Genomic DNA, 111,166 nt, shown 5'->3' with positions numbered 1-111,166 from the left:
TGCCTGACGCACGTCCGCCTCATCCGTCCCTTCTCCACGAGGACATTCCTTGACCACAATCGCGCCTCCGCGCGCCCAAAAAACCGCCCTTACCGGCCTGTTTCTGTCCGTTTTCCTCGGCATGCTCGACGCCCAGGTCGTCGCCACCGCACTCCCCCGGGTCGCCGGCGAGTTCGGCGGGACCGGTGCCTACGCCTGGGTCACCACCGCCTACCTGCTCGCCGGCAGCGTCACCGCGCCGCTGTCCGGCAAGCTCGGTGACGTCTTCGGGCGCAAACGCGTGCTCCTGGGCGCACTGGCCCTCTTCCTGCTCGGTTCGCTCGCCTGCGGGTTCGCACCTTCGGTCCCGGCGCTGATCGCCGGCCGGGTCCTGCAGGGCGCCGGCTCCGGCGGCATCTTCGTCTCCGTCGGCGCTTCGCTCGGCGAAATGTTCACGCCTCGCGAAGGCGCGAAGTACTTCGGGTGGTTCTCGATCTGCTTCGCCGTCTCTTCGCTCGCCGGTCCGGTCGTCGGCGGCTTCCTGACCGGCATCGCCGGCTGGCGGTCGATCTTCCTGGTGAACCTGCCGCTCGGGCTTGTCGCCCTGGCCTGCCTCACCGCGCTCGACCTGCCGAAACGGCGCCGGGAAGCGCCGTTCGACTTCGCCGGGGTCATCCTGCTCGGTGTCGCGATCACCGGGTTCACCCTGCTGACGCCGTGGTCGGCCGCCCTCGGCGCCGCGGCCGCGGTCGCGTTCGTCTTCGTCGAGCGCAAGGCCGAAGCACCCGTGCTGCCGCTGCGCCTGTTCCGCGACCGGACGTTCAGCGTGTCGGTCGTGCTCAGCGTGTTCGCCGGGTTCGCCTTCCTCGGCTCGGTCAACTACATCGCGATTTTGCTGCAGGCCGACGCCGGCCCGGCCGAAGGCGGGCTGCGGCTGGTGCCGATGACGCTCGCCGTGGCGGGCGCGTCGGTCGTCGCGAGCAGGGTCATCGCCCGCACCGGCCACTACCGCTGGGCACCGCGGCTGAGCATGGCCCTCGGCCTGCTCGCGGTGCTCGGCCTGCGCACCCTCGACGGCCTGCCCGCCATCCTCGGCTGCCTCGTCGTCTTCGGGGTCGCGGCCGGGCTGAACCTCCAGGTCCTCGCCATGGCCACGCAGAACACCGCGCCACCGGCCGACCGCGGCGCGGTCGCCGCCGGCGTCAACCTCGCCCGCACGCTCGGCTCGGCCCTCGGCCCGGTCGCACTCGGGGTCGCCTACCAGGCCGGCAGCACCCACGGCGTCTTCCTCGCCCTGCTGCCCGTGCTCGCCCTGGGGCTCGTCACGGCGCTCGCCCTGCCCCACATCCCGCTCCACCGCTAGGAGAAACCATGATGATCTTCGTCCTCGGCGCCACCGGCAAGGTCGGCCGCGCCCTCGTTCCCGCCCTGCTCGACGCCGGTGCCGGCGTCCGCGCCCTGACCCGCGACCCCGCGAAGGCCCGCATCGATCCGCGCGCCGAAGTCGTCCGAGGCGACCTCGACACCGCGGACCTGCCCGCGCTCCTGGACGGCTCGGACCGCGTGTTCGTGCTGACCCAGGGCCATAGCGCGGACCGCGAAGCGGCGGTGGCCCGAGCCGCCGCCCGGGCCGGCGTCACCCACCTCGTCAAGCTGTCCACCACGGGCGTCCACTTCGGACAGACCGATCCGATCACCCGCGCCCACGCCGAAGCCGAGGAGGCGATCCGCACGGCCGGTCCGAAGTGGACGATCCTGCGGCCCGGCGCCTTCATGGACAACCGGTTCGCGTGGGTGGGCTCGGTCCTCGAGGAGAACGCCGTGTACGTCCCCGAAGGCGACCCGGCGTCCGCGCTGGTGCACGTCCGCGACATCGCGGAGGTCGCGACGCTCGCCCTCACCACGTCCGCTCACGAAGGCGCGACCTACGAGCTCACCGGCGGCGAAGCCCTGACCACCGAAGAACAGGTCGCCGTCCTGTCCGACGCGATCGGCCGTCCGGTGAAGTACGTCGAGGAGCCGGAAAGCGCGGCTCGCGAACGGATGATGCGGCGCTACGGCTGGCCCGCCGAATCCGTCGACGGCTTCTTCGCGCTCAAACGCGAGTCCGCCGCCCACGAGCACGTCGTCTTCGACACCGTCGAACGCGTGCTCGGGCGGCCGGCACGCACGTTCGTGGCCTGGGCACGGGAGAACGCGTCCGCGTACCATCACCAGGAGTGACGGGGCGGAGGTGAGGGCGGATGGGCGACCTGCGCGTCCTCGTCGTGGACGACCACCCCCTGTTCCGGATGGGCGTGAGCACGCTGCTCGCCGCCGAACCCGGGATCGAGGTCGTCGGCGAGGCCGCCGGCGGAGCCGACGCCGTCACCTCCGCCGCCGCCCTGCGCCCGGACGTCGTGGTGATGGACCTGCACCTGCCCGACCTGTCCGGGATCCAGGCGGCGCGGCACATCGTGGCCGCGAACCCGGGCACCGGCGTGCTGATGCTGACGATGGCCGACGAAAGCGAGTCGGTCTTCGCGGCGATGCGCGCCGGCGCCCGGGGTTACCTGCTCAAGGACGCCGAGCCGGACGAGATCATCCGCGCCGTCCAGGCGGTCGCCCGGCGGGAGGCGATCTTCGGCCCCGACATCGCGAACCGCGTGCTCGCCTTCTTCACCCAGCCGGCGGCCACCGAGCCGGTGTTCCCCGAGCTGACCGGGCGCGAGCGCGAGGTGCTCGCGCTGATCGCGGCCGGGCACAGCAACGCCGTCATCGCCGGCACGCTGTGCCTGAGCCCCAAGACCGTGCGCAACCACATCTCGAACGTCTTCGCCAAGCTGCACGTCGCCGACCGGGCCGAGGCGATCGTCCGGGCCCGCGACGCCGGCCTCGGCCAGTCCTGAAGGGCAGCCCACCCGGGCAACATCGGGACGCCGGTCCCATGCGCCCGGGACACCGGAGCGGGCAGGCTGGGCCGGCACCGTTTCGAGGGGAAATGGGGGAACGATGTTCGAATCCGACCGGACGCCGGTGGTCGTCCGCGCCACCGATCCGATCCTGCACAACGGCGTCTGCATGACGCTGCGTTCGCGCGACGACGTCCGGGTGGTGGACGGCGACCCGCCCGACCCGGCCCTGGTCGCGCTGCTGGTCACCGACCGGCTCGACGAACCGATGACGCGGCTGCTGTCCACCCTGCACCACCAGGGTTTCACCAAGATCGTGCTGGTCGCGGGCGAGGTCGACGACAACGAGATCCTCAACGCCGTCGAGCACGGGGTCTGCGCGGTCGCCCGCCGCACCGACGCCGGGCCGGAGGTGCTCGTCCGGTTGGTCAAGGCGGCCGCGGCCGGGGAAGGCGCGCTGCCGCCCGACCTGCTCGGCCGGCTGCTCACCCGGGTTTCGCGGCTGCAGCGCCAAGTGCTGCAGCCGCGTGGCCTGCGTCTGGGCGGCATGAGCGACCGGGAGACCGAGGTGCTCAAGCTCGTCGCGTCGGGGTACTCGACGCAGGAAATCGCCGACGAGCTGTGCTACTCGCAGCGCACGGTGAAGAGCATCCTCCACGACGTGACCAACCGGTTCCAGCTGCGCAACCGGTCGCACGCGGTCGCGTACGCGCTGCGCGAGGGGTTGATCTAACGCGGGACGCGCTCGGCGGGCCAGCGCACTTCGGGGACGTCGCTGGGCCGGGGCACCTTGAGGAAGAGGCTGAACACGGCCGGACGGCGGTTCGACAGTTCGAGGCGCCCGCCGTCCGCCTCGACCAGGGCCCGGGCCAGCGCCAGCCCGACGCCCGTCGAACCGCCGCCGGAGAACCCGCGTTCGAAGATGTGCGGGGCGAGCTCGTCGGGGACGCCGGAGCCGGTGTCGCTGACCTCGATCACCACCGTGCCTTCGGCGTCGCCGCGGCGGGCGATCAGGGTGACCGTGCCCGAGCCGTGCCGCAGCGCGTTGTCGAGCAGCACGCCGATGACCTCGCGGAGCCGGCCGGGCGTAGCGCGGGCCATCAGCCCGTCGGCCACCCGCGTGCGCAGGTTGCGGCCCTCCGAGCGAAGGAGCTCGCGCCACTCCTGCGCCATTTCGGGCAGCTGCGTGGGCAGGTCCACCGGTTCCGCGCCGACCTCGCGCGCCGCGCGGGCCGCCGCCAGCAGCTCGTCCAGGGCCTCGGCGAGCCGGTCCGCCTGCTCCTGGGCGGCCTTCGACTCGTCGGCCACTTCGTCGTCCGGGTGCACGGTCAGCGGTTCCAGCCGCAGCTGCAACGCCGTCAGCCGGCTGCGCAGCTGGTGCGAGACGTCCCCGACGAGCTGGCGTTCGCGCTGCACGAGCTGGGCCAGCGCGGTGCCGGACGCGTCCAGGGCTTCGGCGACCATGTCGAGCTCGCCGACGCCGTAGCGGCTCGGGTCGGGCCGGAAGTCACCGCCACCGAGGCGGGCCGCGCGCTCGGCGACGTGCCGCAGCGGCTTCGCGAGCCGCCGGGCCGTCGCGATCGCCACCACCGCACCGGTGGCCACCGAGAGCAGCACCAGCAGCACGACGACCAGCGTCACGGTGGTCTGCCGTTCGTGCATCGGGCCGGCCGGGACGGCGATCTCCACCTTGCCGTCGCGGGCCAGGTCGGCCGTCTCGGTGACGGTGTCCTGGCCCGGGCTGCTGCCGTAGCGCTTCTCGGTCTGACCGCTGGCCCGGACGGTGAGCAGGCCGTTCGCCGGGACCGCCGCGCGCACCTGGTCGAGGTCGATCTCCTGGCCGTTGGCGATTTCGGTGTCGAGGATCGCCGCTGCCGCGCGGGCGTTCTCCGCGAGCGTCTCGCGGTAGCTCGACTCGATCTGCCAGCTCGCCACGATGCCCAGCGGGATGCCCAGCACCGCCGCGGTGACCGCGACGGCCAGCAGGATGGCCAGCAGGATGCGGCGGCGCACGGCTTATTCGGCGTTGAAGCGGAAGCCGACGCCGCGGACGGTCGCGATCCGCCGCTCGCCGTCGTGGGTCTTGCTGGTGCGCCCGGCGGCCTCGTCGGCGGCGATGGCGAGCTTCCGGCGCAGCCACGACATGTGCATGTCGAGCGTCTTGGACGTCTTCGACTCGAGGTCGTTCCAGACCTCGGCGAGGATCTCGTCGCGGCTGACGACCTGCCCGGCGCGGCTCATCAGCACGCGCAGCAGCTCGAACTCCTTGTTCGCCAGCTGGACCTCGTGGTTGTCCACGGTGACCAGCCGGGCGCCGAGGTCCATCCGCACGCCGCCGGCTTCGAGCACCTCGGGCACCCGGCGGCGCAGCAGCGCGCGGATCCGGGCCAGCAGCTCGGCGAGCCGGAACGGCTTGGCGACGTAGTCGTCGGCGCCCGCGTCGAGGCCGACGACGAAGTCGACCTCGTCGGTGCGGGCGGTGAGCATCAGGACGGGCAGCTCGGTGCCACCGGCGCGGAGGCGGCGGCAGACCTCCAGGCCGTCCATCCCGGGCAGGCCGAGGTCCAGCACGAGCAGGTCGACGCGCTGGGCGGCGGTGGCGTCGAGCACCGAAGGGCCGTCGGTGACGACGTGGATCTCGTATCCCTCGCGTTCGAGGGCGCGGGAGAGCGGTTCGGCGATGGCCGGATCGTCTTCGGCAAGTAGGACCATGCTCACCTGGCCAACTGTACGGCGGCGGGGCGTGAAACCATCGTGACCGTGCCTGGCTACGAAGATGATCTGGCTCTCGCCACCCGGCTGGCCGACGCCGCCGACGCGATCACGACGGCGCGGTTCCGCGCCCTGGACCTGGCGGTGGAGCGCAAACCCGACCGCACTCCGGTGACCGACGCGGACACCGCAGTGGAGGACGCGATCCGCGCGCTGCTGGCGGCGGAGCGCCCCGAAGACGCCGTGCTGGGCGAAGAGCGCGGTGGATCCGCGGCGACCGGCCGGGCGTGGGTGCTCGACCCGATCGACGGGACCAAGAACTTCCTCCGCGGAGTACCCGTTTGGGCGACCCTGATCGCGCTGGTGGTGGACGGCGACCCGGTCGTCGGCCTGATCAGCGCGCCACTTCTGGGCCGTCGCTGGTGGGCGGCCACCGGTTCCGGGGCTTTTTCGAGTGATTCCGCGGGCACCCGGCAGCTGTCGGTTTCGAAGGTTTCGTCCCTTTCGGACGCTTATCTGTCCACAACGGACTTGAACTCGTGGACCGAGTACCACTCGCGCGAGAAGTACCTCGGCCTCGTCGACGCCTGCTGGGAGACCCGCGCGTTCGGCGACTTCTGGCACCACGTGCTGGTGGCCGAGGGTGCCCTCGACGTCGCGGCGGAGTGCATCGTCAACCCGTGGGACGTCGCCGCGGCGCAGGTGATCGTCACCGAGGCCGGCGGCCGGTTCAGCGACCTGGACGGCGTCGCGCGCTACGACAACGGGAGCGCGCTGTCGACCAACGGCCGGCTGCACGACGAGGCGCTGGCGGTCCTCAAGCGGTAACCGGATGGGCCGCTCGGCGGGAACTTCTTGACCGGTCTGAACCACCGGTGGTTCACTCCCAGTGCTCGCCGGGTCACCCGGTCCGTTGACAACGTTGTCAGCCCGGGTCGCCCGCTCACTCCGGGAGGAAGAGCATGCGCAGAGTCGTCACCGCGGCTTTGATCGTCCCCCTCGTCAGCGCGGTCGCCCCCGCGGCCGCCGACACCACCCAGCACCGCGACCTCGCCGCCTACGTCAACCCGTTCGTCGGCGCCAAGGCCGGCGACACCCCCGAAACCAACACCTACGCCGGGGACACGTTCCCCGGCGCCGACGTCCCGTTCGGCATGGTGCAGTGGAGCCCCGACACGCCCCTGCAGCCCAAGCCGCCCGCCGGCCAGGGCCGCTACTACGCCCGCGACCGCGACGGCGGCTACGCCTGGGAGGAGAACCGGCTCCGCGGCTTCAGCCTCACCCACTTCAACGGCGCCGGCTGCGGCGGCGCGGCGGGTGACGTGCCGTTCCTGCCTTTCGCCGGACAGATCTCGACGTCCCCGGCCGTCGACGCGACGAAGTACTTTCCCGGCTTCAGCCACGCCGACGAGTCCGCGTCCCCCGGCTACTACCAGGTGAAGACGGACTCCGGCATCACCACCGAACTGACCGCGACCCAGCGCTCCGGCCTCGGCCGCTTCACCTTCCCGAAGGACGCCCCCGCCACGCTCCTGATCGACGTCGCCCAGTCCGCGATGGGCAGCGACGACGCCTCGGTCACCGTCGACCCCGCCCGGCGGACCGTCGAAGGCTGGGTGTCGAGCGGGCACTTCTGCCGCGGCCCCAACACGTACAGGGTGTTCTTCACCGCGTCCTTCGACCAGCCGTTCCGGACGTCCGGGACCTGGCAGAACGCCACCGTGACACCCGGCGGCACCACAGCCCGCGGCGGCAACCTGAGCAAGACGACGTGGGACAAGCAGGTCGTCACCGCCGACGGCGGCTCCGGCGCCTACCTGACCTTCGACCCGGCGACACCGGTGCAGGTGCGCGTCGGATTGTCCTATGTGGACGCGGCCGGCGCCCGGCTGAACCTCGCCACCGAGCAGCACGGCGCGTCCTTCGACGCCGTCAAGGCCGACGCGCGCCGGACCTGGAACGACCGGCTGCGCCAGATCGCCGTCGAAGGCGGCACGGACGCGGCGACCAGGACGTTCTACACCGCGCTCTACCACACCCTCATGCAGCCGAACGTCTTTTCCGATGTGGACGGCCGGTACGCGGGCTTCGACAAGGCGATCCACCGCACCAAGGCGGGGCACGCGCAGTACGCGAACTTCTCCGGCTGGGACACCTACCGCGACGAGGTCCAGCTGCTGTCGCTGCTCGCCCCGCACGAAGCCGCCGACATGGCGCAGTCGATGCTCAACCAGGCCGACCAGGCGGGCGGGATCTGGGACCGCTGGTCGCAGAACAACGACTTCATGGGCGTTATGGGCGGCGACCCGTACCACTCGATCATCGCCAGCACGTACGCCTTCGGCGCCACGGACTTCGACGCGTCTCACGCCCTGAAGTCCATGGTCAACGGCGCCACCCGCGTCCAGCAGGCGGGCGAGCGCGCGCTCGAACGGCCGGGCCTGTCGGACTACCTGACGCTGGGCTACCACCCCAACAACGTCTCCGACATGCTCGAGGAGACGACGGCGGACTTCGGCATCGCCCAGCTGGCCCAGCGCCTCGGCAACCAGGCCGTGTACCGCCAGTTCATGAGCCGGGCCCAGTACTGGGAGAACGTTTACAACCCCGCGACGGGCTACCTGCAGACCCGGATGCGCGACGGCCAGTTCCTTTCGCCGTTCGATCCCGCGCAGTACCAGGAGATGCGCTACCAGGAGGGCAACGCGGCGCAGTACACGTGGATGGTGCCGTACAACGTCCGCGGGCTCTTCGACGCGATGGGCGGGGACGCCGCCGTGCAGAAGCGCCTCGACTTCTTCTTCACGAAGCTGAACAGCGACGCCAGTTCGCCGTACGCGTTCATGTCGAACGAGCCGTCGTTCGAGGTGCCGTGGGAGTACGCCTACGCGGGTGCGCCGTCGAAGACGCAGGACATCGTGCGGCGCTCGGCGGAACTGCTGTTCAAACCGTCCGAGGACGGCCTGCCCGGCAACGACGACCTCGGTGCGACGTCGGCCTGGTACGTCTTCGCGGCGCTCGGGATGTACCCGGAGGCGCCGGGACGCGCGGAAATGGTGCTGGCCAGCCCGATGTTCCCGAAGATCACGGTGACGCGGGCGACCGGGCAGCGGATCGTGATCACCGCGCCCGGCGCGTCCAGCTCGGTGAAGTACGTGCAGAGCCTCCGGCTGGACGGCAGGCCGAGCACGAAACCGTGGCTGCCGGAGTCGTTCGCGGTGAACGGCGGCCGGCTGGACTTCACGCTCGGCGCGTCGCCGACGTCGTGGGGTTCGGGCGCGGCCGACGTCCCGCCGTCGTTCCGCGACGGCGAAGTCGGGGTGCGCGGGCGCGTCGGCCCGGGCCGGGTCGTGGTCGCGCCCGGCACGGCGACCACGGCCACGGTCATCGCGGAAGGCATCACCGGCGCGGGCACGGTGTCCTGGCAGGTGAAACCGCCGGCCGGGATCACCGTGACGCCGTCGAGCGGGACGCTCACCGCGGGCGCGCACGGGACCGCGTCACAGCAGGTGCGGGTCACCGCGGCCGCCGGAACGCCCGACGCGTACACGAGTGTGCCGGTGACGTTCAGCGGTCAGCTTCCGTCATACCTGCCCGTGACCGTCGGGAAGCCCGGGACGCTGCACGCGGCGTCCACGAACGTCGGCGTCACGGACGACCGGTTCGTCCAGTACGGCGACTTCGGCGAGACGGACCTCTACCCGGGCCAGTTCGCCTACTCCGCGCAGGGCTTGGCCAAGAGCGGCGTCGAACCGGGCGCGAAGGTGCGGGAGTTCACCTGGCCGGCGAGCCCGGCCGAGTCGCCGGACAACGTGATCGCCTCAGGGCAAACGCTTGCGGTGAACGCCGCCAAGGGCGCGACGAAGCTGTCGTTCCTCGGTTCGGCGACCGGTGGTGACGCGCAGGGCACCGTGACCGTCACCTACACCGACGGCTCGACGCAGCAGGGTTCCCTGGGCCTCTCGGAATGGCTGCTGCAGGGCGGCGCGGAGACGCCGCAGTTCGGGAACACGGTCGTCGCGTCGGTGCCGTACGTGAATTCGGCGTTCCCGAGGTACATGTTCCGGCTCCAGCGGCCGTACACGTCGTACCTGTTCGCGACGGCCCCGATCGCCCTCGACCCGGCGAAGCAGGTCCGGTCGATCACCCTCCCGCCGTCCACCGGACCCGGCCAGGCACACATCTTCACCTACGCGGTGTCCTGACGAGGTCGTGAGTGAGAAACAGTGTTCTAACCCTGTTTCTCACTCACGACCCGGGCAGCAGGCCGACGGCGCCGCGGGCGACCTGTGCCCAGGCCAGCCGGCCGAAGAGGTAGTGGCACGCCACCTGTTCGCTGGTGAACCGCGCCCAGTCGTAGCGGTTGCCCTGCTCGCGCCAGAACACCTCCCACGCCTCGTCTTCGCCCTGCATCAGGCACCAGGCGTTGTCGACCTCGGCGCCGAGCGAGACGACCTCCGGCGGCACGCCCAGCACGCCGAGCCACCGCTGGATCGACTGGGTGTTCATCAGTCCTCTTCCCCCTTGGCCTCGGCGAGGTAGCCGAGGGTCACGAGTTCGTCGGCCGCCAGCAGGGCACGGTACCGGGTGCCGCCGCCGACCTGGCCGAACCAGTTCGCCGTCTCCGACCGCCACATCGGCACCGCCCGCACCACGACGTACCGGCGGTACTCGGCGTCCAGCGTCCCGGGCGGCAGCGAGCGTTCGGCGAACGGCGTGCCGTCTTCGAACAGCACCCGGCCGTACGCCGGGCCGAAGCGGTCGAGGACCGTGTCGGCCGGGACCATCACCGGCTCGGGGTGGTCCACGCTGCTCTCGGGGAACTGCTCGCCCGGCGGCCACGCGTACTCGGGGCCGAGTTCGCTGTGCCCGACGACGAACCGGCGGATCCACACCGCCTGCGTCGCCCTGGCGTACGGCACGTACCCCGCGGTCAGGTGCCGCGGCACCGGCCGCGACGGCGCGGTCGGCGAGCGGCGGAAACCCGCGGTGACGTTGGTGAGCGCCTGGTCGTCGAAGATCAGCCGGGCGTCCGGGTGGTCGTTCGGCGGGAAGCCGTCCGGGTCTTCGGGCAGCGGCAGCTGGCGCGCGGGCTTGTCCATCGCCACCGGCAGGTGCCCGATCGGGAACATGTGCACCAGGAACAGCGCGACGATGCTTTCCCGTTCCGTGCGCGGCGAACCGAGCGGCGGCAGCGGCGCGGGCGACCCCGGGCTCATCGGCGGGCCGGCCACCGGCGGCGGTGGCCCGGCCGGCACCGGGGGCGGCGGGGCCGGTGGTGGTGGCGCCGGGGGCAGCGGGAACGGCGGCAGCAACGGCGACACCGCGTGCGGCCACGCCGCGGGGTTGCCCGAGGGCGGGGTCGGCGCCTCTTCGAAGGCGCCCGAATCCGCCAGGCCGTACCCGGGCAGCTGCACCGGCCCGGTGTCGAGGTCGGCCTCGACCGGTTCGGAGCCCGCCTCGGAAGGCTCGGTCACACCCATCCTCCGGCTCGGTCGGTGCCCGGCGGGCACTCGATGTTCGACGCGGCCGCGGCGCTGCCGGTCCCCCTTGATACCGCACCCCTTCCCCGGGAGCGCGACGAGGTCAGCCCAATGCGGCGACCACGCGGGACGGGCTCGGGCGGCCGAGCTGTCCCGCCATCCAGACGCTGGCCCCGACCAGCGCGTCCAAGTCGACACCGGTGGCCACCCCGAGGCCCTCCAGCATCCACACCAGGTCTTCGGTCGCCAGGTTGCCGGTGGCCGATTCGGCGTACGGGCAGCCGCCGAGCCCGCCCGCCGACGAGTCCACTGTCGACACTCCACATCGGAGCGCCGCCAGGGTGTTGGCCAGAGCCTGGCCGTAGGTGTCGTGGAAGTGCACGGCCAAAGTACCGACGTCGCCGAACAGCCCGATCAGGTTCTCGACCTGACCCGCGGTCGCGACGCCGATGGTGTCGCCCAGGGAAAGCTGCGAGCACCCCATGTCCAGCAGGCGGCGGCCGGCGTCGGCGACCTGCTTGGCCGGCACGACGCCTTCCCACGGGTCGCCGAAGCACATCGAGAGGTAGCCGCGCACGTCCAAGCCCGCCTCACGGGCCCGCGTGACCACCGGTTCGAACATCGCGAACTGCTCGTCGAGCGAGGAGTTGAGGTTCTTGCGCGCGAACGTCTCCGTCGCGCTGGCGAAGATCGCGATGTGCTCGACCCCGGCTTCGAGGGCGCGGTTCAGGCCCTTCTCGTTCGGCACCAGCACCGGGTACCGGACGCCTTCGCGGCGGTCGAGCCGCGCGAGCAGCTGTTCGGCGTCGGCCAGCTGCGGCACCCACCTCGGGTGCACGAAGCTGGTCGCCTCCAGCGTGGTGAGACCGGCGCCCGCGAGCCGGTCGAGGAACTCCAGCTTGACCTCGACCGGGACGATCGCCTTTTCGTTCTGCAGCCCGTCGCGCGGTCCGACCTCCCAGATCGTGACGCGCTCCGGCAGGTCACCCGCCGAGGGAACGCGCTCGGGCAGCCCCAGTTCACGAGTGCCCATCAGCGGCGTCTCTCGCCACGCGGCGGGTGCCCGCCGCCCTGGGGCGGCAGCGGCGTGGTCGGCTGGGCGCCCGGCCGGTAGTCGTCGTACGGGTTGTCGTTGACCTCGCGGTAGATGACCGTGTGCACCTTCTCGACGTGTGGGATGTCCTCGAACCGCAGCGGCTCGTCCGACGCCGACTCGATGATCAGCGTGCCGCAGCCGAAGACCCGGTCCAGCAGGCCGTGCTCGAACTGGACGCTGTTGATCCGGCCCATCGGGATGTCGATGCCGGTGCGCTTGAGGACGCCCTCGCGGGCGATCAGCCGGTCGGTCGTGACGATGAAGTGGGTGGTCCGCCAGCGCACGAGCGGCGTCAGGAACAGCCACACGACCAGCACGAGCGCGACGACCCCGATGGCGATCAGCCCGACCGAGTTCCACGGCGAGGACGCGTCCTTCGCCAGGATCCCCAGCCAGGTGCCCGCACCCAGGGTGACCAGCAGCGCGAGCGTCGGGAAGATCAGCATCTTGAAGTGCGGGTGACTGTGCACCACGACGTGCTCTTGCTCGCTGAGCAAATCGTCCGGATAAGCCACGGCGGACGCTCCCAAGGTCGGTGCGGCGGTGTCGTCCCACCGTACCGGCGAGACGCCCGGCCGGTGAGTGCAACGCCCGGGAAATCAGGCCGGGCGGACGTGGACCACGTCACCCGCGAAGACGGTGTGCCGCCGGCCGTCGGCCACGTCGACCTGCAGCTGCCCCGCGGCGTCGATGTCGGCCGCGCGGCCGGTCAGGGAACTGCCGTCCGGCAGCTGCACCTCGACGTCCTGGCCGAGGGTGGCGCAGTGGGCGCGGTAGTCGCCGAGCAGCCCGGCCTCGGTGAGGTCGCCACCGGCCAGCCGCCACCGGCGTTCGAGGTCGTCCAACCCGGTGAGCAACGCGATGGCGACGCCGGTGCGGTCGGTGTTCGTGGCGCCCCGCTCGGCCAGCGACGTCGCGGGCAGCCCGCCCGGGCCCGGCTGGACGTCGCCGAGGGGCTGCACGTTGAGGCCGATGCCGAGGACGACCGACGGGGCGTCCCCGGCGACGGCCTCGGCGAGGATGCCGGCGCACTTGGCGCCGCCGGCGAGGACGTCGTTGGGCCACTTCAGCACGGCGTCCACCCCGACGGACGCGGCCGCCGCCCGGACGGCGAGCCCGGCGACCACGGACAGTGAGCCCAGCGCCGCGAAGGGGACACCCGGCCGGAGGGCGACGCTCAGGTACAGGCCACCTTTCGGGGAACTCCACGACCGGGCCCGGCGGCCCACGCCCGCCGTCTGCTCCCCGGCGAGCAGGACGGTCCGGTCCGCGGCCCCTTCGTCGACGGCTTTCCGCAGGTCGGCGTTGGTGGAGCCGGTGCGCTCGACGACGTCGACCCGCGCATAACGATCTTGGAGCGCCGCGGTCAGCCGGCCGGCGTCGATCTCAGGCATGTGCCCACAATATGGGAGTCCCCCTAACGTGCAAGCTACTCGCTCGTTCACTAAGAGGTGCGCTCTTCTAAGTTGGAACCTGTGACGGCGAAGCAGACTTCCTGGGCCCGCGGCGCGGCGCTGCGCGGCCTGGTCGCGCTGCCGCTCGTCGCGGGTCTGGTCACGGCGGGCTGGCTGCTGGCCGACCGGTCGCCGGAACCCGCCGCCCCGCCGCCGCCGGTGGTGCGCGAAGCGGTGTCCGGCCCGTCGGTCCTCGAAGTCAGCGCACCGGTGAAGGCGCAGGAGCCCGGCCAGGGCGCGTCCGGCCAGGGCGGGAAGAGCCCGCTGCAGCAGTGGGCCGACCAGCTCTCCGGCCCGCTGGACATCCCCGCGGACGCGCTGGTCGGCTACGCGAACGGCGAACTGGCCCTGCGCGGCGAAGACCCGTCGTGCCACCTCTCGTGGGTCACCCTCGCGGGGGTCGGCTCGGCGGCGTCGAACCACGGCCGTGACGGCGGGAACCTGCTGGGCCTGACGGCGGCCCAGGCGAAGAAGTACGGCGCCGAAGCGCCGGTCGCGGCCGGGCGTGCGCTCTGCGCGGGCGGCACGGACCTCGGCGCCGGCCCCGGCTGGTGGAAGGCGATCGCCGCCTACCACCCGGGCAGCGACACCGAGCTGTTCCGCCAGCGCGTCCTCGGCATGGCCCAGCTGTACGCGACGCTGTCGCTCGACCCGGCGTCGGCCGGTTCGGCCCGCGTCCGCGCGACCCGGTTCGCGCTCGGCCAGCTCGGCCTCCCGTACGTCTGGGGCGGCAACGGCCCGGACTCGGGTGCGGCGGGCTTCGACTGCTCGGGCCTGACGAAGGCGTCCTACGACAGCGCGGGCGTGAACCTGCCGCGGACCGCGGACAGCCAGTTCCGCGCGCTCCCGCCGGTGCCGGCGTCCGACGAGCCCCGCCTGGGCGACCTGGTGTTCTACGGCAGCCCGGCGACCCGCATCCACCACGTCGGGCTGTACCTCGGCAACGGCCTGATGATCAACGCGCCGACCGAGGGCCAGGCGATCCAGATCCACACGTACCACTCGAAGGGTGACGACTACGCGGGCGCGGGCCGGCCCGCCTGACCGCTGTCCGGGCGGTGTCAGGCGCGTGTCAGGTCGTCCGGTGATCGTGGTTCCACCGACCACGAGAGGACCTTCCGATGACCACCTTCGCCACGCCGCGGCCGATCACCGCCACCCTGACCACCGCCGGCGCCCGCGTCCGGGTCACCGCGACCGACCGGCCGGACACCGTGGTGCGGGTCGAGCCCGTCGACCACGCGAGCAGGGCGGACGCGAAGGTCGCCGAGCGCACCGAGGTCGCCTTCGCCGACGGCGAGCTGTCGGTCAAGACGACCAAGTCGGGTGACCGGCGCGGTTCGGTCGCCATCACGGTCGAGCTCCCCGCCGGCTCCCGGCTGGTGCTGAACACGGCGTGGACGGACGTCCGGACCGAAGGCCCGCTGGGCGGCTGCCGCCTGAACGTCGCCTCGGGCGACGTCCACCTCGGCCACGTCACCGGCCCCACCACCATCGAGGGCGGCTCGGCCGCGGTCCGGCTCGGCCACGCACAGGCGACGGTCGAGTTCAGCAGCGCAGGCGGCAGCTTCGACGTCGACCGCGCCGACGGCGACGTCGTCGCGCGGGCCGGCGCCTGCCCGATCCGGATCGGCCGGCTCACCCGCGGTCAGGCCCAGCTGGCCAACGCCGCCGGCGGCATCGAAATCGGCGTCGCCGAAGGAACCCCCGCCCGGGTGGACGCGGGCAGCACGAAGGGACGCGTGCGGAATTCGCTGCCGGACGCACCACGAGCCGACGTCCACATCCACGCCCGCACCCGCCGCGACGACATCGTCATCCACCCCGCGGCCGGGTGAGGCCCGACTCGTACGCGAACACCACGAGCTGCGCGCGGTCCCGGGCGCGCAGCTTCGCCATGGCCCGGTTCACGTGCGTCTTCGCGGTGAGCGGGCTGATCACCATCCGCGCGGCGATTTCGTCGTTGGACAGGCCGCGCGCGACGAGCGTGACGGCCTCGCGTTCGCGGTTGGTCAGGTCCGCGAGGGCCGCCCCGGGAACGGGCGGCTGGGTGACGTACCGGTCGATCAGCTTGCGCGTGATCGACGGCGCCAGCAGCGCGTCCCCCCGGGCGGCGACGCGCACGGCGTGCAGGAAGTCCTCGGGCTGGATGTCCTTGACGAGGAACCCGGCCGCGCCGGCGCGCAGCGCGTCGAAGACCAGCTCGTCCAGGCCGTAGTTGGTCAGGATGACCACGTGCACGTCGGCCAGCGCGGGGTCCGCGGCGATGCGCCGGGTCGCCTCGATGCCGTCCACACCGGGCATCCGGATGTCGACGAGCGCGATGTCCGGCCGGTGGTCCAGCGCCAGGCGCACCGCTTCGGCACCGTCGGCGGCCTCGGCGACCACCTCGATGTCGGCCTCGACGTCGAGGAGCGCGCGGAACCCGCTGCGGATGAGCGGCTGGTCGTCGGCCAGCAGGACGCGGATCACGCCGGGTCCACCGGCAGCTCGGCCCGGACGCGGAAGCCGCCCTCGTCACGGGGTGCGGCCTCGAGCCGGCCACCCAGCGCCGTGACGCGCTCGCGCATCCCGGTCAGGCCGACGCCCGGCACACTGTCCACAGCGGCCTGTCCGTCGTCGTCGACCTGGACGACGAGCGCGCCGGGCCGGTGGTCGATCCGGACCGACGCGGTGGCCGCGGCGGCGTGCCGGGCGGTGTTGGTCAAGGACTCCTGGACGATCCGGTACGCGGTCCGGCCGACCGCGGCCGGCACGTCGTCGCGGCGGCCCTCGACGGTCAGCCGCGCGTCGAGGCCCGCGGTCCGGACGCGGCGCACGAGGTCCGGGACGTCGTCGAGCCCGCGCGGCGGATCCCGGTCGTCGTCGCGGAGGGCTTCCAGGGTGGCACGCAGCTCGCGGGCCGCTTCCCGGCCGGCGTCCCGGATGGCCAGGAGCGCGTCGGGCACGTCCTCGCCCCGCTTCCGGGCCAGGTGCACGGCGACCTCGGCCTGCACCTTGATGACGGAGATCTGGTGGGTGAGCGAGTCGTGCAGCTCCCGCGCGATGTGCAGCCGTTCCTCGTCGGCCCGCCGGCGCGCGGTTTCCTCGCGGGTGCGTTCGGCTTCGTCGGCCCGGCGTTCGGCCTGGCGCAGCGCCTCCCCCGCCGCCCCGGCGGCGATCAGCCACGCCAGCTGGAGGACGTCCCGCGACTGCGTGAACGCCTCACCGGTGTCGTGCAGGCCGGACGCCAGGAGCGCGAGCGGCACCCCGGCCAGCATGAGCACCGAGCCCACGACGGCGGCGGTCCGGTGTCCCGCCCGGACGGCGGCGTACACGGCGAAGAGGTAGGCGACGACGGGCACTTCGAACCCGGCGGCCTGGTAGCCCAGCGCGCACACCGCGGTCACGGCCAGCACGGCGACCGGCGCCCGGCGGCGCGCGGCGAGCGCCAGCCCACCGGCCACCAAGGCGGCGTACCCGAGCAGGTTCGGCTGGTGCGTGGCGGACAGCCCGGCGGTCAGCAGCGCCGCGGCCACTCCGACGGCGACCACCGCGTCCACGATCCGTGCCCGGCTCACCTGCGCACCCTAACCGCCGGGAACTGCTGCGTGCGGCGCATTTCCGGGCTACTGCGCCCGCGGTAGTCCCCCGGTTCCTGCGACGCGCGCAGCAGCGCGAAGTGTCTGCTGCGGCACAACGACGAGCAGGGGCCTCGGCGGACATGCTCGGCGACGTCCCATCCGCGCACCGAAGGAGCACCTCATGGACGTCCAGAACCTCGCTGCCGTCAGCACGTTCGCCTTGACTTCCGGGCGGCTCTGGTCCCTGGTCGCCGCGGCCCTCGGGGTGGCGGGCGTGGTGGCCGGCGGGCTGGCGCTGGCCCGCCGCCGCGGCGTCGTCGTGGCGCTGGCCGGGGGCGCGGGCGCCGCGGTCATCGGCGGCTGGGTGGTGGCCGCCGCCAAGGGCGGTCCCGGCACCGGCTACGGGATCGTCGGGGGCTACGCGGCCCTGGTGATCGGGCTGGTCGCGCTGCTGCTGGGCGGGCTGGCCCTCGCCCGCTCGCGCGGTTTTGTCGGTGGTCGCCGCTAGCGTCACGGGCATGTACGAAGTCGACTTCGCCGAGTTCCCGTCCACCTCGGCCGCGGCGTCCGGGCGGTTCTTCGAGCGCGCGTTCGGCTGGGCGGTGACCCCGTACGGCCCGGACTACACCGACGTCCGGGCCGCGGGCCTCACCTTCGGGTTCCAGTCGGACCCGGCCGAGCAACCACGCGCACCCCTGCTCGCCATCCGCACGGACGACCTGCCGGCGGCCCGCGAGGCGGTGGAAGCGGCGGGCGGCGTGGTGACGAAGGAACCGTTCGCCTTCCCCGGCGGGCAACGGTTCCACTTCCGCGAGCCCGGCGGGAGCGAGCTGGCCGTGTGGTGCCCGGAGGCCTAGCGCGAAGGTGTCACCGCCGCCTGCTCGACGTACCCCGCGGCCCCGCCGCCGTAGTACGTCGCCGGATCGCCGGTCTCGAGGGGGTGCCCGAGCGCGAACCGCGTCACCAGGTCCGGGTTCGCGACGAAGTGCCGCGCGTAGGACACGGCATCGGCGATACCCGCGTCGATCACGGCGTCGCCCGTCTCGCGGTCGAAGCCGTTGTTGACGATCAGCGGGCCGTCGAACAGCTCCCGGTAACGGGCGAAGGCGGCGAAGTCCGGCCCGGCGTCCGGTCCGCGCAGGTGCAGGTAGTCGACGGCGAGGCCGGCGACCAGTTCGTCGTACTCGGCGCGCAGCTCGTCGTCCACTGTGAACAGTCCGCCGGTCCACCACGGCGAAAGCCGGACGCCGACGCGGCCGTGCGCCGCGGCCGCGTCGACCACCTCGGTCAGCAGCCGGCGGCGGTGGGCGGGCGAGCCGCCGTAGGCGTCGGTGCGCCGGTTGAGCCGCGGGTGCAGGAACTGCGCGAGCAGGTACACGCCGTTGGCCGCCAGCTCGACGCCGTCGAACCCGGCCCGGCGCGCGTTCGCCGCCGCGGTGCCGTAGTCCGCGATCGTCGTCCGGATCTCGGCTGCGCTCAGCGCGCGCGGGACGCCGGTCGGGCGCCGCCCGGCCGCGGTGTGCACCGGCTCGTCCGGGTTCACCGCCGAGGGTCCCGCCGGCCGCCGCCCGCCGAGGAAGCCGGGGTGCGAAACCGCCCCGGTGTGCCACAGCTGCACCACGATCCGGCCGCTGAGCGCGTGCACGACGTCGGTGACCCGCCGCCACCCGGCGACCTGTGCTTCGGTGTGGATCCCCGGCACATCCGGGAAACCCACGGCCCGGTCGCTCACCCAGGTGCCTTCGGTGACGACGAGCCCGGCGCCGGCCCGCTGCGCGTAGTAGGCGGCCTGGAGCTCGCCCGGCACGCCGCCGGGGACGCGCGCGCGGGTCGTCGGCGCCAGGACGACGCGGTTCGGCAGGCACCAGCCGTCCAGGTGGGCAGGGGTCAGCAGGCTCATCCGGTCACCTCCGGTCGCGGGGACACGTCGAGGAGGCGACGGTGGACGCGAGCGGAAGGTGACCGATGGACGACTTGGCGGCGGAGTTCGAGGCCGAACGCGGCAGGCTGCGCGGCCTGGCCTACCGGATGCTCGGTTCGGCGGCCGAAGCGGACGACGCCGTCCAGGAAGCGTGGTTGCGGCTGAACCGGGTCGATGCGGTGGACAACCTGGCGGCTTGGCTGACCACGGTCGTCTCCCGCGTCTGCCTCGACGTCCTGCGGTCACGGAAGGCGCGCCGCGAGGAACCTTCCGAGGTGTTCCCGGAACCGGTGGCCGAGGCCGACCCGGCGGGCGAAGCCGAACTCGCCGACTCGGTGGGCCGCGCGCTGCTCGTCGTGCTGGACGCGCTCGGCCCGGCGGAGCGGATCGCGTTCGTGCTGCACGACCTGTTCGCGGTGCCGTTCGACCGGATCGCGCCGGTGCTGGACCGCACGCCGGTGGCCGCGAAGAAGCTGGCGAGCCGCGCGCGGCAGCGGATCCGGGGCAGTTCCCCGCTGCCCGCGGCCGACCTGGCGCGGCACCGCCGCGTGGTGGATGCGTTCCTGGCCGCGGCCCGCGGCGGCGACCTCGCGGCGTTGCTCGACGTGCTGGCACCGGACGTCGTCCGCCGCGCCGACGCGGCCGCGCTCCCGGCGGGAGCGGCGCTGGAAGTGCGGGGCGCGCGTGCGGTGGCCGAAGAGACCCAGGTGTTCGGGAAGCGGGCCCGGTTCGCCGCGACGGCCCTGGTCGACGGGGCGGTCGGCGTCGTCGTCGCACCGCGCGGCCGGCTGGTGCTCGCCCTGGCCGTGACCGTCGAAGGCGAGCGGGTGGCGGCCTACGAGGTGGTCGCCGATCCCGCCCGGCTCGCCGCGCTGCACGTCACGCTTGCTTGACCCGGTAGAACAGGTGCGTCACCCGGGTGCCCTCGGTGACCTCGGGTTCGGTCAGCTCGGTGATGCCCTCGAGGTGGTCGAAGAGGCGGATGCCGGCGCCGAGCAGCACGGGGACCAGGTCGACCTGGACGCCGTCGAGCAGGCCGAGGTTCACGCACTGCTGGGCGATCGTGGTGCTGGCGACCGCGACGTTCTTGTCGCCGGCGACCTTCTTGGCCTGCTCGACCGCGCTGGCGATGCCGTCGGTGACGAAGGTGAACGGGGCCTCCGGGTGCGGCCAGTCCGTGGGCGCTTCGTGGGTGACGACGAAGACCGGCACGGCCATCGGGTGCATGCCACCCCAGCCGCCGGTCAGGTCGAACAGGCGGCGGCCGGTGATCAGGGCGCCGAGGTCCTCCATCGCGGCGCGCAGCATCTTCGCGCTGGGTTCGGAGGTCGTGAAGGTGGCCCCGACGGCGGTGGACACCTCGACGTCCCCGTTGCCGTACCACTCGAACAGGTGATCGACGCGGTCTTCCACATCGGCCACGAAGCCGTCGAGAGACATGGACATGTTGGCGATGACGTCAGCCATGACGGCTCCTTTTTCGCTGGTCGGAGGCAGTTTGCCCACCGGGGGCCCAGTCTGGCGCGACCGCGCGGCCAGAAGATCTGCCACCTGGCCGACATCCGGCGGCGGGCGACCGGCGCCTTGACAGGTTTCGGCGGTCGAGCCACCATGAACACGTGTTCATGAACATGTGTTCATAACGAAGGGGGCGGCAATGACCGGGATCGTCAACACGGCACAGGCGGAGGCGTGGAACGGCTACGAGGGGCAGCACTGGGCGGCGCACGCCGACCGCTACGACGCGGTGAACAGCGGTTTCAACGGCTACCTGCTAGACCGGGTGGGCCCGGCCGACCGTGTGCTCGACATCGGCTGCGGCAACGGCCAGCTGACGCGGCTCGCCGCGGCCCGGGCCCGGTCCGCGGCCGGGGTCGACCTGTCCGGGCCGATGCTCGCGACCGCGCGAGCCCGGGCGGCCGACGTGCCGAACGTGACCTTCGAGCAGGGTGACGTCCAGGTCCACCCGTTTTCCGGCGGCGGGTTCGACCTGGCGGTCAGCCGGTTCGGGGTGATGTTCTTCGCCGACCCGGTGGCCGCGTTCGCCAACATCCGGCGCGCGCTGGGCCCGGGCGGCCGGCTGGCGTTCGTCTGCCTGACCGCGCTGGCCGGCACCGACCTCGGCCGGGTGTTCGGCGCGCTGGCGGCCTTCCTCCCCCAGCCGACCGGCCCGGACGGCAGCGGCCCGACGTCGTTCGCGAACCCGGACCGCACGAAGGCGGTGCTCACCGAAGCCGGCTTCGACGACGTGGCGTGCACCCACGTCGAGGCGGACCAGGTCTGGGGCCGCGACGTCCCGGACGCGGCGCGGTTCATCGCGGACTGGGGCCCGGTCCGCCACCACCTGGGCATGGTCGACAGCGCGACCGCGGCCCGGGCGACCGAGGCCCTGAGGGCGGCGCTCGAGCCGTTCGCGGGCCCGGAGGCAGTCCGCCTCCGCGGCACGGCGTGGCTGGTCACAGGAAGGAGGTCCTGACGACGACGGCCGTACGATGGCGGTGATGTCACCGAGGAAAGCCGCCGCCCAGCGGGACGGGCAGTCACTGCACGACCTGCTGGTCGAGACCGCGCAGAAGATGATCGCCACCCACGGCACGGCCGGGATGACCGTGCGCGAGATCGCCCGCCTGGCCGGCGTCGCCGACGGCGTGCTCTACAACCACTTCTCCGACAAGGAGGAACTGGTGGCCCGAGCGCTGCTGGAGCACGTGCGCACGACGGAGGCAGAGCTGGGCGAGCTGCCGGTGGCCGGCGAAGGCACCCTGACGGGCAACCTCCGCCGGCACGTGGAGTTCGGGTTGGCGCTGCACAGGGCGCTGGTCCCGGCGTTCAGCGGCCTGGTAAGCCAGCCGAAGGTGCTGGAGCGGTTCGCGGAGATCAGCGAGCGGTCGGGCCACTGGCGAGACCGGCTGGTGGCTTACCTCCAGGCGGAACGAGCGTTGGGCCGCCTGCGCGTGGAGTCCGAAGTGGACGCAACGGCGGCCATGCTGGTCGGCTACTGCCACGCCTCGGTGCTGACAACGCTGTTCCCGCACACGGCACCGCCGGACCCACCCCCGGTGAACGCGGTGGTGAGCGCAGCACTGCACGGCATCGCACCGCCGGGCGTGGCCGAGGCTTGAGGTCCAGGGTGAGCCAGCACCGCTGAGCGGCGGTGGGCGAGGCACACCACGGCACCACACCGACCGAGCCGAGCCGACCACTTGCCGAGGCGCCGGACGACCCCCGAGCATCGGCACCCCCGGGCGGCCCGGACCTAAACCATCGGGTTCCCACTCACCGTGACCTCCGGAACCTCCTGCACCACATCCCAGTGCTCGACGATCCGCCCGTCCCGCACCCGCATCACGTCCGCGATCGCGCTCCCCCGCGATCCCGGCGTCAGGCGGAGCACGCTGTGCGTGCACACCAGGTCGTCCTCGGCGATCACCCGGTGCACGTCCAGGGTCAGGTCCGGGTGGCCCGCCACGAACCCCGCCAGGTAGCGGGCCGAGGCCGTCGCGCCCGCCGGGGCGTGGGGGTTGTGCTGGGTGTAGTCCTCGGCGACGTACTCGGCGAACGCCTCGGCCGGGCGCTTCTCCGTGAACGCCAGGCGGAGGAAGTCCAGGACCACTTCCTTGTTGTGCTGCGGTGTCTGCGTCATCCGATGTCCGTCCTTTATGGAGTTATCGACACCAAGCCCACCATGCGCGAATCAGAAAGGGAAAGACCTGTGGACTCTGCCGCGATACTCTCCCGGTATGGACGATGTCGAGGTCCGTGAGCTGCGGTATTTCCGCGCGGTCGCCGAAGAGCTCAACTTCTCGCGCGCCGCCGAGCGGCTCGGGATGGCTCAGCCACCGCTGTCGCGCGCCATCCGGCTGCTGGAACGGCGGCTCGGCGTCCAGCTCTTCGAACGCACCAGCCGGCACGTCGCGCTGACACCGGCCGGGGCCGTTCTCTTCGCCGAGTCCGCGAAGGCCCTCGACGCCGTCACCGCGGCGGTCCGGCGCACGCGGCGGGCGGCCCAGCGGACGCCGGCGCTCGTCGTCACCGCGAAACCAGGTGTCGCGACCGATCTGCTGCGGCGGATCGCCGATGCGCACCCCGATCCGGTCGAGGTGCGGGTCAGCGGGTTCGGCGAACAGACCGAAATGCTGCGCGACGGCCGGGCCGATGTGGCGGTCCTCGGCTGCCGGGGCCCCTCGCAGCACGGCCTGGACGTCGAGGTGCTGTTCAGCGAACCGCGGGTGGCCGCGCTGCCGTCGGGCCACGCACTGGCCGGGCGGGCCGCACTGACCTGCGCGGACTTCGCCGGGCAGCCGACGCCGTGCTGGCCGCTGTCCTCGGCCGCGGACCGGGCGTACTGGTCCGGGCAGGACGTGACCGGCGGGCCGGTGACGCCGGGGCCGGTGGTGCACGACAGCGCCCAGCTGCTGGAAACCGTCGCGCTCGGGCAGGCGATCGCGCTGCTGCCGGCGTCGGTTGCCGAGCTGCGTTCGCGGCAGGACGTCGTCTACCGGCCGGTGGTCGACGCGACGCCGTACACGCTGGCCCTCGCCTGGCCGGCCGGGGCGCGGGACCTGCGGATCGCCGGGTTCGTGCGGACCGCCGTCGAGGTCAGCGGAGCACTACCTCGGCCAGGTGCTGTTCCGGCGGGGTGACCGTGCGGATCACCGGGGGCACCCGGACGTCGTCGGCTTCGAACTCGGCCTGCAGCTGCTCGGCGCCGGCGGTGGCCATCAGCTCGGCCAGCTCGTCGGCGCGGGTGAGGGTGGCCGGGGGCAGCGAGACGGAGTCGTCGAGCGCGCCCCAGGTGTCCCACTGGAGCATCTCGTGCTTGTTGAGCGCGGCGAGGTCGAGCACGAGGTTGTGCCACGCGTACGGGATGCCGCGCAGGAACGGCACGTCCAGGTCCGGGGAGACGACCAGCCGGGCCGGGTCGAGGTTGCCCGCGCGGGCCGCGGTCCACGCGTCGGGGCCGGTCAGGAACCGGTCGCGGGGGACGTCGAGGAGGTCGAACTCCGCGTCGTCCACCGGGTCGCGGAAGCCCGGTGACAGCTGGGGCTCGACCAGGTGCCAGCCGTCGTCGACGCGGACTTCGGCGACGACGTGGTCGAGGTACCAGCCGGGCATCAGGTAGCTCGCGAACCCGACGCGGGCGCGGGCCGGGATGCCGTGGTGGCGGGCCATCGAGACGAACAGGAGGGTGAAATCGCGGCAGCAGCCGACGATCCGGTGCAGCGGCGGCCGCGAGCCGCCGGGTGGCGCCGGGTCGAGGGTGCGCAGGCGTGCCCACATGTCCGTGGCGTACCGCAGCGTGATCTCGTCGCGGCGGGCCGCCGGGAAGCCGTGTTCGGTGATGTCGCCCTGGGCCCAGTAGTGGAACACGAGCTGGGACGCCGCTTCGCGCAGATCCGCGATCGTGCGCGGGGTTGCGTCGAGCCAGTCCGCGTGCGGGCCCGGGTCGGAGAAGCGGCTGTGGCTGACGTAGAAGTCGTCCATACCGTGACGCTAGCCGGATTTCAGCCCGCCTGGGCCGCCAGTTCGCCGCGGAACGTCGAGCGGTACGCGCTCGGCGACACCGCGAGCGCCGCCTGGAAGTGCTGGCGCAGCGACGCCGCCGTGCCGAACCCGGCTTCGGTGGCCACGCGGTCGACCGGCAGGTCGGTCTCCTCGAGGAGCTGGCGGGCGCGCTCGACCCGTTGCTGCGTCAGCCATTGCAGGGCCGAGACGCCGACCTCGTCGCGGAAGCGGCGGGTGAACGTGCGCGTGCTCATCGCCTCGCGGGCGGCGAGCTCGCGCAGGGTCAGCGGCCGGTGCAGGTTCTCCAGCGCCCACGCCCGCGCCGCCTTCGTCGACGACGTGCGCGGCTCGGGCACCGGACGTCGGACGAACTGGGCCTGTCCGCCCTCGCGGTGCGGGGACACCACCGTGCCGCGGGCGACCTCGTTGGCCACCGCCGCGCCGTGGTCGCGGCGGATCATGTGCAGCACCAGGTCGATGCCGGCGGCGACGCCCGCGGACGTCAGCACGTCGCCGTCGTCGGTGTAGAGGACGCACGGGTCGACGTCGACCTCGGGGAACCGGTCCTGCAGCTCTTCGGCGGAGCGCCAGTGGGTGGTGGCCGGGCGGCCGTCGAGCAGGCCGGCCGCTGCGAGCACGAACGCGCCGGTGCAGATCGAAGCGATGCGGGCGCCGGCCGGGATGAGCGCGAGTGCGGCCTTGAGCGGCGGGGTCAGCACGCGGGCCATCGGCTCGTACTCGACCAGGGACGCGGGGACGATCACCGTGTCGGCCTCGGCGAGCACCTCGGGGCCGCGGTCGACCGGGATCGCGACGTCGGCGTCGGTGCGGACCAGGCCGGGCTCGAGGGTGCAGGTCACGACCTCGTACAGCGGCTCGCCCGAGGCCGAGCGCGCCTGGCCGAACAGGCGGTGGACGATGCCGAGCTCCATCACGAGCATGCCGTGGCGGACCAGGACGGCGACGTGGTGACGGTTCGGGTGCACGAAGGCCATGGCTCGATTCTTGCACAGGTTGACCATCGGGCCACTCGATCGCGCCGGGCGACCGCGTGATCATCAAGGTCATGAACGTCTTGTGGGTTTTCGCGCATCCCGAGCCGCGCTCGCTGAGCGGGGCCCTCCGCGACGACGGCCTCTGCACGCTGCGCGGGCTCGGTCACGACGTCCGGGAGTCGGACCTGTACGCGATGAAGTGGAACCCGGTGGTCGACGCCGCCGACTTCGGGGGCGGGGACGGGCGGCTGGTCGTCGGGGCGGCGTCGGCCCGGGCGCACGCCCGCGGCGAACTGAGCGCGGACATCGTCGCCGAGCAGGAGAAACTCGACTGGGCGGACGCGGTCGTCGTGCAGTTCCCGCTGTGGTGGTACGGCCTGCCGGCCATCCTCAAGGGCTGGTTCGACCGCGTCTTCGTCAAGGGGTTCGGCTACGGCGTCCGCGCCGGGGACGGCCGGACCCTGCGCTACGGCGAAGGCCGGCTCGAGGGCAAGCGCGCGATGGTGGTGCTCGCCGCGGGTGCCCGCGAACCGGCCATGGGGCCGCGCGGGGTGAACGGGTCACTCGACGAGGTCCTGTTCCCCCTGCAGCACGGGACGCTCTTCTACGCCGGGATGTCGGTGCTGCCGCCCGTCGCGGTTTACGGCGCCGACCGCGTGCCGGACGCGCAGTTCGCCGAAGCACGCGAGCACCTTCGCGATCGGCTGCGCACGCTCGGAACCACCGGCCCGATCCCGTTCCGCACGCAGAACGGCGGCGACTACGACGACGACCTGGTCCTGCGTCCCGATCGCGCGCCCGGCGCCACCGGCCTGGGCGTGCACCTCACGCGGGCAGGGTGAGGCGCTGGCCGAGACCGCCGTCCACAGGGAGGTCGGCGCCGGTGGTGAACGTCGCCTCGAAGGCCAGGAACAGCACCGCCGCGGCGACTTCCTCCGGCGTGGCGTGGCGCTTCAGCGGCGTGATCTCGTCGCCGATCGCCTTGAACTCCGCCAGCACGGACTCCGGCACGCCGGTGACGCCCATCGTCGGCGTGTCGGTGTAGCCGGGGCTGACCACGTTGACCCGGATCCCGCGCGGCGCCAGCTCGGCCGCGTACGTGCGGGCGAACGACCGCACCGCCGCCTTCGCCGCCGAGTACAGGCCCATCCCGGCGATCCCGGCCCCGGCCGCGACCGACGTCGTGAACACGAACGAACCACCGGCGCGAACCAGCGGCGCCAGCCGCCGGGCCGTGAAGTACGCGCCCTTCGTGTTGACGTCGAACGTGCGGTCGTACAGCTCGGGCGTCGCGTTTTCGTACGGCGTCAGCGTCGAAAACCCGACGTTGACGAACACCAGGTCCAGCTCGCCGAGGATGTCCGCGGCCACCTTGCCCAGCTCGTCGACGTCGGCCAGGCGGGCCGCGTCGGACGACAGCAGGTGTGCCTTGCCCGGCAACGTCCCGTCCAGCGGCGAGACGTCCCGGCCGGTCAGCAGCACCTCCGCGCCGCCGTCGAGCAGGGCGCGCACCACCGCCAGGCCCATGCCGTGCGTGCCGCCCGTGACGACGGCCTTCTTGCCCAGGTACTTCACCGGATCTCCTCGATGACACTGGCGATCGCGTGCGAGCCGTGGCCCGCCGCGACCGCGCGGGCGAACAGTTCCTCCAGGGCGGCGGGCACCGTCGTGCCGATCCCCTGTGCGCGGCTCGTCTCCACCAGCAGAGCGAGCCCGGCGGCGTTGATGTCCAAGGCGGACACGTCGGTTTCGTAGTCCCCGCTCGCGACCTGGGCGCCGATCCCGGCCAGGAATCCGCCGACGGCCGCGTGCCAGCCCAGCGCCATCGGCGCGAACTGCTCCGGCGTGACGCCTTCGGTGCCGACCAGCGCGAGCGCGTGCAGGTAGCCGCCCATCGACGACCACATCATGCCGAGCAGCGCCAGGTCGTACAGCGCCGCCAGCCCGGCGTCCTCGCCGAGGAACACCGGCTCGCCCAGGACTTCCAGCACGCCGCGCTGCGCCGCGAACACCGGTTCCGAGCCGCTGTAGAGGATCCGCGCCTCCGGTGTCCCGATCCCCTGCGGGACGGCCATGATCACGCCGTCCACGTACGCGATCCCCGCCGACGCCGCCCACTTCGCGGTTTCACGGGCCTGCTCGGGCGTCCCGGACGTGAGGTTGACGAGCACCTTCGGCGACGCCGCTTCCAGCACGGGCCGCTGAATGTCGTAAGTGGACAGACAACTGACAACGACGTCCGCCGCGGCCGCTTCCCCGGGCGTGGCCGCGAGCCGCGCGCCGCGGTCGACCAGCGTCCCGGCCTTGAGCGGCGACCGGTTCCACACCGAGACGTCGTGTCCCGCCCCCAGGAGCGCCCCGGCGAGGGCGGCGCCCATCCGCCCCAGGCCGAGCACGCTCACGTGTTTCCTGCTTTCTCCCATGGGTTCCATGCTGCTGACGCGCTTTACACTGGACAAGTACCGACTAAAAAGTCAGGTACCCACCGAAACGTAAGGATCCTGGATGCAGCCTCGAACGTACCGCTGCGGCTTGGACGCGGCCGTCGACGTCATCGGCGGCCGGTGGAAGGCCCTGATCCTCTGGGCGCTGCACGCCGAGCCGCTGCGGTTCGGCGAGCTGAAGCGGAAGGTGGCCGGCATCAGCGAGAAGGTGCTGATCCAGGCCCTGCGGGAGCTGGAGGCGGACGAGGTCGTGCACCGCGAGGTGTTCCACGAGATCCCGCCGAAGGTCGAGTACTCGCTGACGGATCTGGGTCAGCGGCTGAACACCGCGTTGCTGCCGCTGGGCGACTGGGGCGAAGAGAACATGGCCGGGATCGCGAAGCGCCGCGGTGTCACGCCGGCACCACCGCATACGGCTTCAGCGTGATCGCGTTGCCCGCCTTCAGCGGCAGGTCCTCGATCAGCCTGCGCCACGGCAGGTACGGCAGCAGCCGGTAGTCGAGGTTGCGGAACTTCAGCCACGCGCGGGTCGGCGGGACGAACCACTTCCCGTTGCCCTCGGCCAGTTTCTGGCAGGCGTCGACGAAGCCGCGCATCTCGCGGGTGTAGGCGCCGAACGCCGTCGCATGGTCGCCGCCGGCGCCCGCGAGCACGTACGCGCCGACGATCGCCCATCCGCGTGGCCGCCGCTTCGACGACGCCCAGCAGGCCCATCCGGTCGAGGACCGGCAGCGACGCACCGCGGAAGTCGACCGCGTAGCCGCCGTCGCGCAGTTCGGGAGCACGCTCGACGACCGTCGGCGTGAAGCCGTGCCGGCGGAGCCAAGGAAGCACTGCTGGCCGCCGCGAAGTGTTGTCTGCACGAGAAGGGCTACGCCCGCACGGCCCGGGCCGCCGGCACGGTGCACCAGGCCTGCTCTCGGGCGTGATGCTCCAGTGGCTGGTCGACCCGGACCACGCCCCCTCGGGCGCCGGCCTGCGCCTGATCGCGAAGGACGTCCTTACGCCGTAACCAGTTCCGCGCCGGTGAAGAACGTCTGCGCGGCCGTCATCGCTTCGGTGTCCAGCAACACGTCCCCGGGACGGCTGCCGTTGCCGAGCAGCACGCCGCCCCAGCGCATCCCGAGGTACTCGGCGCACAGCTCCAGCGTGCCGATCAGGGGCTGGGCCTCGCGCGGGGTCTCGCTCAGCACGCTCACACCCCACAGCGCCTTCCCGCGCATCCGCGGCTTGAACTCCACCGGCAGGCGCAGCCAGCCCGACCAGTAGTCCAGGTACTGCTTCACGCTCGCCGACACCGTGTACCAGTACACCGGCGACACGATCACGAGGTCGGTCGCGGCGAACGTCGCGTCCATCAGGAGCTGCTCGTTCTCGCCCGGCTCGGGGTGCGAACCGGCGCCGTGGCGGCGGTCCTCGAACGGTGGCAGGGGCACCTCCGGCAGCCGGATCCAGCGCTGTTCGACGTCGGTGGGCAGCTCCTTCGCCGCGCGCCGGGCCAGCATCTCGGTGTTGCCGCCGGCCCGCGCGGCGCCGACCAGGAACAGGAAGCTGCGGTCGCTCATGTCCGAACCCCTCCAGTTATTTGCATGTACATATAAATACTGTCCCTGGACTATCCTGACGTCAAGAGGAGGCCGGAAGATGACCGTCGACGCTCAGGCCTGGGGCCGCGTGCTCGTGCTGCACGCCCGGATCGAGCAGGAACTCGCCAAGGCGCTGCAGCGGCGCCACGGGCTCGGGCTGTCCGAGTACCGCGCGCTCGGCAAGCTGGCCACGGGCCCGCGGGGCGGCCTGCGGATGCAGGAGCTCGCCGAGGCGATCGGCCTCAACCAGAGTTCGGTCAGCCGGATGTGCGCCCGCCTCGAAGAGGCCGGCCTGACCGTTCGCGACCTGTGCGAAGACGACCGGCGCGGCGTCTACTCGGTGATCACCGACGCCGGCCGCAAGCGGTACGCCGAAACGGAACCGACGTACACGACGGTCCTGCGGACCGCCCTCGACAAGGCTGCGGGCGATCCCGAGCTCGCCACCGCGGTCACCGCCGTCCGCGGCGCTTGACCTTAATATTCCTCGGTGGTTATATACCGGCACAGGCAACCCCGAAGGAGGACGCCGTGGCCGAGCTGCGCACCGCCGAAGAACGCCCCGCGCTCCGGCTGGAACGCCGGCTGAAGCACGCGCCCGAAAAGGTGTGGCGGGCGATCACCGACCCGGCCGAGCTCGCGCACTGGTTCCCGGCGCAGGTCGACGTCGAGCTGCGCGACGGCGGCGCGATCCGGTTCAGCTTCCCCGGCGAGGACAGCACGACGACCGGCCACGTCGTCACGGCCGACCCGCCCCGCGAGTTCACGTTCGTCTGGAACGACGACACCCTCCGCTGGCTGGTTTCCCCGGACGGCGACGGCAGCCTCCTGGAGTTCACGCACACGTTCGGCCGCGGCGACCCGGCGATCGCGAAGCTGGCCGCGGCCCGCACCGCGGCGGGCTGGGACGTCTGCCTCGACGCCCTCGACGCGAGGCTCGCCGGCCACCCCTTCGAACAGCCGCGGGAGTGGCACGGCCGGATGGCGTCCTATGTGGAGCAGTTCGGCCTCGACGACGGCGAACTCCGGCCCGACGGCACGATCCGCTTCCGCCGCGACCTCGGCTGGAAGCCGGTGGACGAGCTCCGCCCGCTGCTCCCCGACGAGCCCGGCTGGCACCTGGTCGCGGACCCGCGCGAAGGCACCCGCGTCGAGTTCACCGAAACGGCGGCCGACGACGTCCCGGCGCAACTGGCCCACCGGCACGAACAGCTCGACAGGCTGTTCGCCGCCACCCACGGCGTCGACCTGCCGTCCTGGCCACCCGACCGCGTCGAAGCGGTGAAGAAGCACTACGCGGGGCATCCGACCAAGGGCTGACGCGCGGGCGGAAAATCCGCATTACGTTCGGAGCATGCGCATCCGCGTCGCCCTGGACGTACTGGCCGTCCTGGCCCTGACCCTGGGCGCCGGCGGCAACCTGGCGGCCGGCGCGTGGTCCTTGCCCTTGTGGCTGCCGGCCTGGCTGGGCTGGACGATCCTGGTGGTCAGCGTCATCCCGATCGTGCTCCGCCGCTGGTCACCCCGCCCGGCGTACATCCTGTCCCTGCTGACGACGGCGGCGGCGGTCCCGATCGGCGGCCCGGTGCTGGCCATCGCGGTGGTGTCGGCGGGCTGCGCGCTGTACACGTTCGTGGTCCAACGCGGCAGCCGCGCCTCCCGGGTGGGCTTCGCGGCCGGCCTGCTCGGCATCGGCCTGATCGGTGTGGCCGTCCCCAACCCGAGCACGGCGACCACGGTGAACTTCGGAGCATCGGCGCTCATCGTCGGCTTCGCGCTCGGAATCGCGGTCCACGGCCGCCGCGAGCACGCGGCGATCGAGCGCGAAAACCACGCCCAGCAAGCGGTTTCGGCCGAGCGCCTGCGCATAGCGCGCGAGATGCACGACGTGGTGGCGCACAGCATGAGCCTGATCGCGGTGAAGGCAGCGGTCGGCAACCACGTGGCCCTCGAGCAACCGGACCAGGCCCGAGACGCCCTGCGCGTCATCGAAGACACGAGCCGCGAAACGCTGGCCGAGCTGCGACGCATGCTGGGCGTGCTGCGCGACGGAACCGGCGTCCCGGCCTTGACCCCGGCCCCGACGCTGGACGACCTGAGGGCGTTGGCCGAGCGAGCACAGCAGGCGGGCCCGGAGGTGGACCTGGTCATCGACAACCTGACCGAGCTCCCGGGCGGCGTCGGCCAGTCGGTCTACCGCATAGCCCAGGAAGCCCTGACCAACGTCGTGAAGCACGCGAACGCAACGGAATGCCGGATCCACATCGAGGGCGCAGAGGGCGAAGTGAGAATCGAGGTGAGCGACAACGGCCGTGGCGGCCAGGCGAAGCCGGGCCACGGCCTGATCGGGATGCGCGAGCGGGTAGCGGTGTACGACGGCGAATTCTCGGCGGAACCAGCCGAAACCGGCTTCCGCGTGTACGCCCGCCTGCCGTACGAAACGGTGACCCGCGGATGACGCGCGTCCTGATCGCGGACGACCAGGCACTGCTGCGCGGAAGCTTCCGGGTCCTGGTGGACAGCGCCCCGGGCCTGGAGGTGGTGGGTGAAGCATCCGACGGAGTCGAGGCGGTGGCCCTGACCCGCAGGGAGCACCCCGACGTGGTCCTGATGGACGTCCGCATGCCGGAGATGGACGGCATCGAGGCAACCCGCCGGATCTGCGCGGAGACGGCGGTCAAGGTCCTGATGCTGACCACGTTCGACCTGGACGAGTACGTGTACGCGGCGTTGAGAGCGGGAGCGAGCGGCTTCCTCCTGAAGGACACGAGACCACCGGACCTCCTGACCGCGATAGAGGTAGTGGCCCAAGGCGACGCGCTCCTGGCCCCATCGGTGACGAGACGCCTGGTGGCCGAGTTCACGCGGCTCCCGTCGGGCCCGGCGACCAGGCTGGACGGGGTGACGGCGAGAGAACAGGAGGTCCTGGCCCTGATCGCCCGAGGCCTGTCGAACGACGAGATAGCGACGAGGCTCCACGTCGGCATCGCGACGGTGAAGACCCACATCGGCCGCCTGTTGCACAAGCTGGCGGCCAGGGACCGAGCCCAGCTGGTGATCGCGGCGTACGAGTCGGGACTGATCCGGCCCGCCCCCAACGTTGCCTACGCCACACGCGAAGTGACCGACAAGTAGTTAAGCTCCCGGGAATGAGCAGTGCGACGGAGCCGCTCGGGACGCCGCCCGAGGACGAACCGGACATTCACACCACGGCCGGCAAACTCGCCGACCTGTACCGCCGCTACGACGAGGCGGTGCACGCCGGCTCGGCCCGAGCGGTGGAGAAGCAGCACGCCAAGGGCAAGAAAACCGCCCGCGAACGCATCGAGCTCCTCCTCGACGAGAACTCCTTCGTCGAGCTCGACGAGCTGGCCAGACACCGCTCGACCAACTTCGGCCAGGAGAAGAACCGCCCCTACGGCGACGGCGTCGTGACCGGCTACGGCACCGTCGACGGCCGCCCGGTCTGCGTGTTCAGCCAGGACGTGACCGTCTTCGGCGGCAGCCTCGGCGAGGTCTACGGCGAGAAGATCGTCAAGGTGATGGACCTGGCCATCAAGACCGGCCGGCCGATCATCGGCATCAACGAGGGCGGCGGCGCGCGCATCCAGGAGGGCGTCGTCTCGCTCGGCCTCTACGGCGAGATCTTCAACCGCAACGTCAAGGCCTCCGGCGTCATCCCGCAGATCTCGCTGATCATGGGCGCGAACGCGGGCGGGCACGTCTACTCCCCCGCGCTGACCGACTTCGTCGTGATGGTCGACGAGACCTCGCAGATGTTCATCACCGGCCCGGACGTCGTCAAGACGGTCACCGGCGAGGACGTCACCTTCGAGGAGCTCGGCGGCGGCCGCACCCACAACACGAAGTCCGGGGTCGCGCACTACCTGGGTTCCGACGACGAGGACGCCATCGCCTACGTCAAGGAACTGCTCTCCTACCTGCCGCAGAACAACCTGTCGGACGCGCCGGTGTTCGACGCCTCGGACGCCCCGGCCGGGTTCTTCGAGGACGTCACCGACGCCGACCGCGAGCTCGACACGATCATCCCGGACTCGCCGAACACCCCGTACGACATGCACGAGGTCATCACCCGGGTCGTCGACGACGGCGACTTCCTCGAGGTCCACGAGCTGTTCGCGCCGAACATCATCGTCGGCTTCGGCCGGGTCGACGGGCACAGCGTCGGCGTGGTGGCCAACCAGCCGACGCAGTTCGCCGGCTGCCTCGACATCGACGCGTCCGAGAAGGCCGCGCGGTTCGTCCGCACCTGCGACGCGTTCAACATCCCGGTGCTCACCTTCGTCGACGTCCCCGGCTTCCTGCCGGGCACCGACCAGGAATGGAACGGCATCATCCGCCGCGGCGCGAAGCTGATCTACGCCTACGCGGAAGCGACCGTCCCGCTGGTGACGGTGATCACGCGCAAGGCCTACGGCGGTGCGTACGACGTCATGGGCTCGAAGCACCTCGGCGCGGACCTCAACCTGGCGTGGCCGACCGCGCAGGTCGCGGTGATGGGCGCGCAGGGCGCGGCGAACATCGTCCACCGCAAGACCCTGGCGAAGGCGGCGGCCGAAGGTCAGGACGTCGACGCGCTGCGGGCCGACCTGATCCAGGAGTACGAGGACACGCTCCTCAACCCGTACGCGGCGGCCGAGCGCGGGTACATCGACTCGGTGATCGTGCCGGCGCACACCCGCGGGCACGTCGCACGGGCGCTCTCGCTGCTGCGCAACAAGCGGGAATCGCTGCCGCCCAAGAAGCACGGGAACATCCCGCTGTGAGCGAGCCGCGTCCCCTGCTGAGGGTGGTCCGAGGAAACCCGAGCGACGCCGAGCTGGCGGCGCTGACGGCGGTCGTCGCCGCGGCTTCGGCCGCGAAGGCGCCGGACAAGGCGAAGGCGCGTACGTCGTGGTGGGGCGATCACGCCACTGCGCTGCACAAGCCGCTTCACCCCGGCGAAGACGCTTGGCGCGCTTCGGGTTTGCCTCAGGGCTGAAGGGCGTCGAGGAAGACCGTCGGGGCCTGGTTCTCGTGCACGATCGTGCCGAGCAGGGCCCCGAGCCGGTCGCGCTCCGGCGGGCTCAGGCGCGCGGCGAGCTCGTCGACCCGGCGGCACGTCGCCGCGTAGAAGTCCTCGGCGAGTTCGCCGCCTTCCTCGGTCAGCAGGACGTGCACGGCGCGACGGTCGTCCGGGTCGGGCTCGCGGCGGACGAGCCCGCGCCGGACCGCGCGGTCGACCAGGCCGGTGAGGCTCGATTTTTCGAGGCCGAGCGTCGCGCCGAGGTCGCCCATGCCGTAGGGCCGGCCCATCAGCACGCACAGCAGCTGCCCCTGCTGCACGGTCAGCCCGTACTCGCGGGCGGACTCGGCGTAGACGGCGTTCACCAGGAACGACGCCCGCACGAGCCCGGCCACCACACCGAGGTCCGCCCCGCTCTTCCCCATCCGGTCAGCCTACGGCCTCCCGCACGGCGGGCACGATCTCTTCGGCCCACCGCGAGACCGCGACGGCGTCGGGCGTGCTGCCGCCGGGCCCGAAGAGCACGAACCCGGCGGCGTTGTGCTCCAGCACGGCCCCGGTGAGTTCCTCGATCCACTGGCCCGGCGACCCGCCGATCCAGCGGCCGTCGTCGGCGCGGGTCCGGGCGAGCGGCTCCGCGGTGATGCGCCCGGGGAAGTTGTAGACGGTGGCGATGTCGGCCGGATCGCGCCCGGCGTCGACGGCGGCCTTGTCGATCACCGGACGCGAGGTGCGGTACCGCTCGCTGAGCCAGTCGGCGGCGTGCCCGGGCAGCCACCCGTCGGCCACCCGCCCGGTGACGGCGAGGGACTTCGGCCCGACGGACCCCGTCCACACCGGCGGCATCGCCTCCGGCGCCGGTTCCAGGTCGGTGACCTGGTAAAACTCGCCTTCGAAGGTGACCGGCGCACCGCCCCCGCCGAGCAGCTTGACGAGCCGGATCCCCTCTTCGAAGGCCCGGACGGCCTGCCCCGGCGTCAGCTTGGTGAAGCCGAGCCGCGCGATGTCGTCCCAGAGCCCGCCGACGCCCATCCCGAGCACGATCCGGCCGCCGGTGAGCGCGGACAGGGAGGTGACGGTCCTGGCCAGCATCGACGCGGGCCGCGTGGGCAGGTTCGTGACGCTGACCAGGCCGGAGATCCGCTCGGTCCGGCCCAGGAGGACGCCCAGCTCGGCGTAGGCGTCGAGCCGGTCGGCGTGGTACGGGTGGTCGGAGACGGTGATCAGGTCCAGGCCGCCCCGGTCGGCCTGAACGGCGAGCCGAAGGGTGCCCGGGACGGCGGCGGCCGCGGTGGACACGCCGATGCCGAAGTGCGTCATGATTCCTCCCAGTTAGTTCGCACTACGAACATAGCACAAGTAGTTCCTAGTACGAACTTCTTTAATGGGGGTAGGGTCAGCCATACCCCGGAGATCACTGCCTGCCCGGTGGGCTCGAAGGCCCAGGTCAAGCAGGATTTCTCCCATGGTTCTCCTCCAGGATTCGAAGCAGGCTCCGCCGCGGGACGTGGTCGAGCTGACCGGCGTCACCAAGGTGCACCCGGGCGGCGTGCGGGCCCTCGACGGCGTGAGCGCCGGGTTCGGGCCGGGCACGTTCACCGCCGTCATGGGCCCGTCGGGGTCCGGGAAGTCGACGCTGCTGCACTGCGCGGCGGGCCTCGACCGGCCCACCTCGGGCCGGGTCGTCCTGGCCGGCCAGGACATCGCCACGCTGCGCGAGCCGAAGCTGACCGCCGTGCGGCGGGCGCACGTCGGGTTCGTGTTCCAGTCGTTCAACCTCGTCGACGCGCTTTCGGTGTGGGACAACATCCTGCTGCCGCAGCAGCTGGCCGGGCAGCGGCCGGACCGGAAGTGGGCCCGCGAGCTGGTCGAGCGCGTCGGCCTCACCGGGCGCGAGAAGGCCCGCCCGGGTCAGCTCTCCGGCGGTCAGCAGCAGCGCGTCGCGCTGGCCCGCGCCCTCGCCGGGCGGCCCGCGGTCATCTTCGGCGACGAGCCGACCGGCGCACTGGACCTCGGCACCGGCCGTGAGGTGCTCGCGCTGCTGCGCCGGTTCGTCGACGAGGTCGGCGCGACGTTCGTGATGGTGACGCACGACCCGGCGGCGGCCGCGTGGGCCGACCGCGTCGTTTTCCTCGCCGACGGCCGGCTCGCGGGCGAACTGTTCGCACCGTCGGCCCAGCAGGTGTCCGACCGGATGATGGAGCTCACGCGATGCTGACGAAACTGGCCGCCGCGAGCGTGCGGCACCGCCTCGGCTCGTTCACCGGCACCTTCCTCACGGCGTTCCTCGCGATCGCCCTGATCGCGGGCAGCGGCCTGCTCCTCTGGTCCGTGCTCTCCGCCGGGCCGGGCGCGGACCGGTTCGGCGCCGTCGACGCGGTGGTGGCCGGTGAGCGGTCGATCACGCTGACCACGGCGACGGACAAGGGCGACAAGGTCAAGGTCAAGACGAAGGACGAGCGGCTCTCCGGCGCGCAGCCGCTGCCGCCCGAGGTCGCCGGCGTGGTCGCCGGGACGCCCGGCGTGACCGAGGCCGTCGCCGACTACGCCTTCGCCGTTTCGCTGGACATCGCCGGGAAACCACTGCGAGCTCCCGACGCAGCGACCGTCGCCCATGGCTGGGTGTCCGCCGCGCTGACGCCGTACCCGCTGCGGGACGGTACCGCGCCGAAGCCGGGCGAAGTCGTGCTGCAGCAGGAGTTCGGCGTCCACGCCGGCGACACCGTGCGGCTGACCGGCCGGACCGGGACGCGCGAGCTGCGGGTGGCCGGGGTCGTCACCGGGAACGTCCCGGGGCAGGCCGCGGTGTTCGTCGCCGACGCGCAGGTCGCCGAGCTGTCCGGACTGACCGGCCCCACCGCCGTCGCGGTCCGGGCGTCGGCGGCCGGGATCGCCGCGCTGGGCCCGCGGCTCGGCACGACCGCGACCGTCCACACGGGACCGGACAAGGTGACCGCCGACCTGCCCGGCGCGGTCCCCGACTACATCGGCGCGATCTCCGTCTTCGGGTTCGTTCTCGGCATCACCGGGTTCGCCGCGGTGTTCGTGCTCACCGGCACGGTGTCGCTCGCGGTCCGGCAGCGGCTGCGGGAACTGGCGCTGCTGCGTACGGCCGGCGCGACCCCGCGCCAGCTGCGCCGGATGCTGCGCCTGGAGATCACGCTCGTGACGCTCGTCGCGGCGCTGCCCGCGGTGCCGTCCGGGATCGTCGTCGCGGAACTGGTCGCCCGCCGGTTCCGGGAGCTGGGTGCGGTGCCGCCGCAGTTCACCGTGGCGTACAACGCTTTCGTGCTCGTCGCCGCGGTCGCGCTCGGCCTGCTGGTGACGGTGTTCGCCACCGCGCTCGCCGCCCGCCGGGCCGTGCGGATCGCGCCGACGCAGGCGCTGCGCGAGACCGTCACCGCCGGCCGCGTCGGCTGGGTGCCCCGGGTGCTCGTCGCCACCGTCCTCGTCCTGGGCGCGGTCGCCGTGCTGAGCCTGGTGCCGCTGGGCGGCCCGTTCGGCATGGGCATGGGGTTCGTTTCCTGCTCGCTGCTGCTGTGCGCGGCCGCCGCGCTCGGCCCGATCGTCGTCGGCGCGCTGACCGGCGTGCTGTCCCGCCTGGCCGCGCTGACCGGCGTGCTCGGCCGGGTGGCCGGCGCGATGACCCGCGCCGAGTCCCGGCGGGTCGTCAGCGTCGCCATCCCGCTGACGCTGATGTTCGCGATCAACGCCACGATGCTGCTGAACGGCGACATCCTCACCGAGGTGACGGCGGACCAGCAGGCCGCGCGGACGTCGTCGGCGACCGTCCGCGTCGCCGCGACCAACGGCCCGGGCCTGCCGCTGGCGACCGCGGCCCAGGTCGCCGCCCAGCCCGGCGTGACCGGCTCGGCGGCCACGCTCGGCACCCGCGTCGTCGTCGACGAGGGCGGCAAGCCGGAGGACTACGCGGCCCAGGGGCTGCGGACGTCCGGCGAGCAGGCGCTCGACCTCGGCGTCACCGACGGCCGGCTGGACCCGCGGGACGGCACGGTCGCCGTCAGCCGTCCGCTGGCCGAAGCGCGCGGCTGGCACGTCGGCGACCGGCCGGTGTTCTGGCTGGCCGACGGCACGAAGACCGAGCTGACCGTGACCGCGGTCTACGCGAACTGGCGCGGTTTCGGCGACCTCGTCCTGGCCGCGGACACCGTCGCCGCGCACGACCCGCGCGGGCTCGTCGGCGCGCTGTACCTGCGCGGCACCCCGGACCTGAAGCCGTGGCCGACGCTCGCCGCGACCAGCACCGCCGACCCCCGCGCGGGCACCGCCGACGTGCAGAACCAGCAGGCCGCCTGGGAGCTGATGGTCGTCATCTCGCTCGGGTTCACCGCGATCGCCGTGGTCAACACCTTCGCCATCGCCACCGGCGCCCGCCGCCGCGAGTTCGCCGACCTGCGCCTGGCCGGGGCGACCGCCCGGCAGCTGCACCGGATGCTCGGCCGCGAAACGCTGATCACCGTGGCCGTCGCCCTCGTCCTCGGCTGCGTGATCACCGGGGCCGTGGTCGGCACGTTCAGCGTCGCGCAGGACGGGCAGTGGCGGCTGTTCGCCGGCCCGCTGCGGTACCTGACGCTGCTGGGCGGGGTGGGTCTGCTCGGGATCGTCGCCGGGGCCGTTCCGGCTCGTTTCGTGATCAAGCGCCGCGCGCTCCCGCTAGGTTGATCGCGTGCTCCGCCGTGCGGGCCTCGCGCTCGCCCACCTGCTGACCAGCCTGGTGCTGGGGCCCGTCACCTTCGTGTGGGCCCTGGTCACCACGCTGGTCAGCGGGCTGCTGTCGTTCACCTGGCTGGCGCCGCCGGCGTTCCTCGCCGCCACCTGGGTGACCCGCCGGATCGCCCGCCTGGAGCGGTGGCGGGCGGCGCTGGTGCTGCGGCGCCCGGTGGAAACACCGTACGAACCGGCGTCCGGCCGCAACCCGTGGACCCGCGGCCGCCTGCTCGTCCGGGATCCGGCGACCTGGCGCGACCTCGCGTGGCTGCTGCTCCTGGTGCCGGTGGCGGTCGCCGGGTTCGCCGGGGTGGTCGCGGGGGTGGTCGACGTCGCCGCGGTCGTCGCGCCGCTGTGGCTGTGGGCGGTGCCGAACCCGTACCTGCCGCCGCTGGTGGACTGGCTGTTCAACACCACCGGCGGCCGGTTCGTCCTCACCGCGCTGGGCCTGGTGCTGGCGCCGGTGGCCTGGTGGGTCGTGACGACGGCGGCCCGGCTGCAGGCGCGGGCGGCGGCGGCCCTGCTGGAACCCGGACCGCGGCAGCGGCTGGCCCGGCGCGCCCGCGAACTCGCCGTCACCCGCCGCCGGGTCGTCGACGCCCAGGCGGCCGAGCTGCAGCGGATCGAACGCGACCTGCACGACGGCGCCCAGGCCCGGATCGTCGCCGCGGGCATGACGCTGGCCTTGGCGGACCGCAAGATGCGCACGACGGGAGAGCCGGCGCGCGACGACGTCCGGACGGCCCGGCGGCAGCTCGACGACGCACTGGCCGAGCTGCGGCGCCTGGTCCGCGGCATCCACCCGCCGATCCTGACCGACCGCGGGCTCGTCGAGGCGCTGGCTGCCCTGGCCGGCGACGCTCCCCTTCCGGTCGAGGTACAGGCCGCCGACCTGGGCGAACTCCCGGCGGCCGTCGAGTCGGCGGCGTACTTCGTCACGGCCGAGGCGCTGGCGAACGTCGTCAAGCACGCCGAGGCCCGCACGTGCGCGATCACCCTCGCGCGCACGCCCGACGTGCTGTCGCTCGAAGTCCACGACGACGGCCGCGGCGGCGCCGACGGCGCGGGGTCCGGTTTGGACGGTCTACGCCGGCGCGTCGAAGCCCTGGACGGCACCCTGTCCGTCACCAGCCCCGCCGGGGGCCCGACCAGAATCCTCGCGGAGCTGCCATGCGCATCGTGATCGCCGAAGACCTCCTGCTGCTGCGGGACGGGCTGGTGCGCATGCTCACCGACACCGGCCACACGGTCGTCGCGGCCGTGTCGACGGCCCCGGAGCTGGAGGCGGCGGTGGCCGCGCACCGGCCGGACCTGTCCATTGTGGACGTCCGGATGCCGCCGGGCTTCCGCGACGAGGGCCTGCGCGCGGCACTGGCGATCCGCGCGCGTGAGCCGAAGACGCCGATCCTGATCCTGTCGCAGTACGTGGAGCGGGCGTACGCGGCCGAGCTGATCGCGGACGGCAACGGCGCGGTGGGCTACCTGCTCAAGGACCGCGTCACGGCGTTGGACGAGTTCCTGGACGCCTTGGAGCGCGTGGCCGCGGGCGGCACGGCCATGGACCCGGAAGTCGTCCGGCAGCTGTTCGCCCGCAACAACACCGACCACGGGATCAACGCTTTGACGCCACGAGAGCGCGAGGTGCTGGGGTTGGTGGCCCAGGGGTTTTCGAACTCGGCGATCTGCGCAGAGCTGGTCCTGGCATCTCCGTCGGTGGAGAAGCACATCGGCAACATCCTGAACAAGCTGGACCTGCCCCCGTCGGACGACACCCACCGGCGGGTGCGGGCGGTGCTGGCCTACCTCAACGGTTAATTCGGTCGAGCCGCCGTCGATCACTTGCTACCTTGGGTTCACCGCACTCCCGGTGCGAAGCCCGCGGTTACTTCTCGCTCCGAACGAAAACCCCGCGGGCAACGAAGATCTCGGGAGCCACGGCCACACCGATGCCCGGTGCGCAGGCGAGGGTTACTTCCACTCCTAATGGGCAGGTCGGGGGTTCGAATCCCTCCCGGACCACACCCGGTCCGGTAGCTCAGTGGCCTAGAGCAGCTATGTACCTTCACCGACTTCGATCTCGGGCATCGCTGTGGCCGTGGCTCCCTCCGCAAAAGGGGGAGAAATGAGCAAGTTCAACACCGCACGAGCACCCGCCGCGACCTCTCCGGTCCGCGGCGAGGCCACGCCGTCCACCGTCACCCACGAGGGCGGCGCCGGCTACCTGCGCGACCCGAAGTCCGCGCTCTTCCTGCTCGCCGTGACCAACCTGGTCGGCGAGCACACCTTCTACGAGTCCGCGAACACGCGCGACACGCGCTACGCCGAGCTCGTCCGTCAGTCCACACTGGACGATCCGGCGTGGACCGCCCGGTTCCTGCGCTGGCTGCGGACCGACGCGAACCTGCGCACGGCGTCGCTCGTCGGCGCGGCCGAGTTCGCCAAGGCGCGCAGGGACGCCGGGCTCGACGGGCTGAGCCGTCAGGTCGTCGACGGCGTCCTGCAGCGGGCCGACGAGCCCGGGGAGCTGCTCGCGTACTGGACTTCCGTGCACGGCCGGGCCGTGCCGAAGCCGGTCAAGCGCGGCGTCGCCGACGCGGCCGCGCGGCTCTACGACGAGCGGTCCTTCGTCAAGTGGGACTCCGCCGCGCGCGCGTTCCGCTTCGCCGACGTCCTCGAGCTGACCCACCCGGCCGGTGGGGGCGAGCTGTTCCGGCACATCCTCGACGAGCGCCACGACCGCGGCAACGCGATCCCGGACTCCCTCGGGACCCTCCGCGCCCGCGCGGAGCTGATGAGCTGGGACGTCGCCGACCGCCGGAAGCTGTTCGACCGCCCGGACGCGGCGGACGTGCTGCGCGCCGCGGGAATGACGTGGGAGTCGGTCGCCGGCTGGCTGCAGGGGCCCCTGGACGCGCGTGTCTGGGAGGCGCTGATCCCGTCGATGGGCTACATGGCCCGGCTGCGGAACCTCCGCAACTTCGACGAGGCCGGCGTCTCGGACGCGGTCGCCCAGCGGGTCGCCCAGCGGCTGGCCGACCCGGCGCAGGTCGCGAAGTCTCGGCAGCTGCCGATGCGGTTCCTCGCGGCCTACCGCGCCGCGCCGTCGCTGCGGTGGGCGTGGGCGCTGGAGCAGGCGATCGCGCACGCGCTGGCGAACGTGCCGTGGCTGGCCGGGCGGACGCTGGTCCTCGTCGACACCTCGGCGTCGATGAACGACCGCTTCAGCCGGGACGGCAGCCTGATGCGCTGGGACGCCGCCGCGGTGTTCGGCCTGGCGCTCGGCCGGCGCTGCGCGACGGCCGACGTCGTGTCGTTCTCGGGCGGCTTCGGGGGCGGCCGGGCCACCAGGGCGTTCAAGCTGCGGCCGGGCGGTTCGCTGCTGAGCGACGTCGAGCGCTGGAAGTCCGACGGGTTCTTCCTCGGCGGCGGCACCGACACGGCCGGCGCGGTGAAGAAGCACTTCGCGAAGCACGACCGCGTCGTCATCCTCACCGACGAACAGGCCGGGTACGGCGACGTCGGGCAGGCGCTGCCCGCGCACGTGCCGCTGTACACCTGGAACCTCGCCGGGTACCAGGCCGGGCACGCGCCTTCGGGCGGTGCGCACCGGCACGCGTTCGGCGGCCTGAGCGACCAGGCCTTCCGGATGATCCCGCTGCTCGAACGCGGCAAGAGCGCCGACTGGCCGTTCTGAGAGACGCCGTGCAGGCCCCCGTGAGGAGATCATGGGGGCCTGCACGCTGTGTACGGACCGTCACAGGAATGACCGTGGACCAGCACTACCCCGGGCCGTATAGTCCACGTGGAATAACCGACCCGGAGGGATCACGTCATGGCCTCGCCCAAGCTCACACCGCTCGGCATCGCCGTGCTCGAGCTGCTCCACGAGGGGCCGATGCACCCGTACGAGATGGCCCAGCTCATGCGCGAGCGGTACGTCCACATGCGGGTCAACGTCAAGGCGGGCTCGCTCTACCACACGGTCGAGCGCCTGTGCCGTGACGGACTGATCGAGGTCGTCGACACGCAGCGTGACGGACGGCGGCCCGAACGGACCGTCTACGGCATGACCCAGACCGGGCTGGACGAGTTCACCCAGCGCGGCCGCGAACTGCTCGGGGACCTCGCCACCGAGTTCCCCGCCTACCTGTCCGGGCTCGGGGTGATCGACGAACTGGGGCGCGAAACCTCGTTGATCGAACTCGAGCACCGGATCACCCGGCTGCGCGCCGCGGTGGCCGGGGACGACGCCGTGCTGCAGCGGCTGGCCGAGGACGAGACGCCGCCGATCTACTGGCTGGACTGGCGCTACCAGTGCGACCACCGGAAGTTCGAGCTCCAGTGGACCGAGCGGCTCCACGACGACCTGCGGTCCGGGCGGATCCCGTTCCACGACAAGGAACAACCCAAGCTCACGCTCATCACCAGGGAAGACGACGATGAACGCAAGACAAGCTAATCCGTGGGCCGCGCTGGGCGCGCTGTGCCTCGGCTTCTTCATGATCCTGCTCGACACGACGATCGTGTCGATCGCGATCCCGACCATGCTGAACAAGCTGAACGCCGGACTGAACTCGGTCGTCTGGGTGATCAGCGTCTACCTGCTCACCTACGCCGTGCCGATGCTGTTCACCAGCCGGCTCGGTGACCGCTTCGGCCCGAAGCGGGTGTTCCTCGCCGGGCTCGTCGTCTTCACCGGCGCGTCGCTGTGGTGCGGCCTGTCCGGCAACGTCGAAATGCTGATCGCCGCGCGGGCCGTGCAGGGCCTCGGCGCCGCGCTGATGACGCCGCAGACGCTGGCGTTCATCACGCACCTGTTCCCGCCGGCCAAACGCGGCCCGGCGATGGGCATGTGGGGCGGTGTCGCCGGGCTGGCGACGATCGCCGGCCCGCTGCTCGGCGGCGTGCTGGTCGACCACCTCGGCTGGGAGTGGATCTTCTACGTCAACGTGCCGATCGGCGTGATCGCCGTCGTGCTCACGGTGATGCTGGTGCCGGACTGGCAGCCGAAGCACGCGCACTCGTTCGACCTGCTCGGAATCGTGCTTTCGAGCGCGGCGCTGCTGTGCATCGTGTTCGGCGTCCAGAACGGCCAGCAGTACGACTGGGGCACGGTCTGGGGCGGCATCACGGTGTTCGAGATCATCGGCGCCGGTGTCGTGCTGATGGTCGCGTTCCTGGTGTGGCAGCGGTTCAACAAGCGCGAGCCGCTGCTGCCGCTGCAGGTGTTCTCGAACCGGAACTTCTCGGCCGGGACGCTCACCGCGGCCACCGTCGGCTTCGCGATGACCGGCATGTTCCTGCCGCTGGTCATCTACATCCAGTCGGTGCTCGGGCTGACCCCGACCATGGGCGGCCTGCTCACCGCGCCGATGTCGCTGCTGTCCGGGATCATCGCGCCGTTCGTCGGGCGCGCGTCGGACAAGGTCAACGGCAAGTACCTGGTGATGTTCGGCCTGGCGGCGCTCGCGGCCGGGCTGGGGATCATCGCGCTGCAGGCGCGGCCGGACAGCAACGCGTGGACGTTCGTCCCGGCGCTGCTGGTGTGCGGGCTGGGCATCGGCTGCATCTTTTCGCCGATGAGCAACCTGACGATGGGTTCGGTCGAGCCGCGGCTGGCCGGGACCGCGTCCGGCATCTTCAACACCGCGCGCCAGGTCGGCGGCGTGCTCGGCAGCGCGGCGATCGGCGTGCTGCTGCAGGCCCGGATCAGCGCGTCCATCGCGGACGAGGCCACGAAGGCGGCGGCGCAGCTGCCGGAGCAGTACCGGGCGCCGTTCGCCGAGGGGATCGCGCACGCGGCGGCGAGCACCGGCGAGTTCGGCTCGGCCGGCGGTCCGTCGCCGATGCCGGGGCTGCCCGCGGAGATCGCCGCGCAGGCCGGGAAGCTGGCCTCCGAGGCGGTCCACAGTGGACTGACCGACGCCGCCCGCGTGACGATGCTGCTGCCGATGGGCGTGCTGCTGCTCGGGGTGCTTTCGGCGGCGGTGCTGCAGCGGGTCAAGCCGCGCTGGGAAACGCCGGCGCCGGCGCCCGAAGCGGCCGCGGCCTGAAACCCGGTCAGGCCCCCGGTTCCGGTGTCGGGTACCGGAACCGGGGGCCTGCACGGACCGCGGGAGCGGTGGTCTAGTAGGACAAGCCGAACCCGTACGGGAACAGGCCCTGCTTGCCGTCACCGGTGTTGATCGGTTCCTGGGACGAGCTGTTCGGCCAGGTGAAGCTCAGCTTCCCGGTCGGGTTGTAGTCGCCGTAGAGGACATCGGCGACGCCGGCGCCTTCCGAGCCCGGCAGCCAGGCCGCGACCAGGCCCCGGAAGGACGGCAGCTGCGCCGCGATGTCCAGCGGCCGCCCGGAGACGGTCACCACGACCAGTGGGACGCCCGAGGCCTTCAGCTTGGCGATGAGGTTGAGGTCTTCGCTGTCGAGGCCGAGGCCGCCCGGCCGGTCTCCCTGGCCTTCGGCGTACGGCGTCTCGCCCACCACGGCGACAGCGACCTTGTAACTGGCGTCGATTCCGTTACCCGCACGGTCATAGCCGATCACCGTGCCTTTCCCGGCACCGGCCTTGATGCCGTCGAGGATCGTCGTGCCGGGGATGACCCGCGTGCCGCTCTGGCCCTGCCAGGTCAGCGTCCAGCCGCCGGACTGGTTGCCCAGGTCGTTCGCGTTCTTCCCGGCCACGAAGATCTTGTTGTCCTGCTTGGCCAGCGGCAGCACGCCGTCGTTCTTCAGCAGCACCTGCGACTCGCGCGCCGCCTGCCGCGCCACCGCGTGGTGCGCCGCGCTGCCGAAGTCCTGCTGCAGCGAGCGATCGGTGAGCGGGTGGTCGAACAGGCCCAGCTCGAACTTCTTCGTGAGGATCCGCCGGTTGGCGTCGTCGATGCGGGACATCGGGACGTGCCCGTTGCCGACCTCGGCCTTCAGCGTGCTGATGAACTTCAGGTAGTCGTTGGGGACCATGACCATGTCGATCCCGGCGTTGACGGCCTGGCTGACCTCGGCCGCGGTGAACCCGGACCGGCCGTCGATCTGGTCGATGCCGTTCCAGTCGGACACCACGTAGCCGGTGAAGCCCAGCTCGCCCTTGAGCAGGTCGGTGATCAGGGTTTTGTTGCCGTGGTCCTTGACGCCGTTCCAGCTGTTGAAGCTGATCATCACCGAGCCGACGCCGTGCGCGACCGCGGCCTGGAACGGCGGCAGGTGGATCTTCCGCAGCTCGTCCAGGCTGATCTGGGTGTTGCCCTGGTCGACGCCGCCGGTGGTGCCGCCGTCGCCGATGAAGTGCTTGGCCGTGGCCATGATCGACGTCGTGTTGCCGAGCGAGGAGCCTTGCAGGCCCTCGATGACCACGGAGTTCGCGACGGCGTTGGCCGGGACTTCGCCGAAGGACTCGTACGTGCGGCCCCAGCGGTCGTCGCGGGCGACGCAGAGGCAGGGCGCAAAGCCCCACTTGACGCCGGTGGCGGCGGACTCCCGCGCGGTGATCGCGCCGATCTGCCGGACCAGCGCCGGGTCGTTCGCGGCCCCCAGGCCGATGTTGTGCGGGAAGATCGTGGCGCCGGCGACGTTGTTGTGGCCGTGCACGGTGTCCGAGCCGTAGACGATCGGGATGCCGAGGCCGGTCGACGTCGCCGCCCGCTGGTAGGCGTCGATCATGTCCGCCCAGGCCGCCGGGGTGTTCGGCGACGGCGTCGAACCGCCGCCGGAGAGGATGGACCCGAGCCGGGCGGCGGTGGCCTGCGCGGGTGTCGCGGCGCCGCGCTCGCCTTCGGTCATCTGCCCGACCTTGTCGTCGAGCGTCATCCGCGCCATCAGGTCCGTGACGCGGTCGGCCACCGACACCTGCGGGTTCTTGTAGCGCGGCGGCGCGGCGGCGGACGCCATCGGGACGAGGGCCGTGCCCGCGACGAGGAGGCAGGCCAGCGCGGTGGTTCGCAATGATCTCGTGGTGCGGAGGAGCGGCATGGTTCCCTCCGTGACGGTCCGTCGATCCATAAGTTGCGAGCCAAAACAAATTAGCTCTCGCCGAGCGTGACGCCGGTCACAATTCGGTCACGACCGCCTGGTCAAGTAAGTTTCAGACGTGCAGTTCGTCCTCGCCTCCCAGTCCCCCGCCCGCCTCGCCCTGCTGCGCTCCGCCGGGCTCGATCCGGCTGTGTTCGTCTCCGGCGTCGACGAGGACGCCGTGGCCGCGGCCCTCACCGATCCGTCGCCGTCCGAGCTGGTCACCGCCCTCGCCACGGCCAAGGCCGAAGCGGTCATCGACCAGGTCGCCGCGGCGCACCCGGACGCCGTCGTCGTCGCCTGCGATTCGATGCTTTCGATCCACGGCCAGATGGTCGGGAAGCCCGGTTCGCCGGAGGTCGCCCGCACCCGCTGGGCCGCGATGGCGGGGGCATCCGGTGAACTCCTCACCGGCCACACGGTCGTCCGGCTCGACGGCGGAGCGCGCGCGAAGGAGGCGTCCGGCTGGGAAGCGACCACCGTCCGGTTCGGCACGCCGAGCGCGCACGAGATCGACGCCTACGTCGCCAGCGGCGAGCCGCTCAACGTGGCCGGCGGCTTCACGATCGACGGCCGGGGCGGCTGGTTCGTCGACGGGCTCGACGGCGGCCACACGAGCGTGATCGGCATCAGCCTGCCGCTCACGCGCCGGCTGCTGGGCGAGGTCGGCGTGAGTGTCGTGGATCTCTGGCAGCCTCCCGCATCCTGAGAAGGACACCACACCATCGGGTGATCCGGAAGAGTCCTTCCTTGCCTGACGTTCTCTTCACCTGGCAAGAGTGGAAACTTTCGAGCACCGGAGTCGCCCCGTGTCTTTTGTACGGACATACACCAAGCCGCGGGTGTTCGCGGCCGCGGTTCTCGGCTCGCTCGTCGTCGGCGCCCTCCTGGGCGTCGTCGCGCGGCAGACCGAGGCCGGCTGGCTGACCGATCTCCTCGACCAGATCGGCACCATCTTCACCACGCTGCTGCAGATCGCGGTGATCCCGCTGGTCTTCACGGCGATCGTGGTCGGCATCAACAGCCTCCGGAAGCTCGGCGGCGGCCGGACCGCCGCTCGCCTCGGCGGCAAGACGGTACTGTGGTTCGCGATCACGTCGTTCGTCGCGTCGCTGATCGGCATCGCGGTCGGCCGGATCTTCAACCCGGGCGCCGGCGGCCTCGGCGGCGTCGAAGCCACGGCCAAGAACGCAGACAAAGCAGCCGCCAGCGTCGACCACTGGGGTTCGTGGGACGCGTTCGTCAACGGGCTGCTGCCGGAGAACTTCCTGAAAGCGTTCTCCGACGGCGAGACGCTGCAGGTGCTGTTCCTCGCGCTGGTCATCGGCGCCGCCGCGTACAGCCTGGGCGACAAGGCGAAACCGTTCGTGGACTTCACGACGAGCGTGTTCGAGATCATCCAGCGCTACCTCGGCTGGATCGTCCGGCTCGCCCCGATCGGCATCATCGGCCTGATCGGCGCGGCGGTGTCCAACTACGGCGACGCGCTGTTCCGGCCGCTGTTCTCCACCACGCTCGCGGTGTACGTCGGCTGCCTGCTCGTGCTGTTCGTCGTCTACCCGATCCTGCTGCAGTTCGTGGCGAAGGTCAGCCCGCTGAAGTTCTTCTCCAAGGCGGGCACGGCGATCCAGTTCGCGTTCGCCTCGCAGTCCTCGGCCGCGACGCTGCCGCTGACCCGCCAGTCCGCGGTCAACCTCGGCGTCCAGCCGGCGTACGCGGCCTTCGCGACCCCGCTCGGCAGCGCGACCAAAATGGACGGCTGCGCGGCGGTGTTCCCGGCGATCGCGGCGATCTTCGTCGCCAACCTGGCCGGGGTGTCGCTGAACTTCTGGCAGTACGTGGGCATCGTCGTGGTCGCCGTGGTCGGCGCACTGGCGACGGCCGGGACCACCGGCTGGCTGACGGCGTTCACGCTGACGACGTCGTTCATCGGCCTCGACGCCAAGCAGGTGGCGCTGGGCCTGGCGCTGATCTACTCGGTCAACCCGATCATGGACATGATGCGGACGGCGACGAACGTGGCCGGCCAGATCGTGGTCCCGACGATCGTGGCGCGCAGCGAAGGCCTCCTCGACGACGAGGTCCTCGACGCCCCGACCGACCGGCCCGCGCACAGCGACGACGGCACGGCGGCCCGCCACACCGAGCCCGCCCCCGCCTGATCCACCAGCCCGTGAAGGCCGCTTCGAGCGGCCTTCACGGCTTTCAGGACGGGCAGGTGCGCAGGTCGGCGCGGGTCAGGCGGATGTCAGGCCAGCCGCGCAGGTCCGACGGCGACGTCACCCGCCGCGTGCAGCCCACCGAGCGGCCCGACAGGTCGTACACCTCGCCGAGCACCGGCGCCGTCGTGCACTTCGGGGTGCCGGACGCGGAGTCCGGGCAGTCGTGGCGGACCACGATCACGTCGGGGCTGGCGTCGGCCGTGACGTCGTAGAGCGACAGCGTCCCGGCGTCCGCGTAGAACGGCTTGCCCGGGTCGCGCCACACTCCCCCGCTGCCGACGAGCAGCTCGCCGTACGCGGCCGTGCCGTCGTCGCCGACGTCGCCGCGGACCAGGCACGCCGGGGCCGGGCCGTCGATGCAGCGCAGCGAGTTCTGGTCCAGCCGCACGCCGAGCTGGGCGATCGACAGCTCGAACACCGTGCCCGGCTCGGGCCCGACGCGCAGCCGCGCCGAACCGCCCGCGGTGTCGGTCAGCAGCACCACCGGCGTGCCCCCGACGGTGACCGCCGCGAGCTGGCGGCAGGGCCCGCCACCGCAGGTCACGGCGGGTATCACCGGCGCGCCCGCGGGCTCGGCCACGCCCGCCGGGGCCTCGGGCCGCGGCCGCAGCAGGAACACCGCGCCGATCGCGCCGACGGTCACCACCGCGGCCAGCACCGCGGTGAGCAGCGCCGACCGGGGCGTCCGCGCTGCCGTAGTCCGCATAAGACAGAGCGTAAGCCGCTTCGCGCGCGTGTGTCGGCAGCGCCCCGTTGCGGTGTGGCCGGTTCAACCCGACGGGGTCACACATAGCGGAGGGTGTCCGTCTATGTTGTCCCGGTGACGAACCCGAACCTGCCGCCCGCCCTGTACCTGCCGACCGGCCCGGTCGACCCCGAGGCCGAAGGCGCGTCGATCGAGCTGCGCCGCACGCCGGACGGCCGTACCGCGCTGGTCGCGTTCACCGCGTTGGACCGGCTGATCGACTGCTGCGGCGAGCACCAGCCGTGGGCGCTGGTGAACACCGAGCACCTGGCGAAGGTCCACGCGGCGAACCCGTACGACGTGATCGTGCTCGACTCGCCCCTGCCCGAGGAGCTGCGGCACCACGTCTGAGCGTGGTTCACCTCTCACTCAAGAGACTCCCGACGTCATATCCGTAGACTTCCCAGATGCCGCGTGGGCGGTCAGCAATGCAGCTGTCGGACGCAGGAGGTGCGGGGTGGCCGAGCAGGTCGGCGAATCCACGGGTGGTCCGGTGACCAGGATCCTGGTCGCCAACCGTGGCGAAATCGCGGTACGCGTGATCAGAGCCGCCAAGGACGCCGGGCTGGCCAGCGTCGCGGTGTACGCCGATCCGGACCGCGATGCGCCCCACGTCCGCTTGGCCGACGAAGCCTTCGCGCTCGGCGGCACCACGGCGGCCGAGAGTTACCTGAACTTCGACAAGCTCCTGGACGCGGCCAAGCGCTCGGGCGCCGACTCGGTGCACCCGGGCTACGGCTTCCTCTCCGAAAACGCGGACTTCGCCCAGGCCGTCCTCGACGCCGGGCTGACCTGGATCGGGCCGAGCCCGCAGGCCATCCGCGACCTCGGCGACAAGGTCACCGCCCGCCACATCGCGATGCGCGCGGGCGCGCCGCTGGTGCCGGGCACGAAGGAGCCGGCCAAGGACGCCGCCGAGATCGTCGCGTTCGCCGACGAGTACGGCCTGCCGGTGGCCATCAAGGCCGCGTTCGGCGGCGGTGGGCGTGGCCTGAAGGTCGCGCGCACCCGCGAAGAGATCCCCGAGCTGTTCGAGTCGGCCACCCGCGAGGCGGTCGCCGCGTTCGGCCGCGGCGAGTGCTTCGTCGAGCGCTACCTCGACAAGCCGCGGCACGTCGAAGCCCAGGTCCTGGCCGACATGCACGGCAACGCGATCGTCGTCGGCACCCGCGACTGCTCGCTGCAGCGCCGCCACCAGAAGCTCGTCGAGGAGGCGCCCGCGCCGTTCCTGAACGACGAGCAGCGCAAGCGCATCCACGAGTCGGCGAAGGCGATCTGCAAGGAAGCCGGCTACTACGGCGCCGGCACGGTCGAGTACCTCGTCGCCACCGACGGGACGATCTCGTTCCTGGAGGTCAACACGCGGCTGCAGGTCGAGCACCCGGTGTCGGAGGAGACGACCGGCCTGGACCTGGTGCGCGAGATGTTCCGCATCGCGCGCGGCGAGAAGCTGCGGATCACCACCGATCCCGAACCCCGCGGGCACTCGATCGAGTTCCGCATCAACGGCGAGGACGCCGGCCGCGGCTTCCTGCCCGCGCCGGGCACGGTGACGAAGTTCGTCGCGCCGAGCGGCCCCGGCGTGCGCGTCGACTCCGGTGTCGAGTCGGGCAGCGTGATCGGCGGGCAGTTCGACTCGATGCTGGCCAAGCTGATCGTCACGGGTTCGGACCGGAACAACGCGCTGGAGCGCAGCCGCCGGGCGCTGGCCGAGATGGTCGTCGAAGGCATGGCGACGGTCCTGCCGTTCGACCGCGTGATCGTCGACGACCCGGCGTTCATCGGCGACGAGAACGGCTTCAGCGTGCACACGCGCTGGATCGAGACGGAGTTCGACAACAAGATCGAGCCGTTCGTGGCGCCCGACATCGAAGCCGCCGAGGAAGAGCCGCGGCAGAACGTCGTGGTCGAGGTCGGCGGGCGGCGCCTGGAAGTGTCCCTGCCGGGCGGCTTCGCGTTCGAAGGCAGCGGTGGGGGCGGCGGCAGCACGGCCGTCAAGGCCAAGCCGCGCAAGCGCGCCGGCGGCACCAAGGCCGCGGTGAGCGGCGACGCCGTCACGGCGCCGATGCAGGGCACGATCGTGAAGGTCGCCGTCGAAGAGGGCCAGTCGGTGGAAGCCGGCGAGCTGATCGTCGTGCTCGAGGCGATGAAGATGGAGAACCCGGTCACCGCCCACAAAGCGGGCACCGTCACCGGCCTTTCGGTCGAGGTCGGCGCCGCCGTGACGCAGGGCACGCAGCTTCTCGAGATCAAGTAGCGCAGTTCGTTACAGATGTCGTGGTGGGCCGCCCCCGGGGCGGCCTACCATCGACTACGTGACCGAAGTCCCGTCTCCGCAGCTGCGGATCAGCGACCAGAACCGCGAGACCGCACTGTCCGCGCTCGGTGAGCACATGACCGCGGGGCGGATCGACATCGACGAGTACGGCGAGCGCTCGGCCCGGATCACCGCGGCCAAGACCCGCGGCGAACTGGGCGAGATCTTCGCCGACCTGCCGGCGCCGCACCCGCGGTACGAAGACGTTCCGAAGGCGGCCGTCACGACCCCCGAGCCGGCGGCCGAGCCCGCACCGCGGCCGGCGGCTCCGGTGGGCTGGTCGTCGTCGCAGCGGTTCGTGGCCGCGTTCATCCCGCTGGTCTGGATCGCGACGATCGCGTTGATCGCCAGCGGCGTGGTGCACGGGACGCTGATCCTGATCCCGATCGGGCTGAGCATGTTCGGCCGCGCGATGTGGGGCCACGGGCACCGCCCGGACCGCCACGACCGGCACCTGCGTGACCGGCAGCGCCGCCGCGAACTGCGTGACTCCTACCGGCGCGAGCTGGGCCGCTGAACCCGTCGTGGGCGACATGCGGCTGAGCGACGCCGAACGCCAGGACGCCCTGGACGTCCTCGAAGAGCACGTCCGCACCGGACGGCTCGACATCGACGAGTACGGCACCCGGTCCGCGAAGGTGACCGCCGCCAAGCGGGTCAGCGAGCTCGTCCCCCTGTTCGACGACCTCCCCTCGCCCCGCCCGAGCGCGTTGCTCAACGGCGTCTCGGCGCCACAGGTGCCCGTGCTCCAGGACGACGGCGCGCTGGTGCGCTTCCTGACCGCGGGCGCGGTCCCGATCGCCATCGTCCTCGCGATCGCCGTGCTGATCCTGTCCCGCGGCCGGCTGCTGATCATCTCGGTGGCGCTGCCGCTGGTCGTCGCGATGATCGCCGGGGCCCGCCGCCGCCGTCGCTGATTACTCCCTTTGCCGGGCAACCTGCTCCCGCGTTCCGGCGTGGTGATCACGCAGGTCGGGGGAAAGGGAGGAAAGCCATGAACAGGATGTGGACGCGGTCGGGGGTGCTGGCCGCGGTCGTGCTCGCGGCCGCGGCGCTGGCGACCGGGCCGGCGCAGGCCGCGACGGGCCGGCTGGGCTGGCAGCCGACGCTGCTGCCGTTGCCGGCCGGAGCCGACCCCGCGGGGCACGGCTACCTGCACGCTTCGGACGGCCACGGCGAATACACCGGGTCGTTCATCGTGGGGGACAAACTGCAGGTGATCAGCTGGCGCGGGGGCAAGCCGACGCTTCGCGGCGTGCCGGCGGGTTTCGAGTGGGCGATGGCCGAGGGGGAGGACAGCGCGGGCCGGATCTACGGCGAGGCGCTCGACTACGACACCGACGACCACCGGATGTTCGTCCTCGACGGCACGGGTTTCCACTTCCGCGACAACCCGCCGGGCTACCGGTCGTTCGAGATCCGCGCGGTCAACCGGCAGGGTGACGCGGTCGGCATGGTCTTCACCGACAACCCGGCGGACAACGCGGCGGCGGTCTGGCCGGCGGGCGCGGCCGCGCCCACGGTGTTCCCGCTGCCGTCCGGCGCGGACAACGTGACCGACATCGACGACGACGGCACGATCCTGTTCAGCGGGTTCGCGCGCGACATCGTCTGGAAGAACGGCGTGAGCCGCCCGCTCGCGGACATCCCGGGCTTCTCGAACCCGCACGGTTCGGCGATCCGCAACGGCGTGGTGGTCGGGTTCGCGTCGAACGCGAACGCGTCGCAGGCGATCCGCTGGACCACCCCGGAGGCACCGGTCGCCCTGACCGGCGGCGACTACGCGGCCGACCTGAACGTGGGCGGCCTGACGGCGGGCCAGGCCCCGATCCCGGGCTCGTTCCAGCACAAGCCGATCGCGTGGCGCGGAACAACCCCGGCGGGCGAGCTGAAGCAGCCGGGCACATACCCGAGCTACCTGGCAAGCCACGTCACCGACGACGGGGTGTTCACGGGCTGGGCCTCCAACGGCCCGCTCGACGAGGGCGGAGTGCCGGTGATCTGGCGTTTCACCCCGTGAGCGGCCGTTGATCGCCAGGCCGGGGGCGGCGCGCTCCCGGCCTGGCTAGGCTGGGCGGAGTGGAACCGGTGGAGATCAACGCGGGCACGTACTACCTGCGCCAGCTGCGCGCCGACCGGCACATCGACGACCGCAGGGTCCTGATGGAGGCGTTCGCGGACCCGACGCACCGCAAGTACGTGTTGAACTACCGGCTGCGAACGCTGGACGAGGCAACGGAGTACGTGGCTCTGCGAGCGGCCCAGTGGGCCGGCGACGAGCGTTGTTCGTGGGCGATCGCGGAGCCGACGTCAGGCAGGTTGCTGGGCGAGGTGGGCCTGCGCGAGCTCGATGTGAACGCGGCGTACGCAGAGGCGACGATCTGGGTCCACCCGGCCGAGCGAGGCAAGGGCATCGCAACAACGGCGTTGAACGCGGCACTCCGCTTCGGCTTCGGAGGGCTGGGGCTGGCCGAGGTGAGTTACCGGTACGAGGAGAGCAACACGGCCTCGGCGGTGGTGGCGCAGCGGTGCGGGTTCACGTTGATCGGCCCGGAGGCGGAGCGAGCCGCGACGGGGGAACGGCTGATCCGCTGGCACCGAACGTCCTGACCACTCGATCGTCGGCGGCGTCGGGCCGGGGTCGGCCCTTGGCCGGCGGCCGGGATTGTGGCTGGTCGAGCGGCCCGGCCTTGCGGATCCACCGCGATCGGCGGGGTTCGGATGTGGTCCACTGCCGGGCTTGGGGCGAGATCAGGCCCCGGCGAGCCGCGGCCCGGCCCGCGAATGACCGGTCACCGCGATCCGAAAGTCGCCGGTACCCCACCTGGGCCGGAAGCCCACCCGCCAAAGGCGAATCTCCGCGGTTTGCCGCGAATCCGCACCTTTCTCCTCGGGGCGCCCCCCGAGATCAGCCTATCGGCGCCCTCGGACAAAACCCGGTCCGAAGGCGCCCGTCAGCGTCGGTTGTCCACAAGGCGGCCGCCCTGTGGACAACCCACTCAGCTCACCGGCTCCACGATCCCCGCCCGCGCCTCCGGGGCAGCCGACCTCAAGGCGTCCGCTGCCTCGTCGCTCGGCTGGGACTGGGACTTGCGCTCCGCCTCCACCCGCGCCCGGTACACCTCGATCTCCCGCTTCACCGTTTCGGGTGACCACCCGAGGACCTCGCCGACCAGGGCTGCGACCTGTGCGGCGCAGTCCACCCCCCGGTGGGCGTACTCGATCGAGATGCGTGTCCGGCGGGCCAGGACGTCCTCCAGGTGCAGCGCCCCCTCGTGCGAAGCCGCGTACACCACCTCCACCCCCAGGTAGTCCGGGGCGTGCTCGATCGGCTTCAGGAGCTCCGGGCGGCCCTCCGCCGATGCCAGGACCTCGTGGACCAGTGAGCCGTAACGGTCCAGCAGGTGCCTCACCCGGTAGGGGTGCAGCCCGTGCTCGGCCGCCAGGTGGTCGGCCTGGTTGACCAGTGCGTGGTAGCCGTCCGCGCCGAGTAGGGGGACCTTGTCCGTGATCGACGGCTGGGACCGGCCCGGCAGGTCCACCGCCGCCGCGTCGACCGCGTCCGCCGCCATCACCCGATACGTCGTGTACTTGCCGCCCGCGATCGCCACCAGGCCCGGGGCCACACGGGCCACCGCGTGCTCGCGCGAGAGCTTCGACGTCTCTTCGCTCTCCCCCGCCAGCAACGGGCGAAGGCCCGCGTACACGCCTTCGATGTCGTCATGCGTCAGCGGTGTCGCCAGGACCGTGTTGACGTGCTCGAGGATGTAGTCGATGTCGTGCTTCGTCGCCGCCGGGTGGGCCAGGTCGAGGTTCCAGTCCGTGTCCGTCGTGCCGACGATCCAGTGGTTGCGCCAGGGGATCACGAACAGCACCGACTTCTCGGTGCGCAGGATCATCCCCGACTCCGAGACGATCCGGTCGCGCGGCACCACGATGTGCACGCCCTTGCTCGCCCGCACCCGGAACCGGCCCCGGCCGCCGGACAGCCGTTGCAGCTCGTCGGTCCAGACGCCGGTGCAGTTGATCACCGCGGCCGCCGAGATCTCCGTTTCGCGGCCGTCCTCGACGTCGCGCACGCGCACGCCCGACACCCGGTCGGCTTCGCGCAGGAACCCGACGACCTGGGTCGACGTCCGCACCACCGCGCCGTAGTGCGCCGCGGTGCGCGCCACCGTCATCGTGTGGCGGGCGTCGTCGGACTGCGCGTCGTAGTAGCGGATGCCGCCGATCAGCGCGGAGCGCTTGAGGGCCGGCACCATCCGCAGGGCGCCCGCCCTGGTCAGGTGCTTCTGGCCGGGGACGCTGCGGGCGCCGCCCATCGTGTCGTACATCAGCAGGCCCGCCGCGGTGTACGGCCGCTCCCACACGCGGCGCGTCAGCGGGTAGAGGAAGCTGACCGGCTTCACCAGGTGCGGCGCGATCGTCGTCAGCATCAGCTCGCGCTCGCGCAGCGCCTCCCGCACCAGGCCGAATTCGAGCTGCTCCAGGTACCGCAGGCCACCGTGGAAGAGCTTGCTCGACCGGCTCGACGTTCCGGACGCCAGGTCGCGGGCCTCGACGAGCGCGACCCGCAGCCCGCGCGTCGCCGCGTCGAGCGCCGTCCCCGCGCCGACGACCCCGCCGCCGATGACGACGAGGTCGAACGTCTCCTTGCCGAGCCGCTGCCACGTCTCTTCCCGCTTGACCGGGCCCAGTCGAGCCGGGTTCGTCTCCGCTGCGTGCTGCGCCACGTGACATTCCTCCTCGTGCCGGCGAGGCTTCCAGCATCGCACGACCCGGTGATCATCCGCCCGTCCACGGATGACACTTGTGGCGTAACCCTCCGCGATCTTGAAAAGATTCGGCTCTCCGGTGCTTGGAAGTAGCTTCTACGCCCCGGTAACGTCGCCCGGACGTGGGTCGGCAACGGTGCCGTGGCACGCCGTGATCGACCCTGCGCAGATTGTCCAGTGTGGAGGTGCAGCGGTGAGTGCTGGAGCAATAATCGTCTGGGAACTACTGGGAACGGCCGCGCTGATCCTGCTCGGCAACGGTGTCGTCGCCAACCACGTGCTCCGTAAGAACAACGGACACAACGCGGGCTTCCTGTTCATCAACTTCGGCTGGGCGTTCGCCGTCTTCACCGGCGCCAGCATCGCCGCCCCCAGCGGGGCCCACCTCAACCCGGCCGTGACGCTCGGCCTCGCCATCGCCGACAAGACGAAGTGGGCGGACGTCCCGTTCTACTTCATCGGCCAGTTCGCCGGCGCCATCCTCGGCGCCGTGCTCTGCTGGGCCGCCTACAAGCTGCAGTTCGACGACCACCCCGAGCCCGAGAACACGCTCGGCATCTTCTCCACCGCGCCGCAGATCGCCAACACCGCCTGGAACCTCGTCACCGAGGTCATCGGCACCTTCGTCCTGGTCGCCTGGATCCTGCTCAGCCCGGTCGCCGCGGCCATGTCGCCGGACGGCGTGCCGACCTTCGGCAACTCCGCACTGGGCTACGCGGGCGTCTCGTTCGTGGTGCTCGTGATCGGTACCTCCCTCGGCGGGCCGACGGGCTACGCCATCAACCCGGCCCGCGACCTCGGCCCGCGGATCGCGTACGCGTTCCTTCTGCCGATCAAGAACAAGGCCAACGCCAACTGGGGCTACTCGTGGATCCCGGTCGTCGGCCCGCTGGCCGGCGGCGCCCTGGCCGCCCTGCTGTACCTCGCCGTCCACAACCTGACCTGATCGCCCGTCCGTCGGAATTCCGGGAGCACACATGACTTCGTACGTAGCCGCGATCGACCAGGGCACCACGTCCACCCGGTGCATGATCTTCAACCACGAAGGCCGCGTCGTCTCGGTCGACCAGCGTGAGCACGAGCAGATCTTCCCCCGCGCCGGCTGGGTCGAGCACAACGCGGAGGAGATCTGGGAGAACACGCGCCGGGTCGCCGCCGGCGCGCTCGCCAAGGCGGATCTGACCGCTAAGGACATCGCCGCCGTCGGCATCACCAACCAGCGCGAGACCGCGCTCGTCTGGGACAAGACGACCGGCACGCCGGTGTACAACGCGATCGTCTGGCAGGACACCCGCACCGACAAGATCGTCACCGAGCTCGGCAACCTCGGCGGCGGCCAGGAGCGCTACCGCGACAAGGTCGGCCTCCCGCTCGCGACCTACTTCTCCGGGCCCAAGATCAAGTGGATCCTGGACAACGTCGAAGGCGCGCGCGAGAAGGCCGAGGCCGGTGACCTGATCTTCGGCAACATGGACACCTGGGTGCTGTGGAACATGACCGGCGGGACCGACGGTGGCGTGCACGCCACCGACCCGACCAACGCCTCCCGCACCATGCTGATGGACCTCGACACCCTGCAGTGGGACGCCGAGATCGCCGGCGAGATGGGCATCCCCCTTTCGATGCTGCCGGAGATCCGCTCCTCCTCCGAGGAGTACGGCAAGGTCCGCGAGAAGGGCGCGCTGGCCGGCGTCCCGATCGCGGGCATCCTGGGCGACCAGCAGGCCGCGACGTTCGGCCAGGCGTGCCTTTCGCCCGGCGAAGCCAAGAACACCTACGGCACCGGCAACTTCATGCTGCTCAACACCGGCACCGAAAAGGTGATGTCGCAGAACGGGCTGCTCACCACGGTCTGCTACAAGATCGGCTCGAACGACACGGTCTACGCGCTGGAAGGCTCCATCGCCGTCACCGGTTCGCTGGTGCAGTGGCTGCGCGACAACCTCGGCATGATCGCGACCGCGGCCGAGATCGAGGAGCACGCGCGCAGCGTCGAGGACAACGGCGGCGCGTACTTCGTCCCGGCGTTCTCGGGTCTGTTCGCTCCTTACTGGCGATCCGACGCTCGCGGCGCGATCGTCGGGCTCACCCGGTTCGTCAACAAGGGGCACCTCGCCCGCGCGGTGCTGGAGGCGACCGCCTTCCAGTCCCGCGAGGTCATCGACGCGATGAACGCCGACTCCGGCGTCGCCCTCACCTCCCTCAAGGTCGACGGCGGCATGGTCGTCAACGAGCTGCTCATGCAGTTCCAGGCCGACATCCTCGGCGTGCCGGTGATCCGCCCGGTGGTCAACGAGACCACCGCGCTGGGTGCCGCGTACGCCGCCGGCCTCGCCGTCGGGTTCTGGAAGTCCGAGGACGACATCCGCACCAACTGGGCTCAGGACAAGCAGTGGGATCCGTCGATGGACGACGCCCGCCGCGAGCGCGAGTACCGCAACTGGAAGAAGGCCGTCACCAAGACCTTCGACTGGGTATCCGAAGAGGACTGACCGGCGAGGGCCGGGGGTGCCGCCCTGCGGCGCTCCCGGCCCGCCCGCTCACACTTCCCAGCCCTCCGGCTCGCCGGACTGCTCGTTGGGCGCGATGACCAGGAACGGCACGCCCTGGTCGTCCGTGACCCGCACCTGCCGCCCGTACGGCGAGTCGAACGCCTTCCCCTGCACCGTGCCGCCCAGCTCGGTGACCCTGGCCGCGGCCGCGTCGGCGTCCGGTACCCAGAAGTAGGCCAGCCAGTGCGACGGCACCTCGGCCGGCACCGAATCCGGCAGGCCACCGAGGCCGCCGACCGGCCGCCCGTCGATCAGCAGCACCGCGTACGTGAACTCGTCGCTCGAGATGTCCTGGAAGCCGTAGCCGAAGACCTCTTCGTAGAACGGCTTCGCCGCCGGGAAGCCGCGGCTCATGCACTCGTTCCAGGCCAGGGTGCCCGGCGCCGCGGTGACCTGCGTGCCGAGGTGGTGGCCGGCTTCCCAGAGCCCGAAGACCGCGCCCGCCGGATCGGCGACGACGGCCATCCGGCCCTCCTTCATCACCTCCATCACCGGCATCACGACCTGCCCGCCGGCCTCGGTGATCGCCGTGACCGTGCGGTCCACATCGGATACCGCGAGGTAGGTCGTCCAGACCGGCGGGATGTCCTGGCCCGGTGGGGTCTGGCCGATCCCGGCGACCGGGCGCCCCCGCAGCTCCGCCATGCCGTAGAAGCCGGTCTCCTCACCGCCCCGCTGAACGTCCCAGCCGAACAGGCCGCTGTAGAAGGCGATCGCCTTCGCCTGGTCGGGCACCATCAGGTCCACCCAGCTGGGTGTGCCGTCGGGCCATCTTTCTTCCCGGAACACCATGTCGACTCCCAACCCTCGTCCACGCCACCGTCCGGTGACGACCGCCACAGTCTGGCACCGGGCACCGACAAAAACCGAAAATCAGCCGCTGACCAGCCGGGCGTAGACGACGATGTTGTCGACGTAGTTGTGCGCGCTCCGGTCGAAGACGCCGCCGCAGGTGATCAGCCGCAGTTCGGGGCCGGCCGTGTCGTCGTACACGCCTTCGGCCTCGAAGTCCTTCTTCGGCACCTGGTGCACCTTCGTCACCTCGAACACCGCGTTGGTGCCGTCCGTGCGGGCGATCGAGACGCGGTCGCCGGCGGCGAGTTCCTTGAGCCGGAAGAAAATCCCCTTCTGGTGGTTGCCGTCGACGTGGCCGAGGACGACGGCCGGGCCGACCTCGCCCGGCGTCGGCGCGTAGGTGTACCAGCCCGCCTGCAGCGGCGTGGTCACCGGCGGCACCTGGACGGTGTTGTCCGGGTTGAGCCCGAGCGGCACCAGCGACGAGCGGGCGCCGATCTTCGGGATGTCGATCGAAACGGGCTCGGACCTGGGCATCGCCGCGACGGCGTCCCGGCTTTCGCTCCGCGGCTGCGGGACCGCGGCGACCGGCTGCGCGGGCGGCGGTTGCGCGGCGGACGGCCCCGGCCCGCCGCCGAGCGTCAGGGCCAGCACCGCCAGTACCGCCAGCAGCGCGATGGCGAGGGTGATCAGCACACCCCGTCTGTTCGTGATCCTCGTCGTCATGTTCTCCCCCGTGACCGGCGCCTGGAAGTTCACACGTCCGGGTGGACCGAGCGGGTGGGCCCCGACGGTACCTCCGCGGACGGCCCGCTCCGGCGCCCCTGCCCCGGAGCGGGCCTCCCCCCGCTCAGCGCCGGCGGGCCCGGCGGGCGAGCAGCAGCCCGCCGCCCCCGACGGCGAGGACGCCCATGGCGGCCGCGGCCGCGAGCGGGCCGCTGTCGGCGGGGCCGTCGGTCCCGCCGGTCTGCGGGGCGCCGGAGGGCACCTTGGCGACCTGCTTCGCGGCCGAGAGGACCTCGAACGGCACGGTGTAGGTCTCCGGGCCGCAGTGCAGCGTGACGCGGTACTTGCCCGGCTTGACGTTCTGCACCTCGGCGGCGGCGTAGTTGCCGGGCTTGGGGAAGACGAGCGCCGCCGACTGCACGACGACCTCCTCCTCCGGACCGCGGGTCTGGCAGGCGAAGTCGAGCTTCACGTGCGCGCCCGGCAGCGCCTTGGCCGGCGCCACCCGCAGCAGCCGGGTGATCCGGGTCAGCGGGCCTTCCGGGTACTCCGGCTGGGTGGCGGTGGGCGTGGCCGACGGCGTGGCCGGCGTGGTGGTGGGTGCGGACGGCGTCGTGGTGGGCGTGGCCGCGAGCGCCGTGGCGGGCGCGAGAATCGCGAAAGCGGCGGCGACGCCGGCGACGACAACGGTGTTCTTCATTAGTTCTCCCCAATGGATTACGCACTCGGAAACGGGTGCCGTCCGCAGTTCCCCCTGCATCGGCCTTGCCCGTTCACCTACGCTCCCAAAGACGTCTCCACCTGCGAAGGGTTGCGCGTGAAGGTCACGAAAACGTCGCGAAAAACTTCGTCGGGAACCCATGAAAAAACCACCCCGGAGTGCGGCTCCGGGGTGGTCGTGGCGTTTCGGGAATTCAGTCGGCCATGCTGCCGTCGCCCGCTTTCGCGGCCCCGGACGGCACCTTCGCGACCTGGGCGGCGGGCACCGTGAACTGGGTGCTGTACGTCTGGCCGCCGCAGGTGACCGTCAGCGGGTACGACCCCGCACCGGTGCCGGGCTTCAGCTCGACGTCGGCGCTGATGTTCGCGTCCGTGCCCATGAACGGGCCGGGGGTGTAGTTGGAGAAGCTCAGCACCGGCGAGGCGAACTTCGGCGAAGCGCCGTCACACTTGGCCAGTGCGACGTTCGGCGCGTCACGGACGTACTTGTCCACCAGCGTCTGGTTGATCGCGGTGTTGACGTTGAGCTGGACCTTGCCGGCGGCGGGGCTCGGGGCGGCCGCGGTGCTGGTGCTCTGCGCCATCGCCGGCCCCGCCAGCGCCGTCGCCCCGAACACCGCTGCCGCAACGAAAAACACCGTCTTGCGCACCTTCACACCCTTCGCGTCCTTCAGCCTTACAACCGACAAGACGCGACGGGGCGCGACGGGTTGCGTACGGAATCAGTCGAGATCGTCGTGGCGCATGAGCTGGCGCCCGGCCTCGGTGATCGAGCCCGAGAGCGACGGGTACACCGAAAATGTCAGTGCCAGGTGGTCCACTGTGAGCTGGTTCTGGACGGCGAGCGCGATGGGAAGGATGAGCTCGCTCGCCTGCGGCGCCACGACGACTCCACCGACGACCACGCCGGTGGCGGGGCGGCAGAACAGCTTCACGAAGCCTCGGCGGAGGCCCTCCATCTTCGCGCGCGCGTTGGTGGCCAGAGGCAGCATGATGGTGCGCGCGGGCACCTCGCCGGAGTCGATCGCCTGCTGGCTGATGCCGACGGTGGCGATCTCCGGGTGGGTGAACACGTTGGCGGCGACGGTCTTGAGCTTGATCGGCGCGACGCCCTCGCCCAGCGCGTGCCACATCGCGATGCGGCCCTGCATGCTCGCCACCGAGGCGAGCATGAGCACGCCGGTGCAGTCGCCGGCGGCGTAGATCCCGGGAACGGAGGTGCGCGAAACGCGGTCGACGGTGATGAACCCGCCGGGGCCGGGCTCGATGCCGACCTTGTCGAGGCCGACGTCCTGGGTGTTCGGGACCGACCCGACGGTCATCAGCGCGTGGCTGGCTTCGATCACGCGGCCGTCGGCGAGGTGGATCTCGACGCCCTTCTCGGTGCGCTCGACGCGGTCGGCGCGCGCCTGCTTCGCGACTGTCGTGCCGCGCTGCGAGAAGACCTCTTCGAGCACCGCGGCGGCGTCGGCGTCCTCGTGCGGGAGGACGCGGTCACGGCTGGAGACGACGGTGACCTTGACGCCCATCTCGGTGTAGGCGGACGCGAACTCGGCGCCGGTGACGCCCGAGCCGATCACGGCCAGGTGCTCGGGGAGCTCCTGGAGCTCGTAGAGCTGGCGCCAGTCGAGGATGCGCTCGCCGTCCGGCACGGCGCCGGGCAGCACGCGCGGAGTGGCGCCGGTGGCGATGAGGACGACGTCGGCGGGCAGCTTCTCGGTGCCGTCCTTCGTCGTGACGGCGACCTTGTGCGTCGCGAGGCCGGGCTCTTCGTCGCAGAAGCGCGCCTCGCCGGCGATGACGCGGACGCCTTCGCGCTGGACGCGGGCGCGGATGTCGGCGGACTGGGCGAGCGCGAGGCCCTTCACCCGGCCGTGGACGGTCGGGAGGTCGATGCTGGTGTCGGCCAGGTCGGTGTTGATGCCGAGCTCGCCGAGGTCGTGCATCTTGGCCAGGGCGCCGGAGCTGGCGATGAAGGTCTTCGAGGGGACGCAGTCGTAGAGGACGCAGGCACCGCCCAGGCCGTCGCGCTCGACGATCGTGACGTCGGCTCCGTGCTGGGCCGCGACCAGCGCGGCCTCGTAGCCGGCCGGGCCCCCGCCCATGATCACGATCCTGGTCACCTGGGTCCTCCTCATGGCTGTCCGTGCGGTGCTCTCACCGTACGCGGCGAAGGTGTCCGGACACTGAAGTGGGCGAACACGGCGAGTGCGTCCACTCGGGTGAGGGAGGTGTCGCTACGCTGTCGGCGTGCCGTTGTATGCCGCGTACGGATCGAACATGGAGCCCGCCCAGATGCTGGAGCGCGCGCCGCACTCTCCGATGGCCGGCACCGGCTGGCTGGAGGGCTGGCGCCTGACCTTCGGCGGCGAGGACCTGGGGTGGGAAGGTGCCCTGGCCACGATCGTCGAGGACCCCGGGTCACGGGTGTTCGTCGTCCTCTACGACGTGACCTCCTTCGACGAGGACGGCCTGGACCGCTGGGAAGGCGGCGAGCTGGGCATCCATTCGAAGATCCGCCTGCGGGTCCAGACGATGGACGGCTCGGTCCTGGCCTGGCTCTACGTCCTGGACGCCTACGAAGGCGGCCTCCCCTCGGCCCGCTACCTCGGCGTCCTGGCCGACGCCGCCGAGGCGGCCGGCGCCCCAGCCGACTACGTCGGCGACCTCCGCACCCGCCCCTGCTCCGGCATAACCGGCTAACCGACCCCCCAGGTACGCGAACCGACCGCCCAGGCACGCCAGCCGACCGCCCAGGCACGCCAGCCGACCGTCCAGGTACGCGAGCTACGCAGCGCGTGCCCGGAGAGCTTCGCGCAACTCACTCAGAACCCGGACTGGATCACGCAGATCGGCGGCGGCAGCGCGGACGGTGATCCACCCGCGACCCGCCATCCGCCGATCCCGCTCGGCATCGGCAGCCTGCCTGTCCTCGTGTGCGGCGAACCCGTCGTACTCGAGTGCGACCCGTAGAGCGGGCCAGGCCATGTCGAGCACGTACAGCAGCCTCCCGCCGATGTCGTTGATCGGATACTGCACCTCCGGAGCCGGTAGACCGGCCTCGACCACGGTCAGCCGCAGCATGCTCTCCGGTGGCGATTCGGCCTTGCCGTCGGCGAGCGCCAGCATCGACAGCGCCCTGTGGATACCTCGGCGGCTCGCCCGGTCGAGAATGCGGTCCCGGACGTTCTCGCGGAGCGTTCGGAGGTGGTCCGGTGGCAGCCCGCGCATGGCCTCTTCGACGGCCGCGAAGGCCGTTGGCTTGTCACCTCGGCAGAGGAAATCGGCCAGGGCGAAGTCCAGGCTGAAGGTCGGCAGACCATCGATTTCGATCACATCGTGCGGCTCGTAGTCACTCTGGTGCACCACCAGTCCGGGCTTGGATCTGACCCGCCGCGAGTAGGGGACCGTGAGGTGGATATCGCCCCCTTCGGCTACTGATATTCCATGCAGGGCAAGAGAAGTGGCTCCCGAAAGGACCGCAGGCGGACCGGCCAGAAGCAGGGCGGCCTCGGCCCGGGTCGCCAGCTTGAGAGAGTGCGAAGCCGGGACCACCACGCCTCGCCAAGGCTGCGCCAGCAACCCGCCGGCGAGCGCATGCCGGAGCGCTCGCTGGCCCAGCACCTCGACGGCTTCGCTACGCAAAGCCGCCCCGTGTCTTCCTCCCCAATTGATCACAAGATCGAGCATGAGGGGCTTCCGCTTTCGACGAAAGCCCCTCATGCACCAACTGTGGACAACTCGGCCCACCTGTGGATAACTCGCGTACCCGGAGGGTCGGCTCGCGTACCCGGAGGGTCGGCTCGCGTACCCGGAGGGTCGGCTCGCGTACCCGGAGGGTCGGCTCGCGTACCCGGAGGGTCGGCTCGCGTATCTGGACGGTCGGTTACGCGAGGGTGGTTAGGGCGGTGTGGACCAGGGTTCGGACTCCGCAGAGGAGGGACCGCTCGTCGAGGATGAACGTCGGGCGGTGGATGTCCGACTGGGGGGCCGGGGGGCCGGACCAGACGCCGAGGCGGGCGAAGGCTCCCTGGACGTGCTCGAGGTACCAGCCGAAGTCCTCGCCGCCCGAGGACTGCTCGGTCGGGGCTACTGCGCCCTCGCCGAGGGCGGCTTCGACGCCGGCGCGCATCAGGGCTGTCGATTCCGGGTCCGAGACCACCGGCGGGACGCCGCGGCGGTAGTCCAGCTGGAAGCCGACGCCGGTCGGGGCCAGAAGGGACTCCACCGAGGAGGCGACCAACGGCTCCAGGGCCGTCCAGACCTCGTGGTCCGCCGTCCGGAGCGTGCCGCGCAGGACGCCGTCCTGCGGGACCGCGTTGGCCGCCTGGCCCGCGTGGACCGCGCCCCACACCAGGACCGTCCCGGACCGCGGGTCGACGCGCCGCGAGAGCAGCGCCGGCAGGGACGTGATCACCGTGCCCAGCGCGTGGACCAGGTCCGCCGTCAGGTGCGGACGGGACGTGTGGCCGCCCGGGGACGTCAGGCGCAGCTCGATCAGGTCCGCCGCCGACGTCAGCGCGCCGACGCGCATGCCGACCGAGCCCACCTCGAGCCGCGGGTCGACGTGCAGGCCGTAGATGCGCTCGACACCCTCCAGCGCGCCCGCCGCGATCATGTCCAGGGCTCCGCCCGGCATGACCTCCTCGGCCGCCTGGAAGATCAGCCGGACCCGGCCCGGCAGCTCCGGCGCGCCGGCCAGGGCACGGGCCGCGCCCAGCAGGATCGCCGTGTGGGCGTCGTGGCCGCACATGTGCGCCGCGCCCTCGGTCGTCGACGCGTAGGGCAGGCCCGTCGCCTCCGTCAGCGGCAGCGCGTCCATGTCCGCGCGCAGCGCCACGCACCGCTCACCACTGCCGATGTCGCACACGACGCCGGTGCCGCCCGGCAGCACCCACGGCTTGAGCCCGACCGAACGCAGCAGCGTGACGACCAGTTCCGTGGTCGCGAACTCGTGCCGCGACAGCTCCGGGTGCGCGTGGATGTGCCGCCGCCAGGCGAGCACGTCGGTCGCGTTGGCGCGCAGCCAGTCGTCCAGCCAGAACGGGCCGCGGCCCGCACCAAGGTCCTCCACGGGAGCCATGCTTACGCCGGCTGCGGAAATCAGCGCCTCGGACCCCTCCATGGGGTTGATGATGCGCCCTTGGGGGTCGCCTGGAACGTCCGGTCGTGAATCCAACACCGTCACGCCGCACCTCCTCCCGCAACACGGGTAACCCGCGCAGCGGCTGGGGTCACGCGTCGTGCCGATCGATCTGTCGTACGCATTTGCAGACGATCGTGCACCATGCAGGCGGCAAGCCGCGCCTCGAAAACGGCCGTCCTAGACGGCCGGTACCGGATCTGCGTTGAACGGCGTGCACCACTTCGGCAAAGCCGAAAACCTCAGGACCCCTTGGCCCGCTTCGAACGGATCTTGCGCCCCCAGATCACGATGCCGAGCAGTACGATCGCGATCAGGCCCGCGACCAGCTTGTTCCGGGTCTTTTCGCTGTTCGCCTTGTCCGTCTGGGCCGGGTCGAGGACCGGACCCGGTGGCTGGGTCTGCGCCGGGACCAGCCCGGGGGAAGCGTGCGCCACGCTCACCGTGACGGCGGCCGGACGCACCGGCGCGGCCACTGCCGGCGACGCCGTGAACAGCACCGCGCCCAGCAGCCCGACCAGGACCAGACCCCGCAGTTTCGCCATGTCATCCTTTCGCCACGACCAGGCATTCTGCCCACGGACCGCCCGCGCGTCAGCCACCGAACGCGTCGAGGATCCGCTGTGCACCGAGGGTAGCCGTCAGTTCACCGTCCCGCACCGCCCGTTCGACGTCGGGAACGACCGTTCGCACGTCCGGATGCACCGCCAGCCGACCGAGCAGTTGCTCGCGCACCATCGCCCAGGTCCAGTCGACCTGCTGCTGCCGCCGCCGCGCGTCGAGCTCGCCGGACGCCGTCAGCGTGTCGCGGTGCTGCTCGATCGCGCCCCAGACCTCGTCGAGCCGCAGGTTGTGCAGGCCGCTGCAGGTCAGCACCGGCGGCGTCCACGACGCCTCGGGCCCGTAGATCATCCGCAGCGCGCCCGCCAGCTCGCGAGCCGCCCGGCGCGCGTCCCGTTCGTGGTCGCCGTCGGCCTTGTTGACCGCGATGACGTCGGCGAGCTCCAGTACGCCCTTCTTGATGCCCTGGAGCTGGTCACCCGTCCGCGCGAGCGTCAGGAACAGGAAGCAGTCCACCATGTTCGCGACGGTCACTTCGGACTGTCCGACCCCGACCGTCTCGACCAGCACGACGTCGTAGCCGGCCGCCTCCATCAGCACGATCGTCTCGCGGGTGGCCCGCGCGACCCCGCCGAGCGTCCCGGACGTCGGCGACGGCCGGATGAACGCCCGTTCGTCGACCGCCAGGCGCGCCATCCGGGTCTTGTCGCCGAGGATCGACCCGCCGGTCCGCGTCGACGACGGGTCCACCGCCAGCACGGCCACGCGGTGCCCGGCGGCGGTCAGGTCGGTGCCCAGCTGGTCGATGAATGTCGACTTGCCGACACCGGGGACACCGGTGATGCCGACGCGCCGCGCGCCGCCGGCCGACGGCAGCAGCTCGACCAGCAGCTCCTGGGCCAGCGCCCGGTGGTCGTCCCGCTGCGACTCGACCAGCGTGATCGCCTTCGACAGCGTCCCGCGGTCCCCCGCCAGGACGCCCTTGGCGTAGGCGGTGACGTCGATCTTCCTCGGCAAGGGTCAGGACTCCTGCGCGGACAGCTGGCCGAGCAGGTCGATGGCCGCGTCCGCGAGCACCGTGCCGGGCCCGAAGATCGCGGCCGCCCCGGCCTCGCGCAGCGCCGGGTAGTCCTGCGGCGGGATGACGCCGCCGACGACGACCATGATGTCCTCGCGCCCCAGCTCGGCGAGCTCGTGGCGCAGCGCGGGCACCAGCGAGAGGTGCCCGGCGGCCAGCGACGAGACGCCGACGACGTGCACGTCCGCCTCGATCGCCTGCCGCGCGACCTCGGCCGGGGTGGAGAACAGCGGGCCGACGTCGACGTCGAAGCCGAGGTCGGCGAAGCCGGTGGCGATCACCTTCTGGCCGCGGTCGTGGCCGTCCTGGCCCATCTTCGCGACCAGGATGCGGGGACGGCGGCCCTCCTCGGCGGCGAACTCCTCGACCAGCGCACGGGCCTTCTCGACGTTCTGCGTCTTCCCCACCTCCTCGCGGTAGACACCCGAGATGGTCCGGATCTGGCCGGAGTGTCGTCCCCAGAGCTTCTCGAGCGCGTCGGAGATCTCACCGACCGTGGCCTTCGCCCGGGCGGCGTCGATGGCCAGCTCCAGGAGGTTGCCGCCGTTCCCGGCGCCCTCGGTGAGCCGCCGCAACGCGTCTTCGGTCGCCGGAGCGTCGCGTTCGGACCGCAGCCGCCGCAGCTTTTCGAGCTGCTGCGCGCGGACGCCGGCGTTGTCGACCTTGAGGACGTCGATCTCTTCGTCGTCGGTGACCTGGTACTTGTTGACGCCGATCACCGGCTGCCGCCCGGAGTCGATGCGCGCCTGGGTGCGCGCGGCGGCCTCCTCGATGCGCAGCTTGGGGATACCGGCGTCGATCGCGCGGGCCATCCCGCCGGCCTGCTCGACCTCGCTGATGTGCCCCCAAGCCTTGCGCGCGAGGTCGTAGGTCAGCTTCTCGACGAAGGCAGAACCGCCCCACGGGTCGATCACGCGCGTGGTGCCGGACTCCTGCTGCAGCAGCAGCTGCGTGTTGCGGGCGATCCGCGCGGAGAAGTCGGTCGGCAGCGCGAGGGCCTCGTCGAGGGCGTTCGTGTGCAGCGACTGCGTGTGCCCCTGGGTCGCGGCCATCGCTTCGACGCAGGTGCGGACGACGTTGTTGTAGACGTCCTGCGCGGTCAGCGACCAGCCGGACGTCTGGGAGTGCGTACGCAGCGAAAGCGACTTCGACGACGAAGGGTTGAAGCCCTTCACGAGCTTCGCCCACAGCAGACGCGCCGCGCGCAGCTTCGCGACCTCCATGAAGAAGTTCATGCCGATCGCCCAGAAGAAGGACAGCCGCGGCGCGAACTTGTCCACGCTCAGCCCCGCGGCGACACCCGATCGGATGTATTCGACGCCGTCCGCGAGCGTGTACGCCAGCTCGAGGTCGGCCGTCGCGCCGGCTTCCTGCATGTGGTAGCCGGAGATGGAGATCGAGTTGTACTTCGGCATGTGCTGCGAGGTGAACGAAAAGATGTCGGAGATGATCCGCATCGACGGCTGCGGCGGGTAGATGTAGGTGTTGCGGACCATGAACTCCTTGAGGATGTCGTTCTGGATGGTCCCCGCGAGCTGCTCCGGTTTGACGCCCTGTTCTTCCGCCGCGACGACGTACAGCGCCAGTACTGGAAGTACTGCCCCATTCATCGTCATGGACACGCTCATTTTATCTAGGGGGATGCCGTCGAAGAGCTGGCGCATGTCGTAGATGGAGTCGATCGCCACGCCCGCCATGCCGACGTCACCCGACACGCGCGGGTGGTCGGAGTCGTAGCCGCGGTGGGTGGCCAGGTCGAAGGCGACCGAGAGGCCCTTCTGCCCGGCGGCGAGGTTGCGCCGGTAGAACGCGTTGGACTCCTCGGCGGTGGAGAACCCGGCGTACTGGCGGATGGTCCACGGCTGGTTGACGTACATCGTCGGGTACGGCCCGCGCAGGAAGGGCGCGATGCCGGGGTACGTGCCGAGGAAGTCCACGTCGGACAGATCGGCGGTGGTGTAGACCGGCTTGACGCCGATGCCCTCGGGCGTCTCCCAGGCCAGGGCGTCCGGGCCCTTGCCGGTGGCGTCCTCCACCGCGCGTGCCCACGCGTCGCGGTCGCCCGGCGACGGCGTGCCGAGGTCGAGACCGGCGAAGTTCGGGATGCTCATCGCGTGACTCCCAGCTTGGCGTGCAGGCCGTTGAGGACTTCCAGGGCGTCGCAGCCGGCGAAGACGTTCCCGGACACGCCGTCGTAGGTGCCCTTCCCCGCGAGCAGGACGTGTTCGGCGCCCAGCGACGCGGCGACTTCGGCCGCCTGGGCCGCGTAGGCGTCGTCGGTGCCGCAGATGCAGGCGATGCGCGCGCCGGACGCGCGGAACGCGGCGGGCAGGTCGTCGGTCGCGCCCGGGTTGACGGCCTCGATCCCGCCCGCCTGGAACAGGTTGGCGGCGAACCCGGCCCGCGTGGTGTGCGCGGCGACCGAGCCGAGCGTGGCCAGGAAGATCTTCGGCCGCGAGCCGTGCGAAGCGAGGTACGCGTCCGAAGCGTCGCGAAGGGCTTCGAAGCCTTCGGCGTATCGGTGCCGCGGCAACCCACCCTCCACAGTGGACGCCACCGGCTCCCGCACCACCGGCTTCTCGGCCAGGTTAGGGAACTCGCTGACGCCGGTGAGCGGGTCACGCCGGGTCGCGATCCGCGAAGCGCGCTTCTCCCACGTCGCCGCCAATCGCGAGGCCAGCGCACCGGAGGCCAGTGAAGCCACCACGCCGCCTTCACCTTCGATGGCGGTGAACTCGGCCCAGGCGGCGTGCGCGAGGTCGTCGGTGAGCTTCTCGACGTACCACGAGCCGCCCGCCGGGTCGGCGACGCCGGCCAGCTTGGACTCCTCCAGCAGCACGGCGTGGGTGTTGCGGGCGATCCGCGCGGAGAAGGCGTCAGGCCGCCCGATCGCCGCGTCGAACGGCAGCACGGTGACCGCGTCCGCGCCGCCGACACCCGCGCCGAAGCAGGCCACAGTCGTGCGCAGCATGTTCACCCACGGATCGCGCCTGGTCAGCATGGCCGGCGACGTCACGGCGTGCTGGCGCATCGGCGAGGTGAAGCCGCAGACCTCGGCGACGCGCGCCCACAGGCGGCGGGCCGCGCGCAGCTTCGCGATGGTGGAGAACTGGTCGGCGGTCGCGGCGAGCCGGAACTCCAGCTGCCCGGCCGCGGCCTCGATGTCGAGCCCGGCGTCGGTCAGCGCACGCAGGTACGTGACGCCGGCGGCCACCAAAGCGCCCAGCTCCTGCGCGTCCGACCCGCCCGCTTCGTGGAACGGCAGTCCGTCGACGACGATCGTCCGCACTTTCGGGTACTTCCCGGCGACACGCACGGCGAGCGCGGCCGCCGGTTCCAGCGCCACGGCGGCGCCGGAACGGGCCGCCAGCCCGATCGGGTCGGCGCCCAGGACGGCGGTGGCTTCGCTCGCCGGGATCTCGCGCTCGTCGAACAGCTCGAACAGCGAGGAGGCGGCCGCTTCGTGCGAGTCACCCGCGTCCAGGACCACCGGCGCCAGGTCGAGGTAGACCTCGTTCAGCGCGTCCGCCAGGGCCGCGGGCGGGACCGACAGCCAGATCGACGTCACGCCGCCTTCGAGGTCGGCCAGGATCGCCTTGTTGACCGCGCGGCCGTCGTCGCCGGTGAACCGGGCCCGGACGTCCCAGCCGGTGCCGACCTGACCGTCCGGGCGCGCGCCGCGCACGTACGGCGGCAGCCCGGGGAAGCCGATGTCACCGGCGACGTCTTCGGCCGTGTACAGCGGCTGGATCTCGATCCCGTCGTAGGTCCGCGTGACGAGCTTGCCCTCCGGGGCGCCCGCGAAGTCCTCCGGCAGCTTCCCGCTCTTGCGCAGCACGCCCGCGACCAGCTCCTGCCACTGCTCGCGCGTCGCCTGCGGGAACTCGGCCGCCAGGTCGAGTTCGGAGATCGGCACTGACTCCGGACCGGCCACATCAGTCATAACCTGTGATGGTAGAGGCACTCGCCGCGCTCGACCTGTGAGTCTGGTCGCGCTAGGGGCAGGGTCAGGGGTGTGAACGCGCACGCTGCGTCGAGACGGCCGGTCGCGTACGCCACAATTGCCCCGTGCCCCCCTCCAGCGAAGAGACACGAGTGGTCGCCGGTCGCTACCGGCTGCGTTCGGTGCTCGGCTCCGGGTCGATGGGCACCGTCTGGTCGGCCTACGACGAGTTCCTGCACCGGCAGGTGGCCGTCAAGGAGATGAAGGTCCCGCCGGGCATCCCGGCGTCGCAGGCGGACGAGCTGCGGGAGCGCACGCTGCGTGAGGCCCGCGCGATCGCCGTCCTCTCCCACCCGAACGTGATCATCCTGCACGACGTCGCCCGCGAGGACGACCAGCCGTTCGTGGTGATGGAGCTGCTGCCCTCGCGCAGCCTGGCGCACATCCTGCGCGACCACGGGCCGCTGACCGTCGGGCAGGCCGCCGCGGTCGGCATCGCCGTGGCGTCCGCGCTGGAGGCCGCGCACGCCGCCGGCATCACCCACCGTGACGTCAAGCCGGGCAACGTCCTGGTGGCCAGTGACGGCCGGATCAAGCTGACCGACTTCGGCATCGCCCGCAACGTCTCCGAGGCGACCATGACCCGCACCGGGATCATGCTCGGCTCGCCCGCCTACATCGCGCCGGAGGTGGCCTCGGGCGGCGCGGTCACGCCGGCCGCGGACCTCTGGGGCCTCGGCGCGACGCTGTTCGCCGCGGTCGAGGGCGCGCCGCCGTACGACGCCGACGGCGACCCGCTGGAGACGGTCGGCAAGGTCGTCAACGGGAAGGTGCCCAAGCCGAAGGCCGGCCCGCTCGCCGAAGTCATCAGCGCGCTGATGACGAAGGAGCCGGGCCGCCGGATCACGCTGCGGGAGGTCCGGCACCGGCTGTACCCGCTGCAGACGAAGACGCCGCTCGACCTGTTCGGGCCCGAGCTGTTCCACACCCCGGACGGCAAGAAGACGTCCGCGCAGCCGGACGCGACCGACACGCAGGTGATCAAGACCGTCCTGCCCGACAAGGCGAAGGCGGAGAAGAAGGCCGAGGGGTCGAGCAGCGAGCTCGCCACCGATCCCGGCCCGCTGCCGTTCCTGCGGCCGCCGGCCCCGGCCCCGGCTCCCGCGCCGGCCTCGGCCACGAACGCGCCGACGGTGTTCGTCCCGCCGCCGCGGGTGGGCCGCCGCAGCGGCACGGCCACCGCGGTCCTCGTCGCGGTGGCGATCCTGCTCTTCCTGCTCGCCGCCGGCGGCGGGTTCGCGCTGGCCAGGACGGTCGGCGGCCAGCCGCTGTTCCCGCCGGCCGCCGCCCCGCGGAGCACGTCGAACGGCCCCACCGACGTGCCGCCGCCGTCGCTGGTGCAGCAGTCCGGCGACGCGAGCTACGCGACCGGCAACGGCGGGCAGTTCGGGCTCGCCGTGCCGCAGGGGTGGGAGAAGTTCGTCGCCCCGCACACGACCACGAAGTTCGGGGCGAGCACGGCCGTGCAGTACGTCTCGCCCGACGGCCGCCGCTCGCTGCGGGTCGAACGGCTGGCCAAGTACTTCGCCCAGTTCCCCGACGACGGCGAGTACATCGCCTGGCTGAAGGGGTCCTACCCGGGCAACGCGTTCGCCCTCTTCGGGCCGTCGCCGTTGCCGGACGGCAAGGGCTCGACCCTGACCTACCGCCTCGCCGAGGGCGGCGCGCTGCCCGAAAGCGGGGGCGGCGGCACCCGCGTGACGTTCATGAACCTGATCCAGGCGGGCACGAGCCTGTGGCTGCTGTCCGTCACCGTGCCGGCCGAGCAGGAGAGCTCGGGCCAGGACGTCTTCGACCGCGTCGCCAGGACGCTCAGCGTTTCGGACTAGCGCCGCCGCCGAGCACCTCGCGGGACACCTGCTCCTGGGCGAGGTGCCGCAGGCCGGCGAAGATCCGGTCGCCGAGCACGGTGGCGACCACGCCGGCCTCGATGATCTTGTCCACCGAAGCCAGGCCGGCCACCACGCCGACGTCGACCTCCGCGACGCGCACCGCCAGCCGGGCGTACTCGCCGAGCCGTTCGGTCAGCTTGTCCTGCCCGAGCTCCTTCGCCGTGGCCAGCGCGGCGACGAGGTTGTCCATCGCCGCGCCGCCCGGTTCGTGCCACTTCCAGCCGTTCTCCCGGACGACCTCCTCGAGCAGCCCGGACGCCCACGCCGCGGCTTCCTCGGACACCTTCGGCGCGACACCGGCCAGCTCTTCCTGGACGACGCCCATCGTGCTGTGCGGGGTCTCGTCGCCGTCGATCGCGGCCAGCACGGCGCCGACCGAGGCCAGCGGCAGCCCGCCGACGTCGGTGAGCGCCTTGATCAGCCGCAGCCGCTGGACGTGCGCCGCCGAGTACCGCGCCTGGTTCGGGCTGGTCCGCTCGCCGGGCGGGAGCAGGCCCTCGCGCAGGTAGTACTTGACGGTCGCGACCGGCACCCCCGACCGATCGCTCAGTTCGGCCATCCGCATTCGCATCCGCTCCAATGTCCCGGGGTCGTCTCCGGGACAACCCTGAAGACTTCTCAGCATGGATAGCTTAACTTCCCATAACGGAGAGCTTGACTATCCATTCTGGGAGGGAACCATGACCATTCTCGCCGATCTCCGGAGCAGAACGACCTCCTGGCACCGGCCGTCCGCGGTCGCGGCCGCCGTACTGGGCGTGGTGGCACTGCTGGGGCTCGCCGCCCTCGCCGTCGACCAGCGGACCCTGGCGGGTGCGCCGATCTGGGCCAAGCCGGTCAAGTTCGCCGTGTCCGGGGCGCTCTACTTCGCCACCTGGAGCTGGCTCGTCTCGCTGCTGCCGCGGTTCCGGCGCACGGCGGGCCTGCTGACGAACCTGCTCGTCCTGATCTTCGCCGCCGAGTACGTTCTCCTCGTGTTCCAGGCCGCGCGTGGCCACGCCAGCCACTTCAACAACGCCACCCCGCAGGACACCCTGATCTACAACGTGATGGGCAAGATGATCATGGGTCTGTGGGTCGCGACGCTGGCGCTGACCGTGCTGGTGATGTTCACGAAACTCCGGGACCGGGCGAGCTTCTGGGCGGTGCGCACCGGGGCCGTGCTGTCGCTGGCCGGGATCACGCTCGGCATCCTGATGACGTCGCCGACCGCGCAGCAGCTCGCGCAGTGGAAGACCGGTTCGGCGCCGACGATGGTCGGCGCGCACACCGTCGGGCTCGCCGACGGCGGCCCCGGCCTGCCCCTGCTCGGCTGGAGCACGGTGGCGGGCGACCTGCGGATCCCGCACTTCGTCGGGATGCACGCGCTGCAGGTCCTGCCGCTGCTCGCCATCGCGCTGGCCGCCCTGGCCCGGCGTTTCCCGCGGCTGCGCGACGACGTCGTCCGCGCGCGGCTGGTCCTCGTCGGCGCGGCCGGGTACGCCGGGCTGACCGCGCTGGTCACCTGGCAGGCGCTGCGGGCGCAGTCGATCGTGCACCCGGACGCGGTGACGCTGTGGGCGTTCGCGCTGCTGGTCGCGGCGGTCGGGCTGGGTGCGCTGGCCGTCGTCCGGGCGCCGGAGCGGACGGCGGTCCGATGACGCTGTTCTCCCTGGCGTTCCCGCTGGCCGCGCCGTTCTGGGCGCTGATGATCCTGGCGCCGAAGTGGCGGTGGACCGAGCGGATCATGGCCTCGCCGTGGGTGCCCCTGCTGCCGCTGGTCTGCTACTTCGCGCTGGTGCTGCCGCACTTCGGCGAGTGGGGGCGGGCGATGCTCCGGCCCGACCTCGGCGTCCTGCAGACGCTGCTGGCCACGCCGTGGGGCGCCGGGCTCGTCTGGGCGCACCTGATCGCGTTCGACCTGTTCATCGCGCGGTGGATGTACTTCGAAGGCCGGGCGCGCGGGATCTCGCCGTGGATCGTCAGCCCGATCCTGCTGCTGACGATCTTCCTGTCCCCGTTCGGACTGGTCGTGTTCCTCGTGGTCCGGGCCGTCCGGTTACGCTCCCTCGCATGAGTGAACACGAAGCCGCGAGCGCCATCGCCAAGCGCACCGGCGTTGACGCGCACGACATCGCGGTGGTCCTGGGGTCGGGCTGGCGCCCGGCGGCGGACGTCATCGGGGAGTGCGAGACGGAGATCCCGTTCGCCGAACTGCCCGGCTTCACCACGCCCGGCGCGGTGGGCCACGGCGGCACCATCCGCTCGCTGAAGATCGGGGACAAGAACGTCCTGGTCATGCTCGGGCGCACGCACTTCTACGAGGGCAAGGGCATCGACCCGGTGGTGCACAACGTGCGCACCGCGGCGGCGGCCGGCGTCCGGACGGTGCTGCTGACGAACGCGGCAGGCGGCCTGCGCGAAGGCTTCCGGGTGGGTCAGCCGGTGCTGATTTCGGACCACCTGAACCTGACCGCGCGCTCCCCGATCGTCGGCGCGAACTTCGTCGACCTGACGGACCTGTACTCGGCCCGGCTGCGCAAGATCGCGCGGGAGATCGACCCGTCGCTCGAAGAGGGCGTCTACGCGGGCCTGGTGGGGCCGCACTTCGAGACGCCGGCGGAGATCCGGATGCTGCGCACGCTGGGCGCGGACCTGGTCGGCATGTCGACGGTCCTGGAGGCCATCGCCGCCCGCGCGGCCGGTGTCGAGGTCTTCGGCCTGTCCCTGGTGACGAACCTGGCCGCGGGCATGACCGGCGAGCCGCTCAACCACGAGGAAGTCCTGGAAGCGGGCCGCGCGGCCGCCACCCAGATGGGCTCCCTGCTGCGGGACCTCGTCACCCGCGCCTGACCCGGGTTCCGGCTTGAACCAGGTGGTTCAAGCCGGAACCCGCGTGCTCGAAGCCGGAACTCAGACCAGGGTGGAGAGTTGCGCGGCCACCTCGGCCGGGGACGGCATGGCCGCGACCTCGGTGGCCAGGGCGTCGGCCGCGTCGCGGACCGCGGTGTCCGTGAGCAGGTGACGCGCCTTGGCCGCCACGGCCTCGGCGGTGACCTCGGTGCCGAGCAGGCGGTCGCCGACGCCGGCCGCGACCACCGCGTCGGCGTTGGTGAACTGGTCCGCGCCCTGCGGCATCAGCAGCTGGGGCAGAGCCGCGCCGAACGCGCCGAGCGTCGTGCCGCTGCCGCCGTGGTGGACCACCAGGTCGACGTGCGGGAGCAGCGCCGCCTGCGGGACCCACGCCTCGAGCCGGACGTTCTCCGGGACCTCGCCCAGCGCGTCCTCCGGCAGCGACGGGCCGGTGGCGACCAGGACGTCGACGTCCAGCCCGGACAGGCCGGCGATCGCCTCGGTGAGCACGCCCGCGTGCCCCATCGCCGTGCCCAGCGTCAGGTAGACCAGCGGACGCCGCTTGTCCAGCACGCCCGGCGGCAGCTCGCCCGGCTCGCTCCAGCCGACCGGGCGCAGCGGCACCCGGCGGGTGCGCGCCAGGAAACCGGTGTCCTGCACCGATTCCGGGCAGATGTCGACGAACGGGCCGCCGAACGCCAGGTCCTCGCCGATTTCGATGCCCAGCGAAGCGCCGTGTTCGCGGATCGCGTCCCGGATCTGCGTGGTCATCGGGTCGCCGGTCGACACGCGGCCGAAACCGTGGGCCACCACCGGGATGCCCGCCTTCATGGCGGCGAACGCGCCGCCCGAATTGCCCGCCTCGCTCACCACCAGGTCGGGCCGGACGTGGTCGAACAGCGGCAGCAGGTCGGCGAGGAACCGCTTGGGCATCAGTTCGCCGAACACCTTCGCGACGACCGGGAACAGCTCTTCGCGCGGGATGTCGCCGGCCGGGCGGCGCGGGCCGGGCGGACCCGATCCGGCGAACGCCTGGCCGAAGGCGTCCTTGATGGCGAGCCCGGCGGCCGCCGTTTCGAGGCCGGCTTTCGTCAGCTGTGGCAGGAAGTCTTCCGAGGTGGCGAAGGTGACGTCGTGGCCCGCCTCGCGCGCGGCGACCGCCAGCGGGACGAGCGGGAAGGTGTGGCCGAAGGACCCCAGAGAGGTGAAGAGTAAGCGCACCTACCCGACCATAGCCCGTAGGCTGGCCCGGTGACGACCGATTCCACCTTGCGCGAGGCCGCTTTCCGCTGGATCGCCGACGATCCGGACGACCGCACGCGCGCCGAACTGCAGGCTGTGCTGGCGAAGGCGCTGGGCGGCGAACCCGGGGCCGCCGAAGACCTCGCCGACCGGATGGCCGGGCCGCTGGAGTTCGGCACCGCCGGGCTGCGCGGCCCGGTGCGCGCGGGGCCGAACGGGATGAACGTGGCCGTCGTCACCCGCACCACCGCCGGGGTCGCGGAGTGGCTGAAGGCGCACGGGCACGCGGGTGCGCTGGTCGTCGTCGGACGTGACGCGCGCCACGGCTCGGAAGCTTTTGCGACCGCGGCGGCCGAAGTGCTGACCGCGGCCGGGTTCGACGTCAAGGTGTTCCCCCGGCCGCTGCCGACGCCGGTGCTCGCCTTCGCCGTCGGGCGGCTCGGCGCGGTGGCCGGCATCCAGATCACCGCGTCGCACAACCCGCCGGCCGACAACGGCTACAAGCTCTACGACGCCACGGGCGGGCAGATCGTGCCGCCGTCCGACGGCGAGATCGAGCGGGCCATCCAGGCCGCGCCCGCCGCGGTCAGCGTGCCGCGGGCGCCCGGTGCCGAGGTCGTCGACCTGCTGGACCGCTACCTCGACGAGGTCGCGACGCTGCCGATGGGGTCCGAGCGCGCGGTGCGCGTGGCCGCGACGGCGTTGCACGGCGTCGGCGCCGACACGCTGCGGGCGACGTTCGAGCGGGCCGGGTTCACCGACCTGCACCTGGTGGACGCGCAGGCGTCGCCGGACCCCGACTTCCCCACGGTGTCGTTCCCGAACCCGGAAGAGCCGGGCGCGACCGACCTGCTGCTCGAGCTGGCGTCCGAAGTGGACGCCGACCTGGCGATCGCGCTCGACCCCGACGCCGACCGCTGTGCGCTGGGTGTGCGCGAGCGGGACGGGCGGTGGCGGATGCTGCGCGGCGACGAAACCGGCGTGCTGCTCGGCTCGCACGTCTTGTCCACAGTGGACCGCACGGTGCTGCCGGACCCGCTGGTGGCCACCACGATCGTGTCGTCGTCGATGCTCGGCGAAATCGCGAAGGCCGAAGGCGCCCGGTACGCCGAGACGCTGACCGGGTTCAAGTGGCTGGTGCGGGCGGGCGAAGGGCTGGTGTTCGCCTACGAAGAAGCGCTCGGCCTGTGCGTGAACCCGGGTTTCGTGCGCGACAAGGACGGCATCGCCGCCGCGACGCTGGCCGCGGGACTGGCCGCGCAGCTGAAGGCGCGGGGCCGCACGCCGCTGGACGTGCTCGACGAGCTGTCGCGGCGCCACGGCGTCCACCTGACCGACCAGGTTTCGCTGCGGGTCACCGATCTGGCGGTGCGCGGGCAGCTGATGGCGAAGGTGCGGGCGACCCCGCCGGCCCGGCTCGGCGGCGTCGAGGTCACCCTCGAAGACCTGCTGCCGGACGCCGACGTCGTGCGCCTGACCGGCGAAGGCGTGCGGGTGGTCGTCCGGCCGTCGGGGACCGAGCCGAAGCTGAAGGCGTACCTGCAGGTCGTGGACAGCGCGCGCGAAGCGGCGCAGGAGCGGCTGACGGCGTTGCGGGCGGACGTCGAGGAACTGCTGGCCTGATGGCGCGGCTGCTGATCGTGCACCACACGCCGTCGCCGTCGACGCAGGCGTTGTTCGAGGCGGTGGTGGCGGGCGCAACGCATCCGGACATCGAAGGGGTGGAGGTGGTCCGCCGCGCGGCCTTGGCGGCCACCGTCCCCGACGTCCTGGCCGCGGACGGCTACCTGCTGGGCACGCCGGCGAACCTGGGCAGCATGAGCGGTGCGCTGAAGCACTTCTTCGACACGATTTACTACCCGTGTCTGGACGCGACGCGCGGTCGCTCTTTCGGGTACTGGATTCACGGCAACAGCGACACTTCGGGCACGGAACGCCAGCTGCTCGCCATCACAACCGGCTTGTCCTGGACAAAAACGGCAGAACCCGTCATCACAACAGGTGAACCGGACAAAGCGACGCTGGAAGCGTGTACCGAACTGGGCGCGACGCTGGCCGCGTCCCTGATGTCCGGAAATTAAAGGGGCCTGTCACCGGAAGCCCTGGGGGTCGACCTCCGGCAACAGGCCGTGGCCAAGGGTTCGCACGAGGGCGATCAACCTTGGCCCCCGAAGCGTACTACAGACGGCCGATCATGACGAGTCGAAGGCACGACAACCTCTCGCCTTGACCGATCCGTGCACCCCCAGGGCACGGAGAGCCAGGGCGAGAGGCGAGCCAACTGTAAACCACTGCATACGACGGCTGTCAACAAGTGCGTACAGTGGTTTGCGGTTAGAATTTCCGCGGCTGGATTCCCAGGGGGTGGAGATGGCACGGGAACGCACCTTCGCGGAGCGCCTGAGCGCCCTGATCGAGGCCGCACGCGTGGACGGCCGGGCACCGCACAGCTACCGGGAGATCTCCGCCGCCGTCGAGCGCGCGGGCGGCCCGGCGATGTCGCCCGCGTACCTGCAGCAACTCGCCACGGGCAAGCGGGTCAACCCGAAGATCCACTACGTCGAAGCGCTGGCGAGGCTGTTCGGCGTGCCGGTGACGTACTTCTTCGACGAAGAGGCGGCCGCGGTGCCCGCGGGTGAGGCCCAGCTGATGGCGATGCGGGCCCAGGAGCTGTCCCCGCAGGGCCGTCGGCAGGTGATGGACCTGCTGGAGCTCGTCGAGCGCTACGAGCGGGCCGAGCGCGAAGGCCGGAACCCGGAGGACGCGCCGCGATGAAGGAGCGCGAGCTGCGCCGCCGCTGCCGGAAACTGCTCAAGGACCTCGACATCGGGCCGCCGCTGGACGTCGAGGTGCTGTGCGCGCGGCTGGGCGAGCGGCGCGGGAAGCCGATCCGGCTGCTGGCGTACCCGCTGGAGGTGCCCGGGCCGTTCGGCTGCTGGATCGCGACGTCGTCCGCGGACTACATCTTCTACCAGGCCGAAACGACGAAACCCCACCAGGACCACATCATCCTGCACGAGCTCGGCCACATGCTGGCCGACCACCACCCGCACGGTGACGCCGAGCCGGCGGACTTCCTGCGCGGGCCGGCGGCCGATCTCGACCCGGATGCCGTACACCGCGCCCTGCGCCGCTCGTCCTACGATGACGCGCACGAGTGGGAAGCCGAAACGGTCGCGACGATCATCCTCGAATGGGCGTCGGTCCTGAACTACACGATCCCCCGGCGCGCCGCTGACCGGGATCTTCGCCGGATCCAGGGGGCGCTCGGCGATCACCAAGGGTGGTTGTGAGCACGCTTTTCAGCCCGGTCAACCTGCTGGCCCTGCTGCTGTTCGGCGCCGCACTGGCGTGGCGGATCTACCAGGTGACGCGCGCGCCGACGGTGCCGAACTGGGCCGTCACCGCGTGCGTCGCCGGCTTCGCGGCGGCGTTCCTGCTGCAGCAGACCGTGATCTCCGACGAGGTGGACGCGCTGTTCGGCCGCGGCGCGGCGCGGGTGGCGAACAACGCCCTGCTGGCGTGCGGCATCTGCGCGCTGCTGGTCTTCTTCCTCGGCTCGGCGCTGGGCCCGCGGCGCTACCGGCGGGTGACGCTGGAGCTGGTGCCGCTGGCCGCGGCGATCGCGCTGATGGTCGTCACGATGAGCCTGACCCCGCCGGAGCTGCGGGGCCTGCCGCTGGGGCCCTCGACGATCCACGACAGCCGCGTCGCGGTGTTCTACCTCGGCGCCGGGCTCTACCTGATCTACGGCCTCGTCGCCTGCACCGCCTGGATCGTGCGGTACCAGCGGGTGGCCGACCGGAACCTGCGGATCGGCCTGCGGCTGAGCGCGATCGGCATGGCCGGCGCGGCCGCCGGCAGCATCTTCCGCGCGCTGTACATCGTGGTCGCGTGGGTGTTCGGGCCGGTCGTGAAGGCCCTGCTCCTGCTGGGCGTGCCGTTCGTCATCGTCGGCGGGATGCTGTTCCTCGTCGGCGTCACCTACCCCGGGCTGCGGGCGCGGGTGTCGGCGTTGCGGCGCCGCCGCCAGCACCAGCGGGAGCACCGGGCCCTGGCTCCCTTGTGGACGGTCCTGGTCCGGGCGTTCCCGAGCATCGTGCTGCGGACGCCGCCGCGGCGGGGCGACCGGCTGTCCCCGCGCGGCGTGCACCGGGTGCACTACCGCCGGGTGATCGAGATCCGGGACGGCCTGGTGCAGCTGTCGCCGTACCTGGACGCGGACTTCGGCGACGTCGTCGCCACCGATCCCGGGGCCGCGGCGGCCGCGTTGAAGGCGGCGCTGGCGCGGCACGCGGCCGGCGAGGCCAGCGACGGCCGTGCGAAACAGGTCCTCCCCGCCGGGGCGGACGACCTCGAATCCGACGTCCGGCCGCTGCTCGCGCTGTCGGCCGCGATGGAGAACGGGACGTGACGTGGACACCTTGATCACCGCCGGCCGGGTCCTGCCGCGGCCTGCCACCCCCGTCGACGACGGCGCCGTGCTGGTGCGCGACGGCGTGATCGTCGCGGCCGGGCCGCGCGCGGACGTCGTCGCGCAGGCCGCGCCGGACGCGGTCCGGCACGACTTCCCCACCGGGACCGCACTGGCCGGGCTGTGCAACGTCCACGTGCACCTGGCGTTCGACGCCTCCCGCGAGATGCTGGCGCACTTTTCCGAGAGCGACGACCTCCTGGGCGGCGCACGCTCGCGGCTCACGGCGATGCTGCGCAGCGGCGTCACGACCGTGCGGGACCTCGGCGACCGCGGGCACCTCGGCGCGGCCGTCCGGCGCTCGTTCGAAGGGTCGGCGGCGCCGCGGCTGCTGGTGTCCGGCCCGCCGATCACCGTGCCGGGCGGTCACTGCCACTTCTTCGGCGGGGAAACGGCCTCCGACGGCGAAATCCGCGCGCTGATCGACGCGAACGCGGCCGCGGGCGCCGACGTGATCAAGGTGATGGCCAGCGGCGGCCAGATCACCGAGGGCGGCGCGGACATGTGGGAGTCGCAGTTCGACGCCCGCCAGCTGTCGGTGGTCGTCGCGCACGCGGCGTCGCACGGGCTGCCGGTGGCCGCGCACGCCCACGGCGCCGACGCGATCGAGGCCGCCGTCGAGGCCGGGGTGTCGACGGTCGAGCACTGCAGCTTCCTGACCGGCCCGAAGTCGTTCGACCGCCGCGAGCACGTGGCCAAGCGGATGGCGGCCGACGGGATTTCGGCGTGCTCGACGAGCAGCCGCAACTGGCGCGTGATCGTCGAGAAGCTCGGCGACGACGTCGCCCAGGCGATGTACGGGCGCCTGCCGTGGCTGGAGGAGCACGGCGTCCGCCTGCTGTCCGGGACCGACGCGGGCCTGCCCGGCTCGGTGTTCGACGACCCGGTCGGCGCGCTGGAGCTGTACGAATGGCTCGGTTTCCCGCGGCGCCGGATCCTGGAGATCGCGACCGAGGACAGCGCGGCCGGGCTGGGTCTGGGCAACGTCACGGGACGGCTCGAAGCCGGGCTTTCGGCGGACGTCCTGGTCGTCGAAGGTGACCCGCTCGCGTCGCTGGCCCCGCTCCGGAACCCCCTGCTGGTGCTCGCGCAGGGCCGTCCGGCCTAGGTCCCCGATCGGGGAATGCCCACTTTGGTGACAGCGTTTTAAAACAGTGTTACAGTCGCGCTACCCATCTCGAAGGAGCTCCCCGATGCACGGACCGACCCAGCTGTTCACGGTGATCGCCCTGGTCTCGCTGCCGACCGTGATGTACGGCGGCTACGCGCTGATGGGCGTCCTGCGCGACCGGAAGCTCACCGAGCACCAGCGCGCGATGTTCCGCGCCGGGCACGCCCACGCCGGTGTCCTGCTGGTCCTCGCCCTGGTCGCGCTGCAGATCCTGAGCCGCACGACGCTGTCCGACCCGGCGTTGTGGGTCACCTGCTTCCTGCTGCTGTTCGGGATCCTCGCCCAGTCCGGTGGGTTCTTCCTCCACCTGCTCCCGAACCGGGGCCGGCTCGGCGGCCGCGTGACGTCCGCCGGCGCGGTGCTGCTGGCCGCGGCCGTGCTGCTCACCGCGTACGGGGTCGCCTTCCCCTGAAAACCCGGATGCGGCCGGTCGTTAAGCTGGTGACGTGCCTGAATACCTGCCGACCGCGCCCTACAAGGGGACCCGGGACTTCCTGCCCGCCGAAATGTCCGTGCGTACCCAGGTGTTCGGTCATCTCTACGACGTCCTCGAGCGCCGCGGTTTCCTCCGCTACGACGGCCCGATCCTCGAGCCGGCCGAGATCTACGAACGCAAGTCCGGTCAGGAGCTCGCCGACAAGCAGCTGTACACGCTGACCGACAAGGGCGGGCGGCGGCTGGCGCTGCGGCCGGAGATGACGCCGTCGGTGGCGCGGATGATCGCCGGGAGCGCGAAGTCGCTGTCGTTCCCGGTGCGCTGGTACAGCCACCCGAACTGCCACCGGTACGAGGCGCCGCAGCGCGGCCGCGTCCGCGAGCACTGGCAGATCAACGCGGACATCTTCGGTTCGGACAGCGCCAACTGCGAGATCGAGATCTTCGAGCTGGTGCACGACCTGATGGCCGCGCTGGGTGCGACGCCGGACATGTTCGTGCTGCGCGTCAACGACCGGAACCTGCTGACCTCGGCGCTCACCGACGTCGCCGGGGTGTCGCAGGACCACCTGAGCCAGGTGTTCGCGCTGGTCGACCGCTGGGAGAAGTACCCCCGCGAGAAGCTGGCCGAGAACGCCGCCGAGATCGGGCTTTCGGACAAGCAGTTCGAGAAGCTCGCGGAGACGCTCGGCGCGGGCGAGGCGCTGCTCGACGAGCTGCCGGCGGAGGTGCGGGAGCAGTCGAACCTGGTGCGCGTCCTGCAGAGCAGCGCGGGATCCCTGGTGAAGTACGAGCCGATGATCGTGCGCGGGCTGGCGTACTACACGTCGACCGTGTTCGAGGTCTTCGACACCTCGCCGGAGAACCGCCGCGCCCTGTTCGGCGGCGGGCGGTACGCCGACCTGGCGTCGATGTTCACGCCGCAGCAGATCCCGGGCATCGGGTTCGGCATGGGCGACGTGACGCTGATCGACTTCCTCGACACGCACGGCCTGACCCCGGCCCCGCGCAACGAGGTCGACGTCATGGTGATCCCGGTGACCGAGGACCTCCACGACGCGGCCCGGTCGGTGGCGGCGTCCCTGCGCACCGCGGGCCTGCGGACGTCGACGCCGATCGAGCACCGCAAGCTGGGCAAGGAACTGACCCGCGCGGACAAGGCGGGCGCGGTCGCGGTGGTGATCGTCGGCCAGGAGGACTGGGCGGCGGGCACCGTGACGGTCCGGAGCCTGGCGACGCGCGAGCAGAACTCGGTGGCGGTCGCGGACGCGCCCGCGGCCGTGCGGGCGCTGCTGGCGTAAACCGGTTCGCTCCCCTCCGGCGTCCGGGGCATCCTGGGCGCCGGAAGGGGAGGCCGATGATCGAGTTCGAAGACGTGCGGCAGTGGGTCGGGTTCGACCGCACCGTGCGGCGGGAGTGGTGGTACCGCGGCGGCCGCCGGACAGCGCGGGAAGCGGTGGCGATCGCTGCCTGCTCGCCGGACGGTCACGAGCGCGAGGCGACGGTCTGGCGGCTCGCGGTGAGCCGGGACCCCGAGGCGGTGCCGCTGCTGCTGATCCGGTGCGTGGACTGGGTCCCGCAGGTCCGGGCGGCGGCCCGCGAGGCCGTTCTGTCCAAACTGGACGATTCGGCGATGCGCGCGATGCTGCCGCTGATCGGCGTGCTGCGGCGGCGTCTGGTCGACGGCTGGATGACCGAGTTGTTCCGCAAGACGCTGCTGAGCTCGCTCGACACCGCGCTGGCGCTGGACGACCGCGAGAGCCGCCGGTTCGCGCACCGCGAGGCGCTCGAGTTACTTTCACGCGAGCGGCTGCTCGAGATCGCTTCCACGCACGCCGACTTCGTGGTGCGCATGATCTGCGGCGACGCGCTGCTCGACCGCGGCGAATGCGTCGAGGAGCTCCTGGCGGCCGGCGCGCCGAAGGTGCGGATGCGGGCGCTGACCCTGCTCGGCCCCGACGCCGCCGTGGCCCACCTGGCGGACCGGTCCTCGGCGGTGCGGTCGATGGCGCAGGTCCTCGTCCCGGACCCGGCGGCGCACTACCGCACGCTGCCGGTCTCGTTCGGCGCGCTCGCCGGCCTGGGTGAGACCGGCACGGCCGCCGACGCCCCGCTCCTGGAGCGTCACCTCACCGACGAGCGTCCCCGCATCCGCCGGGCGGCCGTCCGCGGCCTGCGCCGGATCGCCCCGGAGTCGGCGGCGGTCCGGCCGTTGCTGACGGACCCGTCGCCCGCGGTGACCCGCGAGGTGGTGGCGTTCCTGCGCGGCCGGTTCGTCGCCCCGGCCACGCTCCGCCCCCTCCTGTCCCCGGCCCACCCGCTCCACACCCGCCGCGCGGCCGCAGCCCTCCTCCGCGACCACGGCACGTGGCACCGCCTGCACACCGACCTCGTCCTCCTGCCCGACCCGGACCTCGCCCCCGACGCCCACCAGGACATCCACGCCTGGCTCCAGCACACGGCCGCCACCTACACGACCCCGTCCCCGACCCTCGCCACCGAAATCGAAACCCACCTCGACCTCCTCCCGCCAGAAACGGCCCGCCAGATCCGCTTCGCCCTGAGCGCATCAAGGCATCACGCGTGATCAGCGAGGCATCTCAGGTGATCAGAGGGGCATCACGCGTGATTGGGGAGGCATCACGCTGATGCCCGCCTGATCACGCGAGATGCCCCTCCAGTCACGGGTGATGCCCGTGTAATCACGCGTGATGCCCTGTGGGGTCGGCGCGGAGGAGGCGGAGGGTGAAGGTTGCTCCTGCTCCCGGGCGGGTGGCGGCGGCGATCGTGCCGCCGTGGCCCGTCACCACTTCGCGGACCAGGGCCAGGCCGAGGCCGAAACGGCGGCCGTCGCCGTCGGAGCCGCGGGCGAACCGCTCGAAGATGCGGTCCGCGTCGGCCGGTGGGAAGCCGACGCCCGTGTCGCGGACGCGCAGCTCCACGTGGTGCTCGTCCGGGACGCCGAGCCACACCTCGATCGAGCCGCCCGGCGGGGTGTGGCCGAGTGCGTTGTCCAGCAACGCCGACAGCACGCGGCGCAACGCCGTCGGCACGCCCTGGACGAGGTACGGCCGCCGCTCGCGGGTCACCGCCAGCCGGACCCGGCCCTCCCCCGCGCGCACCGCCTCCGCCGCGACCGCCTCCTCCGCGAGCACCCCCAGCTCCACCGGTTCCAGCGATGGCCGGTCGCCGCACGCCTGCGCCGACAGCAGCAGGTCCTCGACGACTTCGCCGAGCTCACGCGTGCCGCGGACCAGCTGGTCGAGTTCGGCCGCGTCACGGCCCGACGCCCGCCGGGCCAGCAGCTGCGCGCGCGTGTGCAGCCGGGTCAGCGGGGCCCGCAGCTCGTGGGACGCGTCCGCGACGAACGTCCGCTGCCGCCGCAGCGCGTCTTCCAGGGGCCGGATCGCCCGGCGGGCCAGCACCCGTCCGCTGACCAGGGCCGCCAGCAGGGCCAGCACCTCGGCGACGCCGAGCCCGAGCAGCAGCGACGCGCGGTCCTGGACCTGGTACCGCTCCTCGAACAACGCCTGCGAGACGACGCCGCCGTGGTTCTCCACCCGGATCGTGTAGGTCATCCAGCCGATCGACCGCCGTTCGGTGTGGACGTCGCCGGACGCGGGCACCAGCGCGTTCAGCTCGGGCAGCGGCATCCCCGCCGGTGGCGGCCCGGCCGGCGCGTGCGCGGTCGGCGTGAACAGCCAGACGCAGCCGGGCGGGGTCGTGCCCGGGCCGAGCTGGATCGCCCTGGCCAGCGTCCGGTCGGCGTCGGCGTGCTGCCCGGACAGCAGCATCCCGTACGCGATCGCCCCCGCGACGGCCACCAGCAGCGACACCACGACGGCGACCTGCGCGGTGATCACCCACCGCGCCCGCCGCAGGGCCCCCTGTTCGGGATCGGGGCTCATACCGCCCCGATCTGGTAGCCGAGGCCGTGCACGGTCCGGACGACGTCGCGGCCCAGCTTGCGCCGCAGGTAGTACACATAGGTGTCCACAATGGACTCCCCGGTCGAGTCGGCGAACACGTGCGTGCGCAGCGCCGCCCGCGGGTGGATCGCCTTGGGCCGCTGCGCCAGCGTCCGCAGCAGTTCGAACTCCCGCCCGGACAGCGTGATCCGCTCGCCGCGCGGCAGCACGACCTCGTGCCGCCGCAGGTCGAGCGCCGCCGCGCCGAGCGGGAGGCACTCGGCGCCGTCGAGGTCACGGCGGCCCAGCGCACGCAGCCGGGCCAGCAGCTCCTCGGCCTCGAACGGCTTGACGAGGTAGTCGTCGGCCCCCGCGTCGAGCCCGGCGACGCGGTCGGCCACCTCGCCGAGCGCCGAGAGCACCAGCACCCGCGTGGTCACCGCCCGCGCCCGCAGCCGCCGGAGCAGCTCCAGCCCGTCGAGCACCGGGAGCCGCCGGTCGATGACCATCACGTCGTACTGCCCGGTGAGCCCGAGGTGCAGGCCCCGCTGGCCGTCGTACGCCGCGTCGGTCTCGTAGCCTTCGTCCGCGAGCAACTCCCCCAGCATGCCTGCCAGTTCGCGGTCGTCCTCGACCAGGAGCACCCGCGGTTTCGCCACCCCATCGCGCACGGATCCATACTGGCAGTGATTTTCCGGAATTGAAGAATCAACTTTTCCCGGTCACCGGGACCGGTTCGGCCGTCAGGAGTACCTCGGTGGTCCCCTTGCGGGCATCCCGGCGGTCGAGCCAGCCCAGCACCGGGGCGGTCATGATCGTGGTGACCAGCGCGACGAGCACCAGCACGGTGAACAACGCCGGCGAGACGATCCCCGCGGCGAGCCCGACGTTGAGCGCGATCAGCTGCATCAGCCCGCGCGCGTTGACGAGCACGCCGACGCGCGACGCGATCGCCGGCGGCTCCCCCGCCAGCCGGGCCGCGCCCCAGGACGCCCCCAGCTTGCCGACGATGGCGACCACCACGCACAGCACCGCGAACGCCAGCAGCTTGGGGTCGGCCAGCAGCGCGAACCGCGTGTTCAGGCCGGAGTAGGTGAAGAACAGCGGGAGGAACACGATCCGCCCGATCGGCATGATCTTCGCCAGCACGGCGTCGGCGGTGGGCGTCCGCGGGAACGCGATCCCGACGCAGAACGCGCCGAACACCGCGTACAGGCCGATCTTGTCGGTGAACCAGGCGGCGGCGAACAACGCCATCGCGGTGACGAGCACCCGCTGGTCGACCCCCATGCGCTCGCTGTTCATCGCCTTCGCCAGCAACCGCCGCCCGATGGTGAACACCAGCCCGGCGAAGAGCACCCCGCCGCCCAGCGCGAGCGCCACCGGCCCGGCCGACCCGGCGTGCATGCCCAGCACGACGGCCAGCAGCAGCCACGCCAGCACGTCGTCCAGCGCGCCGCAGGCCAGCGCCAGCGAGCCGAACTTCGTCGACGCGATCCCGCGTTCGGTGATGATCCGCGCCAGCATCGGGAACGCCGTGATCGCCAGGGCCACGCCGACGAAGGCCGCCGACGTCACCGGCGAAACGCCCTCCTTGCCGATGCCGACCCACGTCGTGCCGACCACCGCGACGCCGACCCCGAGCGCCAGCGGCACCAGCGTCCCGGCCGACGAGATCGCCGCGACCGACTTCCGCGACTCCCGGACGCTGCCGACGTTGAACTCGTAGCCGGCGCCGAACATGTAGATGACCAGGCCGATCTGGCCGCCGACGTAGAGCAGCGAGCGGATGCCGTCCGGGAACAGCGCCGCCTGGACGTCCGGGAGCAGCAACCCGAGCAGGGACGGGCCCAGGAGCACCCCGGAGATCATCTCCCCGACCACCGGTGGCTGGCCGAGCTTGACCGCGACCAGGCACACCAGCCTGACCACCACGAGGATCACCACGACGGCGAGGAAGAAGATCGGCGCCGCTTCGGACGGGCTCATCGGTTACCTCCGGCGAAGTAGGTCGTGCAGAGGGCTTTCTTGCGGGCGTCGAGCACCATGTACGTGCCGAAGACGAGCTGGGCGAAGCTGCGCCAGACGTCTTCCCAGCGGTCGCGGACCGCGATCCACACCAGCGGCGCCCGCCGGGGACGCGCGCCGCGGGGCGTCAGCAGGGCCGGCCCGCGGTTGGGGATCGAGCGCGTGTGCCCGGCCGTCGAGGCGAGGCCGAAGCGGCGCAGCACCTCGCTGGTCACGATCCGCATGGTCGGCGGCGCGAGCCCGCGGGCCGGGCAGGCCCGGTTCTGCGCGACGCCGAACGGGATGAAGTCGTCGCGCGTGGTCCGGGCGGCGAAGTCCGGGTAGCTGAAGCACAGCACCGTCCCGGCCGGGATGGTCAGGTCCGCCAGTTCGATGTCGGCGGTGGTGATCCGGTGCGCGATGCCGAACAGCGGGTACGCGCGCAACCCGTCCTCGATGACACTGCCGATGACCCGGTCGTTGTCGTCGGGGTGGCCGGCGAGCCGCTCCTGGAGGCCCTCGTCCTGCGCGATGATCATCAGCAGGTGTGCCATCGCCTCAGACATCTGCACTACGGCCGTGGTGAAGAACGTCCCCTGCAGGTAGTACGCCTGCTCGTCGGGGGTCAGGGATTCCGGGAGCGGGTGCGGGACGTCGGCCAGCCGCCTTCGCAGGTACCGCGTCAGCCGCGCCCGGCGCCGCATGTTGCGCGGCCGCACGCACTTCAGGGCCGAGACGACGTCGTCCGCGTGCGCCACGATGAGGTCCCGCGCCTCCGGCGGGCACGGCTCCTCGAACACCAGCTCGTAGTACAGCTCGGCCCAGATCGGCATCATTTCGTCGCGCAGCCGGACGAGGCCGGGCCGGACGCCGTCGAGTACGTGCGCGGCCACCCGCCGGGTCAGCTCCTCGGAGTCCTTTTTGGACCGGACCAGGATGTGCCGGGTGCACTTGGCGACCTCGTCGTAGCGCGGCCCGGCTTCGAGGTGTTCCTGGTGCACCTGCGCCCCGGGCGACAGCCAGTACCAGAACAGGTCCGACAGCGCGGCACCGCGGCTGCGGCCGTTCGCCGCCGGGTCGGCGTAGACGCGCCGGAAGTCGCCGACGCCGACCTGCGGGCCCGGGACCGTCACCGCGTCCTGGCCGTTGACCAGCGCGAAGATCCGCATCCGCAGCGCGACGACCCGCGCCGGCAGCCAGGCGAGCGCGGTGCCGGTCATCGCCGCACCTGGTCCGGGGTGAGATCGGCCGGGTGCCGGCCGCCGCACAGCGCGAGGGCCTGGTCGAAGTCCTCCCGCAGCAGCTCCAGGACCTCCGTGACGCCTTCGCGGCCGCCCGCGGCCAGGCCCCACACCACCGGGCGGCCGACGCCGACCGCGTCCGCGCCCAGCGCCAGGGCCTTGACGACGTCGGTGCCGCGGCGGATCCCGCCGTCCAGCAGGACGGGCACCGCCCCGCCGACCGCGGCCGCGATCTCCGGCAGCACGTCGATGGTCGCGGCCACCGTGTCGAGCTGGCGGCCGCCGTGGTTGGACACCACGATCCCGGCGACGCCGTGGTGCACGGCCAGCCGCGCGTCTTCGGCGTGGAGGACGCCCTTGATCAGCACCGGGAGCTTGGTCCTGGACCGCAGCCAAGCGATGTGGTCCCAGTTCAGCGCCGACATGACGATGTCACGGACGTGGCTGGCGGTGCCGCCGCTGCGGTTCTCGCCGATGTCGCGCAGGTTTTCCACGGCCAGCCCGGCCGGCAGGTCGTGGAAGGCGTTGCGGTCGTCGCGCTCGCGGCGGCCGAGCACGGGCGAGTCGACGGTGACGACGAACGCCTGCACACCGGCGTTTTCGGCCCGGCGCACGATCGCCTCGGTGAACTCCAGGTCCGGCTGCAGGTAGAGCTGGAACCACAGGCCGAGGTCCGGGGCGGCCGCGGCGATGTCCTCGATCGCCGTGGTGGCGGCCATGCTGACGATCATGATCGTGCCGGCCCGCGCCGCGGCCCGGGCGGTGGCGAGCTCGCCGTCGGGGTGCGCGAGCCGGTGGAACGCCGTGGGCGCGATCAGGATCGGCATCGACGACGGCGTGCCGAGCAGCGTCAGGCTCAGGTCGCGTTTGTCGCTGCCGCGCAGCACCCGGGGCAGCAGCCGCAGCCGTTTGTACGCGGTTTCGTTCTCCCGCAGGGTGATCTCGTCCTGCGCGCCGCCCGCGAAGTAGTCGTAGTGGGCCGGGTCGAGGCGCTCGCGGGCCGCCGCCTCGAACTCCGCGATCGTGCGCATCAGAGTTCCCGGGTGAAGAAGGCGGTCAGCGGTCCGATGTGGACTTCCTGGTCCCACTCGTTCTCGAGGTTCTCGGTGACGTGGTGGGTGGCGACGAGCTCGCCGCGGCGGTAGTGCCGGACGATCGGGTGCAGGTAGTGACCCTCGCCGCGGTCGTTGGCCTTGTCCTGGGCGGCGCGGGCGACGAAGTCGAACGGGTCGACCTTGTCGTGGTCGGGGCCGTAGTCCAGGGTGACGACGTAGGCGTCCTCCGGCGGGTCTTCGAGGACCCGGTCGACCGGCACCTCTTCGAGGTAGCGGGCGGTGTCGCCGTCCACGACGAGGACGTCACCGAGGAAGCCGAACTGCTGGTAGAGCCCGGAAGTCCGGTTGATCCGGGTGATCACGGCGTCGGTCAGGGCGTCCGGTTTGGCGGGCAGTTCGGTGTGCGGCCACGGGACGTCGTGGTAGCGCTCGTCCAGCACCTTCGCCAACGCCCGGGCGCCGTAGCGGAAGCCGTGGATGAACGCGCTGGTGGCCTTCTTGAAGTCGCGGACCTGCGTGATCGTGCCGGCGAAGTACAGGCCGGGGACGTTGACCGACTCCCAGCTCGACGTCTGCGCCGGGAAGCGGTCATTGATGGTGAGCTGCGGACGGCAGTCCTCGTCGAAGAGGGAGGCGTCGAACCGGAAGCCGGTGCAGCCGATCACGCGGTCGTAGCGGATTTCCTTGACGACCTCGTCGGCGCGGGCGAAGGCGAACTTGACGTGGTAGCCGTCGGCGTCCTTGCGGACTTCGCGCACCTCGCCGTCGAGGATCGCGTGCTGCAGCTTGAGCTGGTACATGTCCAGGATGCCGGCGTTGTAGGCGCGCAGGTGGCCGACGAAGTGCGTGCGCCAGGCCAGTTTCACCGGCCGCGGGCCGCCGACGTGCACGACCGCGGCCCGCTCGATCAGGTTGTCCGCGGTCTCGAACGCGGAGTTGCCCTTGCCGAGCACGAGGACGCGCTGGCCGGTGAAGCTCGCCGGATCGACGTCGACGTCCACGTACTGGTCGATGAGCTCGACGCCGGGGAACTGCGGGACGTACGGCTTCGTCACGCCGGTGGCCATGATCAGCCGGTGCGCCCGGAACTCGGTTTTCCCCGCGGTGAGCACGAAAGTTTCGCTCTCCCGCCGGATGCGCGTCACCCGGGTGTCGTAACGGATGTCCAGCTGGTACTTCGCCGCGTAGTCGGCGAGGTAGCGGAGGAGGTTCTCGGCTTTCGGGAAGAGCTTGTCGCTGTAGTCGGTGAAGAGGACGGGATCGTCGTCGCCGTCGGCGAGGATCGAGTTCCAGTCCATCCGCATGCGCAGTTCCGGGTCGGCGTACCCGGTGTGCTTCTTGTTGATGGAGATGAGGGTTCGGTGCCGCGGAAAGGTTTCGAAGAAGTGGCCGGGCGCGGAACCGGCTTCCAGCACGAGGTAGCGGCGGCCGGCCCGGCCGAGGTGCTGCGCGAGCTGCAACCCCGCGGGCCCGGCCCCGACGACCAGATAATCGAGCACTTCCTCCGCCACGACGACCTCCTGAGGCTCGGCACCGACCGCATGATCGGCGCCGAGCCTGCTCCGGAGATCTCAGAAAAGCCTCAGAAGCAAGAAACTTACTTCCCGGCGGCGCGGGCCAAGCGCTCCGGGTAGCGCTCTCCCGCGATCGCGTCCGCGGGAGCCGCCGCCTCGATGGCCTCGATGTCCGACGCCGTCAGCTCCAGCGAAGCCGCCGCCACGTTCTCCTCGAGGTACTTGCGGCGCTTGGTGCCCGGGATCGGCACGACGTCCTCGCCGTGGGACTGCACCCACGCCAGCGCCAGCTGGCCCGCGGTGACGCCCTTGTCCGCAGCCAGCGCGCGCAGGGCCTCGACGATCGCCAGGTTCCGCTCGAGGTTGCCCTCGGCGAACCGCGGCAGGCCGCGGCGCATGTCGTCCTCCGGCAGGTCGGCGACCGACGTCACCGCACCCGTCAGGAAACCCCGGCCCAGCGGCGAGAACGGGACGATCCCGATCCCCAGCTCGCGGCACGTGGAAAGGACGTCACCCTCGATGCCCCGCGTCCACAGCGACCACTCGCTCTGCAACGCCGTCACCGGGTGCACGGCGTGCGCGGCCCGGATCGTCGCCGCGCTCGCCTCCGAGATCCCGGCGTACCGGATCTTCCCGGCCTCCACCAGCGAAGCGAGCGCGCCCCAGGTCTCCTCGATCGGCGTGTCCGGGTCGACGCGGTGCTGGTAGTACAGGTCGATGTGGTCGACTCCCAGCCGCCGCAGCGACTCGTCACAAGACTGCTTCACGTACGCGGCGTCGCCGCGGGCGCCCATCGCGCCGTCGTTCCACACGATGCCGAACTTCGTCGCGAGCACGACCTCGTCGCGGCGGCCGGCGATCGCGCGGCCGACCAGTTCCTCGTTGACGCCGCCGCCGTAGACGTTCGCGGTGTCCAGCAGCGTCACGCCGAGCTCCAGCGCCCGGTGGATGGTCGCGATCGACTCGTCTTCGTTGTCGCGGACGCCGTAGGCCTGGCTCATCCCCATGCAGCCGAGCCCCTGGGCGCCGACTTCCAGGCCGCCCAGCTTCCTGTTCTTCACGCGGAAATCTCCTCCATACCGGGTTCCACGCCGAGCACGTTGCGCTCGACCTGGGCGTAGTTTTCGATCTTGTAGTCGAGGATGTCGAGGCACCCCTGCAGCTCGGCGATCCGCTCGGCGACCGACCGGCGCTGGTCCACCAGCAGGGCCTTGCGGCGGCCCGCGCTCGCGACGCCGTGGCGGCGCAGCGACGCGTACTCGCGCATGCTCTTGATCGGCATGCCGGTGGTGCGCAGCTTGGTCAGGAAACCCAGCCAGTTGAGGTCGTCGTCGGAGTACGCCCGGCGGCCCGCGGTGTCCCGGGCGGGCGGGTCGAGCAGTTTGATGCGCTCGTAGTACCGGAGGGTGTCGATGGACAGTCCGCTACGTCGAGCGGCTTCCGCTATCGAGTAGCTCATGCGCCGACAGTACGACCTGGAGTGCACTCCAGGTCAAATCTTCGTCCTCGCAAAAAATAACACCGTTGCGATACGCTCTGTGCATGGCACGGCCACGCACGCACGACGAAGCGCTCCGGCTCAAGCTCCTCGACCGAGCCGGCGAGCTCATCGCGGCCGACGGGCCGAAGGCCCTTTCCCTGCGCAAGCTGGCCGCCGACGCCGGGACGTCGACCACCGCCGTGTACTCGCTCTTCGGCAGCAAACCCGACCTGGTCAACGCCCTCTACACCGAGGGTTTCCGCCGTTTCGGCGCCCGGATGGCCGGGACGCCGCTGACCGGTGACGCCGTCGAGGACCTCGTCGCGCTCGGCACCGCCTACCGCACGAGCGCGCTGGCCGACCCGAACCTCTACGGGATCATGTTCACCAGGTCGGTGCCCGGGTTCGAGCCGAACGAAGACGCCGAGGAGCTCGCCCGCGAAACGCTCAAGCCCCTGGAGCGGATCATCCGCCGAGCCGTCGCCGACGGCGTCTTCCTCGACGTCCCGCCGGAGACGATCGCGGTCGGCTGCTGGGCCATCGTGCACGGCTTGGTCTCCCTGGAGCTGACCGGCAACCTGCCGGAGGAGTTCGACGTCACGACGTCGTACGAGGCCGCCCTGCGCGCGAACGCCTCCGGCTGGCTGCGGACTCAGAACAGCGGCAGCATCCCGTCGTAGACGACCGTGCCGCGGGCGTCCCACGCCTTGACGTGCCCCTTCGCGTCCGGCTTGAGCCGGCCGACCGGCAGCCAGACGGCGAACATCCCGTCGGTGACCAGCGTGTCGGCGCCGTTCCCGCCGCCGTAGTCGACGATCACCTGGGTCGCGGTCGACGGCACCACCGCCGCGAACGGCGTCCGCGGCCGGTCCTGGCCGCCGCCTTCGGTCGCCCCCAGCGTGTCGACGACGAGGCTGCGCGCGGGCACCGCCGGTCCGGTGTAGCGGTCCGGGTAGGCGTGTGACCGCGGTCCCGCGGGCCCCGGTTCCGTCGTGCACGCGACGACCCGGTCACCCAGGCGGCCGAGCACGATCCGGTAGCCCCGCTCGGCCAGCGACGGCCCGGCCCGGTAGGCCGGGGCGTCCGCGACGACCTCCTCCGCGGCGGCCAGGCACTCGCCCAGCGCCCGGCCCGCGGCCGACGTCCGCTCGGCGTCGGCCGGGCGGTCCGTGACCGAAAGCAGGGGCGGCGGCGCCTCCGGCAGGCGGAACATCGGCTGCTCGCCCGGCCCGTCCCCGATGGCCAGTTCCACCTTCGCCGGGACCGTGCCGGTGAACGCGACGAACTGGCGGCTGGCCGGCGAGAAGTCCAGGCCCGACGCGCTCGACGAGCCACCCGCCGACTTCGTGGCGAGGTTCGCCTGCGGCCAGGCCGGGTCGACGACCCCGGCCGCCAGCCCGGTCGCGCTGTGCAGCAGCAGCCCGGACCGGCTACCGGGGGCGTACGCGGGCGCGGCCGCCGGATCGGACAGGGTCACCGTCGTCTCGGTGACCTCGCAGAACATCGGCTTCCCGGCGGCGGTGGCCGCGACGACCGAGTCGGTGCCGAACGTGTCCGTGAACAGGGGCACCCAGTCGGCGCGGTCCGCCACGCGGCCGGTCTTCCCCGCCGTCCGCACGGCCGCCCAGCAGCGGTCGAGGGCCGAGGTCGCCAATTTCGCGTCGAGGGTCAGGCCGGTGTTCGTCGTCGCGGGCGGCGCTTCGACGGGCGTCCGCAACTGCCGCGTCACGACGACCGCGCCCGCGGCCAGGACGAGCACGGCGGCCGCGGCGGCGTACCAGACGTGCCTGCTCCGCCGGGGTTTCGCGATGCCCTGACGGACCTCGGCACGCAGCCGGTCACGGACGTCGTCCGGCAGGACGCGCCGGGGCGGGAGATCTCGCAGGCTCATTTTTCCTCCAGCAGCGTGCGCAGCCGGGCGCGGGCCCGGGACAGGTGGGCGCGGACGGTGACCTCGGCGACGGACAGCAGCGCCGCGGCGTCGGCGGCACTCAGGTCGCCGAGCAGGCAGAGCTCGACGACCTCCCGCTGCGCCCTCGGCAGCGTCCGGACGGCGGCGACGACCTCGCCCAGCCGCTGCTCGCTGTCGAGCCGCTCGGCGACGGCGTCGGCGTGGTCGGACACCACCGGCGCGTCCGGGATCTTCCGCAGCAGGCGCAGCCGCCGTTTCGCGCCGCGGTGTTCGTCGCGGGCCGCGTTGCCGGCGACGGTGTAGAGCCACGGCAGCGCGCTGTCGCGCACCAGCGTCACGTCGGCGCGACGGCGCCAGGCGATGAGGAAGGTGTGCGAGGTGAGGTCCTCGGCCGCGGCCCACGAGCCGGTCAGCCGGTAGGCGTGGTTCCAGACGGCCTCGGCGTGCCGCTCGAAGAGCTCACCGAAGGCGGCTTCGTCGCCCTCGGCCGCCTGCTCCCACAGATCCCGGTCGCCCACCGGCGTCCCCGTCGCTTGGTTGGTCACACCCCTTCGTGGCCGGCATCGGCCGGCTTGTTGCGCAGCGCGTCCGGCAGGTCGAGCTCCTCGTGTTCGCCGCCCGCGAAGTCGGCGCCCGCGTCGAAGGCCGTGCGGGAGAACTGGAACACCCCGCCCGAGCGGATCCGGGTGAAGGTGGCGTCCCGGGCGAAGTGTGCGTAGGAGAAGAAGGCGCCTTCGTCGAAGACCGACCGGTCGAAGTTCGCGATGTCGGTGAATTCGGCGCCGTAGAACCCCGCCCGGCGGGTGAAGCGCGAGCCGCGGACGTGGACCGCGCCGACGAACCGGGCGCGGCTGAAGTCCGCGGCGGCCAGGGTGCAGCCGCTCAGCCGGAAGTCGACCAGGACGGCCCGCTGCAGGTCGACCGACATCCCCGGCCAGAACCCCGGCTCGTCGTGGCTCAGGTGGGTCTTGAGCAGGTCCTGCGCGGCCAGCCGGACCAGCAGTTCGGGGTCGGTGTCCTCGCCGAGTTCCGCGCCGGTCCGGCCGCGGAGGCCGGTTTCCGGGCTCTTGAACGGCATCCGCAGGTAGGAGCACAGCACGTTGACGATCGTCTGGCGTTGTTTCGGGTTGTCCTGCCCGAGCCGTTCGAGCGCGTACAGCCCGCCGAGCCGGACGGGGGCCTTGTCGCTGCCGAGCTGCTCGACGGACTTCGTGTACAGCTCGGTGACCCGGCGTTCCGCCAGGTCCACGGTCGTCTCGGCCAGCTGCAGTTCGAGCGTGCGCTGCCGGCGGGTCGCCAGCCAGAGCGCGAACGCCCCGCCGGCGCCCGCGCCGACCCCGAACGCGGTTTTGACGGCGTCGATCCGGACCGGCGCGTCCGGCCGTCCGGACCAGGTCAGGAACAGCCAGAGCAGCGACCCGGTGACGCCCGCGACCGCGACGGCGGTCACGGCGATCCACCGCCACTTCAGGACGGGCAAGGCTAGACGGCGCCGTACTGGCGGTCGCCCGCGTCACCGAGGCCCGGGACGATGAACCCCGAGTCGTTGAGGCGTTCGTCGATGCTCGCCGTGACCACCCGGACCGGCAGGCCGGTCTTTTCCAGGTGCGCCAGGCCCTCCGGGGCCGCGAGCGCGCAGATCGCGGTGACGTCGTCGGCACCGCGGTCGGTGAGCAGGCGGATCGTGTACTCCATCGAGCCGCCGGTGGCGAGCATCGGGTCGAGCACGAGGACGGGCCGGTCGGCGAGCGACTCCGGCAGCGATTCGAGGTAGGGGGTCGGCTTGAGCGTCTCCTCGTCGCGCGCGAGGCCGACGAACCCCATCTGCGCGTCCGGGATCAGCTTGTGCGCCTGGTCGGCCATGCCCAGGCCGGCCCGCAGCACCGGGACGAGCAGGGGAGGCTTGGCCAGGCGGAAGCCGTCCGTGCGGGCGACCGGCGTGTGGATCTTCTCGATCTTGACGGGCACGTCCCGCGTGGCTTCGTAGACCAGCATGACGGTCAGCTCGTGCAGCGCGGCCCGGAACGCGGCGCTGTCGGTGCGCGCGTCGCGCATCGTGGAGAGCCGGGCCTTCGCGAGGGGGTGGTCGACGACGTGCACATCCATGCGGGTCAATCTAGCCGGTGGGCGGTTCGGCGTCCCTTCTCAGTTCGTAGAGGTTGACGGCCTCGAAGAAGTGCCCGACGACCGGGGCCAGCTTGTCGCCGGGCCACTCGGGCAGGTCGCGGGAGTACTCCCCCGGCTCGATCGCGACGGTCAGCTTCCAGTTCGCGTAGACGCCGTTGAGCGTCCACGTCTGGTGCAGGACCTTGTGTTTCTTGAGCATGCCCAACCCTGGTTTCTTGCCACGGACGCACGCAACTGATCGACCGGGTGAGCGATCTTCCTTGCCGCGCTGGCAAGCGGAGAAGGTGTGCGCATGGCCAAGAACAAGCGGGTGTCGGTGCGGCAGCGAAGGGTCTCGGCGGAGCTCCGGACGTTGCGGGTGGCGGCGGGCCTGACCTGCCTGGACGTGGCGACGGCTTTGGACTGTTCGGAGAGCAAGATCAGCCGGATGGAGACGGGCGACCGCGGGTTGTACGCGGACGACGTGTCGGCGATCTTGGGGCTGTTGCGCGTGCCGGCGGCGAAGCGGAGTGAGCTGTTGGCGCTGGTCAGGGAGGGCGAGGAGCGCAACTGGCACGAGATCCATGGCAAGTTGCCGCCGAACTGGAAGGAGCTCATGCGCTTCGAGAGCGAGGCCACCTCCATCCAGAACTACGAACCGATGCTGGTCCCCGGCCTCGCGCAGGTACCGGACTACTCGCGCGCGATCATCCGAGGCACCAGCCCTCGGCTGACCGATTCCGAGGTCGATGCACTGGTGGCTTCGCGGATGGCCCGGCAAGTCATCTTCAGCCGCCGCCCCGCGCCGGTGATCCATCTGCTGATCGATGAAACCGTCCTCATCCGACCGGTGTGCGCTCCCGACATCATGCGCGCACAGCTGCATCATCTGCGCGGCCTGAGCGAGCGCAGCAACGTAACGGTTCAGGTGGTGCCTTTCTCGGTATCTGCACATCCCGGCCTGGATGGTCCGTTCGCGATTCTCGACTTCGGCTCGGCCCCGCCGGTCGCCTACATGGACAGCTGCAGCACGAGCAGTTTTCTCGAGGAAGAGGAGCACATCGCCAGTGCTAGGGTCGCCTGGCGCGGCATTCATGCCGTCGCCATGTCACCCGACGAATCGATCGGGCGCATCGCCAGGGCCATTGGCGACTGGACCGCCCACTAGGAGCACGAACGATGATCGCCGAGGGCACCTGGCGAAAGAGCAGCTACAGCGGCAGCCAGGCGAACTGCGTGGAAGTCGTCGCATGGGGCAAGAGCAGCTACAGCACCAACGATTCCAACTGCGTCGAGGTGTCCTCCACTTCCACCACCGTCGGCGTGCGGGACACCAAGGATCGCGAGGGCGGCCACCTCACCATCCCCGCCCCCGCGTGGATCGCCTTCGTCAACGCTGCCGGGCGAACCAGCTGACCCAGCGTCGCTGCCAGGGCGTCTCGACCGCCCGTTCGTGGTAGTGCTCGCGCACCCACGCCACCGCCTCCCCCGCCGGCACCCCCGAGAGCGTCGCCAGGCAGGCCATGACCGTCCCGGTCCGGCCCGCACCGCCGTAGCAGGCGACCTCGACCGTCTCCGTCTTCGCCCGTTCGTGGAGCGCGATGATCTGCCGGCGCGCTTCCGCAGGCCTGACCGGCAGCAGGAAGTCCGGCCACGTCACCCACTCGTGTGGCCACGTAATACCCCCGCCGTGCTTGCGGCGCAGCCGGCTCGTCCCCAGGTAGAGGCCGAAGCCGGGGTCGGGACCGTCGGGGCGCGGGCGGCCCAGCCCCCGCCCCTGGACGCGGGTGCCGTCCGGGAATTCCACCATCGGGTCAGTGTCCTCCGGAAGATGGACACGTAGGGTGGTTTTCGCCGATAAGCTACGCCGGGTGAGCGAGTTGACGCCCGACCAGATGCGGGCTTCGGACGCGGACCGTGAACGCGTCGCCCAGGTGCTGCACAACGCCCTCGCGGAGGGGCGTATCACGGTCAACGAGCTGGAAGAGCGGCTCACGACGGTCTACGCGGCGAAAACCCTCGGCGAGCTGAAGCCGGTGACGGCCGACCTCCCCTCTTCGTCCGCGGCGATCGAGCCGGCCACGACCCGCGCCCTCGGCTTCCCGGACCAGCGCATCGGCGGCCACCCGGGCTCCCCGGTGTCGATCGGCGTGCTGTCGGGCGCGGTCCGCAAGGGCAGCTGGGTCCTCCCACCCCAGCACAACAGCCTGGCCTTCTGGGGCGGCGCGGAGATCGACCTCCGCCAGGCCCGTTTCGCGGACAAGCACAGCACGATCACGGCGGTCGCGATCATGGGCGGCATCCAGATCACGGTCCCGGACGACATCAACGTGGACGTCACGGGCATCGGCCTGATGGGCGGTTTCGTCCTGGAGGACAAGTCGGGCGCACCACCCGCACCCCCGACCGCCCCCACGGTGAAGATCAACGGCCTGGCCTTCTGGGGCGGCGTCGTCGTGTACCGGAAGCCGTCGAAACGAACCGAGCCACCGCAGATCGAAGGGTCCTGACCACGGCTTTGTGACGCGTTCTGCACTCAGCGTCACACCCAACGGGGGCTCGCACTGTCGGACCCGCCGCCTAGACTCAGCGGCATGACAGCCACGACCAGCACGTCAGCGGCGCCGGCCACCCCGGCACCGCTGGTGGACGCGACTCGCGATGACGCGAGCCTGCGCCGCTTCCTGCTCGGGCTGCCCGGTGTCGACCAGGTCGGCGTCGAGCAGCGCGCGGCGGGCCTCGGCACGCGCAGCATCAAGAAGGACGCCAAGCGGTGGGCCATCGACACCGCCATCTCCATGGTCGACCTGACCACGCTGGAGGGCGCCGACACCCAGGGCAAGGTCCGGGCGCTCGCCGCGAAGGCCGTCCGGCCCGATCCCGAGCGGCAGGACACCCCGCGCGTCGCCGCCGTCTGCGTGTACCCGGACATGGTCGCCACCGCCGTCGAAGCGCTCAAGGGCAGCGGTGTGCACGTCGCGAGCGTCGCCACCGGCTTTCCCGCCGGGCGCACGAGCCGCGAGATCAAGCTGGCCGACACCAAGATCGCCGTCGACGCGGGCGCGCACGAAGTCGACATGGTGATCGACCGCGGCGCTTTCCTCGAAGGCCGGTACATGGCCGTCTTCGAAGAGATCAGCGCGATCAAAGCCGCCTGCGGGGACGCCCACCTGAAGGTCATCCTCGAGACCGGCGAGCTGGCGACCTACGACAACGTGCGGCGCGCGTCGTGGCTGGCGCTGCTGGCCGGCGGGGACTTCATCAAGACGTCCACCGGCAAGGTCTCCCCCGCCGCGACGCTGCCGGTCACGCACATCATGCTGCAGGCGGTCCACGACTGGCACGTCCAGACCGGCGAGCTGCGCGGTGTCAAACCCGCGGGCGGCATCCGGACGACGAAGGACGCGATCAAGTACCTGGTCGCGGTGCACGAGGTCGCCGGCGAGGCGTGGCTGACCCCGGACCTGTTCCGCTTCGGCGCGTCCAGCCTGCTCAACGACCTGCTGCTGCAGCGCCGCACCCAGGTGGACGGCCACTACAGCGGCCCCGACTACGTGACGGTGGACTGATGCCCGTTTTCGAATACGCGCCGGCGCCGGAATCCCGGGCCATCGCGAACCTGAAGGACTCGTACAAGCCGTTCGTCAACGGCGAATTCGTCGACGGCTCGGGTGAGCCGCTCAAGACGATCAACCCGGCCACCGAAGAGGTCCTCGCCGAGGTCGGCACCGCGTCGAAGTCCGATGTGGACACCGCGGTGAAGGCCGCGCGCAAGGCTTATACGAGTGTCTGGTCGAAGATGCCGGGTACCGAGCGCGCGAAGTACCTCTTCCGCATCGCGCGGCTCATCCAGGAGCGTTCGCGCGAGCTGGCCGTGCTGGAGAGCCTGGACAACGGCAAGCCGATCAAGGAATCGCGCGACTCCGACGTCCCGACGGCGGCCGCGCACTTCTTCTACCACGCGGGCTGGGCCGACAAGCTGGAGTACGCGGGCTACGGGCCCAACCCGCGTCCGCTGGGCGTCGCGGGCCAGATCATCCCGTGGAACTTCCCGCTGCTGATGCTGGCCTGGAAGATCGCCCCGGCGCTGGCGACCGGCAACACCGTGGTCCTCAAGCCGGCCGAGACCACGCCGCTGACCGCGCTGGTCTTCGCCGAGATCTGCCAGCAGGCCGAGCTGCCGCCGGGCGTGGTGAACATCCTGCCGGGCGCGGGTGACATCGGCGCGTCCATCGTGGAGCACGCCGACGTCGACAAGATCGCCTTCACCGGCTCGACCGAGGTCGGCAAGGCGATCCAGCGCCAGGTCGCGGGCACGCCGAAGAAGCTGACCCTGGAGCTGGGCGGCAAGGCGGCGAACATCGTCTTCGAGGACGCGCCGCTCGACCAGGCCGTCGAAGGGATCGTCAACGGCATCTTCTTCAACCAGGGCCACGTCTGCTGCGCGGGTTCGCGCCTGCTGGTCCAGGAATCCATCGCCGAAGAGGTGCTGGAGAAGCTGCGCTATCGGGTGTCCACCCTGCGCCTCGGCGACCCCCTCGACAAGAACACCGACATCGGCGCGATCAACTCCGCCGAACAGCTGGCCAAGATCCGCGGGCTCGTCGAAGCCGGGGACGCCGAAGGCGCGCAGCGCTGGACCAGCCCGTGCCCGGTGCCGGAGCGCGGGTTCTTCTTCGCGCCGACGGTGTTCGCGAACGTCCACCAGTCGATGCGGATCGCGCGCGAGGAGATCTTCGGCCCGGTGCTGTCGGTGCTGACGTTCCGCACGCCGGACGAGGCCGTCGCGAAGGCGAACAACACGCCGTACGGGCTGTCGGCGGGCATCTGGACCGAAAAGGGCTCCCGGATCCTGTGGATGGCGAACCAGCTGCGCGCCGGCGTGGTCTGGGCCAACACCTTCAACCGCTTCGACCCCGCCGCCCCGTTCGGCGGCTACCAGGAATCCGGCTTCGGGCGCGAAGGCGGCCGCACCGGGCTGGAGGCGTACCTGAATGTCTGACCGGATTTCCGTCGCGAAGACGTACAAGCTGTACCTCGGCGGCAAGTTCCCCCGTTCGGAGTCCGGCCGGGTGTACCCGGTGACGGACAGCAAGGGCAAGTTCCTGGCGAACGCGGCCCACGCGTCCCGCAAGGACGTCCGCGACGCGGTGGTGGCCGCGCGCAAGGCGTTCCCGGGCTGGTCCGCGGCCACGGCGTACAACCGCGGCCAGGTCCTCTACCGCGTGGCCGAGGTCCTGGAGGGCCGCCGCGACCAGTTCATCGCGGAGGTGTCCTCGTCGGAGGGCCTGGCGACGAAGAAGGCCGAGTCCACAGTGGACGCCGCGATCGACCGCTGGGTCTGGTACGCGGGCTGGACGGACAAGATCGCCACGGTCCTCGGCGCGGCGAACCCGGTGGCGGGCCCGTACTTCTCGTTCACGGTCCCGGAGCCGACGGGCGTGGTGGGCGTCCTGGCGCCGCAGTCGTCGTCGCTGCTGGGCCTGGTCGAGGTGCTGGCCCCGGTCCTGGCGACGGGCTCGACGGCGGTGGTGGTCTCCAGCGCGGAGCGCCCGCTGCCGGCGATCACGCTGTCGGAGGTCCTGGCCACGTCGGACGTCCCGGGCGGGGTGGCGAACATCCTGACCGGACGGGCCGCGGAGCTGGGCCCGTGGCTGGCTTCGCACGGAGACGTCAACGCGCTCGACCCGACGGGAGCGGCCCCGGCGGACCGCGTCGAGCTGGCGCGCGAAGCGGCGAACACGGTGAAGCGGGTCCTGACGGTCCCGGAGGCGGAGCCGGACTGGACGGCAGCCCCGGACCTGACCCGGTTGCGGCGGTACCTGGAGGCGAAGACGGTCTGGCACCCGCTGGGCGTCTGAGCTGACAGCGGCCGTCACCCCTCGGGGTGGCGGCCGCTAGCTCTTCTTCAGCTCCTCGGCGAGCATCACGATGATGCCGCTGGGGCCGCGGACGTAGGTGAGCTTGTAGACGTCCTCGTACGTCGCCACGCCGCGAAGCGGGTGGCAGCCGTGCCTCGCGGCGATTTCGAGGGCCTCGTCGATGTCGTCGACGGAGAAGGCCACGCGGTGCATGCCGATCTCGTTGGGGCGCGTGGGCGCCGTCTCGATCGCTTCGGGGTGGATGTACTCGAAGAGCTCGAGGCAACCTTGGCCGTCGGGCGTCCGGAGCATGGCGATCCTGGCGTGGTTGCCGTCAAGGCCGACGGCCGTGTCGGTCCACTCGCCACTGACCGTGTCCCGGCCGAGGAGCGTGAGACCCAGGTCGGTGAAAAAGGCGATCGTCGCTTCGAGATCGCGAACGGCGATGCCGACGTTCTCCAGTTTGATGACCATGCGCGGCATCGTACCGAGGCGTCGCGCTAGCTCATCGTCACCGAGAAGTCCGACAGCGTGAACCGCGCCTTGCCCCCACCCGTGGAGCAGAACTCGATCCCGTAGCCGATCTGGTTGATCGTCGGGTTCGCCGGGATCAGGCCCTTGCCGATCGCCCAGCCGATCATCGCCTTCAGGTCCACGCTTCCCGAATACTGGGTCGCGCGGGACACGAACGCCACGTACCCCTCGTCGTCCGCCCAGACGTCGTACGTCGAGCCGCCGGCGGTGTACGTCGACAGCTTGTCGCCCGCCGGGACCTGCTTGCTGTTCTCCGTCCACACCATCAGCTCGCTGACGCCCTTGCCGTCGCCCACGCCGTTGAGCCACAGGTCGTACGCCACGTCGTAGACGCCGGTGCCCGGACCGCGGCCGGCGAACGTCGATTTGATCACCGAATAGTCGTTGACCGGCTTTCCCTTTTGGTCGTTGATGTCCTTGTGCACGTTCGGATAGGTTTTCACCGACGTCGACGCCGGTTGGGTGGAATCGACGTACCAGTTGTCGTACGCGCACGCCCGCAACGTTTCCGGGCCCGCCTCCCCGGCGTTCCACATGTTGTTGTGGACGTAGTACCCGCCGTCGGACCAGCCGCCGTCGGGGTCGCTCGTGGTGAACTCCGGGGTGCGGCAGCCCCGCACCGGCGTGGCCGACGGCGGCACCGGAGCCGACGAAGGCGCAGGTCGCGACGACGACGTCGAAGGTGTAGGCGCAGACGACGAAGAAGCAGGCGGTGCCGAAGACGACGACGGAGTCAGCGGAGCCGGCGCGACCGCCGCCACGCCGTCGACCGGCTTGCCGCCACACCCGGCGACCACCGGGAAGGAAATCGCCAACAACACGGCCAGCATTCTTCGTCGCATTTTCCCGCCCGCAGCTGCAATTCCGGCAGAACGAGGCGGAACCCTAACACGAAAAACCGCGGATTCAGTCCGGGTCGAGGTCGCCGGAGGTGATCGGGCGTCCGGGCAGCGCCGAACCCGGCCGCGCGCTGAGGCCGTCGATCATGATGCCGACGCACCGCCGCGCCGCCATCTCGGCCACCTCCGGGGACTTCGCGCGCATCTGGCGCAGCAGCGTCGCGAACAGGATCGCGATGTCACCGGCGCCGACGTCGTCGCGGAGCTTGCCCTCGGCCTTCGCGCCGTCGACGAAGCCGTCGAGCACCGACAGGATCTCGTCGCGCAGCCGGCGGACCTCCGGGTCGCTCTTGAGGATCACCAGCGCCCGGTGCGACACCATCGCCAGCTGCACGCTCAGCTGCAGCTCCACCGACTGCCGCAGCAGCCGCTCGAGCGCGCGCCACGACGACGTCTCCTCCTCGGCGATCACGCGCGCGTCGATCAGCACCCGCTCGAAGTTGTCCATGGCGACCGCGCGGACCAGCGCGTCGCGGTCCGGGAACCGGCGGTAGAGCGTGCCGACGCCGACGCCGGCCGCGCGGGCGATCTCCTCCATCGGCACCTCGGGACCGGACATGGCGAAGATGTTCTTCGCGGCGGCGAGGATCTGGTCGCGGTTGCGCCGCGCGTCCGCCCGCAGGGTGGTCTCGGGGTCTGCCGTCATGCCGTTCGCCTTCCGCTGAATCGCGCGGGGTGATTCTCGCACGGCCAGCGGGCCACGCACTGCCTCCTCAACCGGGTAGCGGGCACCTAGTGGACGATGTCCTTCCGCTTCGGTACCTTGGACCAGAGAACCGGAATGTAATCCTCCGCATACTTTCCGTCCGATTTAGGGGGTCCGAAATGACTGAATTGGCTGAGCCCGCGACGCGGGACGAGACCTTCCCGCTGACCCGCAGCTGCCCGTTTGCCCCGCCGCCGGCGTACGAGGAGCTGCGCGAAGCCGGTCCCGTCCAGCGCGTCCGGCTGCAGTCGGGCCAGGAGGCGTGGGCGGTGACGCGGCTCGAGGACGTACGGCAGATGCTGACCGACCCGCGGTTCAGCTCCGACCGGTTCAACCCCGGCTTCCCGGTCCTGTTCAAGTCGGGGCGGCCGCAGCGGCGGAGCAACTTCACCCCGTCGTTGATCAACATGGACCCGCCGGAGCACGGCCCGGCCCGGCGCGAGGTCGTCGGCGAGTTCACCGTCAAGCGCATGAAGGCCCTGCAGCCGCGGATCCAGCAGATCGTCGACGAGCACATCGACGCGATCCTGGCCGGGCCCAAGCCGGCCGACCTGGTTTCGGCGCTGTCGCTGCCGGTGCCGTCGCTGGTGATCTGCGAGCTGCTCGGCGTCCCCTACGCCGACCACGACTTCTTCCAGGTGCGCAGCTCGACGCTGCTCAACCGGGAGGTGGACCCGGAGGCCCGGCTCAAGGCCGTCGACGAGCTGCAGGAGTACCTCGACCGGCTGGTCAGCGCCAAGGAAGCCGACCCGACCGACGACCTGCTCGGCCGCCAGGTCCTCAAGCAGCGCGAGGAGCACGGCGAGGTCGCGCACGACGAGCTCGTCTCGATGGCGTTCCTGCTGCTCATCGCCGGGCACGAGACGACGGCGAACATGATCTCCCTCGGCACCGTCGCGCTGCTGGAGAACCCGGACCAGCTCGCCCTCATCAAGGACGACCCCGGCAAGACCCTGGACGCCGTCGAGGAGCTGCTGCGGTACTTCACCATCGCCGAGTTCGCGACCTCGCGCGTCGCCACCGAAGACGTCGAGATCGGCGGACAGCTGATCCGCGAAGGCGAGGGCGTCCTGGGGCTGAGCTACTCCGGCAACCGCGACGAAGCGGCGTTCGAGAACGCCGACGAGCTCGACCTCGAGCGCGGCGCGCGCCACCACGTCGCCTTCGGCTTCGGGCCGCACCAGTGCCTCGGCCAGAACCTCGCCCGGATGGAGCTGCAGATCGTCTTCGACACGCTGTTCCGCCGCATCCCGGAGCTCAAGCTGGCCGCGCCGGTCGACCAGCTGCCGTTCAAGCACGATTCGTCGATCTTCGGCCTCTACTGCCTGCCCGTGACCTGGTGAAGGGGACGTCATGACGACCGTCGAAGAGCGCGAATTCCCGATGACCCGCACGTGCCCGTTCGCGCCGCCGCCGGCGTACGAGGAGATCCGCGAGGGCGAGCCCGTCTCGCGGGTCCGGCTGCCCGACGGCGGCCACGCCTGGGCGGTCACTCGGCACGAGGACGTCCGGACCGTGCTGAACGACCGGCGGTTCAGCGCCGACCGGCAGCACCCGGACTTCCCGCAGCTGGTCAAGGGCGGGTTCCGGCGCAAGGGCGACGAGCGCACCATGATCACCATGGACGCGCCCGAGCACGGCCCGGCCCGCAAGGCCGTGCTCGGCGAGTTCACCGTGCGCCGGATGGAGGCGCTGCGGCCGCGGATCCAGGAGATCGTCGACGCCCGGATCGACGCGCTGCTGGCCGGCCCGAAGCCCGGTGACCTGGTGGAGGCGCTGTCGCTGCCGGTGCCGTCGCTGGTCATCTGCGAGATGCTCGGCGTCCCGTACACCGACCACGACTTCTTCCAGACCCACACCGCGAAGCTGATCAAGCGGTCGACCAGCGCCGAGGACCGGCGGGCGGCGTTCGACACGATCCGCGGGTACATGGCCGACCTGATCGGCGAGAAGGAGGCGAACCCGCCGGACGACCTGCTCGGCCGGCAGATCGTCAAGCTGCGCGAAGAGGGCACCTACCGGCGCGAGTCGCTGGCCGCGACGGGGTTCCTGCTGCTGGTCGCGGGGCACGAGACGACGGCGAACATGATCTCGCTGTCCACCGTGGCCTTCCTGCGCAACCCGGAGCAGCTCGCGGTGATCAGGGCCGACCCGGGCAAGACGCTCGACGCCGTCGAAGAGATGCTGCGGTACTGGACGATCGTCGACGCGGCCACCGCACGCCTGTGCGTCGAGGACATCGAGGTCGGCGGGCAGCTGATCCGCGCCGGCGAGGGCGTCCTGGCCCTGGGGTACTCGGCGAACCGCGACCCACGCGCGTTCGACGCCCCGGACACCCTGGACATCGAACGCGGCGCGCGCCACCACGTGGCGTTCGGGTTCGGTCCCCACCAGTGCCTCGGCCAGAACCTGGCCCGGATGGAACTGCAGATCGTCTTCGACACCCTGTTCCGCCGCGTGCCCTCGCTGGCACTGGCCGCATCGGTGGACGACCTCCCGTTCAAGGACGACGCGAACATCTACGGCCTGTACCGGCTGCCGGTGACCTGGTAGAGACGAACTGCCACCCACCACAGGGAGAGAAGGACCATGAAGATCATCGCGGACACCGGCAAGTGCGTCGGCGCCGGTCAGTGCGTACTCACCGAGCCGGCCCTGTTCGACCAGAGCGAGGACGACGGCACGGTCATCGTGCTCGATGACCAGCCCGAGGGCGAGCTGGTCGAGAAGGCCCGCGAAGCGGTGCACGTCTGCCCCAGCCAGGCCCTTTCCCTCCAGCGCACGAGTGATGCCTCCCTGATCACGGGTGATGCCCCGCTGATCACGCGTGATGCCCCTCGGGTCACGCGTGATGCCTGGAGGCGCTCGTCAGT

At 71.7% G+C, this 111,166-nt stretch carries 115 protein-coding genes, 1 tRNA gene and 1 pseudogene; 64 read left to right on the top strand and 53 right to left on the bottom strand.

All coding sequences use genetic code 11. The features are described 5' to 3' along the window. Positions 1–49: 49 nt before the first annotated feature. The 4 genes from ABZW17_RS30755 to ABZW17_RS30740 all read left to right on the top strand — a co-directional run bounded on the left by ABZW17_RS30755 (position 50) and on the right by ABZW17_RS30740 (position 3,603). The gene (locus tag ABZW17_RS30755) at positions 50–1,342 is read left to right on the top strand and encodes an MFS transporter (RefSeq protein WP_354821997.1); all 1,293 of its coding nucleotides are present in this window, start codon (positions 50–52) and stop codon (positions 1,340–1,342) included. A gap of 11 nt (positions 1,343–1,353) precedes the next feature. After that, positions 1,354–2,202: an NAD(P)H-binding protein gene (locus ABZW17_RS30750; protein ID WP_354822045.1), complete on the top strand. Its 849-nt coding sequence runs from the start codon at positions 1,354–1,356 to the stop codon at positions 2,200–2,202. Positions 2,203–2,222: 20 nt separating this feature from the next. Next, the gene (locus ABZW17_RS30745; RefSeq protein ID WP_354821994.1) at positions 2,223–2,867 is read left to right on the top strand and encodes a response regulator transcription factor; all 645 of its coding nucleotides are present in this window, start codon (positions 2,223–2,225) and stop codon (positions 2,865–2,867) included. 103 nt (positions 2,868–2,970) lie between these two features. Further along, entirely contained in the window at positions 2,971–3,603 is a 633-nt protein-coding gene (locus ABZW17_RS30740; RefSeq protein ID WP_354821991.1) for a response regulator transcription factor, read from the top strand. Here the strand turns inward: ABZW17_RS30740 and ABZW17_RS30735 are convergent. Next, on the bottom strand, positions 3,600–4,883 hold the full coding sequence (locus ABZW17_RS30735) for an ATP-binding protein (protein WP_354821988.1): 1,284 nt from the start codon (positions 4,881–4,883) through the stop codon (positions 3,600–3,602). The genes ABZW17_RS30740 and ABZW17_RS30735 overlap by 4 nt on opposite strands. Before the next feature lie 3 nt (positions 4,884–4,886). Further along, the gene (locus ABZW17_RS30730) at positions 4,887–5,582 is read right to left on the bottom strand and encodes a response regulator transcription factor (protein ID WP_003105231.1); all 696 of its coding nucleotides are present in this window, start codon (positions 5,580–5,582) and stop codon (positions 4,887–4,889) included. Positions 5,583–5,624: 42 nt separating this feature from the next. Here ABZW17_RS30730 and hisN point away from each other — a divergent pair, with 42 nt between their 5' ends. Continuing rightward, positions 5,625–6,410, top strand: coding sequence for a histidinol-phosphatase (gene hisN / locus ABZW17_RS30725; RefSeq protein ID WP_354821985.1), 786 nt, complete (start codon positions 5,625–5,627; stop codon positions 6,408–6,410). A 134-nt stretch (positions 6,411–6,544) separates the two neighbouring features. Then, complete coding sequence (locus tag ABZW17_RS30720) at positions 6,545–9,787, top strand: GH92 family glycosyl hydrolase (RefSeq protein WP_354821982.1); 3,243 nt, start codon at positions 6,545–6,547, stop codon at positions 9,785–9,787. 43 nt (positions 9,788–9,830) lie between these two features. Here ABZW17_RS30720 and ABZW17_RS30715 read toward each other — a convergent pair whose 3' ends face one another. The 5 genes from ABZW17_RS30715 to ABZW17_RS30695 form a co-directional block, all read right to left on the bottom strand. Then, entirely contained in the window at positions 9,831–10,091 is a 261-nt protein-coding gene (locus ABZW17_RS30715; protein ID WP_003105220.1) for a hypothetical protein, read from the bottom strand. Then, positions 10,091–11,065, bottom strand: coding sequence for a TNT domain-containing protein (locus ABZW17_RS30710; RefSeq protein ID WP_354821979.1), 975 nt, complete (start codon positions 11,063–11,065; stop codon positions 10,091–10,093). Before ABZW17_RS30710 ends, ABZW17_RS30715 begins: the two co-directional genes overlap by 1 nt. A gap of 103 nt (positions 11,066–11,168) precedes the next feature. Then, complete coding sequence (locus tag ABZW17_RS30705) at positions 11,169–12,098, bottom strand: hydroxymethylglutaryl-CoA lyase (protein WP_354821976.1); 930 nt, start codon at positions 12,096–12,098, stop codon at positions 11,169–11,171. Further along, on the bottom strand, positions 12,098–12,676 hold the full coding sequence (locus ABZW17_RS30700) for a PH domain-containing protein (protein ID WP_354821973.1): 579 nt from the start codon (positions 12,674–12,676) through the stop codon (positions 12,098–12,100). The genes ABZW17_RS30705 and ABZW17_RS30700 overlap by 1 nt, the downstream gene beginning before the upstream one ends. A gap of 84 nt (positions 12,677–12,760) precedes the next feature. After that, positions 12,761–13,555 carry a biotin--[acetyl-CoA-carboxylase] ligase gene (locus ABZW17_RS30695; protein WP_354821970.1) on the bottom strand — a complete coding sequence of 265 codons (795 nt, stop codon included), beginning with the start codon at positions 13,553–13,555 and terminating at the stop codon, positions 12,761–12,763. An 81-nt stretch (positions 13,556–13,636) separates the two neighbouring features. Here ABZW17_RS30695 and ABZW17_RS30690 point away from each other — a divergent pair, with 81 nt between their 5' ends. Further along, positions 13,637–14,659 (top strand): C40 family peptidase, encoded by a 1,023-nt coding sequence (locus ABZW17_RS30690; RefSeq protein ID WP_354821967.1) that lies wholly within the window; start codon positions 13,637–13,639, stop codon positions 14,657–14,659. 77 nt (positions 14,660–14,736) lie between these two features. Continuing rightward, on the top strand, positions 14,737–15,453 hold the full coding sequence (locus ABZW17_RS30685; RefSeq protein ID WP_354821964.1) for a hypothetical protein: 717 nt from the start codon (positions 14,737–14,739) through the stop codon (positions 15,451–15,453). Here the strand turns inward: ABZW17_RS30685 and ABZW17_RS30680 are convergent. Together ABZW17_RS30680 and ABZW17_RS30675 are read right to left on the bottom strand one after the other, a co-directional pair. After that, the gene (locus tag ABZW17_RS30680) at positions 15,431–16,087 is read right to left on the bottom strand and encodes a response regulator transcription factor (RefSeq protein WP_354821961.1); all 657 of its coding nucleotides are present in this window, start codon (positions 16,085–16,087) and stop codon (positions 15,431–15,433) included. The genes ABZW17_RS30685 and ABZW17_RS30680 overlap by 23 nt on opposite strands. Next, a complete protein-coding gene (locus tag ABZW17_RS30675) occupies positions 16,084–17,175 on the bottom strand; it encodes a histidine kinase (protein ID WP_354821958.1) in 1,092 nt (363 codons plus the stop codon). Before ABZW17_RS30675 ends, ABZW17_RS30680 begins: the two co-directional genes overlap by 4 nt. 184 nt (positions 17,176–17,359) lie before the next feature. On the opposite strand from ABZW17_RS30675, the gene ABZW17_RS30670 reads away from it, so the two are divergent. Both ABZW17_RS30670 and ABZW17_RS30665 read left to right on the top strand, forming a co-directional pair. After that, positions 17,360–17,686 carry a DUF6223 family protein gene (locus ABZW17_RS30670; RefSeq protein ID WP_354821955.1) on the top strand — a complete coding sequence of 109 codons (327 nt, stop codon included), beginning with the start codon at positions 17,360–17,362 and terminating at the stop codon, positions 17,684–17,686. Between the two features lie 10 nt (positions 17,687–17,696). Further along, positions 17,697–18,035 carry a VOC family protein gene (locus ABZW17_RS30665; RefSeq protein WP_354821952.1) on the top strand — a complete coding sequence of 113 codons (339 nt, stop codon included), beginning with the start codon at positions 17,697–17,699 and terminating at the stop codon, positions 18,033–18,035. Here ABZW17_RS30665 and ABZW17_RS30660 read toward each other — a convergent pair. Continuing rightward, positions 18,032–19,078 (bottom strand): alkene reductase, encoded by a 1,047-nt coding sequence (locus tag ABZW17_RS30660; protein WP_354821950.1) that lies wholly within the window; start codon positions 19,076–19,078, stop codon positions 18,032–18,034. The two genes, ABZW17_RS30665 and ABZW17_RS30660, sit on opposite strands and share 4 nt — an antisense overlap. Positions 19,079–19,143: 65 nt before the next feature. On the opposite strand from ABZW17_RS30660, the gene ABZW17_RS30655 reads away from it, so the two are divergent. Then, entirely contained in the window at positions 19,144–19,992 is an 849-nt protein-coding gene (locus tag ABZW17_RS30655) for a sigma-70 family RNA polymerase sigma factor (RefSeq protein WP_354821947.1), read from the top strand. Here ABZW17_RS30655 and ABZW17_RS30650 read toward each other — a convergent pair. Continuing rightward, positions 19,979–20,566, bottom strand: coding sequence for a dihydrofolate reductase family protein (locus ABZW17_RS30650; protein ID WP_354821944.1), 588 nt, complete (start codon positions 20,564–20,566; stop codon positions 19,979–19,981). The two genes, ABZW17_RS30655 and ABZW17_RS30650, sit on opposite strands and share 14 nt — an antisense overlap. A gap of 190 nt (positions 20,567–20,756) precedes the next feature. On the opposite strand from ABZW17_RS30650, the gene ABZW17_RS30645 reads away from it, so the two are divergent. Beyond that, positions 20,757–21,575: a class I SAM-dependent methyltransferase gene (locus ABZW17_RS30645; protein WP_354821941.1), complete on the top strand. Its 819-nt coding sequence runs from the start codon at positions 20,757–20,759 to the stop codon at positions 21,573–21,575. 16 nt (positions 21,576–21,591) lie between these two features. Then, entirely contained in the window at positions 21,592–22,221 is a 630-nt protein-coding gene (locus ABZW17_RS30640; protein ID WP_354821938.1) for a TetR/AcrR family transcriptional regulator, read from the top strand. A gap of 134 nt (positions 22,222–22,355) precedes the next feature. On the opposite strand, the gene ABZW17_RS30635 is transcribed toward ABZW17_RS30640, so the two are convergent. Next, entirely contained in the window at positions 22,356–22,742 is a 387-nt protein-coding gene (locus ABZW17_RS30635; RefSeq protein WP_354821935.1) for a nuclear transport factor 2 family protein, read from the bottom strand. A 97-nt stretch (positions 22,743–22,839) separates the two neighbouring features. On the opposite strand from ABZW17_RS30635, the gene ABZW17_RS30630 reads away from it, so the two are divergent. After that, positions 22,840–23,742 carry a LysR family transcriptional regulator gene (locus ABZW17_RS30630; RefSeq protein WP_354821932.1) on the top strand — a complete coding sequence of 301 codons (903 nt, stop codon included), beginning with the start codon at positions 22,840–22,842 and terminating at the stop codon, positions 23,740–23,742. On the opposite strand, the gene ABZW17_RS30625 is transcribed toward ABZW17_RS30630, so the two are convergent. Next, positions 23,699–24,583: a transglutaminase domain-containing protein gene (locus ABZW17_RS30625; RefSeq protein ID WP_354821929.1), complete on the bottom strand. Its 885-nt coding sequence runs from the start codon at positions 24,581–24,583 to the stop codon at positions 23,699–23,701. The two genes, ABZW17_RS30630 and ABZW17_RS30625, sit on opposite strands and share 44 nt — an antisense overlap. 20 nt (positions 24,584–24,603) lie before the next feature. Further along, entirely contained in the window at positions 24,604–25,599 is a 996-nt protein-coding gene (locus ABZW17_RS30620) for a helix-turn-helix domain-containing protein (protein WP_354821926.1), read from the bottom strand. 71 nt (positions 25,600–25,670) lie between these two features. On the opposite strand from ABZW17_RS30620, the gene ABZW17_RS30615 reads away from it, so the two are divergent. Then, positions 25,671–26,441 carry an NAD(P)H-dependent oxidoreductase gene (locus ABZW17_RS30615; RefSeq protein WP_354821923.1) on the top strand — a complete coding sequence of 257 codons (771 nt, stop codon included), beginning with the start codon at positions 25,671–25,673 and terminating at the stop codon, positions 26,439–26,441. Here ABZW17_RS30615 and ABZW17_RS30610 read toward each other — a convergent pair. Next, positions 26,425–27,174: an SDR family oxidoreductase gene (locus ABZW17_RS30610; RefSeq protein WP_354821920.1), complete on the bottom strand. Its 750-nt coding sequence runs from the start codon at positions 27,172–27,174 to the stop codon at positions 26,425–26,427. The two genes, ABZW17_RS30615 and ABZW17_RS30610, sit on opposite strands and share 17 nt — an antisense overlap. Next, positions 27,171–28,022 (bottom strand): NAD(P)-binding domain-containing protein, encoded by an 852-nt coding sequence (locus ABZW17_RS30605; protein WP_354821917.1) that lies wholly within the window; start codon positions 28,020–28,022, stop codon positions 27,171–27,173. Before ABZW17_RS30605 ends, ABZW17_RS30610 begins: the two co-directional genes overlap by 4 nt. A gap of 82 nt (positions 28,023–28,104) precedes the next feature. On the opposite strand from ABZW17_RS30605, the gene ABZW17_RS30600 reads away from it, so the two are divergent. Next, entirely contained in the window at positions 28,105–28,470 is a 366-nt protein-coding gene (locus ABZW17_RS30600; protein ID WP_354821914.1) for a helix-turn-helix domain-containing protein, read from the top strand. On the opposite strand, the gene ABZW17_RS30595 is transcribed toward ABZW17_RS30600, so the two are convergent. Then, entirely contained in the window at positions 28,436–28,783 is a 348-nt protein-coding gene (locus ABZW17_RS30595) for a hypothetical protein (RefSeq protein ID WP_354821911.1), read from the bottom strand. The two genes, ABZW17_RS30600 and ABZW17_RS30595, sit on opposite strands and share 35 nt — an antisense overlap. Before the next feature lie 261 nt (positions 28,784–29,044). Further along, a complete protein-coding gene (locus ABZW17_RS30590; RefSeq protein WP_354821908.1) occupies positions 29,045–29,608 on the bottom strand; it encodes an NAD(P)H-dependent oxidoreductase in 564 nt (187 codons plus the stop codon). Positions 29,609–29,687: 79 nt separating this feature from the next. Here ABZW17_RS30590 and ABZW17_RS30585 point away from each other — a divergent pair, with 79 nt between their 5' ends. From ABZW17_RS30585 to ABZW17_RS30560, 6 genes are read left to right on the top strand one after another with little or no spacing between them, the layout of a single operon-like run. Beyond that, positions 29,688–30,104: a MarR family transcriptional regulator gene (locus ABZW17_RS30585; protein WP_354821905.1), complete on the top strand. Its 417-nt coding sequence runs from the start codon at positions 29,688–29,690 to the stop codon at positions 30,102–30,104. Positions 30,105–30,160: 56 nt separating this feature from the next. Continuing rightward, positions 30,161–30,949, top strand: a complete 789-nt coding sequence (locus ABZW17_RS30580) for an SRPBCC family protein (protein WP_354821902.1) — start codon at positions 30,161–30,163, stop codon at positions 30,947–30,949. 34 nt (positions 30,950–30,983) lie between these two features. Then, positions 30,984–32,087 carry a sensor histidine kinase gene (locus tag ABZW17_RS30575; protein ID WP_354821899.1) on the top strand — a complete coding sequence of 368 codons (1,104 nt, stop codon included), beginning with the start codon at positions 30,984–30,986 and terminating at the stop codon, positions 32,085–32,087. Continuing rightward, positions 32,084–32,764 (top strand): response regulator transcription factor, encoded by a 681-nt coding sequence (locus ABZW17_RS30570; RefSeq protein ID WP_354821896.1) that lies wholly within the window; start codon positions 32,084–32,086, stop codon positions 32,762–32,764. The genes ABZW17_RS30575 and ABZW17_RS30570 overlap by 4 nt, the downstream gene beginning before the upstream one ends. A 14-nt stretch (positions 32,765–32,778) precedes the next feature. Then, on the top strand, positions 32,779–34,416 hold the full coding sequence (locus ABZW17_RS30565) for an acyl-CoA carboxylase subunit beta (RefSeq protein ID WP_354821893.1): 1,638 nt from the start codon (positions 32,779–32,781) through the stop codon (positions 34,414–34,416). Further along, complete coding sequence (locus ABZW17_RS30560) at positions 34,413–34,631, top strand: acyl-CoA carboxylase subunit epsilon (protein ID WP_354821890.1); 219 nt, start codon at positions 34,413–34,415, stop codon at positions 34,629–34,631. The genes ABZW17_RS30565 and ABZW17_RS30560 overlap by 4 nt, the downstream gene beginning before the upstream one ends. Here the strand turns inward: ABZW17_RS30560 and ABZW17_RS30555 are convergent. Beyond that, the gene (locus tag ABZW17_RS30555; protein ID WP_354821887.1) at positions 34,622–35,080 is read right to left on the bottom strand and encodes a MarR family transcriptional regulator; all 459 of its coding nucleotides are present in this window, start codon (positions 35,078–35,080) and stop codon (positions 34,622–34,624) included. The genes ABZW17_RS30560 and ABZW17_RS30555 overlap by 10 nt on opposite strands. Positions 35,081–35,084: 4 nt before the next feature. Then, positions 35,085–35,975, bottom strand: coding sequence for an LLM class flavin-dependent oxidoreductase (locus ABZW17_RS30550; protein ID WP_354821884.1), 891 nt, complete (start codon positions 35,973–35,975; stop codon positions 35,085–35,087). A 145-nt stretch (positions 35,976–36,120) separates the two neighbouring features. Here ABZW17_RS30550 and ABZW17_RS30545 point away from each other — a divergent pair, with 145 nt between their 5' ends. The 8 genes from ABZW17_RS30545 (at position 36,121) to ABZW17_RS30510 (ending at position 45,436) form a co-directional block, all read left to right on the top strand. Continuing rightward, complete coding sequence (locus tag ABZW17_RS30545; protein ID WP_354821881.1) at positions 36,121–36,873, top strand: ABC transporter ATP-binding protein; 753 nt, start codon at positions 36,121–36,123, stop codon at positions 36,871–36,873. Further along, positions 36,867–39,338 (top strand): ABC transporter permease, encoded by a 2,472-nt coding sequence (locus tag ABZW17_RS30540; RefSeq protein ID WP_354821878.1) that lies wholly within the window; start codon positions 36,867–36,869, stop codon positions 39,336–39,338. The genes ABZW17_RS30545 and ABZW17_RS30540 overlap by 7 nt, the downstream gene beginning before the upstream one ends. Before the next feature lie 4 nt (positions 39,339–39,342). Further along, on the top strand, positions 39,343–40,566 hold the full coding sequence (locus tag ABZW17_RS30535) for a sensor domain-containing protein (RefSeq protein WP_354821875.1): 1,224 nt from the start codon (positions 39,343–39,345) through the stop codon (positions 40,564–40,566). Then, entirely contained in the window at positions 40,554–41,198 is a 645-nt protein-coding gene (locus ABZW17_RS30530) for a response regulator transcription factor (protein WP_354821872.1), read from the top strand. The genes ABZW17_RS30535 and ABZW17_RS30530 overlap by 13 nt, the downstream gene beginning before the upstream one ends. Positions 41,199–41,333: 135 nt before the next feature. Beyond that, a tRNA-OTHER gene (locus tag ABZW17_RS30525) sits at positions 41,334–41,402 on the top strand. Between the two features lie 103 nt (positions 41,403–41,505). After that, on the top strand, positions 41,506–43,077 hold the full coding sequence (locus ABZW17_RS30520) for a TROVE domain-containing protein (protein WP_354821869.1): 1,572 nt from the start codon (positions 41,506–41,508) through the stop codon (positions 43,075–43,077). 138 nt (positions 43,078–43,215) lie between these two features. Further along, positions 43,216–43,842 (top strand): PadR family transcriptional regulator, encoded by a 627-nt coding sequence (locus ABZW17_RS30515; RefSeq protein WP_354821866.1) that lies wholly within the window; start codon positions 43,216–43,218, stop codon positions 43,840–43,842. Continuing rightward, on the top strand, positions 43,823–45,436 hold the full coding sequence (locus tag ABZW17_RS30510) for a DHA2 family efflux MFS transporter permease subunit (protein WP_354821863.1): 1,614 nt from the start codon (positions 43,823–43,825) through the stop codon (positions 45,434–45,436). The genes ABZW17_RS30515 and ABZW17_RS30510 overlap by 20 nt, the downstream gene beginning before the upstream one ends. Positions 45,437–45,509: 73 nt before the next feature. Here ABZW17_RS30510 and ABZW17_RS30505 read toward each other — a convergent pair whose 3' ends face one another. Then, entirely contained in the window at positions 45,510–47,348 is a 1,839-nt protein-coding gene (locus ABZW17_RS30505; RefSeq protein WP_354821860.1) for a glycoside hydrolase family 3 N-terminal domain-containing protein, read from the bottom strand. Between the two features lie 118 nt (positions 47,349–47,466). On the opposite strand from ABZW17_RS30505, the gene ABZW17_RS30500 reads away from it, so the two are divergent. Both ABZW17_RS30500 and ABZW17_RS30495 read left to right on the top strand, forming a co-directional pair. Beyond that, complete coding sequence (locus tag ABZW17_RS30500; protein WP_354821857.1) at positions 47,467–48,096, top strand: nucleoside triphosphate pyrophosphatase; 630 nt, start codon at positions 47,467–47,469, stop codon at positions 48,094–48,096. A 100-nt stretch (positions 48,097–48,196) separates the two neighbouring features. Next, a complete protein-coding gene (locus ABZW17_RS30495; RefSeq protein ID WP_354821854.1) occupies positions 48,197–49,549 on the top strand; it encodes a dicarboxylate/amino acid:cation symporter in 1,353 nt (450 codons plus the stop codon). Between the two features lie 43 nt (positions 49,550–49,592). Here the strand turns inward: ABZW17_RS30495 and ABZW17_RS30490 are convergent, their stop codons facing one another. Continuing rightward, complete coding sequence (locus tag ABZW17_RS30490; RefSeq protein WP_354821851.1) at positions 49,593–50,315, bottom strand: hypothetical protein; 723 nt, start codon at positions 50,313–50,315, stop codon at positions 49,593–49,595. A 114-nt stretch (positions 50,316–50,429) separates the two neighbouring features. On the opposite strand from ABZW17_RS30490, the gene ABZW17_RS30485 reads away from it, so the two are divergent. The 6 genes from ABZW17_RS30485 to ABZW17_RS30460 all read left to right on the top strand — a co-directional run bounded on the left by ABZW17_RS30485 (position 50,430) and on the right by ABZW17_RS30460 (position 55,281). Then, positions 50,430–50,705, top strand: coding sequence for an SAV_915 family protein (locus ABZW17_RS30485; protein WP_354821848.1), 276 nt, complete (start codon positions 50,430–50,432; stop codon positions 50,703–50,705). Between the two features lie 106 nt (positions 50,706–50,811). Next, the gene (locus ABZW17_RS30480; protein WP_354821845.1) at positions 50,812–52,611 is read left to right on the top strand and encodes an acetyl/propionyl/methylcrotonyl-CoA carboxylase subunit alpha; all 1,800 of its coding nucleotides are present in this window, start codon (positions 50,812–50,814) and stop codon (positions 52,609–52,611) included. A gap of 58 nt (positions 52,612–52,669) precedes the next feature. Beyond that, positions 52,670–53,188: a DUF1707 domain-containing protein gene (locus ABZW17_RS30475; protein WP_354821842.1), complete on the top strand. Its 519-nt coding sequence runs from the start codon at positions 52,670–52,672 to the stop codon at positions 53,186–53,188. A gap of 7 nt (positions 53,189–53,195) precedes the next feature. Further along, positions 53,196–53,588: a DUF1707 domain-containing protein gene (locus tag ABZW17_RS30470; protein WP_354821839.1), complete on the top strand. Its 393-nt coding sequence runs from the start codon at positions 53,196–53,198 to the stop codon at positions 53,586–53,588. Between the two features lie 77 nt (positions 53,589–53,665). Then, the gene (locus ABZW17_RS30465; RefSeq protein ID WP_354821836.1) at positions 53,666–54,691 is read left to right on the top strand and encodes a hypothetical protein; all 1,026 of its coding nucleotides are present in this window, start codon (positions 53,666–53,668) and stop codon (positions 54,689–54,691) included. A gap of 59 nt (positions 54,692–54,750) precedes the next feature. Continuing rightward, positions 54,751–55,281 (top strand): GNAT family N-acetyltransferase, encoded by a 531-nt coding sequence (locus ABZW17_RS30460; protein ID WP_354821833.1) that lies wholly within the window; start codon positions 54,751–54,753, stop codon positions 55,279–55,281. A gap of 389 nt (positions 55,282–55,670) precedes the next feature. On the opposite strand, the gene ABZW17_RS30455 is transcribed toward ABZW17_RS30460, so the two are convergent. After that, positions 55,671–57,404, bottom strand: coding sequence for a glycerol-3-phosphate dehydrogenase/oxidase (locus ABZW17_RS30455; protein WP_354821830.1), 1,734 nt, complete (start codon positions 57,402–57,404; stop codon positions 55,671–55,673). A 235-nt stretch (positions 57,405–57,639) separates the two neighbouring features. Between ABZW17_RS30455 and ABZW17_RS30450 the strand changes: the two genes are divergently transcribed. Both ABZW17_RS30450 and glpK read left to right on the top strand, forming a co-directional pair. Next, positions 57,640–58,392 (top strand): MIP/aquaporin family protein, encoded by a 753-nt coding sequence (locus tag ABZW17_RS30450; protein ID WP_354821827.1) that lies wholly within the window; start codon positions 57,640–57,642, stop codon positions 58,390–58,392. 31 nt (positions 58,393–58,423) lie between these two features. Beyond that, positions 58,424–59,938, top strand: a complete 1,515-nt coding sequence (gene glpK / locus ABZW17_RS30445) for a glycerol kinase GlpK (RefSeq protein ID WP_354821824.1) — start codon at positions 58,424–58,426, stop codon at positions 59,936–59,938. 48 nt (positions 59,939–59,986) lie between these two features. Here glpK and ABZW17_RS30440 read toward each other — a convergent pair whose 3' ends face one another. From ABZW17_RS30440 to ABZW17_RS30420, 5 genes are all read right to left on the bottom strand, one after another. Then, a complete protein-coding gene (locus tag ABZW17_RS30440) occupies positions 59,987–60,790 on the bottom strand; it encodes a VOC family protein (protein WP_354821821.1) in 804 nt (267 codons plus the stop codon). 81 nt (positions 60,791–60,871) lie between these two features. Further along, the gene (locus ABZW17_RS30435) at positions 60,872–61,519 is read right to left on the bottom strand and encodes a class F sortase (RefSeq protein ID WP_354821819.1); all 648 of its coding nucleotides are present in this window, start codon (positions 61,517–61,519) and stop codon (positions 60,872–60,874) included. A 124-nt stretch (positions 61,520–61,643) separates the two neighbouring features. Then, on the bottom strand, positions 61,644–62,219 hold the full coding sequence (locus tag ABZW17_RS30430; protein WP_354821816.1) for a hypothetical protein: 576 nt from the start codon (positions 62,217–62,219) through the stop codon (positions 61,644–61,646). A 214-nt stretch (positions 62,220–62,433) separates the two neighbouring features. Continuing rightward, a complete protein-coding gene (locus tag ABZW17_RS30425) occupies positions 62,434–62,889 on the bottom strand; it encodes a hypothetical protein (RefSeq protein ID WP_354821813.1) in 456 nt (151 codons plus the stop codon). Positions 62,890–62,961: 72 nt separating this feature from the next. Next, a complete protein-coding gene (locus ABZW17_RS30420) occupies positions 62,962–64,362 on the bottom strand; it encodes an NAD(P)H-quinone dehydrogenase (RefSeq protein ID WP_354821810.1) in 1,401 nt (466 codons plus the stop codon). Positions 64,363–64,489: 127 nt separating this feature from the next. Between ABZW17_RS30420 and ABZW17_RS30415 the strand changes: the two genes are divergently transcribed. Further along, positions 64,490–64,942 (top strand): gamma-glutamylcyclotransferase, encoded by a 453-nt coding sequence (locus tag ABZW17_RS30415; protein ID WP_354821807.1) that lies wholly within the window; start codon positions 64,490–64,492, stop codon positions 64,940–64,942. Between the two features lie 84 nt (positions 64,943–65,026). Here the strand turns inward: ABZW17_RS30415 and ABZW17_RS30410 are convergent, their stop codons facing one another. The 6 genes from ABZW17_RS30410 to ABZW17_RS30385 all read right to left on the bottom strand — a co-directional run bounded on the left by ABZW17_RS30410 (position 65,027) and on the right by ABZW17_RS30385 (position 72,964). Continuing rightward, a complete protein-coding gene (locus ABZW17_RS30410) occupies positions 65,027–65,860 on the bottom strand; it encodes a DUF559 domain-containing protein (protein WP_354822042.1) in 834 nt (277 codons plus the stop codon). Between the two features lie 265 nt (positions 65,861–66,125). Next, a complete protein-coding gene (locus tag ABZW17_RS30405) occupies positions 66,126–67,427 on the bottom strand; it encodes an amidohydrolase (RefSeq protein WP_354821804.1) in 1,302 nt (433 codons plus the stop codon). A gap of 197 nt (positions 67,428–67,624) precedes the next feature. Further along, complete coding sequence (locus tag ABZW17_RS30400) at positions 67,625–67,927, bottom strand: hypothetical protein (protein ID WP_354821801.1); 303 nt, start codon at positions 67,925–67,927, stop codon at positions 67,625–67,627. A gap of 49 nt (positions 67,928–67,976) precedes the next feature. Then, entirely contained in the window at positions 67,977–68,960 is a 984-nt protein-coding gene (gene meaB, locus ABZW17_RS30395; protein ID WP_354821798.1) for a methylmalonyl Co-A mutase-associated GTPase MeaB, read from the bottom strand. 3 nt (positions 68,961–68,963) lie between these two features. Then, positions 68,964–71,132 (bottom strand): methylmalonyl-CoA mutase, encoded by a 2,169-nt coding sequence (scpA, locus tag ABZW17_RS30390; RefSeq protein ID WP_354821795.1) that lies wholly within the window; start codon positions 71,130–71,132, stop codon positions 68,964–68,966. Further along, positions 71,129–72,964 carry a methylmalonyl-CoA mutase family protein gene (locus ABZW17_RS30385; RefSeq protein ID WP_354821792.1) on the bottom strand — a complete coding sequence of 612 codons (1,836 nt, stop codon included), beginning with the start codon at positions 72,962–72,964 and terminating at the stop codon, positions 71,129–71,131. Before ABZW17_RS30385 ends, scpA begins: the two co-directional genes overlap by 4 nt. 152 nt (positions 72,965–73,116) lie before the next feature. On the opposite strand from ABZW17_RS30385, the gene ABZW17_RS30380 reads away from it, so the two are divergent. Then, positions 73,117–74,853, top strand: a complete 1,737-nt coding sequence (locus ABZW17_RS30380) for a serine/threonine-protein kinase (protein ID WP_354822039.1) — start codon at positions 73,117–73,119, stop codon at positions 74,851–74,853. Here the strand turns inward: ABZW17_RS30380 and ABZW17_RS30375 are convergent. Continuing rightward, positions 74,837–75,487, bottom strand: coding sequence for a MerR family transcriptional regulator (locus ABZW17_RS30375; RefSeq protein ID WP_354821789.1), 651 nt, complete (start codon positions 75,485–75,487; stop codon positions 74,837–74,839). The two genes, ABZW17_RS30380 and ABZW17_RS30375, sit on opposite strands and share 17 nt — an antisense overlap. A gap of 109 nt (positions 75,488–75,596) precedes the next feature. Between ABZW17_RS30375 and ABZW17_RS30370 the strand changes: the two genes are divergently transcribed. The 3 genes from ABZW17_RS30370 to ABZW17_RS30360 are packed head-to-tail and all read left to right on the top strand — an operon-like array spanning position 75,597 to position 77,748. Further along, complete coding sequence (locus ABZW17_RS30370; RefSeq protein WP_354821786.1) at positions 75,597–76,556, top strand: hypothetical protein; 960 nt, start codon at positions 75,597–75,599, stop codon at positions 76,554–76,556. Further along, positions 76,553–76,972 (top strand): ABA4-like family protein, encoded by a 420-nt coding sequence (locus ABZW17_RS30365; protein ID WP_354821783.1) that lies wholly within the window; start codon positions 76,553–76,555, stop codon positions 76,970–76,972. Before ABZW17_RS30370 ends, ABZW17_RS30365 begins: the two co-directional genes overlap by 4 nt. Beyond that, positions 76,969–77,748, top strand: a complete 780-nt coding sequence (locus ABZW17_RS30360; protein ID WP_354821780.1) for a purine-nucleoside phosphorylase — start codon at positions 76,969–76,971, stop codon at positions 77,746–77,748. The genes ABZW17_RS30365 and ABZW17_RS30360 overlap by 4 nt, the downstream gene beginning before the upstream one ends. A 60-nt stretch (positions 77,749–77,808) precedes the next feature. Here ABZW17_RS30360 and ABZW17_RS30355 read toward each other — a convergent pair whose 3' ends face one another. Next, positions 77,809–78,969: a glycosyltransferase gene (locus ABZW17_RS30355; RefSeq protein WP_354821777.1), complete on the bottom strand. Its 1,161-nt coding sequence runs from the start codon at positions 78,967–78,969 to the stop codon at positions 77,809–77,811. 30 nt (positions 78,970–78,999) lie between these two features. Between ABZW17_RS30355 and ABZW17_RS30350 the strand changes: the two genes are divergently transcribed. The 9 genes from ABZW17_RS30350 (at position 79,000) to ABZW17_RS30310 (ending at position 87,657) form a co-directional block, all read left to right on the top strand. Next, entirely contained in the window at positions 79,000–80,613 is a 1,614-nt protein-coding gene (locus tag ABZW17_RS30350) for a phospho-sugar mutase (RefSeq protein WP_354821774.1), read from the top strand. Then, positions 80,613–81,071, top strand: a complete 459-nt coding sequence (locus ABZW17_RS30345; RefSeq protein ID WP_354821771.1) for an NAD(P)H-dependent oxidoreductase — start codon at positions 80,613–80,615, stop codon at positions 81,069–81,071. Before ABZW17_RS30350 ends, ABZW17_RS30345 begins: the two co-directional genes overlap by 1 nt. A gap of 289 nt (positions 81,072–81,360) precedes the next feature. Continuing rightward, entirely contained in the window at positions 81,361–81,765 is a 405-nt protein-coding gene (locus tag ABZW17_RS30340; protein ID WP_354821768.1) for an XRE family transcriptional regulator, read from the top strand. Next, positions 81,762–82,283, top strand: coding sequence for a hypothetical protein (locus tag ABZW17_RS30335; RefSeq protein WP_354821765.1), 522 nt, complete (start codon positions 81,762–81,764; stop codon positions 82,281–82,283). Before ABZW17_RS30340 ends, ABZW17_RS30335 begins: the two co-directional genes overlap by 4 nt. Beyond that, entirely contained in the window at positions 82,280–83,404 is a 1,125-nt protein-coding gene (locus tag ABZW17_RS30330; protein WP_354821762.1) for an MAB_1171c family putative transporter, read from the top strand. Before ABZW17_RS30335 ends, ABZW17_RS30330 begins: the two co-directional genes overlap by 4 nt. Before the next feature lies 1 nt (position 83,405). Beyond that, the gene (locus tag ABZW17_RS30325) at positions 83,406–84,572 is read left to right on the top strand and encodes an amidohydrolase family protein (RefSeq protein WP_354821759.1); all 1,167 of its coding nucleotides are present in this window, start codon (positions 83,406–83,408) and stop codon (positions 84,570–84,572) included. An 85-nt stretch (positions 84,573–84,657) separates the two neighbouring features. Next, the gene (locus ABZW17_RS30320) at positions 84,658–85,047 is read left to right on the top strand and encodes a hypothetical protein (protein WP_354821756.1); all 390 of its coding nucleotides are present in this window, start codon (positions 84,658–84,660) and stop codon (positions 85,045–85,047) included. A 34-nt stretch (positions 85,048–85,081) separates the two neighbouring features. Continuing rightward, positions 85,082–86,371 carry a histidine--tRNA ligase gene (gene hisS / locus ABZW17_RS30315; protein WP_354821753.1) on the top strand — a complete coding sequence of 430 codons (1,290 nt, stop codon included), beginning with the start codon at positions 85,082–85,084 and terminating at the stop codon, positions 86,369–86,371. Between the two features lie 56 nt (positions 86,372–86,427). Continuing rightward, positions 86,428–87,657, top strand: a complete 1,230-nt coding sequence (locus ABZW17_RS30310; RefSeq protein WP_354821750.1) for a hypothetical protein — start codon at positions 86,428–86,430, stop codon at positions 87,655–87,657. 115 nt (positions 87,658–87,772) lie between these two features. Here the strand turns inward: ABZW17_RS30310 and ABZW17_RS30305 are convergent, their stop codons facing one another. The 8 genes from ABZW17_RS30305 to ABZW17_RS30270 all read right to left on the bottom strand — a co-directional run bounded on the left by ABZW17_RS30305 (position 87,773) and on the right by ABZW17_RS30270 (position 96,254). Continuing rightward, positions 87,773–88,978, bottom strand: coding sequence for a HAMP domain-containing sensor histidine kinase (locus ABZW17_RS30305; protein ID WP_354821747.1), 1,206 nt, complete (start codon positions 88,976–88,978; stop codon positions 87,773–87,775). Next, positions 88,975–89,622: a response regulator transcription factor gene (locus ABZW17_RS30300; RefSeq protein ID WP_354822036.1), complete on the bottom strand. Its 648-nt coding sequence runs from the start codon at positions 89,620–89,622 to the stop codon at positions 88,975–88,977. The genes ABZW17_RS30305 and ABZW17_RS30300 overlap by 4 nt, the downstream gene beginning before the upstream one ends. Before the next feature lie 64 nt (positions 89,623–89,686). Further along, positions 89,687–90,967 (bottom strand): cation:proton antiporter, encoded by a 1,281-nt coding sequence (locus ABZW17_RS30295; RefSeq protein WP_354821744.1) that lies wholly within the window; start codon positions 90,965–90,967, stop codon positions 89,687–89,689. After that, positions 90,964–92,205, bottom strand: a complete 1,242-nt coding sequence (locus ABZW17_RS30290) for a cytochrome P450 (protein ID WP_354821741.1) — start codon at positions 92,203–92,205, stop codon at positions 90,964–90,966. Before ABZW17_RS30290 ends, ABZW17_RS30295 begins: the two co-directional genes overlap by 4 nt. Beyond that, positions 92,202–93,257, bottom strand: coding sequence for an alpha-hydroxy acid oxidase (locus tag ABZW17_RS30285; RefSeq protein WP_354821738.1), 1,056 nt, complete (start codon positions 93,255–93,257; stop codon positions 92,202–92,204). Before ABZW17_RS30285 ends, ABZW17_RS30290 begins: the two co-directional genes overlap by 4 nt. Then, positions 93,257–94,792, bottom strand: coding sequence for an NAD(P)-binding domain-containing protein (locus tag ABZW17_RS30280; RefSeq protein WP_354821735.1), 1,536 nt, complete (start codon positions 94,790–94,792; stop codon positions 93,257–93,259). The genes ABZW17_RS30285 and ABZW17_RS30280 overlap by 1 nt, the downstream gene beginning before the upstream one ends. An 86-nt stretch (positions 94,793–94,878) precedes the next feature. Further along, a complete protein-coding gene (locus tag ABZW17_RS30275; RefSeq protein WP_354822033.1) occupies positions 94,879–95,802 on the bottom strand; it encodes an aldo/keto reductase in 924 nt (307 codons plus the stop codon). A gap of 50 nt (positions 95,803–95,852) precedes the next feature. Beyond that, the gene (locus ABZW17_RS30270; protein WP_354821732.1) at positions 95,853–96,254 is read right to left on the bottom strand and encodes a MerR family transcriptional regulator; all 402 of its coding nucleotides are present in this window, start codon (positions 96,252–96,254) and stop codon (positions 95,853–95,855) included. A gap of 83 nt (positions 96,255–96,337) precedes the next feature. On the opposite strand from ABZW17_RS30270, the gene ABZW17_RS30265 reads away from it, so the two are divergent. After that, entirely contained in the window at positions 96,338–96,955 is a 618-nt protein-coding gene (locus tag ABZW17_RS30265; RefSeq protein ID WP_354821729.1) for a TetR/AcrR family transcriptional regulator, read from the top strand. On the opposite strand, the gene ABZW17_RS30260 is transcribed toward ABZW17_RS30265, so the two are convergent. The 5 genes from ABZW17_RS30260 to ABZW17_RS30240 are packed head-to-tail and all read right to left on the bottom strand — an operon-like array spanning position 96,928 to position 100,513. Next, positions 96,928–98,166, bottom strand: coding sequence for a hypothetical protein (locus ABZW17_RS30260; protein WP_354821726.1), 1,239 nt, complete (start codon positions 98,164–98,166; stop codon positions 96,928–96,930). The two genes, ABZW17_RS30265 and ABZW17_RS30260, sit on opposite strands and share 28 nt — an antisense overlap. Beyond that, positions 98,163–98,732, bottom strand: coding sequence for an RNA polymerase sigma factor (locus ABZW17_RS30255; RefSeq protein ID WP_354821723.1), 570 nt, complete (start codon positions 98,730–98,732; stop codon positions 98,163–98,165). Before ABZW17_RS30255 ends, ABZW17_RS30260 begins: the two co-directional genes overlap by 4 nt. Then, positions 98,729–99,637, bottom strand: coding sequence for a pentapeptide repeat-containing protein (locus tag ABZW17_RS30250; protein WP_354821720.1), 909 nt, complete (start codon positions 99,635–99,637; stop codon positions 98,729–98,731). Before ABZW17_RS30250 ends, ABZW17_RS30255 begins: the two co-directional genes overlap by 4 nt. A gap of 32 nt (positions 99,638–99,669) precedes the next feature. After that, complete coding sequence (gene upp, locus ABZW17_RS30245) at positions 99,670–100,293, bottom strand: uracil phosphoribosyltransferase (protein ID WP_354821717.1); 624 nt, start codon at positions 100,291–100,293, stop codon at positions 99,670–99,672. Between the two features lie 10 nt (positions 100,294–100,303). Beyond that, positions 100,304–100,513: a hypothetical protein gene (locus ABZW17_RS30240; RefSeq protein ID WP_354821715.1), complete on the bottom strand. Its 210-nt coding sequence runs from the start codon at positions 100,511–100,513 to the stop codon at positions 100,304–100,306. A gap of 93 nt (positions 100,514–100,606) precedes the next feature. Between ABZW17_RS30240 and ABZW17_RS30235 the strand changes: the two genes are divergently transcribed. Together ABZW17_RS30235 and ABZW17_RS30230 are read left to right on the top strand one after the other, a co-directional pair. Continuing rightward, on the top strand, positions 100,607–101,461 hold the full coding sequence (locus tag ABZW17_RS30235) for a helix-turn-helix transcriptional regulator (protein WP_354821712.1): 855 nt from the start codon (positions 100,607–100,609) through the stop codon (positions 101,459–101,461). An 11-nt stretch (positions 101,462–101,472) separates the two neighbouring features. Further along, positions 101,473–101,709, top strand: a complete 237-nt coding sequence (locus ABZW17_RS30230; RefSeq protein WP_354821709.1) for a DUF397 domain-containing protein — start codon at positions 101,473–101,475, stop codon at positions 101,707–101,709. On the opposite strand, the gene ABZW17_RS30225 is transcribed toward ABZW17_RS30230, so the two are convergent. Then, the gene (locus ABZW17_RS30225) at positions 101,684–102,103 is read right to left on the bottom strand and encodes a protein-tyrosine phosphatase family protein (RefSeq protein WP_354821706.1); all 420 of its coding nucleotides are present in this window, start codon (positions 102,101–102,103) and stop codon (positions 101,684–101,686) included. The genes ABZW17_RS30230 and ABZW17_RS30225 overlap by 26 nt on opposite strands. An 85-nt stretch (positions 102,104–102,188) precedes the next feature. On the opposite strand from ABZW17_RS30225, the gene ABZW17_RS30220 reads away from it, so the two are divergent. The 4 genes from ABZW17_RS30220 (at position 102,189) to ABZW17_RS30205 (ending at position 106,154) form a co-directional block, all read left to right on the top strand. Then, positions 102,189–102,803, top strand: coding sequence for a DUF1707 domain-containing protein (locus tag ABZW17_RS30220; protein WP_354822030.1), 615 nt, complete (start codon positions 102,189–102,191; stop codon positions 102,801–102,803). A gap of 84 nt (positions 102,804–102,887) precedes the next feature. Continuing rightward, positions 102,888–103,862 carry a deoxyribose-phosphate aldolase gene (deoC, locus tag ABZW17_RS30215; RefSeq protein WP_354821703.1) on the top strand — a complete coding sequence of 325 codons (975 nt, stop codon included), beginning with the start codon at positions 102,888–102,890 and terminating at the stop codon, positions 103,860–103,862. After that, complete coding sequence (locus ABZW17_RS30210) at positions 103,862–105,295, top strand: aldehyde dehydrogenase family protein (protein ID WP_354821700.1); 1,434 nt, start codon at positions 103,862–103,864, stop codon at positions 105,293–105,295. Before deoC ends, ABZW17_RS30210 begins: the two co-directional genes overlap by 1 nt. After that, the gene (locus ABZW17_RS30205; protein ID WP_354821697.1) at positions 105,288–106,154 is read left to right on the top strand and encodes an aldehyde dehydrogenase family protein; all 867 of its coding nucleotides are present in this window, start codon (positions 105,288–105,290) and stop codon (positions 106,152–106,154) included. The genes ABZW17_RS30210 and ABZW17_RS30205 overlap by 8 nt, the downstream gene beginning before the upstream one ends. 36 nt (positions 106,155–106,190) lie before the next feature. Here the strand turns inward: ABZW17_RS30205 and ABZW17_RS30200 are convergent, their stop codons facing one another. From ABZW17_RS30200 to ABZW17_RS30190, 3 genes are all read right to left on the bottom strand, one after another. Next, a complete protein-coding gene (locus ABZW17_RS30200; protein ID WP_354821694.1) occupies positions 106,191–106,628 on the bottom strand; it encodes a VOC family protein in 438 nt (145 codons plus the stop codon). A gap of 26 nt (positions 106,629–106,654) precedes the next feature. After that, complete coding sequence (locus tag ABZW17_RS30195; RefSeq protein ID WP_354822027.1) at positions 106,655–107,518, bottom strand: hypothetical protein; 864 nt, start codon at positions 107,516–107,518, stop codon at positions 106,655–106,657. A gap of 76 nt (positions 107,519–107,594) precedes the next feature. Further along, a complete protein-coding gene (locus ABZW17_RS30190; protein WP_003064106.1) occupies positions 107,595–108,233 on the bottom strand; it encodes a TetR/AcrR family transcriptional regulator in 639 nt (212 codons plus the stop codon). 179 nt (positions 108,234–108,412) lie between these two features. On the opposite strand from ABZW17_RS30190, the gene ABZW17_RS30185 reads away from it, so the two are divergent. From ABZW17_RS30185 to ABZW17_RS30175, 3 genes and pseudogenes are all read left to right on the top strand, one after another. Then, a complete protein-coding gene (locus tag ABZW17_RS30185; RefSeq protein ID WP_354821691.1) occupies positions 108,413–109,636 on the top strand; it encodes a cytochrome P450 in 1,224 nt (407 codons plus the stop codon). 10 nt (positions 109,637–109,646) lie between these two features. Then, positions 109,647–110,846 carry a cytochrome P450 gene (locus tag ABZW17_RS30180; RefSeq protein WP_354821688.1) on the top strand — a complete coding sequence of 400 codons (1,200 nt, stop codon included), beginning with the start codon at positions 109,647–109,649 and terminating at the stop codon, positions 110,844–110,846. 36 nt (positions 110,847–110,882) lie between these two features. After that, positions 110,883–111,071 (top strand): annotated as a pseudogene (locus ABZW17_RS30175) (ferredoxin); the annotation flags it as partial. Between the last annotated feature and the right edge of the window lie 95 nt (positions 111,072–111,166).

This window comes from Amycolatopsis sp. NPDC004625, from assembly GCF_040609695.1.
Taxonomy (GTDB): domain Bacteria; phylum Actinomycetota; class Actinomycetes; order Mycobacteriales; family Pseudonocardiaceae; genus Amycolatopsis.
This window is presented reverse-complemented; position numbering and strand designations above follow the sequence as displayed.

Coding starts and splice junctions, on each gene's coding strand:
- ABZW17_RS30750 (WP_354822045.1), top strand. CDS start 1,354: ATGATCTTCGTCCTCGGCGCCACCGGCAAGGTCGGCCGCGCCCTCGTT.
- ABZW17_RS30745 (WP_354821994.1), top strand. CDS start 2,223: ATGGGCGACCTGCGCGTCCTCGTCGTGGACGACCACCCCCTGTTCCGG.
- ABZW17_RS30740 (WP_354821991.1), top strand. CDS start 2,971: ATGTTCGAATCCGACCGGACGCCGGTGGTCGTCCGCGCCACCGATCCG.
- ABZW17_RS30730 (WP_003105231.1), bottom strand. CDS start 5,582: ATGGTCCTACTTGCCGAAGACGATCCGGCCATCGCCGAACCGCTCTCC.
- ABZW17_RS30720 (WP_354821982.1), top strand. CDS start 6,545: ATGCGCAGAGTCGTCACCGCGGCTTTGATCGTCCCCCTCGTCAGCGCG.
- ABZW17_RS30715 (WP_003105220.1), bottom strand. CDS start 10,091: ATGAACACCCAGTCGATCCAGCGGTGGCTCGGCGTGCTGGGCGTGCCG.
- ABZW17_RS30710 (WP_354821979.1), bottom strand. CDS start 11,065: ATGGGTGTGACCGAGCCTTCCGAGGCGGGCTCCGAACCGGTCGAGGCC.
- ABZW17_RS30705 (WP_354821976.1), bottom strand. CDS start 12,098: ATGGGCACTCGTGAACTGGGGCTGCCCGAGCGCGTTCCCTCGGCGGGT.
- ABZW17_RS30695 (WP_354821970.1), bottom strand. CDS start 13,555: ATGCCTGAGATCGACGCCGGCCGGCTGACCGCGGCGCTCCAAGATCGT.
- ABZW17_RS30685 (WP_354821964.1), top strand. CDS start 14,737: ATGACCACCTTCGCCACGCCGCGGCCGATCACCGCCACCCTGACCACC.
- ABZW17_RS30670 (WP_354821955.1), top strand. CDS start 17,360: ATGGACGTCCAGAACCTCGCTGCCGTCAGCACGTTCGCCTTGACTTCC.
- ABZW17_RS30665 (WP_354821952.1), top strand. CDS start 17,697: ATGTACGAAGTCGACTTCGCCGAGTTCCCGTCCACCTCGGCCGCGGCG.
- ABZW17_RS30660 (WP_354821950.1), bottom strand. CDS start 19,078: ATGAGCCTGCTGACCCCTGCCCACCTGGACGGCTGGTGCCTGCCGAAC.
- ABZW17_RS30655 (WP_354821947.1), top strand. CDS start 19,144: ATGGACGACTTGGCGGCGGAGTTCGAGGCCGAACGCGGCAGGCTGCGC.
- ABZW17_RS30650 (WP_354821944.1), bottom strand. CDS start 20,566: ATGGCTGACGTCATCGCCAACATGTCCATGTCTCTCGACGGCTTCGTG.
- ABZW17_RS30645 (WP_354821941.1), top strand. CDS start 20,757: ATGACCGGGATCGTCAACACGGCACAGGCGGAGGCGTGGAACGGCTAC.
- ABZW17_RS30640 (WP_354821938.1), top strand. CDS start 21,592: ATGGCGGTGATGTCACCGAGGAAAGCCGCCGCCCAGCGGGACGGGCAG.
- ABZW17_RS30635 (WP_354821935.1), bottom strand. CDS start 22,742: ATGACGCAGACACCGCAGCACAACAAGGAAGTGGTCCTGGACTTCCTC.
- ABZW17_RS30630 (WP_354821932.1), top strand. CDS start 22,840: ATGGACGATGTCGAGGTCCGTGAGCTGCGGTATTTCCGCGCGGTCGCC.
- ABZW17_RS30625 (WP_354821929.1), bottom strand. CDS start 24,583: ATGGACGACTTCTACGTCAGCCACAGCCGCTTCTCCGACCCGGGCCCG.
- ABZW17_RS30620 (WP_354821926.1), bottom strand. CDS start 25,599: ATGGCCTTCGTGCACCCGAACCGTCACCACGTCGCCGTCCTGGTCCGC.
- ABZW17_RS30615 (WP_354821923.1), top strand. CDS start 25,671: ATGAACGTCTTGTGGGTTTTCGCGCATCCCGAGCCGCGCTCGCTGAGC.
- ABZW17_RS30605 (WP_354821917.1), bottom strand. CDS start 28,022: ATGGGAGAAAGCAGGAAACACGTGAGCGTGCTCGGCCTGGGGCGGATG.
- ABZW17_RS30600 (WP_354821914.1), top strand. CDS start 28,105: ATGCAGCCTCGAACGTACCGCTGCGGCTTGGACGCGGCCGTCGACGTC.
- ABZW17_RS30590 (WP_354821908.1), bottom strand. CDS start 29,608: ATGAGCGACCGCAGCTTCCTGTTCCTGGTCGGCGCCGCGCGGGCCGGC.
- ABZW17_RS30585 (WP_354821905.1), top strand. CDS start 29,688: ATGACCGTCGACGCTCAGGCCTGGGGCCGCGTGCTCGTGCTGCACGCC.
- ABZW17_RS30575 (WP_354821899.1), top strand. CDS start 30,984: ATGCGCATCCGCGTCGCCCTGGACGTACTGGCCGTCCTGGCCCTGACC.
- ABZW17_RS30570 (WP_354821896.1), top strand. CDS start 32,084: ATGACGCGCGTCCTGATCGCGGACGACCAGGCACTGCTGCGCGGAAGC.
- ABZW17_RS30565 (WP_354821893.1), top strand. CDS start 32,779: ATGAGCAGTGCGACGGAGCCGCTCGGGACGCCGCCCGAGGACGAACCG.
- ABZW17_RS30555 (WP_354821887.1), bottom strand. CDS start 35,080: ATGGGGAAGAGCGGGGCGGACCTCGGTGTGGTGGCCGGGCTCGTGCGG.
- ABZW17_RS30550 (WP_354821884.1), bottom strand. CDS start 35,975: ATGACGCACTTCGGCATCGGCGTGTCCACCGCGGCCGCCGCCGTCCCG.
- ABZW17_RS30545 (WP_354821881.1), top strand. CDS start 36,121: ATGGTTCTCCTCCAGGATTCGAAGCAGGCTCCGCCGCGGGACGTGGTC.
- ABZW17_RS30540 (WP_354821878.1), top strand. CDS start 36,867: ATGCTGACGAAACTGGCCGCCGCGAGCGTGCGGCACCGCCTCGGCTCG.
- ABZW17_RS30530 (WP_354821872.1), top strand. CDS start 40,554: ATGCGCATCGTGATCGCCGAAGACCTCCTGCTGCTGCGGGACGGGCTG.
- ABZW17_RS30520 (WP_354821869.1), top strand. CDS start 41,506: ATGAGCAAGTTCAACACCGCACGAGCACCCGCCGCGACCTCTCCGGTC.
- ABZW17_RS30515 (WP_354821866.1), top strand. CDS start 43,216: ATGGCCTCGCCCAAGCTCACACCGCTCGGCATCGCCGTGCTCGAGCTG.
- ABZW17_RS30510 (WP_354821863.1), top strand. CDS start 43,823: ATGAACGCAAGACAAGCTAATCCGTGGGCCGCGCTGGGCGCGCTGTGC.
- ABZW17_RS30505 (WP_354821860.1), bottom strand. CDS start 47,348: ATGCCGCTCCTCCGCACCACGAGATCATTGCGAACCACCGCGCTGGCC.
- ABZW17_RS30490 (WP_354821851.1), bottom strand. CDS start 50,315: ATGCGGACTACGGCAGCGCGGACGCCCCGGTCGGCGCTGCTCACCGCG.
- ABZW17_RS30465 (WP_354821836.1), top strand. CDS start 53,666: ATGAACAGGATGTGGACGCGGTCGGGGGTGCTGGCCGCGGTCGTGCTC.
- glpK (WP_354821824.1), top strand. CDS start 58,424: ATGACTTCGTACGTAGCCGCGATCGACCAGGGCACCACGTCCACCCGG.
- ABZW17_RS30440 (WP_354821821.1), bottom strand. CDS start 60,790: ATGGTGTTCCGGGAAGAAAGATGGCCCGACGGCACACCCAGCTGGGTG.
- ABZW17_RS30435 (WP_354821819.1), bottom strand. CDS start 61,519: ATGACGACGAGGATCACGAACAGACGGGGTGTGCTGATCACCCTCGCC.
- ABZW17_RS30430 (WP_354821816.1), bottom strand. CDS start 62,219: ATGAAGAACACCGTTGTCGTCGCCGGCGTCGCCGCCGCTTTCGCGATT.
- ABZW17_RS30400 (WP_354821801.1), bottom strand. CDS start 67,927: ATGGCGAAACTGCGGGGTCTGGTCCTGGTCGGGCTGCTGGGCGCGGTG.
- scpA (WP_354821795.1), bottom strand. CDS start 71,132: ATGAGCATCCCGAACTTCGCCGGTCTCGACCTCGGCACGCCGTCGCCG.
- ABZW17_RS30385 (WP_354821792.1), bottom strand. CDS start 72,964: ATGACTGATGTGGCCGGTCCGGAGTCAGTGCCGATCTCCGAACTCGAC.
- ABZW17_RS30375 (WP_354821789.1), bottom strand. CDS start 75,487: ATGCGAATGCGGATGGCCGAACTGAGCGATCGGTCGGGGGTGCCGGTC.
- ABZW17_RS30370 (WP_354821786.1), top strand. CDS start 75,597: ATGACCATTCTCGCCGATCTCCGGAGCAGAACGACCTCCTGGCACCGG.
- ABZW17_RS30365 (WP_354821783.1), top strand. CDS start 76,553: ATGACGCTGTTCTCCCTGGCGTTCCCGCTGGCCGCGCCGTTCTGGGCG.
- ABZW17_RS30360 (WP_354821780.1), top strand. CDS start 76,969: ATGAGTGAACACGAAGCCGCGAGCGCCATCGCCAAGCGCACCGGCGTT.
- ABZW17_RS30345 (WP_354821771.1), top strand. CDS start 80,613: ATGGCGCGGCTGCTGATCGTGCACCACACGCCGTCGCCGTCGACGCAG.
- ABZW17_RS30340 (WP_354821768.1), top strand. CDS start 81,361: ATGGCACGGGAACGCACCTTCGCGGAGCGCCTGAGCGCCCTGATCGAG.
- ABZW17_RS30335 (WP_354821765.1), top strand. CDS start 81,762: ATGAAGGAGCGCGAGCTGCGCCGCCGCTGCCGGAAACTGCTCAAGGAC.
- ABZW17_RS30320 (WP_354821756.1), top strand. CDS start 84,658: ATGCACGGACCGACCCAGCTGTTCACGGTGATCGCCCTGGTCTCGCTG.
- ABZW17_RS30310 (WP_354821750.1), top strand. CDS start 86,428: ATGATCGAGTTCGAAGACGTGCGGCAGTGGGTCGGGTTCGACCGCACC.
- ABZW17_RS30305 (WP_354821747.1), bottom strand. CDS start 88,978: ATGAGCCCCGATCCCGAACAGGGGGCCCTGCGGCGGGCGCGGTGGGTG.
- ABZW17_RS30295 (WP_354821744.1), bottom strand. CDS start 90,967: ATGAGCCCGTCCGAAGCGGCGCCGATCTTCTTCCTCGCCGTCGTGGTG.
- ABZW17_RS30290 (WP_354821741.1), bottom strand. CDS start 92,205: ATGACCGGCACCGCGCTCGCCTGGCTGCCGGCGCGGGTCGTCGCGCTG.
- ABZW17_RS30285 (WP_354821738.1), bottom strand. CDS start 93,257: ATGCGCACGATCGCGGAGTTCGAGGCGGCGGCCCGCGAGCGCCTCGAC.
- ABZW17_RS30275 (WP_354822033.1), bottom strand. CDS start 95,802: ATGGGGATGAGCCAGGCCTACGGCGTCCGCGACAACGAAGACGAGTCG.
- ABZW17_RS30270 (WP_354821732.1), bottom strand. CDS start 96,254: ATGAGCTACTCGATAGCGGAAGCCGCTCGACGTAGCGGACTGTCCATC.
- ABZW17_RS30265 (WP_354821729.1), top strand. CDS start 96,338: ATGGCACGGCCACGCACGCACGACGAAGCGCTCCGGCTCAAGCTCCTC.
- ABZW17_RS30260 (WP_354821726.1), bottom strand. CDS start 98,166: ATGAGCCTGCGAGATCTCCCGCCCCGGCGCGTCCTGCCGGACGACGTC.
- upp (WP_354821717.1), bottom strand. CDS start 100,293: ATGGATGTGCACGTCGTCGACCACCCCCTCGCGAAGGCCCGGCTCTCC.
- ABZW17_RS30240 (WP_354821715.1), bottom strand. CDS start 100,513: ATGCTCAAGAAACACAAGGTCCTGCACCAGACGTGGACGCTCAACGGC.
- ABZW17_RS30235 (WP_354821712.1), top strand. CDS start 100,607: ATGGCCAAGAACAAGCGGGTGTCGGTGCGGCAGCGAAGGGTCTCGGCG.
- ABZW17_RS30230 (WP_354821709.1), top strand. CDS start 101,473: ATGATCGCCGAGGGCACCTGGCGAAAGAGCAGCTACAGCGGCAGCCAG.
- ABZW17_RS30225 (WP_354821706.1), bottom strand. CDS start 102,103: ATGGTGGAATTCCCGGACGGCACCCGCGTCCAGGGGCGGGGGCTGGGC.
- ABZW17_RS30220 (WP_354822030.1), top strand. CDS start 102,189: ATGCGGGCTTCGGACGCGGACCGTGAACGCGTCGCCCAGGTGCTGCAC.
- deoC (WP_354821703.1), top strand. CDS start 102,888: ATGACAGCCACGACCAGCACGTCAGCGGCGCCGGCCACCCCGGCACCG.
- ABZW17_RS30210 (WP_354821700.1), top strand. CDS start 103,862: ATGCCCGTTTTCGAATACGCGCCGGCGCCGGAATCCCGGGCCATCGCG.
- ABZW17_RS30205 (WP_354821697.1), top strand. CDS start 105,288: ATGTCTGACCGGATTTCCGTCGCGAAGACGTACAAGCTGTACCTCGGC.
- ABZW17_RS30200 (WP_354821694.1), bottom strand. CDS start 106,628: ATGGTCATCAAACTGGAGAACGTCGGCATCGCCGTTCGCGATCTCGAA.
- ABZW17_RS30195 (WP_354822027.1), bottom strand. CDS start 107,518: ATGCTGGCCGTGTTGTTGGCGATTTCCTTCCCGGTGGTCGCCGGGTGT.
- ABZW17_RS30190 (WP_003064106.1), bottom strand. CDS start 108,233: ATGACGGCAGACCCCGAGACCACCCTGCGGGCGGACGCGCGGCGCAAC.
- ABZW17_RS30185 (WP_354821691.1), top strand. CDS start 108,413: ATGACTGAATTGGCTGAGCCCGCGACGCGGGACGAGACCTTCCCGCTG.
- ABZW17_RS30180 (WP_354821688.1), top strand. CDS start 109,647: ATGACGACCGTCGAAGAGCGCGAATTCCCGATGACCCGCACGTGCCCG.